Source organism: Oleiagrimonas sp. MCCC 1A03011 (assembly GCF_003267965.1).
GTDB lineage: Bacteria > Pseudomonadota > Gammaproteobacteria > Xanthomonadales > Rhodanobacteraceae > Oleiagrimonas > Oleiagrimonas citrea.
The window spans coordinates 1-113,365 of sequence record NZ_MSPY01000001.1 but is presented as its reverse complement, the minus strand read 5'-3'; the positions used below and the strand labels follow the sequence as shown (position 1 = coordinate 113,365).

General features: G+C 64.9%; 98 protein-coding genes and 2 pseudogenes (1 of these 100 cut by a window edge). 54 read left to right on the top strand and 46 right to left on the bottom strand.

Features of this window, described 5'->3' with window-relative positions:
- The 5 genes from pstC to BTJ49_RS00485 form a co-directional block, all read right to left on the bottom strand.
- Positions 1 to 764: the 5' portion of a phosphate ABC transporter permease subunit PstC gene (gene pstC / locus BTJ49_RS00505; RefSeq protein ID WP_113063424.1), read on the bottom strand. The gene continues 211 nt to the left of window position 1, outside the view; 764 of the gene's 975 nt are visible here — the first part of the coding sequence; its start codon is at positions 762 to 764; its stop codon lies beyond the left edge, outside the window.
- A 111-nt stretch (positions 765 to 875) separates the two neighbouring features.
- Positions 876 to 1,898 carry a phosphate ABC transporter substrate-binding protein PstS gene (pstS, locus tag BTJ49_RS00500; RefSeq protein WP_206098345.1) on the bottom strand — a complete coding sequence of 341 codons (1,023 nt, stop codon included), beginning with the start codon at positions 1,896 to 1,898 and terminating at the stop codon, positions 876 to 878.
- 203 nt (positions 1,899 to 2,101) lie between these two features.
- Positions 2,102 to 2,392 carry a zinc ribbon domain-containing protein gene (locus BTJ49_RS00495; RefSeq protein WP_113063423.1) on the bottom strand — a complete coding sequence of 97 codons (291 nt, stop codon included), beginning with the start codon at positions 2,390 to 2,392 and terminating at the stop codon, positions 2,102 to 2,104.
- A 19-nt stretch (positions 2,393 to 2,411) separates the two neighbouring features.
- Positions 2,412 to 3,071 carry a ribonuclease T gene (gene rnt, locus BTJ49_RS00490; RefSeq protein ID WP_113063422.1) on the bottom strand — a complete coding sequence of 220 codons (660 nt, stop codon included), beginning with the start codon at positions 3,069 to 3,071 and terminating at the stop codon, positions 2,412 to 2,414.
- A gap of 55 nt (positions 3,072 to 3,126) precedes the next feature.
- Entirely contained in the window at positions 3,127 to 3,624 is a 498-nt protein-coding gene (locus tag BTJ49_RS00485; protein WP_113063421.1) for a hypothetical protein, read from the bottom strand.
- A 267-nt stretch (positions 3,625 to 3,891) separates the two neighbouring features.
- Here BTJ49_RS00485 and BTJ49_RS00480 point away from each other — a divergent pair, with 267 nt between their 5' ends.
- Positions 3,892 to 4,941, top strand: a complete 1,050-nt coding sequence (locus BTJ49_RS00480) for a porin (RefSeq protein WP_113063420.1) — start codon at positions 3,892 to 3,894, stop codon at positions 4,939 to 4,941.
- 116 nt (positions 4,942 to 5,057) lie between these two features.
- Here the strand turns inward: BTJ49_RS00480 and nth are convergent, their stop codons facing one another.
- The 3 genes from nth to BTJ49_RS00465 form a co-directional block, all read right to left on the bottom strand.
- Positions 5,058 to 5,699: an endonuclease III gene (gene nth / locus BTJ49_RS00475; protein ID WP_113063419.1), complete on the bottom strand. Its 642-nt coding sequence runs from the start codon at positions 5,697 to 5,699 to the stop codon at positions 5,058 to 5,060.
- 101 nt (positions 5,700 to 5,800) lie between these two features.
- Positions 5,801 to 6,472, bottom strand: coding sequence for a DUF2268 domain-containing putative Zn-dependent protease (locus BTJ49_RS00470; RefSeq protein WP_168184616.1), 672 nt, complete (start codon positions 6,470 to 6,472; stop codon positions 5,801 to 5,803).
- Positions 6,469 to 7,104 (bottom strand): RnfABCDGE type electron transport complex subunit B, encoded by a 636-nt coding sequence (locus tag BTJ49_RS00465; protein ID WP_113063417.1) that lies wholly within the window; start codon positions 7,102 to 7,104, stop codon positions 6,469 to 6,471. Before BTJ49_RS00465 ends, BTJ49_RS00470 begins: the two co-directional genes overlap by 4 nt.
- A 67-nt stretch (positions 7,105 to 7,171) precedes the next feature.
- On the opposite strand from BTJ49_RS00465, the gene BTJ49_RS00460 reads away from it, so the two are divergent.
- On the top strand, positions 7,172 to 7,459 hold the full coding sequence (locus BTJ49_RS00460) for a hypothetical protein (protein WP_113063416.1): 288 nt from the start codon (positions 7,172 to 7,174) through the stop codon (positions 7,457 to 7,459).
- A gap of 9 nt (positions 7,460 to 7,468) precedes the next feature.
- Here the strand turns inward: BTJ49_RS00460 and BTJ49_RS00455 are convergent, their stop codons facing one another.
- The 3 genes and pseudogenes from BTJ49_RS00455 to BTJ49_RS00445 form a co-directional block, all read right to left on the bottom strand.
- Positions 7,469 to 8,269 carry a hypothetical protein gene (locus BTJ49_RS00455; RefSeq protein ID WP_113063415.1) on the bottom strand — a complete coding sequence of 267 codons (801 nt, stop codon included), beginning with the start codon at positions 8,267 to 8,269 and terminating at the stop codon, positions 7,469 to 7,471.
- Between the two features lie 10 nt (positions 8,270 to 8,279).
- A complete protein-coding gene (gene metG / locus BTJ49_RS00450) occupies positions 8,280 to 10,349 on the bottom strand; it encodes a methionine--tRNA ligase (RefSeq protein WP_113063414.1) in 2,070 nt (689 codons plus the stop codon).
- Positions 10,350 to 10,577: 228 nt separating this feature from the next.
- Positions 10,578 to 11,015: pseudogene (locus BTJ49_RS00445) on the bottom strand (DUF2147 domain-containing protein); the annotation flags it as partial.
- Between the two features lie 185 nt (positions 11,016 to 11,200).
- Between BTJ49_RS00445 and apbC the strand changes: the two are divergent.
- From apbC to BTJ49_RS00430, 3 genes are all read left to right on the top strand, one after another.
- A complete protein-coding gene (apbC, locus tag BTJ49_RS00440) occupies positions 11,201 to 12,298 on the top strand; it encodes an iron-sulfur cluster carrier protein ApbC (protein ID WP_113063412.1) in 1,098 nt (365 codons plus the stop codon).
- A gap of 84 nt (positions 12,299 to 12,382) precedes the next feature.
- Positions 12,383 to 12,949 carry a dCTP deaminase gene (gene dcd, locus BTJ49_RS00435; RefSeq protein WP_113063971.1) on the top strand — a complete coding sequence of 189 codons (567 nt, stop codon included), beginning with the start codon at positions 12,383 to 12,385 and terminating at the stop codon, positions 12,947 to 12,949.
- 52 nt (positions 12,950 to 13,001) lie between these two features.
- Positions 13,002 to 13,490, top strand: coding sequence for a hypothetical protein (locus tag BTJ49_RS00430; protein WP_240601672.1), 489 nt, complete (start codon positions 13,002 to 13,004; stop codon positions 13,488 to 13,490).
- A gap of 28 nt (positions 13,491 to 13,518) precedes the next feature.
- Here BTJ49_RS00430 and BTJ49_RS00425 read toward each other — a convergent pair whose 3' ends face one another.
- Together BTJ49_RS00425 and BTJ49_RS15375 are read right to left on the bottom strand one after the other, a co-directional pair.
- Positions 13,519 to 13,935 carry an HIT family protein gene (locus BTJ49_RS00425; protein ID WP_113063411.1) on the bottom strand — a complete coding sequence of 139 codons (417 nt, stop codon included), beginning with the start codon at positions 13,933 to 13,935 and terminating at the stop codon, positions 13,519 to 13,521.
- Between the two features lie 14 nt (positions 13,936 to 13,949).
- Positions 13,950 to 16,055, bottom strand: coding sequence for a diguanylate cyclase (locus tag BTJ49_RS15375; protein WP_168184615.1), 2,106 nt, complete (start codon positions 16,053 to 16,055; stop codon positions 13,950 to 13,952).
- A gap of 109 nt (positions 16,056 to 16,164) precedes the next feature.
- On the opposite strand from BTJ49_RS15375, the gene rimO reads away from it, so the two are divergent.
- The gene (gene rimO / locus BTJ49_RS00405; RefSeq protein WP_113063410.1) at positions 16,165 to 17,481 is read left to right on the top strand and encodes a 30S ribosomal protein S12 methylthiotransferase RimO; all 1,317 of its coding nucleotides are present in this window, start codon (positions 16,165 to 16,167) and stop codon (positions 17,479 to 17,481) included.
- A gap of 105 nt (positions 17,482 to 17,586) precedes the next feature.
- On the top strand, positions 17,587 to 18,105 hold the full coding sequence (locus tag BTJ49_RS00400) for a hypothetical protein (RefSeq protein ID WP_113063409.1): 519 nt from the start codon (positions 17,587 to 17,589) through the stop codon (positions 18,103 to 18,105).
- A 37-nt stretch (positions 18,106 to 18,142) separates the two neighbouring features.
- On the opposite strand, the gene greB is transcribed toward BTJ49_RS00400, so the two are convergent.
- Genes greB through BTJ49_RS00385 form a run of 3 tightly spaced genes read right to left on the bottom strand, consistent with a single transcriptional unit; the run spans position 18,143 to position 21,428 of the window.
- On the bottom strand, positions 18,143 to 18,655 hold the full coding sequence (gene greB, locus BTJ49_RS00395; RefSeq protein ID WP_113063408.1) for a transcription elongation factor GreB: 513 nt from the start codon (positions 18,653 to 18,655) through the stop codon (positions 18,143 to 18,145).
- Positions 18,652 to 19,926: a hypothetical protein gene (locus BTJ49_RS00390; protein ID WP_113063407.1), complete on the bottom strand. Its 1,275-nt coding sequence runs from the start codon at positions 19,924 to 19,926 to the stop codon at positions 18,652 to 18,654. Before BTJ49_RS00390 ends, greB begins: the two co-directional genes overlap by 4 nt.
- Positions 19,923 to 21,428 (bottom strand): helicase HerA-like domain-containing protein, encoded by a 1,506-nt coding sequence (locus BTJ49_RS00385; RefSeq protein ID WP_113063406.1) that lies wholly within the window; start codon positions 21,426 to 21,428, stop codon positions 19,923 to 19,925. Before BTJ49_RS00385 ends, BTJ49_RS00390 begins: the two co-directional genes overlap by 4 nt.
- 213 nt (positions 21,429 to 21,641) lie before the next feature.
- Between BTJ49_RS00385 and BTJ49_RS00380 the strand changes: the two genes are divergently transcribed.
- A complete protein-coding gene (locus BTJ49_RS00380; RefSeq protein ID WP_343125514.1) occupies positions 21,642 to 23,072 on the top strand; it encodes a transglycosylase SLT domain-containing protein in 1,431 nt (476 codons plus the stop codon).
- Between the two features lie 60 nt (positions 23,073 to 23,132).
- On the opposite strand, the gene BTJ49_RS00375 is transcribed toward BTJ49_RS00380, so the two are convergent.
- Together BTJ49_RS00375 and asd are read right to left on the bottom strand one after the other, a co-directional pair.
- Positions 23,133 to 23,552 carry a hypothetical protein gene (locus BTJ49_RS00375; RefSeq protein ID WP_206098344.1) on the bottom strand — a complete coding sequence of 140 codons (420 nt, stop codon included), beginning with the start codon at positions 23,550 to 23,552 and terminating at the stop codon, positions 23,133 to 23,135.
- 178 nt (positions 23,553 to 23,730) lie between these two features.
- Complete coding sequence (asd, locus tag BTJ49_RS00370; protein ID WP_113063404.1) at positions 23,731 to 24,570, bottom strand: archaetidylserine decarboxylase; 840 nt, start codon at positions 24,568 to 24,570, stop codon at positions 23,731 to 23,733.
- A gap of 103 nt (positions 24,571 to 24,673) precedes the next feature.
- On the opposite strand from asd, the gene prmB reads away from it, so the two are divergent.
- The 8 genes from prmB to BTJ49_RS00330 all read left to right on the top strand — a co-directional run bounded on the left by prmB (position 24,674) and on the right by BTJ49_RS00330 (position 33,254).
- Entirely contained in the window at positions 24,674 to 25,603 is a 930-nt protein-coding gene (gene prmB / locus BTJ49_RS00365) for a 50S ribosomal protein L3 N(5)-glutamine methyltransferase (RefSeq protein ID WP_113063403.1), read from the top strand.
- Positions 25,604 to 25,666: 63 nt separating this feature from the next.
- The gene (gene aroC / locus BTJ49_RS00360) at positions 25,667 to 26,755 is read left to right on the top strand and encodes a chorismate synthase (RefSeq protein ID WP_113063402.1); all 1,089 of its coding nucleotides are present in this window, start codon (positions 25,667 to 25,669) and stop codon (positions 26,753 to 26,755) included.
- A gap of 69 nt (positions 26,756 to 26,824) precedes the next feature.
- Positions 26,825 to 27,853: an aspartate-semialdehyde dehydrogenase gene (locus BTJ49_RS00355; protein ID WP_113063401.1), complete on the top strand. Its 1,029-nt coding sequence runs from the start codon at positions 26,825 to 26,827 to the stop codon at positions 27,851 to 27,853.
- On the top strand, positions 27,854 to 28,141 hold the full coding sequence (locus tag BTJ49_RS00350; RefSeq protein WP_113063400.1) for a hypothetical protein: 288 nt from the start codon (positions 27,854 to 27,856) through the stop codon (positions 28,139 to 28,141).
- Positions 28,142 to 28,292: 151 nt separating this feature from the next.
- Positions 28,293 to 30,737 (top strand): FimV/HubP family polar landmark protein, encoded by a 2,445-nt coding sequence (locus BTJ49_RS00345; protein ID WP_113063399.1) that lies wholly within the window; start codon positions 28,293 to 28,295, stop codon positions 30,735 to 30,737.
- A gap of 95 nt (positions 30,738 to 30,832) precedes the next feature.
- Positions 30,833 to 31,600 (top strand): tRNA pseudouridine(38-40) synthase TruA, encoded by a 768-nt coding sequence (gene truA, locus BTJ49_RS00340; RefSeq protein WP_113063398.1) that lies wholly within the window; start codon positions 30,833 to 30,835, stop codon positions 31,598 to 31,600.
- Positions 31,597 to 32,238, top strand: a complete 642-nt coding sequence (locus tag BTJ49_RS00335; protein ID WP_113063397.1) for a phosphoribosylanthranilate isomerase — start codon at positions 31,597 to 31,599, stop codon at positions 32,236 to 32,238. The genes truA and BTJ49_RS00335 overlap by 4 nt, the downstream gene beginning before the upstream one ends.
- A complete protein-coding gene (locus BTJ49_RS00330) occupies positions 32,235 to 33,254 on the top strand; it encodes a cupin-like domain-containing protein (RefSeq protein WP_240601671.1) in 1,020 nt (339 codons plus the stop codon). The genes BTJ49_RS00335 and BTJ49_RS00330 overlap by 4 nt, the downstream gene beginning before the upstream one ends.
- A gap of 125 nt (positions 33,255 to 33,379) precedes the next feature.
- Here BTJ49_RS00330 and BTJ49_RS00325 read toward each other — a convergent pair whose 3' ends face one another.
- On the bottom strand, positions 33,380 to 34,279 hold the full coding sequence (locus BTJ49_RS00325; RefSeq protein ID WP_168184614.1) for a LysR family transcriptional regulator: 900 nt from the start codon (positions 34,277 to 34,279) through the stop codon (positions 33,380 to 33,382).
- Between the two features lie 101 nt (positions 34,280 to 34,380).
- On the opposite strand from BTJ49_RS00325, the gene trpB reads away from it, so the two are divergent.
- From trpB to BTJ49_RS00305, 4 genes are all read left to right on the top strand, one after another.
- Positions 34,381 to 35,601, top strand: a complete 1,221-nt coding sequence (gene trpB / locus BTJ49_RS00320; RefSeq protein WP_113063396.1) for a tryptophan synthase subunit beta — start codon at positions 34,381 to 34,383, stop codon at positions 35,599 to 35,601.
- On the top strand, positions 35,598 to 36,410 hold the full coding sequence (trpA, locus tag BTJ49_RS00315; RefSeq protein ID WP_240601670.1) for a tryptophan synthase subunit alpha: 813 nt from the start codon (positions 35,598 to 35,600) through the stop codon (positions 36,408 to 36,410). Before trpB ends, trpA begins: the two co-directional genes overlap by 4 nt.
- Positions 36,411 to 36,464: 54 nt before the next feature.
- On the top strand, positions 36,465 to 37,331 hold the full coding sequence (gene accD / locus BTJ49_RS00310) for an acetyl-CoA carboxylase, carboxyltransferase subunit beta (RefSeq protein WP_113063395.1): 867 nt from the start codon (positions 36,465 to 36,467) through the stop codon (positions 37,329 to 37,331).
- Positions 37,332 to 37,760: 429 nt separating this feature from the next.
- Complete coding sequence (locus tag BTJ49_RS00305; RefSeq protein WP_168184613.1) at positions 37,761 to 38,690, top strand: helix-turn-helix domain-containing protein; 930 nt, start codon at positions 37,761 to 37,763, stop codon at positions 38,688 to 38,690.
- A gap of 669 nt (positions 38,691 to 39,359) precedes the next feature.
- On the opposite strand, the gene BTJ49_RS15685 is transcribed toward BTJ49_RS00305, so the two are convergent.
- Positions 39,360 to 39,746, bottom strand: coding sequence for a hypothetical protein (locus BTJ49_RS15685; protein WP_168184612.1), 387 nt, complete (start codon positions 39,744 to 39,746; stop codon positions 39,360 to 39,362).
- On the opposite strand from BTJ49_RS15685, the gene BTJ49_RS00300 reads away from it, so the two are divergent.
- Together BTJ49_RS00300 and BTJ49_RS00295 are read left to right on the top strand one after the other, a co-directional pair.
- A complete protein-coding gene (locus BTJ49_RS00300; protein ID WP_168184611.1) occupies positions 39,730 to 42,795 on the top strand; it encodes a YadA family autotransporter adhesin in 3,066 nt (1,021 codons plus the stop codon). The two genes, BTJ49_RS15685 and BTJ49_RS00300, sit on opposite strands and share 17 nt — an antisense overlap.
- Positions 42,796 to 42,851: 56 nt before the next feature.
- The gene (locus tag BTJ49_RS00295; RefSeq protein ID WP_168184610.1) at positions 42,852 to 43,709 is read left to right on the top strand and encodes an OmpA family protein; all 858 of its coding nucleotides are present in this window, start codon (positions 42,852 to 42,854) and stop codon (positions 43,707 to 43,709) included.
- A gap of 49 nt (positions 43,710 to 43,758) precedes the next feature.
- Here the strand turns inward: BTJ49_RS00295 and BTJ49_RS00290 are convergent, their stop codons facing one another.
- Positions 43,759 to 44,865 (bottom strand): hypothetical protein, encoded by a 1,107-nt coding sequence (locus BTJ49_RS00290; RefSeq protein WP_113063391.1) that lies wholly within the window; start codon positions 44,863 to 44,865, stop codon positions 43,759 to 43,761.
- Between the two features lie 166 nt (positions 44,866 to 45,031).
- On the opposite strand from BTJ49_RS00290, the gene BTJ49_RS00285 reads away from it, so the two are divergent.
- The 6 genes from BTJ49_RS00285 to BTJ49_RS00260 all read left to right on the top strand — a co-directional run bounded on the left by BTJ49_RS00285 (position 45,032) and on the right by BTJ49_RS00260 (position 48,759).
- Entirely contained in the window at positions 45,032 to 45,463 is a 432-nt protein-coding gene (locus BTJ49_RS00285) for a DUF4399 domain-containing protein (RefSeq protein ID WP_113063390.1), read from the top strand.
- 65 nt (positions 45,464 to 45,528) lie between these two features.
- Positions 45,529 to 46,935, top strand: coding sequence for a glutamate--tRNA ligase (gene gltX, locus BTJ49_RS00280; RefSeq protein WP_113063389.1), 1,407 nt, complete (start codon positions 45,529 to 45,531; stop codon positions 46,933 to 46,935).
- Positions 46,936 to 46,974: 39 nt separating this feature from the next.
- Positions 46,975 to 47,262: a hypothetical protein gene (locus BTJ49_RS00275; protein ID WP_113063388.1), complete on the top strand. Its 288-nt coding sequence runs from the start codon at positions 46,975 to 46,977 to the stop codon at positions 47,260 to 47,262.
- 36 nt (positions 47,263 to 47,298) lie between these two features.
- A complete protein-coding gene (locus tag BTJ49_RS00270; RefSeq protein ID WP_113063387.1) occupies positions 47,299 to 47,772 on the top strand; it encodes a transcriptional repressor in 474 nt (157 codons plus the stop codon).
- Between the two features lie 319 nt (positions 47,773 to 48,091).
- Positions 48,092 to 48,535 carry a MerC domain-containing protein gene (locus BTJ49_RS00265; protein WP_113063386.1) on the top strand — a complete coding sequence of 148 codons (444 nt, stop codon included), beginning with the start codon at positions 48,092 to 48,094 and terminating at the stop codon, positions 48,533 to 48,535.
- Between the two features lie 83 nt (positions 48,536 to 48,618).
- Complete coding sequence (locus BTJ49_RS00260) at positions 48,619 to 48,759, top strand: 30S ribosomal protein THX (protein ID WP_113063385.1); 141 nt, start codon at positions 48,619 to 48,621, stop codon at positions 48,757 to 48,759.
- 106 nt (positions 48,760 to 48,865) lie between these two features.
- On the opposite strand, the gene hutI is transcribed toward BTJ49_RS00260, so the two are convergent.
- The 4 genes from hutI to BTJ49_RS00240 form a co-directional block, all read right to left on the bottom strand.
- The gene (hutI, locus tag BTJ49_RS00255) at positions 48,866 to 50,107 is read right to left on the bottom strand and encodes an imidazolonepropionase (RefSeq protein ID WP_113063384.1); all 1,242 of its coding nucleotides are present in this window, start codon (positions 50,105 to 50,107) and stop codon (positions 48,866 to 48,868) included.
- 9 nt (positions 50,108 to 50,116) lie between these two features.
- The gene (locus BTJ49_RS00250) at positions 50,117 to 51,691 is read right to left on the bottom strand and encodes a chloride channel protein (RefSeq protein WP_113063383.1); all 1,575 of its coding nucleotides are present in this window, start codon (positions 51,689 to 51,691) and stop codon (positions 50,117 to 50,119) included.
- Between the two features lie 263 nt (positions 51,692 to 51,954).
- Positions 51,955 to 52,233, bottom strand: a complete 279-nt coding sequence (locus tag BTJ49_RS00245) for a hypothetical protein (protein WP_113063382.1) — start codon at positions 52,231 to 52,233, stop codon at positions 51,955 to 51,957.
- Positions 52,234 to 52,243: 10 nt separating this feature from the next.
- Positions 52,244 to 53,827 carry a bifunctional GNAT family N-acetyltransferase/carbon-nitrogen hydrolase family protein gene (locus BTJ49_RS00240; RefSeq protein ID WP_113063381.1) on the bottom strand — a complete coding sequence of 528 codons (1,584 nt, stop codon included), beginning with the start codon at positions 53,825 to 53,827 and terminating at the stop codon, positions 52,244 to 52,246.
- Between the two features lie 74 nt (positions 53,828 to 53,901).
- Between BTJ49_RS00240 and BTJ49_RS00235 the strand changes: the two genes are divergently transcribed.
- A complete protein-coding gene (locus tag BTJ49_RS00235; RefSeq protein ID WP_113063380.1) occupies positions 53,902 to 55,260 on the top strand; it encodes a formimidoylglutamate deiminase in 1,359 nt (452 codons plus the stop codon).
- Here the strand turns inward: BTJ49_RS00235 and BTJ49_RS00230 are convergent.
- Positions 55,250 to 55,906: a hypothetical protein gene (locus BTJ49_RS00230; protein ID WP_146742226.1), complete on the bottom strand. Its 657-nt coding sequence runs from the start codon at positions 55,904 to 55,906 to the stop codon at positions 55,250 to 55,252. The two genes, BTJ49_RS00235 and BTJ49_RS00230, sit on opposite strands and share 11 nt — an antisense overlap.
- Positions 55,907 to 55,979: 73 nt before the next feature.
- On the bottom strand, positions 55,980 to 56,891 hold the full coding sequence (locus BTJ49_RS00225; protein WP_113063378.1) for a LysR family transcriptional regulator: 912 nt from the start codon (positions 56,889 to 56,891) through the stop codon (positions 55,980 to 55,982).
- Positions 56,892 to 57,072: 181 nt separating this feature from the next.
- On the opposite strand from BTJ49_RS00225, the gene BTJ49_RS00220 reads away from it, so the two are divergent.
- The 7 genes from BTJ49_RS00220 (at position 57,073) to BTJ49_RS00190 (ending at position 66,601) form a co-directional block, all read left to right on the top strand.
- Positions 57,073 to 58,062 carry an aldo/keto reductase gene (locus BTJ49_RS00220; RefSeq protein WP_113063377.1) on the top strand — a complete coding sequence of 330 codons (990 nt, stop codon included), beginning with the start codon at positions 57,073 to 57,075 and terminating at the stop codon, positions 58,060 to 58,062.
- Positions 58,063 to 58,127: 65 nt separating this feature from the next.
- Complete coding sequence (locus BTJ49_RS00215; RefSeq protein WP_113063376.1) at positions 58,128 to 58,859, top strand: SDR family oxidoreductase; 732 nt, start codon at positions 58,128 to 58,130, stop codon at positions 58,857 to 58,859.
- 188 nt (positions 58,860 to 59,047) lie between these two features.
- The gene (locus tag BTJ49_RS00210) at positions 59,048 to 60,298 is read left to right on the top strand and encodes an MFS transporter (RefSeq protein WP_205300813.1); all 1,251 of its coding nucleotides are present in this window, start codon (positions 59,048 to 59,050) and stop codon (positions 60,296 to 60,298) included.
- A gap of 239 nt (positions 60,299 to 60,537) precedes the next feature.
- On the top strand, positions 60,538 to 61,275 hold the full coding sequence (locus tag BTJ49_RS00205) for an ABC transporter ATP-binding protein (RefSeq protein ID WP_113063964.1): 738 nt from the start codon (positions 60,538 to 60,540) through the stop codon (positions 61,273 to 61,275).
- Positions 61,272 to 63,638, top strand: a complete 2,367-nt coding sequence (locus BTJ49_RS00200; protein WP_113063375.1) for an ABC transporter permease — start codon at positions 61,272 to 61,274, stop codon at positions 63,636 to 63,638. Before BTJ49_RS00205 ends, BTJ49_RS00200 begins: the two co-directional genes overlap by 4 nt.
- A gap of 10 nt (positions 63,639 to 63,648) precedes the next feature.
- The gene (locus BTJ49_RS00195) at positions 63,649 to 64,854 is read left to right on the top strand and encodes an HlyD family efflux transporter periplasmic adaptor subunit (protein WP_113063374.1); all 1,206 of its coding nucleotides are present in this window, start codon (positions 63,649 to 63,651) and stop codon (positions 64,852 to 64,854) included.
- Between the two features lie 229 nt (positions 64,855 to 65,083).
- Positions 65,084 to 66,601 (top strand): SulP family inorganic anion transporter, encoded by a 1,518-nt coding sequence (locus tag BTJ49_RS00190; RefSeq protein ID WP_113063373.1) that lies wholly within the window; start codon positions 65,084 to 65,086, stop codon positions 66,599 to 66,601.
- A 19-nt stretch (positions 66,602 to 66,620) separates the two neighbouring features.
- Here the strand turns inward: BTJ49_RS00190 and BTJ49_RS00185 are convergent, their stop codons facing one another.
- Entirely contained in the window at positions 66,621 to 67,847 is a 1,227-nt protein-coding gene (locus tag BTJ49_RS00185; RefSeq protein ID WP_240601669.1) for an ectonucleotide pyrophosphatase/phosphodiesterase, read from the bottom strand.
- Between the two features lie 75 nt (positions 67,848 to 67,922).
- On the opposite strand from BTJ49_RS00185, the gene BTJ49_RS00180 reads away from it, so the two are divergent.
- Together BTJ49_RS00180 and hutU are read left to right on the top strand one after the other, a co-directional pair.
- Positions 67,923 to 68,291 carry a hypothetical protein gene (locus BTJ49_RS00180; RefSeq protein ID WP_113063371.1) on the top strand — a complete coding sequence of 123 codons (369 nt, stop codon included), beginning with the start codon at positions 67,923 to 67,925 and terminating at the stop codon, positions 68,289 to 68,291.
- Between the two features lie 90 nt (positions 68,292 to 68,381).
- Positions 68,382 to 70,052, top strand: a complete 1,671-nt coding sequence (gene hutU / locus BTJ49_RS00175; RefSeq protein ID WP_113063370.1) for a urocanate hydratase — start codon at positions 68,382 to 68,384, stop codon at positions 70,050 to 70,052.
- 43 nt (positions 70,053 to 70,095) lie between these two features.
- Here the strand turns inward: hutU and BTJ49_RS00170 are convergent, their stop codons facing one another.
- Positions 70,096 to 71,262, bottom strand: coding sequence for a GGDEF domain-containing protein (locus tag BTJ49_RS00170; RefSeq protein WP_113063369.1), 1,167 nt, complete (start codon positions 71,260 to 71,262; stop codon positions 70,096 to 70,098).
- A 169-nt stretch (positions 71,263 to 71,431) separates the two neighbouring features.
- Positions 71,432 to 71,986, bottom strand: coding sequence for a DUF1543 domain-containing protein (locus BTJ49_RS00165; protein WP_168184609.1), 555 nt, complete (start codon positions 71,984 to 71,986; stop codon positions 71,432 to 71,434).
- A gap of 214 nt (positions 71,987 to 72,200) precedes the next feature.
- Here BTJ49_RS00165 and BTJ49_RS00160 point away from each other — a divergent pair, with 214 nt between their 5' ends.
- Positions 72,201 to 72,542: a zinc ribbon domain-containing protein YjdM gene (locus BTJ49_RS00160; protein ID WP_113063367.1), complete on the top strand. Its 342-nt coding sequence runs from the start codon at positions 72,201 to 72,203 to the stop codon at positions 72,540 to 72,542.
- A 67-nt stretch (positions 72,543 to 72,609) separates the two neighbouring features.
- Here the strand turns inward: BTJ49_RS00160 and msrA (BTJ49_RS00155) are convergent, their stop codons facing one another.
- Together msrA (BTJ49_RS00155) and msrB are read right to left on the bottom strand one after the other, a co-directional pair.
- Positions 72,610 to 73,122: a peptide-methionine (S)-S-oxide reductase MsrA gene (gene msrA, locus BTJ49_RS00155; protein ID WP_113063366.1), complete on the bottom strand. Its 513-nt coding sequence runs from the start codon at positions 73,120 to 73,122 to the stop codon at positions 72,610 to 72,612.
- 10 nt (positions 73,123 to 73,132) lie between these two features.
- Positions 73,133 to 73,582: a peptide-methionine (R)-S-oxide reductase MsrB gene (msrB, locus tag BTJ49_RS00150; RefSeq protein ID WP_113063365.1), complete on the bottom strand. Its 450-nt coding sequence runs from the start codon at positions 73,580 to 73,582 to the stop codon at positions 73,133 to 73,135.
- Positions 73,583 to 73,757: 175 nt separating this feature from the next.
- Here msrB and BTJ49_RS00145 point away from each other — a divergent pair, with 175 nt between their 5' ends.
- Positions 73,758 to 74,456 carry a GNAT family N-acetyltransferase gene (locus BTJ49_RS00145; protein ID WP_113063364.1) on the top strand — a complete coding sequence of 233 codons (699 nt, stop codon included), beginning with the start codon at positions 73,758 to 73,760 and terminating at the stop codon, positions 74,454 to 74,456.
- A 21-nt stretch (positions 74,457 to 74,477) separates the two neighbouring features.
- Here BTJ49_RS00145 and BTJ49_RS00140 read toward each other — a convergent pair whose 3' ends face one another.
- Both BTJ49_RS00140 and BTJ49_RS00135 read right to left on the bottom strand, forming a co-directional pair.
- Positions 74,478 to 77,786, bottom strand: a complete 3,309-nt coding sequence (locus tag BTJ49_RS00140; protein ID WP_113063363.1) for an EAL domain-containing protein — start codon at positions 77,784 to 77,786, stop codon at positions 74,478 to 74,480.
- A 241-nt stretch (positions 77,787 to 78,027) separates the two neighbouring features.
- The gene (locus BTJ49_RS00135) at positions 78,028 to 78,795 is read right to left on the bottom strand and encodes a queuosine precursor transporter (protein ID WP_113063362.1); all 768 of its coding nucleotides are present in this window, start codon (positions 78,793 to 78,795) and stop codon (positions 78,028 to 78,030) included.
- A 124-nt stretch (positions 78,796 to 78,919) separates the two neighbouring features.
- On the opposite strand from BTJ49_RS00135, the gene BTJ49_RS00130 reads away from it, so the two are divergent.
- The 3 genes from BTJ49_RS00130 (at position 78,920) to BTJ49_RS00120 (ending at position 82,099) form a co-directional block, all read left to right on the top strand.
- A complete protein-coding gene (locus tag BTJ49_RS00130; protein ID WP_113063361.1) occupies positions 78,920 to 79,885 on the top strand; it encodes an ABC transporter ATP-binding protein in 966 nt (321 codons plus the stop codon).
- On the top strand, positions 79,882 to 80,643 hold the full coding sequence (locus BTJ49_RS00125) for an ABC transporter permease (protein ID WP_113063360.1): 762 nt from the start codon (positions 79,882 to 79,884) through the stop codon (positions 80,641 to 80,643). Before BTJ49_RS00130 ends, BTJ49_RS00125 begins: the two co-directional genes overlap by 4 nt.
- A 418-nt stretch (positions 80,644 to 81,061) precedes the next feature.
- On the top strand, positions 81,062 to 82,099 hold the full coding sequence (locus tag BTJ49_RS00120; protein WP_113063359.1) for an aldo/keto reductase: 1,038 nt from the start codon (positions 81,062 to 81,064) through the stop codon (positions 82,097 to 82,099).
- 72 nt (positions 82,100 to 82,171) lie between these two features.
- On the opposite strand, the gene BTJ49_RS00115 is transcribed toward BTJ49_RS00120, so the two are convergent.
- Positions 82,172 to 82,933 (bottom strand): SH3 domain-containing protein, encoded by a 762-nt coding sequence (locus tag BTJ49_RS00115; protein ID WP_168184608.1) that lies wholly within the window; start codon positions 82,931 to 82,933, stop codon positions 82,172 to 82,174.
- Positions 82,934 to 83,437: 504 nt separating this feature from the next.
- Here BTJ49_RS00115 and BTJ49_RS00110 point away from each other — a divergent pair.
- Entirely contained in the window at positions 83,438 to 84,340 is a 903-nt protein-coding gene (locus tag BTJ49_RS00110; protein WP_240151681.1) for a lysozyme, read from the top strand.
- A gap of 57 nt (positions 84,341 to 84,397) precedes the next feature.
- Here the strand turns inward: BTJ49_RS00110 and msrA (BTJ49_RS00105) are convergent, their stop codons facing one another.
- Entirely contained in the window at positions 84,398 to 85,108 is a 711-nt protein-coding gene (msrA, locus tag BTJ49_RS00105; protein ID WP_113063357.1) for a peptide-methionine (S)-S-oxide reductase MsrA, read from the bottom strand.
- A gap of 322 nt (positions 85,109 to 85,430) precedes the next feature.
- Here msrA (BTJ49_RS00105) and BTJ49_RS00100 point away from each other — a divergent pair, with 322 nt between their 5' ends.
- The 3 genes from BTJ49_RS00100 to BTJ49_RS00090 all read left to right on the top strand — a co-directional run bounded on the left by BTJ49_RS00100 (position 85,431) and on the right by BTJ49_RS00090 (position 91,141).
- Complete coding sequence (locus BTJ49_RS00100) at positions 85,431 to 86,207, top strand: iron-containing redox enzyme family protein (protein WP_113063962.1); 777 nt, start codon at positions 85,431 to 85,433, stop codon at positions 86,205 to 86,207.
- Positions 86,208 to 86,345: 138 nt separating this feature from the next.
- The gene (locus BTJ49_RS00095) at positions 86,346 to 89,027 is read left to right on the top strand and encodes an EAL domain-containing protein (protein ID WP_240601668.1); all 2,682 of its coding nucleotides are present in this window, start codon (positions 86,346 to 86,348) and stop codon (positions 89,025 to 89,027) included.
- A 131-nt stretch (positions 89,028 to 89,158) separates the two neighbouring features.
- Positions 89,159 to 91,141: an oligopeptide transporter, OPT family gene (locus BTJ49_RS00090; RefSeq protein ID WP_113063961.1), complete on the top strand. Its 1,983-nt coding sequence runs from the start codon at positions 89,159 to 89,161 to the stop codon at positions 91,139 to 91,141.
- 67 nt (positions 91,142 to 91,208) lie between these two features.
- Here BTJ49_RS00090 and BTJ49_RS00085 read toward each other — a convergent pair whose 3' ends face one another.
- From BTJ49_RS00085 to BTJ49_RS00070, 4 genes and pseudogenes are all read right to left on the bottom strand, one after another.
- Entirely contained in the window at positions 91,209 to 92,138 is a 930-nt protein-coding gene (locus BTJ49_RS00085; protein ID WP_113063355.1) for a diguanylate cyclase, read from the bottom strand.
- A 134-nt stretch (positions 92,139 to 92,272) separates the two neighbouring features.
- Positions 92,273 to 92,533, bottom strand: a complete 261-nt coding sequence (locus tag BTJ49_RS00080) for an RNA-binding S4 domain-containing protein (protein WP_113063960.1) — start codon at positions 92,531 to 92,533, stop codon at positions 92,273 to 92,275.
- 45 nt (positions 92,534 to 92,578) lie between these two features.
- Positions 92,579 to 92,947 (bottom strand): annotated as a pseudogene (locus tag BTJ49_RS15890) (barstar family protein); the annotation flags it as partial.
- A complete protein-coding gene (locus tag BTJ49_RS00070; protein ID WP_113063354.1) occupies positions 92,944 to 93,351 on the bottom strand; it encodes a ribonuclease domain-containing protein in 408 nt (135 codons plus the stop codon). The gene BTJ49_RS00070 and the pseudogene BTJ49_RS15890, both read right to left, overlap by 4 nt.
- Positions 93,352 to 93,591: 240 nt before the next feature.
- Between BTJ49_RS00070 and BTJ49_RS00065 the strand changes: the two genes are divergently transcribed.
- Complete coding sequence (locus BTJ49_RS00065) at positions 93,592 to 95,151, top strand: alpha/beta hydrolase-fold protein (RefSeq protein ID WP_240601709.1); 1,560 nt, start codon at positions 93,592 to 93,594, stop codon at positions 95,149 to 95,151.
- 61 nt (positions 95,152 to 95,212) lie between these two features.
- Complete coding sequence (locus tag BTJ49_RS00060; RefSeq protein WP_113063352.1) at positions 95,213 to 97,207, top strand: M1 family metallopeptidase; 1,995 nt, start codon at positions 95,213 to 95,215, stop codon at positions 97,205 to 97,207.
- Between the two features lie 43 nt (positions 97,208 to 97,250).
- Here the strand turns inward: BTJ49_RS00060 and BTJ49_RS00055 are convergent, their stop codons facing one another.
- Together BTJ49_RS00055 and BTJ49_RS00050 are read right to left on the bottom strand one after the other, a co-directional pair.
- A complete protein-coding gene (locus BTJ49_RS00055) occupies positions 97,251 to 98,768 on the bottom strand; it encodes a phospholipase (protein WP_113063351.1) in 1,518 nt (505 codons plus the stop codon).
- Between the two features lie 72 nt (positions 98,769 to 98,840).
- Entirely contained in the window at positions 98,841 to 100,628 is a 1,788-nt protein-coding gene (locus BTJ49_RS00050; protein WP_168184607.1) for an alpha-amylase family glycosyl hydrolase, read from the bottom strand.
- Positions 100,629 to 100,739: 111 nt separating this feature from the next.
- Here BTJ49_RS00050 and BTJ49_RS00045 point away from each other — a divergent pair, with 111 nt between their 5' ends.
- The 3 genes from BTJ49_RS00045 (at position 100,740) to BTJ49_RS00035 (ending at position 104,372) form a co-directional block, all read left to right on the top strand.
- Positions 100,740 to 102,416, top strand: a complete 1,677-nt coding sequence (locus tag BTJ49_RS00045; protein ID WP_113063349.1) for a serine hydrolase — start codon at positions 100,740 to 100,742, stop codon at positions 102,414 to 102,416.
- Between the two features lie 299 nt (positions 102,417 to 102,715).
- On the top strand, positions 102,716 to 103,897 hold the full coding sequence (locus BTJ49_RS00040) for a hypothetical protein (protein WP_113063348.1): 1,182 nt from the start codon (positions 102,716 to 102,718) through the stop codon (positions 103,895 to 103,897).
- Between the two features lie 70 nt (positions 103,898 to 103,967).
- Positions 103,968 to 104,372 carry a YidB family protein gene (locus tag BTJ49_RS00035; protein ID WP_113063347.1) on the top strand — a complete coding sequence of 135 codons (405 nt, stop codon included), beginning with the start codon at positions 103,968 to 103,970 and terminating at the stop codon, positions 104,370 to 104,372.
- Between the two features lie 88 nt (positions 104,373 to 104,460).
- On the opposite strand, the gene BTJ49_RS00030 is transcribed toward BTJ49_RS00035, so the two are convergent.
- The 4 genes from BTJ49_RS00030 to BTJ49_RS00015 all read right to left on the bottom strand — a co-directional run bounded on the left by BTJ49_RS00030 (position 104,461) and on the right by BTJ49_RS00015 (position 108,220).
- Positions 104,461 to 105,108 carry a PadR family transcriptional regulator gene (locus BTJ49_RS00030; protein WP_240601667.1) on the bottom strand — a complete coding sequence of 216 codons (648 nt, stop codon included), beginning with the start codon at positions 105,106 to 105,108 and terminating at the stop codon, positions 104,461 to 104,463.
- Positions 105,109 to 105,227: 119 nt separating this feature from the next.
- Positions 105,228 to 106,157, bottom strand: a complete 930-nt coding sequence (locus tag BTJ49_RS00025) for a DMT family transporter (protein ID WP_168184650.1) — start codon at positions 106,155 to 106,157, stop codon at positions 105,228 to 105,230.
- A 107-nt stretch (positions 106,158 to 106,264) separates the two neighbouring features.
- The gene (locus BTJ49_RS00020) at positions 106,265 to 107,227 is read right to left on the bottom strand and encodes a thioredoxin family protein (RefSeq protein ID WP_113063344.1); all 963 of its coding nucleotides are present in this window, start codon (positions 107,225 to 107,227) and stop codon (positions 106,265 to 106,267) included.
- A 66-nt stretch (positions 107,228 to 107,293) separates the two neighbouring features.
- Positions 107,294 to 108,220, bottom strand: a complete 927-nt coding sequence (locus tag BTJ49_RS00015; protein WP_113063343.1) for a peptidylprolyl isomerase — start codon at positions 108,218 to 108,220, stop codon at positions 107,294 to 107,296.
- 313 nt (positions 108,221 to 108,533) lie between these two features.
- Here BTJ49_RS00015 and BTJ49_RS00010 point away from each other — a divergent pair, with 313 nt between their 5' ends.
- A complete protein-coding gene (locus BTJ49_RS00010; protein ID WP_240601666.1) occupies positions 108,534 to 109,523 on the top strand; it encodes a membrane dipeptidase in 990 nt (329 codons plus the stop codon).
- A 311-nt stretch (positions 109,524 to 109,834) separates the two neighbouring features.
- Positions 109,835 to 113,311, top strand: coding sequence for a hypothetical protein (locus BTJ49_RS00005; protein ID WP_113063342.1), 3,477 nt, complete (start codon positions 109,835 to 109,837; stop codon positions 113,309 to 113,311).
- The last annotated feature ends 54 nt before the right edge of the window (positions 113,312 to 113,365 follow it).

The following is a 113,365-nucleotide window of genomic DNA, read 5'->3' as shown; positions in this document are numbered from 1 at the left end:
AAGGTGACCGCCATGGTCTCGCCCAGCGCGCGGCCCAGGCCTAGGAAGATGCCACCGATCACGGCCGAGCGGGTGTAGGGCAGCATGATGTCCCAGACCACTTCCCACTTGGTCGAGCCCAGCGCGTAGGCCGACTCCTTCAGCCGCGTCGGCACGGTCTGGAAGACCTCGCGCATGACCGAGGAGATGAACGGGATGATCATCACCGCCAGCACGATGCCGGCCGTGAGGATACCCAGGCCCAGCGGCGGGCCGTCGAACAGCGCGCCGATGATCGGCAGCTGGCCGAGCGTGGCGCTGAGTTTGGGTTCGACGTGATCGGCCATGAATGGCACGAACACGAACAGGCCCCACATGCCGTAGATGATGGAGGGGATCGCCGCCAGCAGCTCGATGGCCGTGGCCACCGGCGTGCGCAGCCAGCTTGGCGCGATCTCGCTGAGGAACAGGGCGATGCCGAAGCTGATCGGCACCGCGAGCACGATGGCGATGATCGAAGTGACCAGCGTGCCGAAGATCGGTCCCAGCGCACCGTATTTGTTCTCGACCGGGTTCCAGTCCGATGTGGTCAGGAATTCCCAGGTATGGCCGAACAGCACTTCGCGCCCGCCCCATAGCGTGGAGGCAGCGGCGCCCAGCAGCGCGAGCAGCACGAGCAGTGCGCAAGCTTTCAGGATCAGACGGAAAATGCGGTCGTGACGAGCGTCGCGCTGGGCACGCTGGTCGCTTTCGCGAGGTTCGGCGGGGAGGCTGGTAGCGTTCATCGTGGGCTTGGCATTCCGCGATCCGTTAGACGAAAACGCGACACGCCGGAGGAACCCGGCGTGTCGCCTTGCTGGCTCGGTATCATCGTAACGATACCGGAGCTTGGGGTCTTACTTCGAGAACTGCGTGTTCCAGTAGTTCTCGATGCGCTTGACCAGGCTGTCCGGCAGCGGCACGTAGTCCAGCGACTCGGCCTGCTTCTGACCGTGCTCGTAGGACCACTTGAAGAAGTCGAACACGACCTTGGTGTTGGCGGCGTTCTTCGGCTTCTTGTACATGATCGCCCACGTGGTGGCGGTGATCGGCCAGGCGTTGGCGCCCGGAGCGTTGGTCATGATCAGGTGGAAGTCCTTGGCGTGCGACCAGTCGGCCGTCGCGGCAGCGGCGGAGAAGGTCTCGCTGTCCGGCTTCACGGTCTTGCCCGCGGCGTTCTTCATCAGCGCGTAGTTGATGTGGTTCTTCAGCGCGTAGGCGTACTCGACGTAGCCGATGGAGCCCTTCAGCTGGCCGACGTAGGCGGAGACGCCCTCGTTGCCCTTGCCGCCGATGCCCGTCGGCCACTTGACCGCGGTGCCTTCGCCGACTTCGCTCTTCCAGGTCGGGCTGACTTTGGACAGGAAGTTGGTGAAGTTGAACGAGGTGCCCGAACCGTCCGAGCGATGCACGACATTGATGCGCATCGACGGCAGCTTCACGCCCGGGTTCAGCTTGGCGATGGCCGGATCGTTCCAGGTCTTGATCTTGCCCAGGAAGATCTTGGCCAGGGTCGGGCCGTCCAGTACCAGCTGGCCGGTCTTGATGCCCGGCACGTTCAGCGCCGGCACGATGCCGCCGACCACGATCGGGAACTGGCCCAGGCCATGAGCGTTGAGGTCGGACTCGTCCAGCGGCTTGTCGGAAGCGCCGAAGTCGACGGTGCCTGCCTTGATCTGGGCGATACCGCCGCCCGAACCGATGGACTGGTAGTTGATGTGATTGCCCGTCTTCTCGGCGTAGGTGGCCGACCACTTGGACAGGACGGGGTACACGAAGCTCGAACCGGCGCCGGTGACGTCGGTAGCGCCTGCGGCCGCGCTGAACAGGGTGGCGGCAGCGACAACAATGGCGATGCGCGTTTTCATGGACTTGAACACGGTAACTCCTCGGTTTGCGGTCTGAAGGCAATGCCTGCCTGCTGCCTTTGTAGGCGGTGCGTGTTGCAATGAAATGAGCTTAGTGTTTCAGCTGTATGACAGCGCCTGAAACAAAGTGCCCGCATATCGTGAAAGGGTGTCATGCTTCATTCGAAGAAACATGATTTCATTGCACTTTTTATGCGGGCTGCGGCGAAGTGTCATCACTTGCCGTCGTCGGCGATATGCGCCGGTCCCTTGCCCGCGGTTTTCTCGTAGACGCCCTTGGAGACCTTGCGGTATTGGGTGAAACCGTGCTTTTCGAGATGGCTTTCGCTGGTTCGGTGGCTGTTGCCGGCGACCACGGTGGGGGCGCTGATGCGTTGGTGGACGGGTGCGCCGCAGTGCGGGCATTGCTGCAGCGGGGCGTCGCTCAGGCGTTGCAGCAGGTCGAACCCGGCGCGGCAGCGTTCACAGCCGCGTTCGGTCGATGCGATGTACTCATAGATGGGCATGATGCGTGGGCGTGAACAGTCAGGACATGCGCAGGCCGACGTGGTCGCGCTCCAGATCCTGCAGTTCCTTCCAGCGGTTGACGATGGTGCAGAACAGCTGGGCAGTGCGTTCCGTATCGTATACCGCCGAATGCGCTTCGCGCGCATCGAAATCGAAACCGGCGGCCTGCACGGCGCGACTCAGTACCGTTTGCCCGTAAGCGAGGCCGCCCAGCGTGGCGGTGTCGAAGCAGCTGAAGGGGTGGAACGGGTTGCGCTTGTGATTGCAGCGGTTGACGGCGGCATTGAGAAAGCCGAGGTCGAAGGCGGCGTTGTGGCCGACCAGCACTGCGCGCTGGCAGCCGCTGGCGCGGACCGCTTCGCGCACCGGCTTGAATACCATGTCCAGCGCCTCGCGTTCGGTCACGGCGGCGCGCAGCGGATGATCGGGGTCGATGCCGGTCACTTCGAGCGCGCGCGGGTCCAGATTGGCGCCCTCGAAGGGTTGGACGCGTGCCAGCACGGGCGGGTCGAAACGCAGCGTGCCCTCGTTGTCCATGCGTGTGACGGCCACGGCGATTTCCAGCAGCGCGTCGCGCTGCGGATCGAAACCGCCGGTTTCCACGTCCACGACCACGGGAAGGAACCCGCGGAAGCGATCGACCATGCGGGTCACGGGCTTGGAGGAGGTAGTGTCCATCGGCGCAGCATACCAGTCCGGTCAAGCGGACCGGACTGTGCCGCCAGCGGGGCGGTCAGCGCACGCGTGTCACGTGCACGCTCTCCCGCGCGCCATCCACGCTGAGCAGCCAGCTGCCCAGGAAACCCTTGCGCAGCGTGACCTTCGGGTTGTCGATGCTGTGCATGGTCATCTGACTGTCCTCGCTGACTCGCCAGCGCTGACCGTTGGCGAGCGTGAAGACCGTGTAGGAATCCCAGCCGCGGAACGTGCCGGCGATGAGGGAGTGGATATCCGCGTCGCCGGTGTCGTCGTGCGATGCACGTGCGCTGCGTGCGGGTACGAAGTCGTCCATCGACGGGCCGCGCTCGCCGTGCGTCTGCAGCCAGGTATTGAGCGCCTTCAGTTGCGCCGGCGTCAGCTTGTCCAGTCCCAGGCGCAGGAATTCCGCATGCGACATGCGTTCCTCCAGCGGCGCCGATTTCGGCTTTGCCTGCGCATGGGCGACGGTGCAGACCGAAAGCACGGAAAGGCAGGCGACGAGGAACAGGGAAAGCGGGCGGGTTGCGATCACGGTGAACTCCTTGATGACACGCGTGCGGCGCGCAGTGCGTACGTGGAGCCTGCCAGCGCAACATGACAGTTCCTTTGCAGTGCGGTCCGGGGAGGTGTCGGGCGTTTCGCTGTCATCAATTCGTCATCTATCGCCAACACAACGGTCAAACTTCGCCGTCATGCTGCGCGGCATCACGGCGATTTAACAAGACCGTTGATGCTCATCGAGGGGTAGCACGACGCCGTGTCGTGCTCGCCGGCAGATTCAAACGAAGGAGTCCTTCCCATGCGTTGCAAACTCGTCGCCACCGCTATCGCCGTCGCCCTGAGCGCGGCCAGCGTGACCGCCCATGCCGCCACCGGTGACACCACCATCGGCGGCAAGATGTATTTCGATGTCACCCACATCGACCAGAAGAACAGCGATACCGGCAAGACCGACAAGACCGGTACCGGCACGGACGTCAAGCGTTTCTACCTCAGCGTCAGCCACCAGTTCGACGATGTGTGGTCGGCCAACCTGACCACCGACTTCAACTACGTGTCGAACGACGGTGAGACCAATCTGTTCGTGAAGAAGGCCTACGTGCAGGGCAAGTTCAGCGACGCCGCCGTGCTGCGCATCGGTTCGGCCGACATGCCCTGGATCCCGTTCGTCGAGAACATGTACGGTTTCCGCTACGTCGAAAACACCATTACCGATCGCCTGCATTTCGCCAACTCGGCCGACTGGGGCATCCACCTGGGCGGCAAGGTCGGTCAGCGCGGCATGTTCAGCTATGAGGCAGCGGTGGTGAACGGTGGCGGCTACAAGCACCCGGGTCGCAGCAAGAGCGTTGACTTCGAAGGTCGCGTGGCCATCATGCCCATCGATGGCCTGGTCATCGCCGCCGGCGGCTACTCCGGCAAGCGCGGTCAGGACACCCAGACCATGGGTGCGCAGAACACCGCTTCGCGCGGCGATCTGATGGTGGCTTACGCCAGCAAGCGTTTCCGTATCGGTGGCGAATACTTCAACGCCAAGAACTGGAACAACGTGATGACCCCGACCACCGACAAGGCCGACGGTTACTCGCTGTGGGCCAGCGTCGGTATCTCCGACGGCGTGACCGCCTTTGCCCGCTACGACAACGCCAAGCTGAGCAAGGATCTGGATTCGGCCAAGAAGGACACCTACTACAACGCCGGTGTCGAGTTCCAGGTGACCAAGGGCTTCAAGCTCGCCGCCGTGTACAAGCACGAGAAGGGAAACTACACCGCCGCCACGCCGCTGCCGATCCACGTCGCCAACACCAAGACCGACGAGATCGGTGTGTGGGGCGAAGTGAAGTTCTAAGCTTCACGAGGCTGCAACACAAAAGGACCACGATGGTCCCGCAGGCAGGACGCCTGCGTCGAGCAAGATTCCCATGGAAGGAGAAACGGCGGGCAGGCAGCCCGCCGTTTCCTTTTTCAGGCGTCGGCCTTGGTCTTCGACTTGAAGCGGCACAGGTCCGCGAGCACGCAGTGCGGGCAGTCCGGCTTGCGTGCCTTGCACACGTAGCGGCCGTGCAGGATCAGCCAGTGGTGTGCGTCCTGCATGAATTCCTTCGGCACCACTTTCAGCAGTTTCTGCTCCACTGCGTTGACGGTCTTGCCCGGCGCCAGGCCGGTGCGGTTGGAGACCCGGAAGATGTGCGTGTCGACAGCGATAGTGGGTTCGCCGAAGGCGGTGTTCAGCACCACGTTGGCGGTCTTGCGGCCCACCCCCGGCAGCGCTTCCAGCGCGGCGCGATCGCGCGGCACTTCGCCGCCGTGCTGCTCGATTAGCATGCGGCAGGTGGCGATGACGTTCTTGGCCTTGGCGTTGTACAGCCCGATGGTGTTGATATAGCGCTTCAGACCCTCCTCGCCCAGCTTCAGGATCGCCTGCGGCGTGCCGGCTTTCGGGAACAGCTTGCGCGTGGCCTTGTTCACGCCCACGTCGGTGGCCTGTGCGGACAGGATCACCGCGATCAGCAGCTGGAAGGGCGTGTCGTATTCGAGTTCGGTGGTCGGATTCGGATCGAGTTCGCGCAGGCGGCGGAACAGTTCGACGACATCGGCTTTCTTCATGCGGGTGCGGTTCCGGGCGGCTGCACAGGACGACGATTCTAAACGGCGTGGGCGTGCGGCCAAAGCCGAGATGTCGGGAGCCTGCGGCAGACGGTGTGTCGTCAGTGCGGTGGCGTGCCGAGGCGCGGTTGCGGCAGTCCCGCCAGTTCCAGTATCCGCGTGCAGGGTGCACCGGCCAGCTGTGCCGCATCGCGGCCGGAGCGCTCGATGGCGCGATCGGCGATGTAGGTGCCCGCCCGGTAGCCGATCCAGCGGCGACCGTCGGGGTGGTGGAACATCCAACGCCGATAGTCGGCATGCGCGGGCAGGGCGAGCAGTTCGTCGACCCAGGCGTCCACATCGTCCGGATAGCTGCACCAGGGTGACGCATGGCCCGCGGCATCGCGCTCGAAGGCGCTGGCCAGGCCCTCGCAGATGACGCCATGGATGAACGACGGGTGCCTTTCGCCGCCCTGCCGGACCCATCCACGGACCAGATGATGACATTCATGGAACAGCGTGTGGCGCAGGTGTTCGGCGACAATCGCCCGTTGCCTGTGCGCCGGGGCCTCGGCCAGCGTGAAGACGATCGTGCGCCGGTCCAGGGCCGTCGCGCCGTATCCCAGCGCCGGGATGACCCGGTGTCCGGTTGAGCAGTGCAGGGCGATGTCCTGCTCCAGAGCGGGTAGCCATCGGCGCACTTCGCTTTCGCAGTCGGCGCAGATGGCGGTGATGCATGCACGCACTTCCGCGGGAAGGGCCGTGGCCTGGGGCAGGAAATGCGGCGTGATCACGAGGATTTGCGTTTGGTCTTGGCGCGGGCGATGGCTTCCTGCACCGCGTTGCGGGTGATGGTCTTGCGGATGCCGTTGTCGCCGGTCGCGGGTTCGGCCGGTGCGTGCATGGCCGCCTTGCGTGCGGCGAGCTGGGCCTCGCGTTCGCGGCGATTGCGCGCCAGCCGCGCTTCGCGCTGACGGAAGTGTTCGCGTGCGGCGTCAGCGTGCGCCTGATCGAGCTGCTCGGGCGGCATCGGGTCCAGCGCGATGCAGTCGACCGGGCAGGCCGGCACGCACAGCTCGCAGCCCGTGCAGCGGTCACTCAGCACGGTATGCATCTGCTTGCTGGCGCCGAGGATGGCGTCGACCGGACAGACCTGGATGCATTTGGTGCAGCCGATGCAGTCGGCCTCGATCACCCGTGCCAGCGTGCGCGGCTTTTCGACGCCGTTCTCGGGGTTCAGTGGTTTCGCGGCGCGATCCAGCAGCGCGGCCAACTTCTCGATGCCAGCCTGTCCGCCGGGCGGGCACTGGTTGATGTCGGCATCGCCGGCCGCGATGGCCTCGGCGTAGGGGCGGCAGCCGTGGTAGCCACATTGCTCGCATTGCGTCTGTGGCAGCAGGGCGTCGATGCGGTCGGCGAGGTTCATGGAATCGTCAGTCACGCGGAAACAAGTCCGTTAGGATCGGTCCATTGTCGCCCAACGGAGCACGAGCATGAAATCGAGACTGTCCATCGCCGCCCTGATCTTTCTCGTGGCTTGCCTGATCGGTGGTTCACTGGTCGCCACCGGCGCCTTTGCGCGTTCTCGTTCGGGCGATCAGCCGCGCACCGTCACGGTGTTCGTCGACGCCACGTTCGGCATGCGCAAGAACCACATGGCGCGCAAGCTGACCAAGTCGCACGCCGAGTACGCCGCCAAGGGCTATCACTTCGCGCAGATGGTGGCCTACAACGAGAACGGCGATCTGGAAGGGTTCTTCGTCACCTACGTGCGCAATTGATCGGCGACGCTACTTCAGCGGCTGCCAGTTCACCGGCACGGGGTAGCGGCGGCCGTCGTAGACCATCGTGCGACGACGCGTGCTGCGTTCGCTGCGCAGTTCGCGGCAGGCGCCGCCGGGGCCTTGGCTGCGATAGCGGATCGTGGTGATTTCCGCGATGTCGAGATTGGCCATGCCGTGAAAGCGTGACGAGGACAGGGCCGGGCGTCGCTCGATGTTCGTGAAGCGTGCCTTGCAGGGACCGTCGATCTCGCCGTTGTGCTGGGCCACGACCAGGCCGTCGAGCACCAGCTTCAGTCGGTCGCCATCGAGCACGACCAGGGACAGCGTCGTTTCACCGAGCGGGCTGATGCGCGACCGGTTGGCGCGTTCGATGCGCAAGCCGACCGCTCGGGTGCCGGCGGCGAGGTCGTACGCTTTCCGTTCGAAGGAAAGTCGCTCGACTTCGATGGCGTCTTCATCCATGCGGTTCTTCAGTCGCAATCGTGCGATGAGGCGGTGCGAGGTCGGGTCGGCGACCAGCAGTTCCAGGTCGCCGTTGCGAAATCCTTCATCCGGCGCATTCAAGGCCTGGGCCATCAGCGGCACGGCCAGCCAGGTCTGCGCAGGACGCGCCGCGCAGACCACACGGCGGCGGTCGATGTGATCGGGCGCAGCGTGTCGCGGGTAGGCGCGCTGCAGGATGGCGTCGACAGTGGATGCGTCGCAGGGCTTTGCGGGTGCGCCCGCAGCGTGCGCCGCCACGCCCGCGAACATCAGCAGCAGGCTCGATCCGAGCCGGACAGCGATGCGGGCGAGGCGTCCACGCATGTCGCGGAACTCAGCGCACCGAGGCGCCGGGCTTGGCTGCGGCGTCGACCTCGATCACGTTGAGATCTGCGCCGCCTTCGCCGGCGGACAGGATCATGCCCTCGGACATGCCGAAACGCATCTTGCGCGGGGCGAGATTGGCGATGAAGACGACGTTGCGGCCGATCAACTTCTCCGGTTCCGGGTAGGCGGCCTTGATGCCGGAGAAGATCTGGCGCGTGCCCAGGTCGCCGGCGTCCAGTTCGAAGCGCAGCAGCTTGTCCGCGCCTTCGACGTGCTCACAGACCACGACCTTGCCGACGCGCAGGTCGAGCTTGGCGAAGTCGTCGATGCCGATAGTGGCCGACTCTTTCTCTTCGGCCTTGGCCGGCGCGGGAGCAGGAGCGGGCGCCGATGCGGCGGCGGGGGCGAGGGATTCCTTGGCGTCTTCGATCATGGCTTCGATTTTCTTGGCGTCGATTCGGGTCATCAGCGGCTGGAACGGAGCCAGCGCGTGGTCGGTCAGCGGTTCGCGCACATCGGCGAACGCGGCGGTTTCGGTGGCGAGAAAGGCTTCCGCGCGCGCCACCGTGGCCGGCACGACCGGCTTCAGCCAGGCGCTGAGCAGACGGAACAGGTTGATCGCCATCGAGCAGACCTGGTGCGTTTGCTCGCGCAGGCTGTCGTCCTTGGCCATCTTCCACGGCGCCTGCTCGGCGATCCAGGCATTGGTGTCATCAGCTACGCTCATGATGGTGCGCATGGCGTGCGCGTACTCGCGCTTCTCGTACAGGCCGGCGCAGGCGCCCAGGCGCGTCACGGCATCGTCGTAGCGCCGGCGCAGCTCGGGATCGATGGTCGCGACCAGCTTGCCGTCGAACAGCTTGTGCACGAAGCCGGCGCAGCGGCTGGCGATGTTCACCCATTTGCCGACCAGGTGCGAGTTGACGCGGTCCTCGAAGGCCTTGAAGTCCAGGTCCAGGTCGGTCAGCGTCGGCCCCAGCAGCGCGGCCAGGTAGTAGCGCAGGTAGTCCGGGTCCAGATGATCCAGATAGGTGCGCGCGTTGATGAAGGTGCCGCGCGACTTGGACATCTTCGCGCCATTCACGGTCAGGAAGCCGTGCACGTTGACCGCGGTCGGCGTGCGCAGCCCGGCACCGTGCAGCATGGCCGGCCAGAACAGGGTGTGGAAGTAGGTGATGTCCTTGCCGATGAAGTGCACCATCTCGGTGCCGGCCTCGGCGGCCGCGTCGCGTTCGATGAAGGCGTTCTTGTCCAGGCCGTTGGCGTCGGCGTAGTCGCTGAAGCTGGCCAGATAGCCGACCGGCGCGTCGAGCCAGACGTAGAAGAACTTGCCCGGCGCATCCGGCAGCTCGAAGCCGAAATAGGGCTTGTCGCGCGAGATGTCCCAGCTGCGCAAGCCGTCGGTGAACCATTCCTCGAGCTTGTTGACGACCTCGCCCTGCAGGCCGCCGGCTTCGCGGCGTTCGGCCAGCCATTCGCGCAGCATCGGCTCGAAGTCGCCCAGGCGGACGAAGTAGTGCACCGAATCGCGTTCCACCGGGCGCGCGCCGGAGATCACCGAATACGGTTCGATCAGGTCGGTCGGCGCGTAGGTCTTGCCGCAGACCTCGCAGGAGTCGCCGTACTGGTCCTTGGCGTGGCAGTTCGGGCATTCGCCCTTGATGAAGCGGTCCGGCAGAAAGATGTCGCGATCCGGATCGTAGAACTGGCGGATCGACTTGGACTCGACGTGGCCGGCGTCGCGCAGCGCCTCGTAGATGCGCACGGTCAACGCGTGGTTGGTCGGGCCGTGGGTGCTCGAATAATGGTCGTAGCCGATGTCGAAGTCGCGGAAATCGGCCTGGTGCTGCGTGTTGCTCTCGGCGATCAGCTGTTCGGGCGTGATCCCCTCGCGCTCGGCGCGCAGCATGATCGGCGTGCCGTGGGCATCGTCGGCGCAGACGAAATGCACGGTGTTTCCGGCCATGCGCATGGCGCGCACCCAGATGTCTCCCTGGACGTGTTCGACCATGTGCCCGATGTGGATCGGACCGTTGGCGTAGGGGAGGGCGCAGGTGGCCAGGATGCGGCGATTCATGCTCACGTTCCGGTGCAGCGGGTCAAGCAGCACATTATGGCAGGGACGGCCGAGCGCCGACCAGCGCGGGAGGCATGACGCAAACGCATGAGGCCGGAGTGGCGTGCGTCGCTCCGGCCTCGTGTGGGTGTCGCGAGGCGGTCAGCCCTGGTCGGCGCTTGTCGCGTCCGGGTGCATGTCCGGGCTGGCGGCCGGTGCGGGCGTCATCGCCGGTTTCGGCATGTCATGACGCAGCCAGATCTGGGTGCGCCCGAGCAGCGAGAAGCCGATGTAGCCGCGAACCTTGAGCTTCTGGCCGCCGTCGACGAGTTCCATCTTGGCCTTGTAGATCTTGCCGGTCTTGGGGTCGAGGATGCGTCCGCCGTCCCACTCGTCGCCGTCGCGGGTCAGGCCCCAGACGAAGGTCATGCCCTCGATGGGCTGATTGTGGCGCTTGCCGTCGCACTTCTTGCACAGCGGATGCGGGCCATCGTCGGACTTCAGCACCTGCAGGATCTTGCCTTCCAGCACGCCGTTGTGCTCGGTGAGCTGGACGATGGCCTTGGCCTGGCCGGTGTCGTCGTCGATGGTCTTCCAGGTGCCCACGGGCGAGTGGGTGGCGGCCAGGGCCGGAAGGCTGGCGAGCAGCAAAGCGGCGGTGGCGAGGGTTTGGCGCAAGGACAGCATGATCGTCTCCTCCCATACGTAGACGTATGGCTTCGAGCGTGCCCAGTGCCGGCGGCCAGGTCAAGCTGCATCGCGCCATGCGGAGAGGGCTGCTGCAATCGAAGTCGATGCCGGGTGCCATCCGTGCCTCTCCGGCTTGACGTCTGCGGCATAATGGAGAGTGAACTTCGCCTGTGAAACCTCCCATGACTGCTCTTGATCAAGACCGGGTTCGCAAGATCCTGGACGGTGTCGTCGATCCGCATACCGGCGCCGGCCTCGGCGGCTGTGTTCGCGCCGTGGGCGTGGACGGCGCGCGCGTGTCGGTGGATCTGCAACTGGCCTACCCCGTGCAGGGGGCGCGCGAGGATCTGTCGCGCCGGGCGCGCGAGGCGCTGGAAGCCGATGCCGCGATCGACAGCGCGGTGGTCTCGATCACCAGCCGTGTGCAGTCGCATCAGGTGCAGGGCAAGCTGGCGCCGCTGGCGGGGGTGAAGAACATCATCGCCGTGGCTTCGGGCAAGGGTGGCGTGGGCAAGTCCACGGTCAGTGCGAACCTGGCGCTGGCGCTGGCTGCCGAGGGCGCGCGGGTCGGTGTGCTGGACGCCGACATCTACGGCCCCAGCCAGCCACGCATGCTGGGTGCCGAGGGCCGCCCGGACTCGCCCGATGGCAAGACCATCGAGCCGAAGACGCCGCATGGTCTGCAGATGATGTCGATCGGCTTGCTGGTCGAGGAAGAGACGCCGATGATCTGGCGCGGCCCGATGGTCACGCAGGCGTTGACGCAACTGCTCAACGACACACGCTGGAACGCGTTGGACTACCTGATTCTCGATCTGCCGCCGGGCACCGGCGACATCCAGCTGACCATGGCGCAGAAGATTCCGGTGGCCGGCGCGGTGATTGTCACCACGCCGCAGGACATTGCCCTGCTGGATGCACGCAAAGCCTTGAAGATGTTCGAGAAAGTCGAGGTTCCGGTGCTGGGTATCGTGGAGAACATGGCGACCCACGTGTGCTCGAACTGCGGTCACGAGGAGCACATCTTCGGCGAGGGTGGCGCGGCGCGCATGGGCGAGCAGTACGAAGTGCCGGTGCTGGGCAGCTTGCCGCTGGACATCCGCATCCGCGAGCAGGCCGACAGCGGCGCGCCGACCGTGGTGGCGATGCCGGAGTCCGACCTGACCGCGCGCTACCGCGAGATCGCACGCAACACCGCAGCGCGATTGTCGCTGCGGCCGCGGAACAAATCGCTGGGACTGGGCAAGGTGGTGGTGCAGGGCGCGCCGCCGCAGCACTGACCGGTTTCATTCTGGCGACGTCTCGCGCGAGCAGGTATGTTGCGCGGATCGCCGCCGACCTTCATTGCACGGGACTTCGCACACGTGAGCATCAAATCCGACAAGTGGATCCGCCGCATGGCCGAGGAGCACGGCATGATCGAGCCGTTCGAACCGGGTCAGATCAAGGATCGCGATGGCCGCAAGCTGGTGTCCTACGGCACCTCCAGCTATGGCTACGACGTGCGTTGCGCTGACGAGTTCAAGATCTTCACCAACATCAATTCCAGCGTCGTCGACCCCAAGTCGTTCGATGCCGGGAGTTTCGTGGACGTTAAGGCCGACGAATGCATCATCCCGCCGAATTCGTTCGCGCTGGCGCGCACGGTGGAATACTTCCGTATTCCGCGCAAGGTACTGACGATCTGCCTGGGCAAAAGCACGTACGCGCGCTGCGGCATCATCGTCAACGTGACGCCGCTGGAGCCGGAATGGGAAGGCCACGTGACGCTGGAATTTTCCAACACCACGCCGCTCCCGGCGCGGATCTACGCCAACGAGGGCGTGGCGCAGATGCTGTTCCTGGAGTCGGACGAAGAGTGCGAGACCAGCTACCGCGACCGCGGCGGGAAGTATCAGGGCCAGCGCGGCGTCACCCTGCCGCGTACCTGAGCCGCGCTACACTGCACACTGTATTGACGTTGCACCGTCGGAGAACATGCACATGAATCGAGTAAACCACCTGCTGTCGCGTGCCGCCCTGCTGGCGATGCTCGCCGCCGCCCTGCTCGTGAGCGCCTGCAGCAGCGGCGTGAAGGGTTCGGATGCGACCCAGGTCGCGAAGAATTTTCCGGTAACGGTGGAGGCGTACAAGAGCGGGCAGTTCCTGCTCGACGGCGCGGTGCTTTCGGCCATGGATCTGGGCAGCCATTTCGCCTACCTGCGCGATCAGGGCCAGCTGCCCAAGCGAGTGCTGCTCAAGCGCAGTGACAAAACCAAGATCCACAAGAAGCACCTGATGGCGATGGCGCGCATGGAACTCGATTACGGGTTTGCCGTGTACTACGAGAAGAAGGGCGAACTGATGCGCCTGGCGATTACGGACAAGAAGGACATCCCGCAGCTGCAGCAGCACGAGGACGGTCCTCCGCTGCCGGATCGCATAAAGGATCAGAGCGCTCGCGGCGGAAATCACTTCCCGACCGGCAACTGAGCCAGCCTTCGGTAGACCGGGCAGCTCGCTAGGGCGAGGGTTTCAGCATCCCGGACAGGGCGCGGACGAGCGCCGACGCACGTTCCCGGTCATAGGGTCGGGACGTGCCGCTTCCCCACACCGGACCGGGCCAGGCGTCGTCGCCCTGCGTGCGCGCGACAACGTGCACATGCAACTGGCGCACGATGTTTCCCAGCGCGCCGACATTGAGCTTGTCCACCTGGACACAGGCGCGCAGCGCGTGGCTGCATTGTCCGATTTCCTTGAGCAGCTGCATGCGCTGGTCGAGGTCGAGCTGGTCGATCTCTTCCAGGTCAGGCAAGGCCGGCACCAGAATCAGCCAGGGAAAGCGTGCGTCGTTCATCAGGCGAACGCTGCAAAGGTCGAGATCGGCGACAGGCAGCGTGTCCTGTTCCAGGCGTGTGTCGAGCGAAAAAGTCTTCATGAAGTGGGCTGTGCTCAGATGCTCTGCTGGCGGAAGATTCGGTTGCGGCCGTGCGCCTTGGCCTGGTACATGGCTTGATCGGCGGCGCCCAGCAGTGCCTTCAGCGTGCGTGGCTCGCACTCCGAAAGTGTGGCGATGCCGATGCTCACGGTGATCGGATTCTGCGCTTCGGGATTGACCTGCGCCATGGCGCGAGTCATGTGCTGCCGCAGGGTTTCGGCGATGCGCGCGGACTCGTCTGCGGAGAGGTCGAACAAGGCCACGAGGAATTCCTCGCCGCCGAAGCGACCGATCAGCTGTCCGGGTCCCAGGTGTTCGAGCACGCTGTGCGTGCCGGTGCACAGAACCTGATCGCCGAACAGGTGACCGAGGCGATCGTTGATTTGCTTGAAGTGGTCGAAGTCGATCAGGAGTACCGATACGTCGCGCCCGCGACCGATATGCCGCTCCAGCTTCTGCAGCATATGGCGTCGATTGCACACGCCGGTCAGCGGATCGCGCGTGGCCAGACGATACAGCTTGCGTGACTGCTCGCGCAGGGTGCCGTTGACCTCTTCGAGGGCATGGCGAGCGCTTTCGACCTCGCGGTGCTTGTGCGCGAGTTCGCGATTGAGCCGATAGGTGGCACGGTAGCGGTTCCAGATCACGGCGAGCAGGGCGATCAGGGACAGGGCCAGCGCTATGACCAGATCTCTTGTGCGGCGATGCTGCCGCGCGCGGGCCAGGTTTTCGGCATTGTCGCGGGTCAGCAGTTCAATGCGTTCATCGTAGTGTTGCCGTTGATAGAGACTCTTCAGCGCGGCGATGCGCTGCGCGCTGCGCGTGCCGACCAGGTCTTCGCGCAATCGCGTGTACTTGCGCAGCGCATGCAAGGCGCCAGCCTGGTCGCCGAGTCGGGTGGTGATGCGCTCGCGCAGATGCCAGGCGTCGGTCAACAGCGGCATCATGCGAGCGTCTTCGAGCAGGTTGATGGCTTCTTCGACGCGGGTGTTGGCCACTTGTACGGCATTGCCTGCGAGGTCGGTGCGCGCCAGCGTCAGCAGGGCTCCGGCGATCACCTCGGTTTGTGCGGTTTCGCGACCGGCTTGCAGGGCGGCTTGCAGTGGCGGGATGGCTTCGGCGTGACGACCGAGTCCGTTCAACGCGCGCCCCAGCTGCAGTCGGTCCAGCGCGACATAGGCGCGGTTCCCGAGACTTTGATCCATGCTGAGCGCCTGGCTGGCGTGAAGGCGCGCTTCGGCGTATTCCCCGATGTCGTTGAGGAAGACCGCGTAGCTGCCGAGCACGCTGGCCAGCGATGCGGGAATCGGGCGCATGCGTGCAGCCTCCAGCGCCTTCTGGAAGTGCAGGCGAGCCTGATCTGTGTCGGCCAGTTCGCGATACAGCAGCGCCAAGTTGCGGTAGGCGATATCGAGGTGCGCCCGATCCGGCTGTCGCAGACGGATCTGCAGGGCATCGTGCTGCAGGGCCAGGGCGCGGACGAACATACCCTGGTCACGTCGCGTGGTGCCGAGGTTGGCGAGCGACTCGGCTTCGCCTGCGCGATCGTCCAGTTTGCGGCGCAGTGTCAATGCGCGCTGATGATAGTCGGCCGCCTCGACCAGTCGGCCGTGCCGCCGCGCGGCCGTGCCCAGCAGGTTGTAGGCAATGGCGGTGTAGGCCGGAGCGTTCGCTTGCTCGGCCAAGCCCAGCATGCGGACGCCCAAGGCGTGCAGTTCGCGGTAGCTCCCATCCAGCGTGTGCAGCTCGCCCTGGGCATGCAATGCGGCCAGTTGCGTACGCTGATCGCCTCCCTGCGCGGCTTGTGCGTACAGGCGCTCCCAGGAGCGTTCCGCATCCAGCGGCGCGCCGAGCGCGGTCTGCAGCGTGGCTTGCAGATACAGGGCGTCGCGCTGCAGCGGCGGAAGGTCCCGCAACCATGGTTCGCAGGCGTCGATGAGCTGGATCAGAAGGGCGGAGGCCGGGCGTGCAGCGCGCGCAAAATCGACGCTGGCAGCCACCGGGTCGCTGGCGTCGGCATGGCTGCAGCACAGCATGCTCAGACCAATCAGCCACGCGCGAACACGTGCACGCAGCGGTGCGCGCGGTCGAGCGGGCAGGGCGAGAGTGGTGTCGTGCACGCTGCATCCCCTTCTGGGCGACTCGATTGTACTCGAGACGCAAGGCAGGAAGACCGGCCGAAACCCCTGTAGAATAAATCGTTTGCTTCCGCGCGACCAAAGAACGCTCATGTCGAGAGAACATCCGAAAGTCGGTTTCGTCAGCCTGGGTTGTCCCAAGGCCCTGGTCGATTCCGAGCGCATCCTGACCCAGCTTCGCGTCGAGGGCTACGATATCGTGCCCAGCTATGACGCCGCCGACGCCGTCGTGGTCAACACGTGTGGCTTCATCGATGCTGCCGTGCAGGAATCGCTGGACGCCATCGGCGAGGCGCTGCACGAGAACGGCAAGGTCATTGTCACCGGCTGTCTGGGCAAGCGCTCGGAACTGATCCGCGAAGCCTATCCGGAAGTGCTGGCGATCAGCGGTCCGCAGGACTACGCCAGCGTCATGGATGCCGTGCACACCGCGCTTCCGCCGCGCCGCGACCCGTTCGTTGATCTGATGCCGGACACCGGCGTCAAGCTGACGCCGAAGCATTACGCGTATCTGAAGATCGCCGAGGGCTGCAATCACAACTGCAGCTTCTGCATCATTCCGTCGATGCGCGGCCGTCTGGTCAGCCGTCCGGTGAATGAGGTGCTGAGCGAGGCCGAGAAACTGGTGCGCGGTGGCGTGAAGGAGCTGCTGGTCATCAGCCAGGACACCAGCGCCTACGGCGTCGACACGCGCTACGCCGAGCACGTCTGGCGCGACAAGGCCTACCGCACGCGCATGACCGAGCTGTGCGAGGGGCTGGCCGAACTGGATGCATGGGTCCGTTTGCACTACGTCTATCCGTACCCGCATGTCGACGAACTGATGCCGCTGATGGCCGAGGGCAAGATCCTTCCGTATCTGGACATTCCGTTCCAGCACGCCAGCCCGCGCATCCTCAAGCTCATGAAGCGACCCGGCAACATCGAGCGCACGCTGGAGCGCGTGCAGGCCTGGCGCCGCGAGGTGCCGGAGCTGACCCTGCGCAGCACCTTCATCGTCGGTTTTCCCGGCGAGACCGACGCCGAGTTCGAGGAGCTGCTGGACTTTCTGCGCGAGGCCGAGCTGGATCGCGTCGGCGCGTTCGCCTATTCGCCGGTCGACGGTGCGGCGGCCAACGCGCTGCCCGATCCGATCGACGAGGAACTGAAGGAAGACCGCCTGGAGCGCTTCATGCAGGTGCAGGCGGAGATTTCCGCCAAGCGTCTGCAGCGCCGCATCGGACAGACCATGCAGGTGCTGGTGGACGAGGTCGGCACGGGCGGCGCGCTGGCGCGTTCTGCGGCCGACGCGCCGGAAATCGATGGCGTGGTGCGCATTGCCGACGGCCATGACCTGAAGCCGGGGCAGTTTGTGCAGGTGCGCGTGGAAGATGCGGATCAGCACGATCTGGATGCGCGCCTGGTCTGACGGTCAGGCGCCCGTCGCGACGGGCGCCTACGGCGTTTAGGCGGACGTCATGATCGGGCGTCCGCACTCCGGTACAGTCGGCTTATTCCACAAGGAGTTCTGCCGATGCACGCACGCCACGCCCGTTTCCTTTCCGCCCACCGCGCCATGTTCCTGCTGCGTTGGGCGGCGCTGCTTCTGTTGCTGGCGCCTGTGCTGGGCATGGCGCAGGGCGTCTCACAGCGCCTGAGCGCGTCCGACCGCGCCGAGATTTCCAACTTCCAGCTCAATCAGGACGTGCTGGCGCGCTTGCAGGCGGTGACCGCCGATGGCAAGGCCATGCACGTCAAGAAGTCGCAGCTCGACATGAGCAAGGTGCATTCGCTGGACGACATGGCCGATCAGCTGGTCTCCGTCGACCCGCGCATCAAGCCGCTGCTGTCCAAGCACGGTTTCACGCCGCATCAGTTCGTGGTCGCCAATCTGGCGCTGGTGGGTACGGCGATGGCGGTGCGCATGGAGCGCGATCCGAAGATGGCCAAGTACATCGACACCAGCAAGCTCAATCAGCACAACGTGCAGTTCTACAAGTCCCACGAGGCGCAGATCCTGCGCATGATGCAGCAGAGCCAGGGCGACCAGTAAGCGCATCCGGACCGGCGCGGTGCGAGGCCGCGCCGGTTCAGCGATCCTCGCGGTCGTAGCGGACGTCGATCACGATGTAGGTGGTCACGCCAGCGGGCAGATGGGCCTTGAATTCGTCGTCCACGCGTTGCTTGAGCGCGGCGCGCGCCAGCGGCGAGTCGATGCTGATATGACCCAGTCGTGCGTTCGTCTCGTCCGGCCCGACGATGCGGTAGCACACGACGTCCCCGCTTTCGGCATTCTCCAGTTCGATGTGCGCGCCGAAGAAAATGGTGTCCGTGCGCGTCGGCGCGGCATCGGCGACGCGCAGCGAAGGAATGCGCTTGCTCAGATACCGCACGCGCCGGTCGATCTCGCCGAGCTGCTTCTTGCGGTAGGTGTATTCGGCGTTTTCCGAACGGTCGCCCTCGGCGGCGGCCGCGGCCAGCGCCTTGACCACCTCGGGGCGCTTGCGGTGCCACAGTTCGTCCAGTTCGGCCTTCAGGCGCTCGAAGCCTTCGCGAGTGATGATCGCCGTCGAGCGCGGCGGAGGGGGGCGCCAGCGGCTCATGCAGTCGCTCCGCCGCGGTTAGGATGCAGGTCGTGGGCGTGCAGGAACGCTTCGATCTCGGCGCGTTCGGGGCGATCACCAAACGCCTGCAGCAGCTTGTTCGCAAGCACGCCTGCTTCGGCGACCTGGTCCATGCGCTCGGCCAGTAGACGCGCCGCCAGCAAGCCGTAATACGGTGCTCGGCCATCACGCGGCCAGCGGTTGGGGTAGCCGCGCGCAAGTTTCAGCGCCAGTTGCGTCATCCCTTGTGCTGCCGCGGCGTCGGCCAGGCGCGCGGCGCTCTCCGGTTGGTCGGGCATGAAGTTCGGATCCAGGTGGATGCATTCGGTGGCCAGACGCAGCGCTGGGCGCACCTGGTCCTCATTCAGCAACAGGGCGAGATGGCTCTGTGCGTAGCGCAGCAGCGCGTCGCGATCTCCGCGCTGGCGCAGCAGGTCGCGATGCGCTTCGAACAAGCTCGCGGTGGGATGCCGCTCGCGAAGTCGGTCGCGCAGCAGGCTTTCGGCGGTGCCGTGCTCGTTGTCGGCGATCAGTTCGGCCACGTCGCGTAGCAGATCGTCGTCTTCATTGCGGCCGCTGGCGGCGGACAGCACGTCGGCGTCGGGCTGATGGCCGAGCTCTTCGTGATGTTTGTGTATCAGCACGCCGAGCAGGTGGAACTGCAGCAAGCACAGATAGATCACCAGCGTGAACCACAGTGCATGCCCAAGCCAGCTGCCTGCGACGATGTAGCCGATGTAGCTGAGGTACTCGAGCAGGCCGACAAACACCGGCAGCAGATAGGCCGGTCCGAAGACATAGATGGCGCGGCCCCAGCGTGCCGGATGCAGCGCGCCGAGCAGGCTGTCCTCGAAGGCCAGCGCAGTGGCGATGACGGGGAGCAGCACGATGAAGGCCAGCAGCACCAGCCAGGCCATCGGGTGCGGCATCAGGGCGATGTAGAGCGCGGTGTAGCCCAGCTTCTGCAGCACCAGCATGGTGATGGCCGGGGCATAGTCGCCGTACATCGTGATTTCCGGTGGATCGGCGTAGCCGTCCGCGGTGCGGCGCAGACTTTCCATCGCGTACAGGATGATGCTGGCCCAGACCACCTGGCCGGCCGCGAAACTGACCAGGCCCGGCAGCAAGTCGGTGAGGATGTGCGCGATGCTCAGCGCCACCAGCGTCGGCAGCGCCGCGTTGCGCAACGGATACAGTGGCGAGCGGAAAAAGCGCTCGCTCAGCGGCGTGCGGGCATCGACGATGTCTGGATGCGTGGATCGGGCATTCATGAGCGGCGCGACCCGCCGAGGATGCCGCCCAGCACACCGCGCAGAATCTGCCGGCCCAGGCCGCTGCCGACGCTGCGAAGCATGGACTTGCCCATGGCCTCGAGCATGCCCTGACGCCGCCCGGTGCCCAGCATGGCGTCGCGCAGCGCGCCGCCCCAGCCGCCTTCTTCGGCCTGGGCCTTGGTCTGTTTTGCGGCTTTTTCAGGTTCGTCGGCGGCTTTCTCGTCGGCGCGCCGGGCCAGCATCTCGGCGGCGGAGTCGCGGTTGACCGGCGTGTCGTACTTCGGTCCCACCGGCGAGCGCGAAGCGACCTGTCTGCGTTCGTCCTCGGTGATCGTGCCGATGCGGCTGACCGGCGCGACCACCAGCACGGGTTCGACCGGACTCGGCACGCCGCGGTCGCGCAGCGTGGTCGCCAGCGCCTCGCCGACGCCGAGCGTGGTGATGACCTCGGCCACATCCACCTTCGGATTGACCGGGAAGGTCTCGGCAGCGGCCTTGATCGCCTTGCGGTCGCGCGGCGTGAAGGCGCGCAGGGCGTGCTGCACGCGGTTGCCGAGCTGACCGAGGATATCGTTGGGCACGTCGTCCGGATTCTGCGAGCAGAAGTACACGCCCACGCCCTTGGAGCGGATCAGGCGGACCACCTGTTCCACGCGTTGCAGCAGGGCGGGCGGGCACTCGTCGAACAGCAGGTGCGCCTCGTCGAAGAAGAACACCAGCTTCGGCGCCTCGGCATCGCCGACTTCCGGCAGCTGTTCGAACAGTTCCGACAGCAGCCACAGCAGAAAGGTCGAATACAGGCGCGGTTTCAGGATCAGCTGGTCGGCGGCGAGGATGTTGATGACGCCGCGGCCGGACATGTCCTGGCGCATCAGGTCGGCGAGGTCCAGCGCCGGTTCGCCGAAGAACTGCATGGCGCCGTCCTTCTCCAGCTGCAGCAGGCTGCGCTGGATGGCGCCGATGCTGGCCTTGCTGATGAGTCCGTACTGTGCCGAGATCTCGCTGGCGTGCTCGGCGGCGAACTTCAGCAGCGAACGTAGGTCGTCCAGGTCCAGCAGCAGCCAGCCGTTGTCGTCGGCGACGCGGAACGCCACGTCGAGCACGCCTTCCTGGGTGTCGTTGAGCTCCATCACCCGCGCCAGCAGGGTCGGGCCCATTTCCGAGATGGTGGTGCGCACGGGATGGCCGAGCCGGGCATAGAGATCCCAGAAGACTACCGGGTTGGCGCTGGGCGACCAGCCGTTCAGCCCCAGCTTGTCCAGGCGTGCCCTGAGTTTTTCACCGGGTGCGGGGGCAGGCTGGGACAGACCGGCCAAGTCGCCTTTCACGTCCGCCAGGAACACCGGTACGCCGCGCCGCGAGAAGCCTTCCGCCAGCACCATCAGGCTGACCGACTTGCCGGTGCCGGTGGCCCCCGCGATCATGCCGTGACGGTTGCCGAAGCGCGGTTCGAGTTCTACCGCGGCATCGTCGTTCTTGCCGATCAGTATGTTGTCCATCTGTCCGCCTCCCGGCTCGTGAGTCTTCGATTCTAGTCTGCTTCCGGTCGATGAAAACCCATCGGTTCACTTGAGCCGTTGTCGGAGGGCAGATACGGTAACGGGCTTTACGCCATGCCTGTTGTGTAGTTCATGATCCGATTGTCTCGGCTTGCCCGGTTTCTGCTTCCGCTCACCGTTTCGGGAATCACGCTGCTGTCCGGTTGCGCCGGAATGTCGTCGTCCACGCGTGCCTCGGGCGCGGATGGTGTGGCGAGCGCGCCGGTGAACGAGCAACAGGTCAATGCGCTGTACGCGGAGCTCGATCAGGCCAGCGGGCAGTACGAGGATGCGCTGCAGTTGGCCCGCAGTGGCGACAAGAAACAGTCTGATCAGACGCTGGACGAGACCTTGGATCAGCTCAAGGATGCTGCCGCGAAGTGCGGCGATACGCCCGGCTGCGATCCGCAGCGTTTCTTCTCGGTGTTCGACCATCTGCTGCGTCTGAAGGACGGCAGCTTCATCGCCGGCGACGAAGGCGACACGCTGTCGGACACGCCCGATGCGGGGGTGGCAGGCGATGCTTCTTCTCCGGTCATGCAGGCGCTGCCGCGTGCGCAGCAGAGCGTGACGCTGCTGCGCGGGCACAAGCTGTCGGATCTGATCGCCATGAACGGTCCGGTCAAGGCCGCGCTGGAAGAGTGGCTGACCTGGATGCGTCCGCAACTCATGAACGCGTACGTCAACTACGAATACATGCGTTACGAGATGTGGCCGGCCTACCGCAAGGCGGATCTGCCCGAGGCCATCCTGTTCGGCATTCTGGCCAAGGAGTCCGGCGGCAAGGTGCACGCCGTATCGCGTTCCGGAGCTGCCGGGCCGCTGCAGTTCATGTATTCGACCGGCCGTCGTTTTGGTCTGGGCACGGTGGATGGATTCGATCAGCGTTTCGACCCGGCGCTGTCGGCCAAGGCCAACGCGGCCTACATGGACGAACAGCTGAAGGTCTTCAACGACAATCTGGAGCTGACCCTGGCGGCCTACAACGGCGGTGAGGGGCGTATGCGACGTCTGGTGGACGGGCGTAACAGCATCAGTTTCTACGATCCGAAGATCTACTTTTCGCTGCCGGCACAGACTCGCGACTACGTGCCGATGGTGCTCGCGGCGGCATGGCTGTTTCTGCACCCGCAGCGGTACCACCTGAAGTTCCCGCATCTGGACGTGCGCCCGGGCCACATCGTGCTGCAACGTCCGGCATCGTTGTCCGAGCTGACCGTGTGCCTGGGCGAGGCCGGAGGCAAGCAAGACGGCTGGTTCCGCGTGCTGCGCAATCTCAATCCGCGTCTGAATCCGCAGAAGGCGCAGCCCGAAGGCGCGCGCCTGAATGCGCCGAAGGTGCTGGAAAAGGCCTATGCGGCCAGTTGCACGGGTGGGCACTGGCCCGAGCTGGCGGCCGATCTGCACGCCGCGAGCGCCCCGACGATGCCGACCTGGATGCGGATGCGCCATTATCGCGTGCGCCGCGGCGACACGCTCAGCGGCATCGTGCGACGTCTGGGGTGCTCGAATCTGCGGACAGTGGCGCGCATGAACCATCTGCACCCGCCGCATTACGCGATCCGTGCCGGACGCAGGTTGAAGCTGCCGCGCTGCAGGCGCTGATATTGCCTGGCATGGCCCCCTCTCCCTGGCGGGCCATGCGCAGCGCGAACGCCGGGGAGATCAGGCCACGGCGGCAGAAGTCGAAGAGGAATCGGAAGCGGCGGATTCCGTCGTGGCGGTGGATTCGCCGAGCCGCTCCTTGAGTTGTCGAACCACGCGCATGACCTGGCGGTGCAGGTCGGCGGCGCCGGGTGCGTCAGAGGCATTCGTCTCGTGGTAGATCACTGCCAGCCAAAGCCCGATGCCGCGCATGCGCACCTGCGGATTGTCCGAGCGTACGCGGGTGATGCCGATGTCGGCGCCGGAGCCCCAGGCGGTGGTTTCGTCCTCGGGCGGGGTGCCGTACATCCACGGTGGATCGCAGCGCGAGGCGAGTTCCAGTTCGCGAGCCGTGATGCTGGCGACCTGACGCCCCATCGGGGCGGGCAGGGCGAAGATCGCGTTCTCGATCTCGCGCAGTTGGCGACCCAGCTTCATCATTCGAGTCATCGCGAGAATGCGATTGACGACCTGTATCGGCTTCACCCCGGTGTCCCTCCACGTGCCAACGCCAGCAGGCGCATATCAAGCGTGAAAGCCGAGCATAGCCAGAGCTGAGCGGGAAATCTATCCCTTTGCGTCACAAACTGACGCGTTACGTCAGTTTGAGGGCGTGGGTCTACACGTGGCCGATCCGTTGACGGACCTGGACCGGTTGCTGGCTGTGCAGCGCCGGATCCAGTTCGCCACTGCCTTCAGGCAGCAGAACGATGACTGTCGATCCCATGTTGAAACGGCCCATTTCCTGGCCGCGCGCGAGCCGGATGCCGCGACCGCTGGCGTCGCGATCGGTGATGCGGCTGGCATAGGGCGGGATGGTCAGACCGTCCCAGACCGTGGATACGCTCGAAACCAGGATCGCGCCGACCAGGATTACCGCGAACGGGCCGTGTTCGCCGCGGAAGTGGCAGATCAGGCGCTCGTTGCGCGCGAACAGGCGCGGAATCGCCTCGACCGCGAACGGTGCGACGCTGAAGATGCGCCCCGGCACGTGGCGGGTCGAGACCAGCTCGCCGTCCATCGGCATGTGCACGCGGTGGTAATCCCGTGGAGACAGGTACACGGTGGCGAAGTGGCCGTTGCGGTAGGGGGCGGCTGCGGCTTCGTCGGCGAGCAGTTCGGCGGCGGTGTAGGACTGCCCCTTGGCCTGGAAGATGCGGCCCTCCTCGATGCGCCCGGCCTGGCTGATGCGGCCGTCGGCCGGCGAGACGATGCTGCGCGGGTCGGCGTCCAGCGGCCGTGCGTCCGGTTTCAGCTCGCGCGTGAAGAACTCGTTGAAGTGCGCATAGGCGCGCGGATCGGGCTGTGCGGCCTGACGCATGTCGACGTTGTAGCGCCGCACGATCTGGCCGATCAGGAAGTTCTTCCAGGGCGCCCATGTCCAGCGCGTCGCCCAGTAGACGATGCGCGACAGGAAGCGGTGCGGGAGCAGGTATTGGAGCAGGACCTTGGATTTCATCCGCGAAGTATAGGGGCTGGGCGGCGCGCGCGGTCGGTTCGGTGCCTGTTTCGCGCGCCCGGCTCCTCTATACTTGTGCGTCGTTTTTCCAGGGCTGCGCCGCGTGACCGCCGAACTCGCCACCATCGTCGACTTCATCCGCTACGGCGCCAGCCGTTTCTCCGCTGCCGAGCTCATGTACGGCCATGGCCAGGACAGCGCCATCGACGAGGCCACGCAGCTGGTGCTCGCGGCGCTGCACCTGCCGCCGGATCTGCCGCCAGCCTATGGCGCCGCGACCCTGACTGCGCAGGAACGCACGGAAGTACTGGCGTTGATTCAGCGCCGTCTGCACGAGCGCGTGCCGGTGGCCTATCTGGTAGGGGAGGCCTGGTTTGCGGGGCTGAAGTTCAAGTCCGACGCGCGCGCCCTGGTGCCGCGCTCGCCGATCGCCGAGCTGATCCAGAACGGCTTCTCGCCCTGGCTGGATGGACGCGAGATCGAGCGCGCACTGGACATGTGCACCGGGTCGGGCTGCATCGGCATCGCCATGGCGGCGTACCAGTCGGACTGGCGCGTGGACCTGGTCGATGTCAGCGAGGATGCACTGGCGCTGACCCGCGAGAACATGGCTTTCCAGCATGTCGATGCGAATCGTGTCCGTGCCGTCCAGTCGGACCTTTTCGATGCGCTGGACGGCGAGCGTTACGATCTCATCGTTTCCAATCCGCCGTATGTCAGCCAGGCCGAGTACGACGCGCTGCCGGGCGAGTACGCGCACGAGCCGCAGTTGGGTCTGACCTCGGGCGAGGACGGACTGAACCTGTGCCTGCGCATGCTCGACGAAGGCGCCGAACACCTCACCGAGCAGGGTCTGATGATTGTCGAGGTAGGCAACAGCGAACATGCGCTGAGCGCATTGCTGCCTACGGTACCGTTCGTGTGGCTGGAGTTCCAGACCGGTCCCATGGGCGTGTTCGCGATCGAGCGTCGCGACCTCGTCGAGCATGCCGATGCGATCCACGCGGCCGCCGCAAAGCGCGCGAAGGCATAAGCGGGGCTTGCAAGCGCGCGCGGAACGACCGACGCTAGCGTATTCGCGCCACTCGAATCAGCCATGTCCAGCAACGCATTCGGCAAACTGCTCACGGTGACGACCTTCGGCGAAAGCCACGGGCCGGCCATCGGCTGCGTGGTGGACGGTTGTCCGCCGGGTCTTGTGCTCGACGCCGGCGATTTCGCGTCCGATCTGGCGCGGCGCGCCACGGGCAAGTCGCGCTACACCTCGCAGCGCCGCGAGGCGGACGAAGTCGAGATCCTGTCCGGCGTGTACGAGGGCGCGACCACCGGCACGCCCATCGCGCTGCTGATCCGCAACACGGACGCGCGTTCCAAGGACTATTCGGAGATCGCGCGCACCTTCCGTCCCGGCCATGCCGACTACACGTACTGGCACAAATACGGCGTGCGCGATCCGCGCGGCGGCGGACGCAGCTCGGCGCGCGAGACCACCATGCGCGTGGCGGCGGCGGTGATCGCCAAGAAATGGCTGGCCGAGCATCACGGTGTGCGGGTGCGCGGGCACCTTTCTGCGCTCGGCGAGCTGGCCCCGCGTGCGTTCGACTGGGACGCGGTCGAGGCCAATCCGTTCTTCTGGCCCGACGCCGGCATGGTGTCGGAGCTGGAGGCTTACATCACCGCGTTGCGCAAGTCCGGCGATTCGGTCGGTGCGCGCGTGGACGTGGTCGCCGAGGGCGTGCCGCCGGGCTGGGGTGAGCCGGTCTACGGCAAGCTCGACGCCGAGCTTGCGTCGGCGCTGATGAGCATCAACGCGGTCAAGGGTGTGGAGATCGGCGACGGTTTCGCGGCCGTGTCGCAGAAGGGCAGTGAGCATCGCGACGAAATCACCGCCGACGGATTCTTGTCCAACCACGCTGGCGGCATTCTCGGCGGCATTTCCAGCGGCCAGCCGGTTCGCGCCTCGATCGTCCTGAAACCGACGTCCAGCATCCTGATTCCCGGCCGCAGCGTGGATCTCGACGGCCAACCCACCGAGGTGGTGACCAAGGGCCGTCATGACCCTTGCGTCGGCATCCGCGCCACGCCCATCGCCGAGGCGATGATGGCACTGGTGCTGATGGATCACGCCCTGCGCCATCGCGCGCAATGCGGCGACGTCGGCGACATCCGGCCTCGTATCGCCTGAATGTCGCCCCACGCCCGCCCGCACCCGTTTGTACGCTTCCCCTGAAAATCTCCGAGATGTCCTGAACCCATGAGTCGCAAGAGCAGCTACAACATTGCCGTCGTGGGCGCCACCGGCGCCGTGGGCGAAACCCTGCTGGCCCTGCTGGCCGAACGCGAAGTGCCCGTGGACACGCTGGTGCCGCTGGCCAGCGAGCGCTCGGCAGGCGGCACAGTCGAGTTCGGCAGCAAGGAAATCATGGTTCGCAATCTGGCCGACTATGATTTTGCGGATATCGATATCGCCTTCTTCTCCGCCGGCGGTGCGGTCAGTCGCGAGCACGCACCGCGTGCGGCGGCGGCTGGCGCGGTGGTCATCGACAACACCTCGGAATTCCGCAATGACGAGGACGTGCCGCTGGTGGTCAGCGAGGTCAATCCGCACGCCATCGCCGAATACGAGCGCCGCCGCATCATCGCCAATCCCAACTGCTCGACCATGCAGATGATGGTCGCGCTGGCGCCGATCCATCGCGCTGTCGGCATCGAGCGCATCAATGTGGCGACCTATCAGTCGGTGTCCGGGGCGGGGCGTTCGGGCATGGAAGAGCTGGGGCGTCAGACCGCTGCGCTGCTGAACTTCCAGAAACCCGAGATCGACAAGTTCAGCAAGCAGATCGCGTTCAATGTGATCCCGCACATTGACGTGTTCATGGACAACGGCTACACCCGGGAAGAGATGAAGATGGTCTGGGAGACGCGCCGGATTCTGGAAGACGCGTCGATCCAGGTGAACCCGACCGCCGTGCGGGTGCCGGTGTTCTACGGCCATGCGGAAGCCGTGCACATCGAGACCCGCGACAGGATCACCGCCGAGCAGGCGCGTGAACTGCTGGCGCAGGCGCCGGGTGTCGTGCTGATGGATCAGCGCAAGGACGGGGGATATCCCACGCCGGTCGGCGACGCCGCCGGCAAGGATCCGGTGCTGGTCGGCCGCATTCGCGAGGACATTTCCCACCCCAACGGACTGGACTTATGGGTGGTGGCCGACAACATCCGCAAGGGCGCGGCGCTGAATGCCGTGCAAGTGGCACAGATTCTGATCGAGGAGTACCTGTAAATGATGTCAGGCAAACGTTGGGGATGGATGCTGCCCGGACTGCTTCTGGCGGGCGCGTGCATGGCACAGGCCGGGAGCGGTTCGACGCAGACGCAGCTGAAGCAGATGCAGAAGAAGGTGGCCCAGCAGCAGGCGCAGGCCAAGGATCTGCAGCAGCAAGTCGAAGATCTCAAGCAGCGTAATGCATCCGAGCAGGCCGACCTGGCCAAGCGCGACCAGGAGATCGCGCGTCTGAAGGCGCTCCTGTCCAAGCAGAAGGGCGCAGCGCCCGCGACTTCGTCCAAGTAGGCGAGGAACTTCTCGTTTCATCGCTCCGGACACGGAATCTGGCGTGTCCGGGTTGGTGAAAATTGTTTTTGTGAACTAAAGTTACGATATTGTTGTAAAGTCGCGTCGAGATTGCTGACGTGTCTTTGACGTCGTGAGTGGGGAGCACTCGATGAACCGGTCCTTGAAGCTGTCGATCCTGGTGGCTTTGACGTTGAGCAGTACCCAGGCGCTTGCGCTTGGTCTGGGTCAGATCCGTGTCAAATCCGCATTGAACAAGCCGCTGGTGGCGGAAATTCCGCTGCGCACCGATTACCCGGGCGAGGCGGACAAGATGCAGGTCTCGCTGGCCTCGAACGACCAGTTCGCGCGCGCAGGCCTGGACCGCATGAGCCTGACGGTCCAGCTCAAGTTCAAGGTCACCACCAATGCGGCGGGGCAGAAGGTCATCCTGGTGACCTCCGACCAGCCGGTGCGTGAATCGTTCCTCGATTTTCTGGTCAAGGTCACCTGGCCGCGTGGCCAGCTGCTGCGTGAATACACGGTGCTGCTGGATCCGCCGGAAGCCGTGGCCACGACGCGCCTGCAGGGGGCGGTTGCACCGTCTGCGCCAGCGCCCGCTCCGCGCAAGCCGGTGCCGAAACCGGTGCCGCCTGCGGCACCTGCACCGAAACCGGCGGCCCCTCGCGCTGCCAGCGCGCCGCCGGCACACAAGCCAGCACCAGCACCAGCACCTGCGCCTGCGCCGTCCGCGCCGCAGGGCGGGCAGTACGGTCCGGTGCATGCCGGACAGACGCTGTGGGGCATCGCAACCAAGATGCGTGACGCCAATGTGAGCGTCAATCAGATGATGCTGGCTCTGCAGTCGGCCAATCCGGACGCGTTCTACAAGAACAACATCAACGCGCTGAAGCGCGGTGCGGTGCTGCGCATTCCGACGCGTGCCCAGCAGCAGGCCATGACCGCTGCGGCGGCCGTGGCCGAGGTGCGTCGACAGAATCGGGACTGGAGCGCGGCCGCTCCCGGGCATCCGACCATGATCGGATCCGCGGGTGGAGCGAATACGACGGCATCGAGACGATCGAATGCCGCGCGCGGCTCGGCCGCTGCGGGTGCGGGCGGCGATCAGCTGAAACTCGTGCCGCCCAGCCAGGGCGGCGAGAGCACCGGCGCGCGTGCCGGTTCGGCCAAGGGCAGTGATCAGGTCACGGTCGCGCAGCTGCATCAGGACATCGCGCGAACCAAGGAGGCGCTGTCCAGCGCCAAGCAGCAGACGGCCGATTTGCAGACGCGCCTGAAGAGTCTGAAGGACATCCAGGACAAGAACGACCGCCTGATGAGCCTGAAGAACGCCGAGATCGCCGAGCTGCAGAACAAGCTTGCCGCCGCTGGCCAGCCGGTGCCGGGCGCGTCGAGCGCCATGCCGGCCATGAGCGGAAGTGTGGCCGGCGCCGCCAAGGCATCCACGGCCATGACGCCAGTTGCGGCCGCTTCGGTTGCTGCTTCGTCGAGCGCGATGAAGACGTCTGCGGCCAGCAAGCCGGTGCCCGCCAAGAAGGCGGCCGCCAAGCCGGCGCCGGCTCGTGCCGTGGCACAGCCCTGGTATGCCTCGCTGCTGGGGTCGCTGTGGGCGAAGGTCGCCGCCGCGATCGTGGTCGTGCTGGCTCTGCTGATGCTGCTGCGCAGCCGGCGCGGAAAGAAGGTCGAGTCGGTTGCGGGTTCGTCGTCGCTGGCGGACCAGTTCGGCGATTCGCCGCTGGGCGATGCGCCGGCCGACGATTTCGACGAAGAGCAGGATGCACTGCTGCGCGAGTTGGCGGAGAGTCCCGACGACATCGGTCTGCATCTGGAGCTGGTGAGCCTGTACTACGCGCGTCGTGACGTCGAGCATTTCGAAGCGGCGGCCGAGGCGATGTACACGCACGTCAGCGATCCGCAGCAGCCGGAGTGGCAGGACGTGGTGACGATGGGCGAAGAGCTTTCGCCGGACTACCCGCTGTTCGCCGGCGGCGCCGAAGCCTATGCGCCGGTGGTGCCGGACGATGCGCCTTCCCAGCAGGATGAAGCGCCGCAGGATGCCGCGGCGGCCGAGGAGCCGATTTCCGAATACTCCTACGATTTCGACCTCACGCCGGAAGCGGCCGAAGCGCCCAAGCCGGAACCGGAGGCTCCCAGCGAGGATGAATACGACGCGCTGCCGCCTTTGCCCGGCGAGGAGACGCCTGCGCCTGTAGCCGACCTGGGCGACGAGATCGAAGGCTTCGAATTGCCGGAGATCGAGCCGGAACAGGAGGCCGACGTGTCGCCGGTGACCGAGCCGGACATGACGCTGGATCTCGAGTCCGTGCCCGGACTGGAGCCGGAGCCGGAATCCGAGCCGGAACGCGAGTCCGAGCCGATGATGGAGTCGTTCGATCTGGATATCGACGAGGAAGAGAGCGACGCACCGGCCCCGGGGCTGGGCGGCGATGCCGTCGACACCAAGATCGATCTGGCTCGCGCCTACATGGACATGGGTGACCCGGACGGCGCTCGCGCCATGCTCGAAGAAGTGCTTGCCGAGGGCAGCGGGCCGCAGCGCGATGTCGCGCAGAAGCTGCTCGACGAGCTCGACTGATTCCATCGCGCTCTGTGGATTTCGACGCCGGCCCGCCGACACGGAGCCGGCGTCGTTGTATTCTGGCGCGCTGATTCCGCACATCACGGTTACACATGCGTATTGCCCTGGGTATCGAATACGACGGCACCGACTTCATGGGCTGGCAACGGCTGAGCCACGGTCCGACCGTGCAGTCCGCTGTCGAGAAGGCAGTGTCGACCGTGGCCGACACCCCGCTCGACGTCACCTGCGCCGGCCGAACCGATGCAGGCGTGCATGCGCGCTGTCAGGTGGTGCACATGGATACCGAGGTCCAGCGCAGCATGCGCGGATGGGCGTTGGGTGGTTGCGCCAACCTGCCGCGCAGCGTGGCGGTGTTGTGGGCGCAGCCTGTGGCTGACGATTTTCATGCGCGCCATAGCGCTCGCGCCAGGCGCTACCGCTACAGCATTCTGAATCGCCCGGTGCGCGCAGCGCTGGAAGCGCGCTACGTGACCTGGGAGCGTCACCCGCTGGATGCCGAGGCCATGCATGCCGCAGCACAGGCCCTGGTCGGCGAACACGATTTCAGCGCGTTTCGCGCCATCGCCTGTCAGGCCCGGCATGCGCGCCGTGAGGTGCGCGAGGTGCGAGTCTGGCGCGATGGCGAACATGTGCATGTCGAGATCGAGGCCAACGCCTTTCTCTACCATATGGTGCGCAACATCGTCGGCTCGCTGCTGCCGATCGGTCGCCACGAACGTCCGGAAGCGTGGATGGCCGAGCTGCTTGCCGGCCGCGATCGCGATGTCGCGGGACCGACGGCACCCGCTTCCGGATTGACCTTCATTGGCCCGCGCTATCCTGCGGACTGGATGCTGCCCGAGGAAGTGACCCTGTGACACGTACACGCGTAAAGTTCTGCGGCATGACCCGGGTCGCGGATGCGGTGGCGGCTGCCGAACTGGGCGTGGATGCCATTGGCATGGTCTTCACGCCGCGCAGTCGACGCTGCGTGGCCATCGCGCAGGCCAAGGTGATGCGCGAGGCTGTGCCGCCCTTCGTGGATGTCGTGGCGCTGTTCATGGATGACGATCCCGTCTACGTCCAGAGCGTGATCGAGGCGGTGCGGCCGGATCTTCTGCAATTTCATGGCAGCGAAACGGTCGCCGATTGCACGCGATACGGGCGGCGTTATCTGAAAGCGGTGGCCATGGGCGAGGGGGCGGACGCCGCTTCGGCACTCTCGGCGCATCCACGCGCATCGGGCCTGTTGCTGGACGGCCACGCGCCGGGTGCGGTGGGGGGCAGCGGCCAACGATTCGATTGGTCGCGCATGCCGCGACGGCATGCTCAGCCGCTGATTCTGGCCGGCGGCCTCTCGTCGGAAAACGTCGGCGATGCCATCGCTGCGGCGAGGCCCTGGGGCGTGGATGTCGCCAGCGGCATCGAGTCGTCGCCGGGCGTCAAGGATGCGGCGAAGATGCATGCTTTCATGCAGGCCGTTCGCACCGTGGACCGGAAACGGGACGAGGCGTGAGGATCGAGGTGCCGGCGGCGATCGAGGAGCGCGACCTCGCGCACCGCCCACTGACACCGGACGATCTGAAACATCGGACGCAACCGTTGGTGTTGCGCGGGCTGGTGTCCGACTGGCCCATGGTCGAAGCTGCGCGTGTCTCCGATACCGCGTTCGCCCGTCTGCTGGCGCAGACGGATTCGGGCGAGGAGGTCGATGTCCTGCTGATGGCGCCCGAGGAAGAGGGGGTGATCGGTTACAACGCGGCGCTGGATGGCTTCAATTACGAACATCACCGTGTCCCGGTGACGCAGGGATTGAAGCGCCTGGCCGCCTACAGCCGTGAATCGGGCGAGGTGCCGGGACTTGCGGTGCAGAGCGCATTGATGCGGCGCTGCACGCCCTCGCTGCTGGAGACGCATCGTCTGCCGTTTCTGGCACCGTCCATCGAACCGCGCCTGTGGATCGGCAATCGCGTCACGACACCGGTGCATTTCGACGAGTACCACAATATCGCATGCGTGACCTGCGGCCAGCGCCGTTTCACGCTGTTTCCGCCCGAACAGGTGGGCAACCTCTACATCGGTCCGCTGGATTTCGCGCCGACCGGCGCGGCGATCAGCGTGGCGCGTCCGGATCGCCCGGACGATCCTCGGTATCCACGCCTGCGCGACGCCCTGAAGCATGCGCAACAGGCGGAGCTTTCGCCGGGTGATGCTCTCTATATTCCGCCGATGTGGTGGCATCACGTGGCTTCGTTGCAGCGCATCAATGCGCTGGTCAATTTCTGGTGGCGGCCGGTGCAGACCGAAGGTGCGTCGCCGCAGACCGGCCTCGGCGCCTTGCTGCACGCCATAGTGGCGTTCCGGTCGTTGCCGGATGCAGAGCGCGCGGCATGGCGCACGCTGCTGGATCATTACGTGTTCGACGATGCGGACCCGCTTTCGCATGTGCCGGATGCCCGAAAGGGCGTACTGGGCGAGCCGACGGCGGAAGACATTGCGGCGCTCCGCGAGCGTATACGCGACTATCTCTGAACGCGTGGTTGCCTCCTGAGCGTATAGGCATGGGGAACGACATGACGAGTCATCGACTGGCAAGGCCGTGCCACCATTTCGCGCTGTCGTGCCGGCCTCGTGGACCGTCGGGGCATGCCGCTCACTCAGTGCGTTTCGGTGAGCTGCGCATGCAGCCATCCAGCCAGACGCGGTATGCGCTCGTCGGGATGGCCGGCGCGTGAGCACAGCACCCATTCGGCCGATGTCGGCGTGAATCCCCATGGAGCCACCAGGCGACCCGCGGACAGGTCGTCGGCCACCAGTTGCTGTGGCGCGATGGCGACGCCGAGTCCCGCGACGGCGGCTTCGAGCAGGTAATACAGATGCTCGAAGCCCTGACCCATACGCAGCGTGTCGGTCTGCATGCCCTGCGCGCGCGCCCAGGTTGGCCAGGCCTGTGGCCGTGACGCGGTATGCAGCAATGGCTGTCGCAGTAACGCCCGGGGCGAGGCGTCCTGCGCGGAAAGCGCCTCCGCGATCACGGGCGCCATGACCGGACCGATGTGTTCGGTTGCCAGGGAGTGCACGGTCCATGCGTCCGGCCACGGCGGTTCGGCGATCAGCAATGTGGCGTCCAGGCCGTCCAGCGTCGGCCCGGGCGGTTTTTCGCTGGCGGACAGGTGCAGTTCGAGATCCGGCTGCTCGCGACGGAGCTGTTCCAGGCGCGGGATCATCCATCGCGCCAGGATGCTGCCGGGGCAGGACAGTACCAGTGCGGTGGCCTGAATCTCGCGGCGCAGCCGCTGGCGTGCGCCGCGCAGCAGTTCGAGGGCCTCGGTGCTGACGTCGCGCAGGTGCCGACCCGCATCGGTGATGACCAGGCCTCGCCCGCGGCGCTCGAACAGCGCGCACCCGAGATCCTCTTCCAGCAGTCGCAATTGGCGACTGACCGCGCCGTGGGTGACATGAAGCGCCAGCGCAGCTTGACTCACACTTCCATGCTTCGCGATGGCCTCGAATGCCCTGATGGTATTGAGCGGTGGGAGTTTGGCTTGAGAGATCATATGTGAGAAAAGCTTACATGTCGGCGATATCTTATCGCTTTTCCCGAACGCATGGTGGACGGTAGGCTGTGCTTCTTCCGCACATGCATGGCCCGATATCGATGAATGCTTCATCCCCCGTCGAAGACTTCCACGCCTGGCCCGATGCGCAGGGTCGTTTCGGCGACTACGGCGGCAGCTTCGTCGCCGAGACCCTGATGGCGCCCCTGGCCGAATTGACCGAGGCCTACACGCGTCTGCGCAGCGACCCCGAGTTCGTGGCCGAGCTGGATCGCGATCTGGCGCATTACGTGGGGCGTCCGAGTCCGATCTACTACGCCGAGCGGCTGTCGCGCGAGGTCGGCGGCGCGCGCATCATCCTCAAGCGCGAGGATCTGAATCACACCGGCGCGCACAAGATCAACAACACCGTGGGTCAGGCGCTGCTGGCTCGGCACATGGGCAAGCCCCGCGTGATCGCGGAGACCGGCGCCGGCCAGCACGGCGTGGCGACAGCCACCGTGGCCGCGCGGCTGGGCCTGAAGTGCGTGGTGTACATGGGCGCGACGGACATCGAGCGGCAGAAGATCAACGTCTATCGGATGAAGCTGCTCGGTGCCGAGGTGGTGCCGGTGACTTCCGGATCGAAGACGCTCAAGGATGCGCTCAACGAGGCGCTGCGCGACTGGGTGACGAATGTCGCCGATACCTTCTACATCATCGGCACGGTGGCCGGTCCGCACCCGTATCCGATGATGGTGCGCGACTTCAACGCCATCGTCGGACGCGAGGCGCGTGCGACGATGCAGGAACAGTTCGGTCGTTTGCCCGATGTGGTCACGGCCTGTGTCGGCGGCGGCTCCAATGCCATGGGTATCTTCCACGCTTTCCTCAATGATCGCGACGTGCGTCTGGTCGGCGCCGAAGCGGCGGGCGAGGGACTGTCCAGCGGCCATCACGCGGCCTCGCTGGCAGCCGGGCGCCCGGGCGTGCTGCATGGCAACCGTACCTATCTGTTGTGCGACGACGACGGTCAGATCACCGAAACGCATTCGATCTCGGCCGGACTCGATTATCCCGGCGTCGGGCCCGAGCATGCGTTCCTGAAAGACGCGGGGCGCGCGGAATATCTCGGCATCAGCGACGACGAGGCCATGGAGGCATTTCATCGCCTGTGCCGCACCGAGGGCATCTTGCCGGCGCTGGAATCCAGTCATGCCGTGGCCCAGGCAATCAAACTGGCACGCGAACTGCCCAAGGACGGCCTGGTGCTGTGCAACCTGTCCGGCCGGGGCGACAAGGACGTGCACACCATCGCCGCGCGAGAGGGCATCGAACTGTGAGCACTGCCATCGACAACCGCCTGGATCGCCGTTTCACCGCTTTGAAGGCGGCTGGGCGTACCGGACTCGTTCCCTTCATTACGGCCGGCGATCCCGCTCCGGAGCTGACCGTTCCGGTGATGCACGCACTGGTGGCCGCCGGCGCCGATGTGATCGAACTGGGCATGCCGTTTTCCGATCCCATGGCCGATGGTCCGGTCATCCAGCACGCCAGCGAGCGCGCCCTGCGTCACGGCGTGAGTGTGGCGCAAGTGCTCGAATGGGTCCGTGCATTCCGCCGTGACGATGCGGAAACGCCGGTGGTGCTGATGGGCTATCTCAATCCGGTCGAGATCATGGGCGTCGAGCGTTTCGCGGCAAGCGCGGCGGACGCCGGCGTCGATGGCGTCCTGCTGGTCGATTGTCCGATCGAGGAGGATGCGACGGCTGCACCGCTACGCGAAGCCGGTCTGCGGCGCATTCTGCTGACCGCGCCGACCACAGCCGAAGCCCGCCTGCAGCGGGCGTGCGAGTTGGCCGAAGGTTTCCTGTACTATGTATCGTTTGCGGGAATTACCGGTGCGGCCCGCCTGTCGGTGGACGCCATCGCCGAGCGTGTGGCGGACATTCGCAAGCGTTCTCGCGCACCGGTCGCCGTCGGGTTCGGAGTCAGGGATGCCGACAGCGCGCGGGCCATCGCGGCCTTTGCCGATGCAGTGGTGATCGGCAGCGCGCTGGTCGAGTCGCTGGCCGGGTCCGAGGACGCAGGGCAGGTCGAGCAACGGGTACGGACGTTCCTGGAGCCGATCCGTACGGCGCTGGACCGATGATTCCCGCAGCGAGCAACTGGATGTACGGGTCCGCACGAATCCCGGAGAGCGAAGATGAACTGGCTGCAGAAACTCATGAATCCCCGTATCCGTACGGAGTCCGGCAACAGCAAGAGCAAAGTGCCGGAAGGCGTGTGGGAAAAGTGCAAGGGATGCGGCGCGGTGGTCTATCGGCCCGAGCTTGAGCGCCAGCTGATGGTTTGTCCGAAGTGTGGGCACCATCATGCGATCGCCGCGCGCACGCGCCTGCAGGAGCTGTTCGATGAGGGTTCGACGGCGGAATTGTTCGCCGATCTGGAGCCGGTCGATCCGCTCAAGTTCAAGGACTCCAAGAAATACAAGGATCGCATCGTGGCCGCGCAGAAGGCCACGGGCGAGAAGGATGCATTGATCGTCCTGCGTGGCCTGCTGAAGTCGCGTCCGTTGATTGCCGCGGCATTCGAGTTCCGCTACATGGGCGGTTCGATGGGGTCGGTGGTCGGCGAGAAGTTCACGCGCGCAGCCGAACGCGCGCTGGCGGAACGGGTTCCCTTCGTGTGTTTCACCGCGACCGGCGGCGCACGCATGCAGGAAGGTCTGTTCTCGCTGATGCAGATGGCCAAGACTTCGGCGGCGCTGGGGCGTTTGCGCGATGCTGGCGTGCCGTACATCTCGGTGCTGACGCACCCGACCACCGGCGGTGTGTCGGCCAGCTTCGCGATGCTGGGCGATCTCAACATCGGTGAGCCGAAGGCGCTGATCGGCTTTGCTGGACCGCGCGTGATCGAGCAGACGGTGCGCGAGACACTGCCGGAAGGCTTCCAGCGTTCGGAATTCCTGTTGGAACACGGTGCGCTGGACATGATCGTTGATCGTCGCGAGATGCGTGACAAGCTGGCCGACGTTCTTGCTCTGTTGACGCGCTCCGATCGCGTGGCTTGAGACTCGGCGCGTGTAGCGTCGATACCAACGCGTATTGGGGGGATACGCATTGGGGCACAAAGCGTCGTGCAATCGTCTTCATGGGCGATGTGCTTGAGCTAGATGGCGGTAAGTGCTAGGTATGAAAGCGGTTCGTTGTGCGGATTTGTGCCGCAAGGAGCATTTTTGCTCCGTTCGAACCCATACAGTGAGGTCGTCGCCATACGCAGTGTGCGATGGCGTCGGTCGGGTACATCCCGAGGGGAGGCTCATGTCGAAAGCTGAAGTCATGCATTTGCATTGTGGTGCGTCATGGAACGTACGCCCCTGTGCCGCTCGTTCCAGTCTGGGCGGGGGCGCTGCATGAACGCGATGATCTCGAACGAATGGCGCCGCGACATGAGCGATCCAGATCTGCATGCGCTCGGCAGCTTGCTGCGTGTGTGCGGCATGGCCGTCACGCCGCTTACGCCGGCACCGATGCGCGCTGTGTTCGGTTCCGACGAGCATGACGACAACGTGTTCAGCAGCGCGCGTTACGACTTTCCGCTGCGCACCCGCTTCCGGCTTCCCGAGGATCGTTTCCTGATTGCCTATGTCCATGCGGCGGGCGAGGGCAGCTGGGTCGGCGGCGAGAAGCTCGAGACCGGCATGGTGTTGGTGGGCATGCCGGGCAGCCGCGGTGAATTGCGCTTCGGTGAAGGTACCAGCTGGAGTCTGCTGGTTTCCTCGGGGCAGCATCTGCGCCGGGAGCTTTCACGCCTCGGCCATTACGCGGAGTCCACCTCCCGTCGCCTTCAACGCTTGATCCCGGATGAGGAATCGGAAGCCGGCGAGCGCCTGCGCAGCGCCTTCGAGTGCATGCGTCTGCGTTTCATCGATCAGCGTCGTGACATCAATCTCAAGGCGATGCTGGAAAATCTGAAATCGCATCTCTTCGGCGATGTGGCTTCGTTGTTCCCCGGCGTGCCTGACACGTCACGGACACGCCATTCGCACTACCTGGTGCTGCGTCGCGTCGAGAACTTCATCGCCGCGAATCTGCGGCACGAGATCCGCCTTCGCGATCTCTGCGATGCCGGCTCGGCGAGCGAGCGAAATCTGCGCTATATCTTCGACGAATTTCTAGGAATTTCTCCTAACCACTACCTTTCCACCCTTCGTTTGTGCGAGGCCAGGCGGCATCTCAGTGAGGCTCAGCCCGAGCACAATACGGTGCGCGCAATCGCATTGGAATGCGGTTTGTGGGACCTCTCCCGCTTTGCCGAAAGTTACCGGCAACTGTTCGGCGAACTGCCCAGCGAGACCCTCAAGGTGTGCAAGACATCTTTGCCGGAAACGCGCACGCCCTACCTTTCTCCGAGTATCCAATACACCTGAAGGCCGGAGTGTCCGGCGCGTGCCGCATCACGTGGCGCGGATGACTGCAGGCGGTTCATACCCGTTTCGAGCAGTGCATACGGGTTGAGCTACCGACAGTCGACAACGGGCATGGATGTGCGTTGGTTGACGGAGGGGCGACATGGATGTGTTGGGCAGGATGCTTGACGGACTGCTGTGTCGATGGAAGCCCGTTCACGCGGGTCCTGTTCGTGATGCGGTGCGACTCCCCCTGAAGGATCGCGCGTGCGCCACGAAGGTGTCGGTACAGTCCCGTGCCTTGTACTGCGGAGTAGTGGTCGTACTCGGATTCACTCTGTTCATGGGGGCATTCGGTACGGCGAGGGCCAGGGATGGCCGACCTGCTTCATCGCCTTCTTCGGACAAGGCGGGCGAAACGACTGCCTCGAGGCATCTGAAGCTTGCCGACGATGCCGATATCCGGGCCGTACTGAAGGCCCGGTCCGTTTCTTCTACGCGAGATCTTTCCGACTTGTCCGGATACAGCGCCTTGCAGGCGGTACGAGCCGAGCAGTCGCCGTCGCGGCGGCCGGCTTCCAGCATGCGTTCGCGTCAACGCGTTCGCCAGGTTGCACGCGTCGACACGAAAAACGATTCGCGGTCCGACAACGAGGACGATCTTCCTGGTGACCCAGCGCGGTCCGAGCGTCATGTCGCCGATGCGCTGACTGCTTCGACGTTCTGGGGGCCGTTCTCCCTGCAGTGGCGTTTTGTGGGTCTGCCTGTTTCCTTTGATGTGAGGGAAGTACAGGCACTGGCCGCTTCGTCGTCACCCACTTCATCGTCGCCTATCCAGGTCGCGGCGGCCGTCCCGATGCCTGTTTCGACATCAGGTCCGGCATCGACGACAGCACCGGCATCGCTATCGCCGTCGGTGACGGTCTCGACCTCCACTTCGTCCTCGATTTCGTCTTCCGGAGAGGCGGCCAAGACATCCGATACCGACAACACATCCGCACGCATGCAAACGACATCCGTGGCATCGACCGATACGCGCTCTTCCGCGTCGGGTACGCCGATGGCCACGGCGTTCACTGCAGCGCCGTTGTCGCTGTTCGCCGTCACGCCCACAGCGTTGCCAGTGGGCGATTCACGACGCCCGCCGCCACCGGAGACGCCGCCGCCGGGTCTGGTGATCGGAACTGGCGGATTGATCGGTTCGACCGGAGGCGCCATCGACCCCGTCACCACGGCGTTGCTCGATCCGAGCAATCCGTATTACGAATCGGGCGCGCTGAAGCTGTCCAAGGACAACGTCACCACGGCGTATGGTGGTGGCGTGACAATCACCGTCGCCGGTCTCCCGGTCACGGTGCCGATCAGCGCTGAGAACACGCTGACGGCGGCTGACGGTTCGGTGTTCGGCACGGGTTCGAATCAGCATCTGACCTTGCTCGGCGGGGTGACGTCCGACAGCTACATCACCAACATCAACAACGGCGCGACCAACGGCGGCATCATCAACAGTTCCGATCCGGCCTGGTCCGACAGTTGCCTGAACGTCGACATCGGCGGCCTGCTCGGCGTGGATGTGCCGTGCTGGGGCGTCAATGCAGCGCAGAACAACCAGGTGCTGATCGGCGACGGCGCGTACGCGAACGGCTCCGAGGAAGTCGTCATCGGTACGGACGCGAAGCATTCGCTGGCGTCGGTCGATGCGAACACCGTGTTTCCGGGCGACGGCAACCGCGACAGCACGACTGATCCCATGGGCGTGCCGAATTCCGACTACCAGAGTCGACTGGGTCATTCAGTGGTGGTTGGCGACAACGCCAGCGGCACGGCCAATGCGCAGACCATTCTCGGTGCCAATGCTAGTTCCGATCAGCCCAACAGCGTCGCGCTGGGCTATGGCTCGGTGGCCGCCCGCGCCCCGGTGAGCGGATACACCGATGCGTATGGACTCACCGGTGTCGCACAGGATTCGGCCGGTGCGGTCTCCATCGGCGCGGATGGCTACAATCGGCAGATCACGCATCTAGCGGCTGGTCAGCAGGACTACGACGCCGTCAACGTGCTGCAGTTGCGCAGCGCCATCTCGACCGTGGACGCGACGACGAGTTTGGCGGTGCTGTACGACGCCGACGGCAGCGGCAACCCGACCAATTCAGTGACGCTGGTCGGCGATGGTAGCGGAGCACAGGTCGGCATCCACAACCTGGCAGCGGGCGCCGTCGGTGCGGCCAGCACGGACGCCGTCAACGGCAGCCAGCTCTATGACACCAACAGCACCGTGGCGCAGTATCTCGGCGGTACCACGGCGTACGACTCGGCTACTGGCATGTGGACCGCGCCCAGTTTTGCCATCACCAGCATCGATGCGGGCGGCAACGCCAGCAGCGGCACCTACGACAACGTCACGGACGCGTTCGCCGCGTTGGACGGTTCACTGACCAACGTCAATAACCGCATCACCAGCATCACCAGCATCACCGGTGGCGGCGGCATCATGTATTTCCACGCGAACTCGACGGCAGCGGATTCCCAGGCGGTGGGTGCGAACAGCGTGGCTGTCGGCGGTGGTGCCGTGGCGACCGGGGACGGCAGCATTGCCACAGGTAACGGAGCACAAGCGGAGACCGCGAATGCCGTGGCCATCGGCAATGCGGCCGCAGCGCGGGGCGGGCAGGCGGTTTCGGTGGGTGCCGGCAATGTCGCCGATGGCGATGGCGCGGTGGCGATCGGCGATCCCAACACCGCGGCGGGCGATGGTGCAATTGCGCTGGGCATGGACAACACGGCGACCGGCGATGGGGCCATCGCCCTGGGACAGAACAACAGCGCGGTCGGGAACGGAGCCATAGCGATGGGTATCAGCGCCCAGTCAACTGCGACGGGGGCCTTGGCATTCGGTAACAATGCGGCTGCGTCCGTCGTTGGCGGCGTGGCTCTGGGCAGCGGTTCGGTGGCCGATCGCACAGGCAGCGGTGCCGAACTCTTCAGCGGTGTCGCGATACCGGCCGAAGGCGTGGTTTCGGTTGGCGCATCGGGTGCGGAACGGCAGATCACCAACGTCGCCGGCGGCACGGCGGATACCGACGCCGTCAACGTGCGGCAACTCAAGGCGGTGGATGACAAGATCACCGGATTGAGCGACCTGGCGGTGACCTATGATGACGCCACGCGATCCCAGGTCACGCTTAACAGCGGCGGTGCGGCCGTGCTGGTCACGAATCTCGCCCCCGGTGCGATCACCGCCGCCAGCACCGACGCCATCAACGGTGCGCAGCTGTATTACTGGACGCAGGATACGGGCAACATCTACAGCAACTACAGCCTGTACAACGACATCCAGAACCTCAGCGGTGGCGGAACCGTGAGCGGCCCGTTCGTGGTCAACAACAGCGACGGACTGCCGCCGCCGAATGCTTCGGGCGACAATTCCGCCGCGGGTGGTTCCGGCGCCACGGCATCCGGTTCCGACAGCACCGCCGTGGGCAACGGGGCGACGGCCAGCGCCTCCAATGCAGTCGCGCTCGGCGCGGGTTCCGTGGCCGATCGCGACAATACGGTGTCGGTCGGTGCGGATGGCAACGAGCGCCAGATCACCCATGTCGCGGCGGGCACCGAAGACACGGACGCCGTCAATGTGGCGCAGTTGCAGGCTTCGACGCAGGGCACCGTGCGCTACGACACCACGTCGCAGAATCGGGTCGATTACAGCAACGTTACCCTGGGCGGACCGAACGGCGGCACGACCACGATTCACAACGTGTCCGCGGGAACGGCGCCCACTGATGCCGTGAACGTGCGCCAGCTCAACGACGGCATCGGTCAGGCGGTGAACTGGGCCAATCAGTACACCGATCAGAAGATCGCCGGTTTCAACGATCGCCTGAATCATGTCAATCAGCGCGCCGAGGCGGGCGTGGCCTCGGCGATGGCGATGGCCGGTTTGCCGCAGGCCTATCTGCCTGGACGCAACATGGCGTCGGTGGCGGCGGGCAGCTTTCATGGCGAGTCCAGTCTCGCGATCGGCGTTTCGATGATTTCCGACAACGGGCATTGGGTCTACAAGCTCAGCGGCACTGCCAATACGCGCGGCGATACCGGCATGTCGGTCGGCGCGGGGATTCAGTGGTGATGGCTTGCTTCGAACATCATCTTCGAAGTGCGGTGCGATCGGTCGAGGGAGTGGTCATGCATGAGAGACGGTTACGATCCGGTATCGCATGGCTGGCGCTTGTCGCTGTCGCGTGCCTGGGGCTATACGGGTGCGGCACGGTCAGCAAGGGTGTCGCCGCCGATGGCAAGAGCGCGCAGCAGCTGGTGTTTCCCGATCCGTCGGACGCCATGGTGAAGGGGGGCACGTTTCCGAACATCGAGAATCTGCGCGCGGTCGCGCCGGGGATGACCAAGCTCCAGCTGTACACCATGTTCGGACCGCCGCATTTCCACGAGGGCGTATGGCGCGTGCACGAGTGGGACTATCTGTTTAATTTTCGCGTACGCAACGGCGAGCATCCCTTCGTGACCTGCGAGTACAAGGTGCTCTTCGACCATCAAGACATCGCGCAGAGTTTCTACTGGAAACCGGCCAGTTGCGCCGAGCTGATTGAGGAGTCTCCAAGGCAGGTGGCAGCGGCTCCCGTGTCGCCCACATCCCCTCGCGTGCAGCGCTTCGAATTTTCCACCGACGCGCTGTTCGGATTCGATGCCGCCCGATTGACGCCGGTTGGTCGACATCAGCTGGACAGCATGCTGCGGCGCATCCGGCGACACGGCGCCGTCGACGTCATGCAGGTGGTCGGGTACACCGACCGCATCGGTACGTTCCGTTACAACCTCGACCTTTCGCGCAAGCGCGCGCAGAGCGTACGTGCCTATCTGGTTCGCGAGGGCATTCCCGGCTCGGTCATCCATGCGCAGGGGTGGGGCGAGCGCGATCCGCTGGTCACCTGTACGGACACCGATCATGCGCTCCTGGTGCGTTGCCTGGCGCCGAATCGGCGCGTCGAAGTAATGGCCGAAGTCACTCAGCAACAAGGCCCGCCATGAGAGACGGGCCTTGCATGAGAATGACGCATGGATGCGGACGAGCGTCGAATCAGGCCGACGCCTCGCGTGCACCACGCGAGAACGAGCGGCGCAGGCGCCCGAGCACGCTGGAGGTGGAGTTGACCGCGTCGCCCGTGTCGCTGTCGCCATCCGGAGCCACGTAGCCGGCCACGTAGTAGGCGTTGATGAAGGCGGCCACGTCCTCGACAGGCGACTTGGCCGCCTCGGCGATGGCTTCCAGTGTGGCTGGTTGCTTCATCATCGCCGTGGCGATGCGGAAGTGGCGCGGGAACTCGCGTTCGATCTGCGGCCAGCGTGTCAGGCGCCAGCTTGCCGACGGATCCAGGTGCGGTGCCAGTTTGCCGTGGCTTGCGCAAAGGGCGGCGAACCACAACAGGCGCACGATCGGCTGTTCGGGACCGGCATGCTGCACTTCGGCATCGTCGCTGCTGACGGAGCGGATGCGGCTGGCCGGCACGTCGAGAAGCTTCTCGATGGTTTTCAGTTGCGGCGGCGCGCGGTAGATATTGTTGGCCGGGTCGATGGCCAGTTTGGCATCGCCGGCGTTGCCTTCGATGAGTGCCGTATGGGTCATCGCGCCATCGAGAAGCATCGAACCCAGGGTCTCGTTGCGCGCCGGTTCGGCCGGGGCGCTCTGAACCGTCTCGGGCGCTGGCGTCGGGGTTGCGGGCTTGGTCGCGACGGGAGTCGGCTTCTCGGCGGGCTTGGGGGCCGGCTCGGCCTTCGGTGCAGCCTCGGGAGCGGAAGGCTTGGCCTCGGCTCGCGGCGCCGTGGATTCGCTGCGTTGCGGTGCGGGCGAGGTGGCGGGTGCGTCGGACTTGGACGGAGCTACGTTGTTCTGGATGTCCAGCAGCATCTGGATCAGCTTGTCGCCATCGAACGGTTTCTGCAGCAGCAGGTCGCAATCGCGCATGGAGGGCTGTTCGGTATACGCGGCGCAGAGTCGATCCTCGGCGACGGCACGCAGCCAGTCCATGTGGCCCCAGACACTGTCCACGTCCACGATCAACAGATCGCTGTTGCCACCTTCGGACAGATTCCATTTGCCCAGCTTCGGCGATTCCAGGGCGGCAAGAACCTGCTTGGCGTCAGCCTCGGAAAGCCCGGACAGGGCGATGCTGTAGAAAGTCTTCAATGAAATTCCCCCTGCGAATGGCCGCGGGAAATGAGAGGCGGCCAAGCGATCAGACGCCACATTGTGGCCTTATTTGCGCTCGGGTCAATGGTGGGCGCTGGACAGCAGCGTGAATTTGTCCCAGAAAGGACCTGTCCTCGGTCATTCTAAGAAGGAGACGGGAACCATGAAACGATTGCTCTTGGGAACGATCTCGCTGCTTGTCTGCATCGGCGTCCAGGCGGCGCAACCTACCCTGCAGGCGCAATCCCGGCCGGATGACGCACGGGTGTACATCCTTTCGCCCGCCGACGGTGCCACTGTGCCGCGCACGTTCACGGTACGGTTCGGTCTGCACGGCATGGGCGTGGCGCCGGCCGGCGTGGATCGCAAGGACACGGGCCACCACCATCTGCTGATCGACGTGGCCAAGCTGCCGCCCGCCGGGCAGCCGATTCCTGCCGATGCGCACCATCGTCACTTCGGCGGCGGCCAGACCGAAACCACGCTGACCCTGACGCCGGGCACGCACACGCTGCAGCTGGAACTGGCCGACAGTCGTCACGTGCCGTTCGCACGGCCGCTGATCTCACGTCGGATCACGGTGCACGTGAAATAGGCGAGGGCCGCGCGCAGGCTTGGGTCTGGTATCCTGACGGGCTTGTTCCACGGCCCTTTGCGATCATGAGCGTGCGCACCCGATTCGCCCCTAGTCCGACCGGTTTCCTGCATATCGGCGGAGCCCGGACGGCCCTGTACTGCTGGCTGGAAGCCCGTCACCACGGCGGCCGCTTCGTGCTGCGCGTGGAGGACACCGATCGCGTGCGTTCCACCGACGAGGCGGTGCAGGCCATTCTCGACGGCATGCGCTGGTTGGGCCTGGACGCCGACGAAGGGCCGATCTACCAGACCGGGCGTCTGGATCGTTACCGCGAGGTCGCCGAGCAGTTGCTGAAGGCGGGCAAGGCGTACTACGCCTACGAGACGCCCGAGGAAATCGAGGCGATGCGCGAGGCCGCGCGCGCCAAGGGCGAGAAACCGCGCTACAACGGCTATTACCGCGACCGCAACGAGCCGTACCGCGAGGACCCCAATCGCGTCATCCGCTTCAAGAATCCGTTGAACGGATCGGTGGTGTTCGAGGACAAGGTCAAGGGCCGCATCGAGTGGTCCAACACCGAGCTCGACGATTTCGTTCTGTTCCGCTCCGACGGTTTCCCGACCTACAACTTCGCGGTGGTGGTGGACGATCTGGACATGGGCATCACTGAGGTGATCCGCGGTGACGACCACGTCAACAACACGCCGCGTCAGATCAATGTCTACGAGGCGCTGGGTGCGCCGGTGCCGACGTTCGCGCATCTGCCGATGATTCTCGGCGAGGACGGCCAGAAGCTGTCCAAGCGCCACGGCGCGGTAGGCGTCATGCAGTACCGCGAGGACGGCTACCTGCCGCACGCGCTGCTGAACTACCTGGTGCGGCTGGGCTGGTCGCACGGCGATCAGGAGATCTTCTCCATCGGGGAAATGATCGAGCTGTTCGACATCGCCGACGTCAACGCGTCCGCGGCGCGGTTCGACATGGCCAAGCTGGGCTGGCTCAACCAGCAGTACCTGAAGAACGAAGACCCGGCCAGCATCGCTCCGGAGCTGGAGTGGCATCTGCGCCGCATCGGCATCGATCCGTCGTCCGGCCCTGCGCCCGCCGAGGTGGTGACGGCGCTCTGCGATCGCGTGCAGACGCTCAAGGACATGGCCGAGCGTGCGCGCGTCTGGTACGCGCCGATTGCCGAGTGGGACGAGAAGGCCGTGGCCAAGCATCTGAAGTCGGCGACCGCGCCGGCGGTGCTGGAGGCGGCGCGCGACGGTCTGCGCGCGCTCGATACCTGGAAGCCCGAACCCATCCACGAGCTGGTCAAGCAGATCGCCGAGCGCCTGGAGCTGGGCATGGGCAAGGTCGCGCAGCCGCTGCGTGTGGCGCTGACCGGCACCCAGGTCTCGCCTTCGATCGATCACACCGTGTACCTGGCGGGACGCGAGGAAGCCGTGCGCCGCGTCGAGCATGCGCTGGCGCTGAGCCGCGCCGACTGATCGTGCGCAGGCGTCTCGCGATGCAGGGGGCAGGCCGTCATGGGTGAGCTCCTGCAACGCGCGACCCGCGGCGTCGATCTGTCCTCGCCGGATGCCGCCTGGCAGATTTTCCACAACCTGATGGTCATGCTGCCGTGGGCGGCGTTGCTGTGGTTCACGCTGCTCAGCGTTTTGCTGGGCGCCGTCGTGGGCTGGTGGCGCGGCCGCCTCTGGACCGGCATCGGCATCAGTCTGGTGATCGGACCGCTCGGCCTGCTCATTCTGTGGGCCTTGCCTTCCCGCCGGGGCCGCCCCACATCGGAAGACGAGTCACCGCCATCGCAATGATACGATGGCCCTCGGACAGGCAAGGCACGCGCAGCCATGAGCGTTTTTTCGCACAAGCCGCATCATCACGACCACGATGCCGAGCATTTCGTGGAGCAGGTCGTGCGTGCCAGCGAGGAGCGCGGTTTGCGCCTGACGCCGTTGCGTCGCGAGGTGCTGGAGCTGGTGGCCACGTCGGAGAAGCCCGCCAAGGCCTATGACCTGCTCGACCGCTTGCGTGAGCGGCACGGCAATGCCGCGCCGCCGACGGTCTACCGCGCGCTGGATTTCCTGCTCACGCAGGGCTTTATCCACAAGCTCGAATCCATCAATGCCTACGTGCACTGCCCGCATCCGGCGCAGTCGCATCAGGTACCGTTCCTGATCTGCGACAAGTGCGACAGCGCGGTCGAGGTCTGCGACGGGCGGGTCGCCGAGCTGATCGCCGCGCAGGCCGATGCGCTCGGCTTCACGCCGCAGGACCAGACCCTGGAAGTGCACGGCGTCTGCAAGGATTGCCGAGAGCGCTGATCCCGTCGAGCGGGTGCTTGTTTAGAAAGATAAAAGAGGGCGTGGCAGAGACTGCCACGCCCTGGGTCGGCGTGGGCGGGGAGAGAGAGGAGTGCCCCGCCGACGAGTGCCTGTACCGATGCCTGGTTTTGGGGAACGACCGATACATGTTGCAGGCACGAGGAGTGCCTTGGCACGCTCTATACGTTATAATGTAACAACGGCGGTGTAAATACTCCGTCTGAGGATTTATCGGCGGACGTGAAGTGTGCCGCTCCGCCCGTGTCGAATCGGCCATGATCGGCGCGTTTCGATGCATGACTGTCTGGAGATCATGTAGATGCAGTGCGAGAACCCGAGCGTTTGCGATGTCGATTCCAAGTCCCGGGGTTGGTGGCTCGTTGCCGATCGTCTGGGTGCGACGGCCTCGTTCCTGTGCGCGGTGCACTGTGCGCTGCTGCCCTTCGTGATCGCGCTGCTGCCGTTGGTCGGACTCGAATTTCTGGCCGATCACGCGTTCGAGCGCGGTTTCGTGCTGTTCGCGGCCGCGCTGGCCACGACTACGCTGGTGACCGGAAATCGCAAGCATCGGCAGCGTCTGCCGATGGTGCTGGCTGTGCCCGGCCTGATTCTTCTGGTGCTCGGCGTGACCGTGGTCGACCTGTCCGCGCATACGACGCTGCACAGCATCATGGTCACCTGCGGCGGCCTGCTGGTGGCCTCTGCGCACGTTGTGAATCTGCGACTGGTTTATCGTGCACACGCCTTGCAGCACGCACACTGAACGACGGATGCGGGCGTGGATGCGCCGCGCTCGGCGACGCACTACCATGGAGTGAACTCATCACTCACCAAGGAGCGACGCACATGGGCAAGGGCGACAAGCGCACGCGCAAGGGCAAGATCTACCGCGGCTCGCATGGCAACACGCGTCCCCGCAAGGGCAAGACGACGGCAGCCACGGCTCCGGCGCCAGCACGCAAGGCCACACGCAAGAAGGCTTCCTGAGCTATTGCGCGGCACGTTTCGAGAAAGGCTCCGCCAGTCGGGGCCTTTTTCATGAGCGCGGTTTGGAACGGCCGATGTGCGTGCAGCTCCATCGTGAGGCGGCGTCTCAGTCGGTTTGCGCGGCAGTGCGCCCCGCGACGAAGATCCGGTCCGCGAGCGATCCACCGATCCAGTAACTCAGTTCGGCCGGGTGACGTGCATGCCACAGCACCATGTCAGCGCGCGCTCCATTTCGGAGTACGCCGCGATCATGCAACCCCAGCGCCTGCGCGGCGTGTACGGTCGTGCCGCGCAGCGCTTCCAGCGGTGTGAGCCGGAACAGCGTGCAGGCCATGTTCGCAGCCAGGCGCAGTGAACGCAGCGGCGCGGTGCCGGGGTTGAGATCGGTGGCGACCGCCATGGGCACGTTGTGCTCGCGGAGCGCATCGATCGGCGGAAGTTTCGTTTCACGCAAGGCGTAGAATGCACCGGGAAGCAGCACGGCGACGGTGCCGGCGTCGGCCATGGCGCGCACGCCGTGTTCGCTCAGGTATTCGAGATGGTCTGCGGATAGTCCGTCGAACGATGCGGTCAGCGCGGCACCGTCCTGGTCCGACAGCTGCTCGGCATGCAACTTGACCGGCAGTCCCAGCGCGTGGGCGCGCTCGAACAGCCGCTGTACCTGGTCGCGGGTGAAGCCGATGGTTTCGCAGAAGGCGTCGACGGCGTCGATCAGTCCTTCCTTGGCCAGAACAGGAAGCATGCGGTCGCAGACTTCGGCGACGTAGCCTTCCGCATCCTCGGCGAATTCGGGGGGCAGCGCGTGCAGGCCGAGGAAGCTGGTTCGCACGGTGAGGCCCAGCGCCTCGCCGATGCGTCGTGCGACGCGCAGCATGCGGCGCTCGCTGTCCAGATCGAGGCCGTAACCGGACTTGATTTCCAGCGTGGTTACACCGTCGGCGAGCAGCGCCTGCGCGCGGGGCAGGGACTGCTCGAACAGTTCGTCTTCGCTGGCCGCGCGCGTGGCGCGTACGCTGGAGAGAATGCCGCCGCCGGCGCGGGCGATTTCCGCGTAGTCGGCACCTTCCAGGCGCATTTCGAATTCATCGGCGCGATCGCCGCCGAAGACAAGGTGGGTGTGGCAGTCGATCCATCCCGGCGTGAGCAGGCGGCCTCCGGCATCGACGACGCGCGCGGCGTCCCGCTGACCGCTCGTCAGTTCGGCAGTCGGGCCGATCCAGGTGATATGGCCGTCGACGCAGCCGACGGCGCCGTCTTCGATGAGACCGTAGCCATCGTCGCGCGCGGCATCGAGAGTCGCGATGCGGGCGTGGGTCAGCAGCAGGTCGAAGCGGTCGCGGGCAGTCATGCGGCCAGCTTAGCGCCGTTCGGGATCGTCGGGCGGCTTGTCTTCGGGTGCCGGCGTTGCGGCGTCGGATGCGTCATCGGAGGTCTCGTCCTTGTTGGCCGGTTCCGCGGAGACTTCTTCGAAAGCGGTGGTGCGATTGGTGGCTTCCGGTGCGGCGGCCTGGCTGTCTTCGGTATCGATGCCAGCGAAGTGTTCGCGCTGGCGCTCCTGTTTGGCCTTTTCCTCGGCCTCGCGCAGCTGCTTCTGACGTTCCTCGAAGTCGCGTACCAGCCGTTCGGCGAAGTCCTTGTACACCGGCGTAGGGCTGAATAGCGAGGCGGCGGCGCGCGCCAGCAGGCAGGAGGCCATGATCGGAATGATCATGCTCTGGTTGTCGGTCAGCTCCATCGAGATCACCGCCGAGGTCAGCGGTGCGCCGGTGACGCCGGACAGGTACGAACTCATGCCCAGCAGCACGACCGCAGCTACCGGCACGTGCGGCAGGAAGTGGGCGATGTTGTGCCCCAGGCCCGCGCCCACGGCCAGCGCCGGCGAGAACAGGCCGCCGGGGATGCCGGCCCAGTACGAGACGACGTTGGCGAGCAGCTTGTTGATACCGAACCAGGCGCCGGCGGTTTCCGGCGCTCCCTGCACGAAGGCGCGTGCCTGGTCGTAGCCGGTGCCGTAGACGTTGTTGTGCGAGATCAGGCCGAGCACGCCCAGCGCCAGGCCGCAGCCGACCGCGAACAGCACCGGCCAGCGGGCGCGCACGCGACCGATATAGGCCAGCGGACCACGCCGGCTGAGCAGCACCAGTCGCGCGAACAGGCCGCCGAGCAGGCCGCCGACGATGCCCGTGGCCAGCACGGCCAGCCAGGCGTTGCCGAACGGCAGGTCGACGTCGACTGCGCCGAAGTAGGAGTAGTTGCCGAGTACGCCCAGCGAGACCACGCCGCCGACGATGACCGAGGTCAGCAGCAGACCCGAGAAGCGGTGCTCGAACGCGCCGGCCAGTTCCTCGATGGCGAACACCACGCCGGCCAGCGGCGCATTGAACGCTGCGGCGATGCCGGCCGCGCCACCGGCGAGAATGAATCGCGAGGCGGCCTTGGGGTCGGTGTAGCCGAAACGCCGGCCCAGCGAGTGGAACAGGCCCGCGCCGACATGCACGGTCGGTCCCTCGCGGCCGATCGACGCGCCGACCATCATCGCCAGCAGCGTCATGAACATCTTGCTGACGGCGATGGGCAGGGCCAGCATGCGCTCGCGGAAACCGGCGTCCTCCACGTGCAGCGTGCCGATCACCTGCGGAATGCCGCTGCCGCGGGCCGCGCGCAGCTTGCCCTCGGTGGCCCAGGCCAGCAATCCGAACACCACCGGCGTCACGCAAAGTGGCAGCCAGGCCTTGTAGGCGACCATGCGCTGGAACAGACCGAACGACCAATCGCTGGCCTTGGCGAACACGATCGCTGCCAGCGCGACCAGCACGGCACCCAGCCACAGGGCGATGCGTCGTTTCCAGTGATGCGGGGCGAAGAACTCGTGACCGAGCAGCGCTTCGAGACGCGGATTGGTGGATTTGCGGGGGGCGGGGGCGTCGGGCATCCGCCCATTATCGCAAATCTCGGCGCTCGCGTCCGTGGCGGATCGCCGCGACTTTGCGCCGGATTTGCCCTGTAGACAGCTTTTGTCCGCCCGGCCCGGCCCGGTCAGGCGTTCGAGCCTGCATGCGCGATGTCGTGGTGCGCGTGGCCTGGGCGCAGATAGATCATGGGGCGTGGGCGTAAATCGGCTCGGGCGCGCTTCCTGGCCGGTATCCAGGTGGCGTCGCGGTTCGGCTGCTCGGGACTGCGAACGGCATCCCTTTTCTAGCGCGGCTTCCCGTGTCGATGGTCCGTGTCCGTAGCGCTGGCGGCAGGCCCGAGCACGATGAGTTCGCCGGAATGATCGAAGCCGGGTTGCCTGTCTGCCAGGTGCTCGTGGCCATAGGCCCGCCCTATGTCCTCCATCCGCGACGCGGCGGCCGACAGGAAGGCGCTGGTTTTCCTGAGTTCATCGGTACAGGCCTGGATGGCGACTTCGGTGAGAGCGTTCGGGAGCGACACGTCCTCGGTTTCGGTCGCGCTGATGCGTCCATGCATCTTCATGGGCGGGACCTCAATCGTGCGTCATGTCGGGCAGGCCGCGCCGGCGCCAGCGCGTTTCGTACAGGTCGAAGCGGCGATCCTTGAGATTGGTCACCGTGCCGGAATTGCGGGCGCGTGCCAGGTTGTCCAGGCTGAGGTCGGCAAACAGCACGGTTTCGATGTTCGGCGTCGAGTCGGTCGCCACGCCATCGCGTGCGAAGGGGAAATCGCAGGGCGTGAGGATGCAGCTCTGACCGTACTGGATGTCGAAGTTGTGCACGCCGGGCAGATTGCCGACGTTGCCGGACATGATGACGTAGCACTGGTTTTCGATGGCGCGTGCCTGGCAGCAGTAGCGCACGCGCAGGTAGCCTTCGCGCACGTCGGTGCAGAAGGGCACGAACAGCATCAGCGCGCCTTGGTCGATCAGGTGGCGTGCGACTTCGGGGAACTCGGAGTCGTAGCAGATCATCACGCCGATCGGACCGCAGTCGGTCTGGATCATGCTCGTGGTGTCGCCGCCGGTGATGCCCCACACGTTGCGCTCGGACGGCGTCGGGTGCAGCTTCTCCTGCTCGTGCATGGTGCCGTCGCGCAGGCAGATGTAGCACACGTTGTGGATGTCGCCGTCGTCCATCCGTGTCGGATGCGAACCGCCGATGATGTTGATGTTGTAGCGCACCGCCAGATTGCCGAAGAGTTCGCGCACCTGCGGCGTCCATTCGCTGAGCCGGCGGATGGTGTCGTTGGGCGACAGCTCCTCGTTCTCGATCGACAGCAGTTGCAGCGTGATCAGTTCGGGAAAGGTCACGAAGTCGGCGTCGTAGTCGGCGGCGATGTCGGTGAAGTACTCGACCTGCTGCGCGAATTCCTCGAACGAGCGGATACGGCGCTGCTGGTACTGCACGGTGGCCACGCGCACGGTCGACGGCATCGGCAGGCCGCCCGAGGCGTGCGGCACGTCGGGCTGGTCGTGCAGGGCGGGGTTGCGCCAGACCATGTGCGTGGCGTAGCCCAGCGACTGGTGATCGCCCGGTTCGTAGTTGTGCAGCAGACCGAGGACCTCGAAGCCGTTGCGCAGCTGGAAGCTCAACGTGGGGTCGCGGCGACGTCCCTCGATCACGGCCTGGACGTAGTTCTCGGCGCTGCTGAAGCGCTTGATGGCCTTGGACAGCCCGGGAATGCGGCCGCCGAAGACGATACCGCGCAGCTTCAGGTCGGTGCACAGCTTCTTGCGCGCGGTGTACAGGCGCTGGCCGATACGCATGCCGCGCATCTGCGGATGCACCACGACTTCCATGCCATACAGCCAGTCGCCCTCCGGGTCGTGGCGCGAGCCGAAGCCGCCACCGGTGATCTCGGTCCAGGTGTGCGGCTTGAGCGCGGTGCCTTCGTCGATGCGGAACGTGGCGCAGTAGCCAACGATTTCGCCATCGTATTCGGCCACGAACTGGCCTTCGGGGAAGTGGGCCTGCTGGCCGCGGAGCATTTCCGCCGAATGCCCCCATTCAGGGGTGTAGACCAGGGCGGTCAGTTCGACCAGTCGGGGCACGTCGTCCAGGCGCGCCTGGCGGACGAGCAGGCGGCGTTTGTCGCGAGAATTCGTCTTGGTCATGGAATGATTATGCCGCACACTGAGGCCCGAATTTTTAACCGCAGCCGGCTCACTGCGCCGGCGAGGAGTCGGCAATGGACAGGACGACACTGCGCGTCGACCAGTTGTGGCGCGATGGCGCCTGGCAGCATGACGTGCGCATCGGCGTCGAGGAGACGGGCATGCTGGGCGTTCCGGACGAGCACACGGAGCAGCATCTGGGCTGGGTGCTTCCGGGCATGCCCAATCTTCATTCGCATGCGTTCCAGCGCGCCATGGCAGGGTTGGCCGAACGCCGTGGCCCCGGCGATGACAGCTTCTGGACCTGGCGCGAGGCCATGTACGCCTTCGCTTCGCGAATCGGGCCCGATGATTTGAAGGCCATCGCGACGCAGTTGTACGTGGAAATGCTCAAGGCCGGCTACACGCATGTCTGCGAATTCCACTATCTGCATCAACGTCCGGATGGCCGTCCATACGAGGATGCGGCGGCGATGTCGCGCGCACTGATGGAGGCCGCCGACGAGGCGGGCATCGGCATGACGCTGCTGCCGGTGTTGTATCGGAGCGGTGGGTTCGACAGTCGTCCGTTGAACGAGCGCCAGCGGCGTTTCGGTCTGACGGTCGAGGCCTATCTGCGTCTGATCGAGCAGCTGCGCGCCGAGGAGAGTCCTATGCTGCGCATCGGCGCGGCGCTGCACTCCCTGCGCGCAGTGCCGGAGTCGGCGCTGCGCGAGGTGCTGGCGGCCGAGCCGTTGCGGCAGGGGCCGATTCATATCCACATCGCCGAGCAGGTCGGCGAGGTGCAGGACTGCCTTGCGTTGCGCAACGTGAGGCCGGTGCGCTGGCTGCTCGATCACGCGACGGTGGATGCGCGCTGGTGCCTGGTGCACGCCACGCATCTGGACGAGGACGAAGTGACCCGCCTGGCCGGGAGCGGGGCGGTGGCCGGTCTGTGTCCGACGACCGAAGCCAATCTCGGCGACGGACTGTTCGCGCTGGCCGATTACCTCGATGCCGGCGGTCGTCTCGGGATCGGGTCGGACTCGCACATTTCGGTGTCACCGGTGGAGGAGTTGCGCTGGCTCGAATACGGGCAGCGCCTGCGCGCCAGGCATCGCAACATCGCTTCGCGGCAGCGCGGGGCCAGCGTTGGCGAGCATCTGTGGCAGGCTGCGCTGGCGGGCGGTGCGCAGGCATCGGGCCTGCCGCTCGGTGCGTGTGAAATCGACGCCCGCGCCGACCTGCTGGTGCTCGACGAAGACGCACCGCAGCTGGCGGCGCGCGACGGGACTTCGATGCTCGACAGCTTCCTGTTCGCCGGCAATGCGCCACTGGTGCGCGATGTCATGGTCGGCGGAGCGTGGGTCGTGCGGGATTTCCGTCATCGCGACGAAGCGCGCATCGCCGCACGCTATCGCAGCACCGTCGAGGCACTGCGCGCTACAGCGTGAAGTGGAAGCCCTGCAGCGCTTTTTGCAGGGTCGCGAAAGCGGCGCTCTTGGTGAATGGCGGCGTCCGTGGCGGGCTGTAGACCTGCGGATTGGTGCCCGTGACCATCAGGTCGATGGCGATGCACGCTCCGTCGTGCACCAGACGGTAGCTGTGTGTGTGCATGTAGTGGTTCATGGCCGCATCACCTGCCTCGAAGTAGGTGAACCGGGCGCCGTTGACCGTGCGCGTGCCATGGTCCCCGCGCGCATTCGGCGGTACAGTCAGGCAATCGTTCACGGCCTGCGGGTCGCGGCTGGCGCCGATGCGTAGCGCTGCGCGGGTGATGTCGTTGGAGCCGGGCACAATCAGGGCGACGATCGGATGCCCCGGGCTGCCCGGAGGCGCCCAGGCCTTCCAGGCGTCGTTGCGCATGTAGCCGTCGGCGAAACTGCGCCGCGCGATCATGTCCTGCGGGTAATCCACGCGGAAACCGTAGGCGGAACTCTGGAAGTGAGCGAGTGGGGCGCTGCGCGTGCTTACCGGAGACGCCTGGCTGGCGTCGTGTCTGGACGCGGCGTTCTGTGTCGCGGTCCGGTCGGGCGATGAAGGCGAGCAGCCTGCGAGCAGCGTGAGCAGGCCAGTGGCGAGAGAAATCCATGGGCGCATGATGTGCTCCTTGCGTGACGCGGTCCCAGTGTCGGCTTCGGTGTCCCGGGAGGTCAACCTTGGCGCATATGGATCATTCGCCGCCATTCAGTTTCTCGCGCATGAAATCGATGAACACGCGCAGCTTCGGTGGGACCTGGAACCGGCTTGGGTAGTACAGGTACCAGCCGTCGTACGGCGGCAGCCAGGTATCGAGCACGCTGACCAGCCGGCCGCTGGTCAGGTCGTCGGCGACATGTTCCTCGAACACCTGCGCGAGCGCCGCGCCCTGGCGCGCCGCTTCGACGATCGTGGCGTGGTCGTTGACGATGAGGTTGCCATCGACGTGCACATCGAACCAGCGGCCGGCGTTCACGCCGCCACGTTCGGCGAATTCCCACTGATGAATCGGGCCGCCGGGACGGAAACGGAAGCGGACACAGTTGTGTGCGGACAACTCGCGCGGATGCATCGGCGTTCCGTGCCGGCGGAAATACGCCGGCGAACCGACCACGCGCGAACGGTTCGGTCCGCCCAGCGGTACGGCGACGACGTCCTTCTGCAGACTCTCGCCGAGGCGGATGCCCGCGTCGAGTCCCTCGTCGATGAGGTCCACCAGACGCGTCTCGACGCGCAGATCCAGCGTGATGTCGGGATAGGCATGCATGAACGCCGGTATCAGGTGGCTCAGAATCCGGGGATTGGCCAGCGTCAGGCGCAGGGTGCCCGCCGGGCGCTGGCCGTGCTGGCGGGCGTTTTCCATGGCGTCGTCGATCACGGCCATGGCCGGCGCGATACGGGCGAGGAAGTCACGCCCGGCCTCGGTCAATCCCACGCGTCGCGTGCTGCGCTGCAGGAGTCGCACGTCGAGTTTTCGTTCGAGATGGCGCAGGCTCTGGCTCAGGGCCGAAGGCGTGACATCCAGCTCTCTGGCGGCGCGGGTGAAGCTGCCGTGCTGGGCGATCAGCTGGAAGTTGCGCAGGGCGGCAGTGGGGTCGTCACGCATGCGAGAAGTCCAGAGCGGCATCGATGGAGATATCGATTAATTAGCATAACTTCACAGAACATCAAGAAATAGTCGCTTTTTACCTGTAATGCTTTTCGTGACACTGGCTGCGTTGTCCGTGCGGGATGCCGTGATCGGGGTTCTGCGCGGTTCGTCGATTCATTGCCGAGGAGGGCATCGCATGAAAAAGCGCACGCTGGGTTCCAAGGGGCCCGAGGTTTCGGCTATCGGTCTGGGCTGCATGGGCATGAGCGAGTTCTACGGCGCGCACGACGACGCCGAGTCGACCCGCGTCATCCATCATGCGCTGGATGCAGGGCTGAATTTCCTGGACACCGCCGATGTCTACGGCCCGCACACCAACGAGGTGCTGGTCGGCAAGGCCATCCGCGATCGTCGCAATGCGGTGTTCCTGGCGACCAAGTTCGGCATCGTGCGCGATCCGGATGACCCGACCAAGCGCGGCGTCAGCGGTCGTCCCGAATACGTGCGCGCCAGCTGCGAGGCGAGCCTGAAACGCCTAGGCGTCGATCACATCGACCTCTACTACCAGCACCGTGTCGATCCCGACACGCCCATCGAGGAGACTGTGGGGGCGATGGCCGACCTGGTGAAGGAGGGCAAGGTGCTTTATCTGGGCCTGTCCGAAGCGGCAGAGGCAACCATCGAGCGTGCGCACGCGGTGCATCCGATCACGGCAGTGCAGAGCGAATATTCGCTGTGGACGCGCGACCCGGAGAATGGCGTCCTGCAGACCTGTCAGCGTCTGGGCATCGGTTTCGTGCCGTACAGCCCGCTGGGGCGCGGCTTCCTGACCGGTGCGATCCAGCGTCCGGATGATTTCGATGACGACGACTACCGTCGCCACAACCCGCGCTTTCAGGGCGAGAATTTCCAGCGCAATCTGACACTGGTGGACAAAGTGGCCGAGCTGGCGCGCGACAAGAACTGCGCGCCTGCGCAGCTGGCGCTGGCCTGGGTGCTGGCGCAGGGCGAACACATCGTGCCGATCCCGGGTACCAAGCGGATCCAGTATCTGGATCAGAACATCGGCGCGCTTGATGTCGCGTTGTCGGCCGAGGAGTTGGCGACGGTCGATGCGGTCTTTCCGCACGATGCCGCGTCGGGCACGCGCTATCCGCAGGCGATGATGTCGCTGCTGCACGGTTGATCGGATGATGGCATGAAGCGGTGTGTTCCCGGTGGGCCGGAAGTCAGGACATTCAAGGAAATCGCATGGATCTTGCACTGAAGGGTTTGACCGCCGTGGTCACGGGTGGCAGTTCGGGCATCGGCGCCGCGATCGTGGAGGCGTTCGCTCGGGAGGGATGCCATGTCCGGCTCTGTTCGAGAACGGCCGAGAAGAATGCGGCGATGATCGAGCGGCTTGCACCGTATGGCGTTTCAGCCGATGCAGCGACGCTCGACGTGTCGGCGCCGGATGCTCTCGACTGGATACGGAGTCTGGGCGACTTCGATGTGCTCGTGCCGAACGTGAGCGCCTTGTCGGCCGACTGGGATGCCTCGTTGCGGCTCGACGTGTCGGCCACGGTCGATCTGATCGAATGCGCGACAGAGACGTTGAAGCGGAGTGCGCATCCCGCCATCACGTATGTCGGATCGAAAGCGGCGACGTTCGCGACCCCCGGCCTTGAAGCCTACGGTGCGGCCAAGGCGGCCATGGTGCATTACATGAAGTCCCTGTCCCAGCGGCTCGGGCCTTCCGGCGTGCGCGTGAACGTGGTGGCTCCCGGCGACACCCTGTTTGCGGGCGGCATGTGGGATCGGATACGCGGGCACGATCCGGTGCTTTACGAGCGCACGCGGACGGGGAATCCGATGCAGCGCTTCGCGGCGCCGGAGGAAGTGGCTCGTGCGGTAGTATTTCTGTCCAGCCCGGCCGCGTCGTTCGTCAACGGAGCGCATCTCCTCGTCGATGGCGGAGCGACGACCCATGTTCACGGTTGAAATGCGTAGTGCTTGAACGAGGCGAAGTGTCTGGCTTTTTCTTCCTTCCGCTCCATGCCGATCGGCGATGGGTAACGAAGTGATCCATGCATTCGAGCATGCGAGCGCGGAGGAAGGTTTCCACGAGGCCGAACCGATGCTCGGCCGGGAACATGTGCCGAGAGGCCGGAGACAGGAAAAGGTTGCGCATGAGCACACAGGGTAGCGATGAGACGATGCGCATCAGGCATGGTACGAAAGACTTCCGTCGCACCAATCTCGCCCTGTTCGCCGCCGGCTTCTGCAACTTCAGTCTGATGTACTGCGTGCAGCCGCTGATGCCGACGTTTTCGGCGACCTTCGGCGTGCATCCGGCGGAAGCCAGTCTTTCGCTGTCGCTGACCACCGGGGTGCTGGCCTTCGCGATGCTGGTGTGTGGAGCCTTGTCGGATGCGCGGGGACGCAAGCAGGTGATGAAGGTGTCGCTGCTGGCGTCGTCGCTGCTGACGCTGGTCACTGCGCTGATGCCGAGTTGGCACGGTCTGTTGCTGATGCGCACGTTGATGGGCCTCTCGCTGAGCGGCGTGCCGGCCGTGGCGATGGCCTACGTCAGCGAGGAGATGCATGTCGATTCGGTGGGGCTGGCGATGGGGTTGTTCATCGGCGGCTCGGCCGTTGGCGGCATGGGTGGACGTCTGCTGACCGGCGTGTTCACGGATGTATTCGGATGGCGCGCGGCCATTGCCTGCATCGGCGTCATCGGTCTGGCAGCGGCGCTGGTCTTCTGGCGCACGCTGCCCGAGTCGCGCCATTTCCAGGCGCGCAGGCTGCGTGCCGGCGCACTGGCGCGCACGCTGGGCGAATTGTTGCGCGAGCGCGGTTTGCGCTGGCTGTTCATCGAGGGGTTTCTGCTGATGGGCACCTTCGTCACGCTGTACAACTACATCGGCTATCGACTGCTGGCGCCGCCGTACAGCCTCAGCGTCAGTGCCGAGGGCGCGATCTTCGCGGTGTACCTGGTCGGCATTTTCAGCTCGACCTGGATGGGCCACGTCGCCAACCGCATGGGCCGGCGCAAGTGTTTCTGGAGCGCGTTCGTGCTGCTGCTCGCCGGCATGGGCCTGATGCTGCTGCAGCCGCTGGCGGCGGTGGTGCTGGGGTTGGCCGTGGTCACGTTCGGGTTCTTTGCCGGGCACTCGATGGCGGCCAGCTGGGTCGGCCGTCGCGCACCGCATTCGAAGGCGCAGGCGTCGTCGCTGTATCTGTTCGCGTACTACATGGGGTCGAGCCTGGCCGGCGTCGCGGGCGGCCTGTTCTGGAGCCGGGACGGCTGGCTCGGCGTGACGCTGTTCACGGCGGTGTTGACGGTCGTGGGCCTGTTCGGCGCGCTGCGCCTGATTGCCATTCCGCCCCTGGCCACTTCGCGTAACACACCGATCCACGGCGGCGCCGCGCAGTAGAGGCGTCACTCTGGCCGGTCGTGCCGGCCGGTGCATCCGGGCTGCTGTCGCCGCAAGCGGCGACGGCTTTCGAGAAGTGCGCCATGCCGTGTCTTGCATGAACGGGCTGCGTCTATCGTGGCGGTGACTGGCTCATGGACGAGATGGTGCGCTTTTCGACCTGCGCCCTATACTGTCTTTGCGCGGGCCAATGCCGCATCGACCCGCGCACGCCAATGTGCGAACACGGAACCGCGCCGATGATCGAGCCGTCCCCGCACGTGGCCCATGCGCCGGAAGCGGTCTTCCGCGCGCGTGGGCTGACCAAGATCTATCGCATGGGCGAAGTCGAGGTCCAGGCGCTTCGCGGCGTGGATCTCGATCTGTATCGCGGCGAGTTCATTGTGCTGCTGGGCCCCTCGGGCAGCGGCAAGTCGACCCTGCTCAACATCCTCGGTGGCCTGGATGCGCCCAGCGACGGTGAGGTCTGGTACGAGGGTCATCACCTGACCGGTGCCAGCGAGCGCGAACTGACGCAGTTCCGCCGCGAGCACGTCGGCTTCGTGTTCCAGTTCTACAACCTGATCCCGAGTCTGACTGCGCGCGAGAACGTGGCCATCGTCACGGAGATCGCCGAGCAGCCGATGGCGCCGGAGGAGGCGCTGGCCCGCGTCGATCTTGCCGACCGGATGGATCATTTCCCTGCGCAGTTGTCGGGCGGCCAGCAGCAGCGCGTGGCCATCGCACGCGCCATTGCCAAGCGTCCCGCCGTGCTGTTGTGCGACGAGCCCACCGGTGCCCTCGATTCGGCCACTGGCGTGCGTGTGCTGGAAGCGCTCGAACGGGTCAACGACGAACTCGGCACTACGACGGTGGTGATCACCCACAACGTCGACATCGCTCGCATGGCCGGGCGCGTGCTGTATCTGGGCGATGGTCGCATCGTGCGCGAGGAGCGTCCCGCCCACCGTGTCCCGGCTCGGGAGCTGCGCTGGTGAGCGCGCTGACACGCAAGGGCTGGCGCGATCTCTGGTATCTGCGTGGGCAGGCCCTGGCGATCGCGCTGGTGATCGCGGGGGGCGTGGCGACGCTGGTGATGTCGCAATCGACCTACGAGTCGCTGACCGCGACCCGTGCGCAGTTCTATCGGGAAGGCGCGCTGGCCGATCTGTGGGCGCCGCTCAAGCGGGCGCCGGACACGCTGTTGCCTCGGATTCGGGCGGTTCCGGGTGTGCAGGCTGCGCAGCCGAGATTGCAGGCTGCGGCCACGCTGTCGCTGAAGGGATTCGGCGAGCCGGTGCGTGCCGAGGTGGTCTCGCTGCCGCTGCACGGCGGGCAGCCACTCCTCAATCGCGTGCAGTTGCGAAGCGGACGGCTGCCGGACCCCGGCGTCGACGATGAGGTCGTGGTGGGCGAGGCGTTCGCCAGCGCACACGAACTCCACACGGGCGATCGTCTGGACATGATTCTGCGTGGCCGTGAACGCCGGGTGCGCGTGGTCGGCATCGGCACGTCGCCGGAGTATGTCTATCAGTCGCCGCCGGGCGCGGTGTTTCCGGATTTCGAGCGTTACGCGGTGCTGTGGATGAACCGTCATGCCATGGAGCGGGCGCTGAACATGGATGGGGCGTTCAACAATGTCGTGCTGCGCCTGGAGCCCGGCGCGCGTCCCGCGGCGGTGATCGCCGCGCTCGATGCGCTGCTGGCCCGCTACGGCGGTATCGGCGCGTACGGCCGGCACGAACAGGTTTCCGCGCGCTACCTGGAAGAGGAATTGCGTCAGCTGCAGACCATGGCGCGCCTGTTTCCGGCAATCTTCCTGGGTGTGGCCGCGTTCCTTCTGCACGTGGTGCTGATGCGGCTGCTCGGTACTCAGCGCGAGCAGATCGGGGTGCTCAAGGCGTTCGGCTACCGCAACCGAACGCTGGCCGCACACTATCTGGGCATGGCCGGCGGCATTGCCTGCGGCGGCACGCTCATCGGCATCGCGCTGGGGGCGTTGCAGGGGCATTGGCTGGCCGGGGTATACCAGGACATCTACCGATTTCCCTTCCTGGCCTACCACCTCAGTTTGCGCGCCATCGTCATGGGTTTCGCGGTGAGCCTGGCGGCCGCCTGGGCCGGTGCGGCGATGGCGCTGCGCGCAGCGGTCCGCCTGCCGCCGGCCGAGGCGATGCGCCCACCGGCGCCGCCGCGATTCCGTCCCACGTTGATCGAACGCCTGGGCCTGCAGCGATGGTTGTCGCAGCCCGCGCGGATGGCGCTGCGGGATCTCGAGCGCCGACCGGGGCGCGCGGTGCTGACCGTATTCGGGCTGGCGATGGCTTGCGCGGTGATGATGGTTGGACGCTTCCAGGACGACGCCATCGAATGGATGGTCGACACGCAGTTGGGCGTCGCCCAGCGCCACGACCTGTCGGTGACCTTCATCGAGCTGACGCCGCGCCGCGCGATCTTCGAACTGGCCGCCTTGCCGGGCGTGCGCGAGGCGGAGCCGGTGCGCTCGGTCCCGGTGCGACTGGTGCACGGACATCGCAGCTACCGGACCGTGATCGAAGGGTTGCCGGACCCGGCGCGTCTGAAGCGGACGCTGGATACCCGACTGCAGCCGGTGCAGCCCGCGGGAGGTGGTCTGCTGCTGACCGACTATCTGCGCGGCATGCTGCAGCTTGCTCCTGGCGACGAGGTTGACGTCCAGGCGCTGGACGGCCATCGGCGTCGCCGCTCAGTGCGCGTGGAGGGATTCGTGCACGAGTACATCGGGGCACAGGGATACATGAATCTGGATGCGCTCAATCGCCTGCTGGGCGACGGCGATGTCGTCTCGGGCGCGTTGCTCGGCGTCGAATCCGGCGCCGAGAGCGAGGTCTACCGGCGTCTGAATCGGCGATCCAGAGTGGCCGGCATCGGTTCGCGGCTGGCGTCGGTGCACAGCTTCTACACGACCATGGCCGAGAGTCTGCTGGTGTTCACGCTGGTGGCCGCGCTGCTGGGGGCGGTGATCAATTTCGGTCTGGTCTACAACGCGGCCCGGATCAGTCTGTCCGAGCGCGGTCGCGAGCTGGCGAGTCTGCGCGTGCTGGGCATGACCGGCGGGGAGGTCGGCATGGTGCTTCTCGGGCAGCTGGGATTGCTGGTGCTGTTGTCGCTGCCGTTCGGGTTCGCCGCGGGCGTGGGGCTGTGCTGGCTCATGGCGACGGGGTTCCAGTCGGAGCTGTTTCGCGTGCCGGTGGAGTTGTCCACCTCCACATTCGCCTTCGCGGGACTGGTAGTGCTGGGAGCCAGCGTGGTGTCGGCGTGGCTGATACGCCGTCGTATCGCGCGGCTGGACCTGATCGCGGTGCTGAAGACTCGCGAATGAGGGAGAGGAAATGAGTATGCGTCGTCGACACTGGATTGTGCTCACGCTGGCTGGCATCGCGGTGGCGGCTGTCGCATTCTGGGCACTGCAGCCTTCGCCGCGTCCGGTGGATGCGGCGCGGGTGACGCGCGGCGATCTGGTGCAGCGTTTCGAGGAGGAGGGACGCATGATGTTGCCGCGTCGATGGGTGCTCTCGGCGCCGATCGCGGGGACGCTGCGTCGCATCGAGTGGCTGCAGGGCGATGCGGTGAAGGCCGGTCAGGTTCTGGCCGTGGTGGATCCGGCACGCGGGGTGCTTCTGGACCCGGCGAGCCGCGCACGCATCGAGGCCGAGCAGCATGCGGCGGAAGCGTCGCTCGAGGCCGCCGGGCAGCGTCTCGCGGCGGCGCGTGCCGACGCCGATCTGGCCGAGCGGGACGTGCGACGCATGCGCGAGCTTTCCACCACCGGCGCCGTCAGCGTCGCGGCCCGCGAGGAAGCCGAGGCGCGGGTGGCCCGGGCGCGGGCCACGGTGCAGGCTGCGGTCGCCGAGCAGCGTGCGGTCGCGCAGCAGCGTGCCGCGCTCGCCGCCGTGCTGGGGGGGCAGGGGCGTGCCGGCGGAACCGCCGTCGAGATTCGCGCGCCGGTCACGGGGGTGGTGCTGCATCGTTATCAGCAGAGTGCGGTGCCGGTGCAGGCCGGGCAGGCGCTTCTGGAGATCGGTGATCTGCGCACCTTGCAGGTCATGGTGCAGGCGCTGTCGCAGCAGGCGCTCGCATTGCGACCGGGGACGCCCGCGCGGATCCTGCGCTGGGGGGGCAACCAGGCACTGCCGGCACGGGTCGTGCGCATCGAGCCAGGCGGTTTCACCAAGATCTCGGCGCTGGGCGTGGAGGAGCAACGGACCCAGGTGTGGCTCGAGATCACCGCGCCACGGGCGCAGTGGCGCGGACTCGGTGACGGCTTCCGCGTCGAGGTCGAATTCGAGGTCGCGCGTCGTCACGATGTGCTGCAGGTTGCGGCAAGCGCGGTCTTCCGGGACGGACGGCGCTGGGCGGCGTACCGCATCGAGGACGGCCGCGCGCGGTTGGTCCATGTCGAGTTGGGCGCACGTGCCGATGACGCTGTGGAGGTGCTCGGCGGTCTGCGCAAGGGCGACGCCGTGGTGGCCTTTCCCGACGACCGTCTGCGCGACGGTTTGCGCTTGCGTGTGCTCGGCGATGCTCCGGGAGCGTGATGTGGCACGGGGTCCCGGCGGTGGTCGGCTGTGGCCGGGCATGCGACAATAGAACGCTCGGCCGCGCCGTTCTGCGCGCGAAAGCCGGTTTCCATTGACGAATATCTTTGTGGCGCGCGCCCCTGCGGATGCGCGTCTTCGTGCTGCCGCTCACCGCGGTGGCGTCGCGTGTCCCGTATCCGGCATGGCAAAGCGTCGTGCCGGGCGGCTGTTATCGAGTCCCCGATCGATGTCCCTGCCTGTTCGTGAAATCCGCAACAACACTCTGTCCGGTCTGACTGTGGCCCTGGCGCTGGTGCCCGAGGCGCTGGCCTTCGCGCTGGTCGCGCATGTCAATCCGCTGACCGGCCTCTATGCCGCCTTCGTGATGTGTCTGGTGACGGCGCTGTTCGGCGGTCGGCCGGGCATGATTTCCGGCGCGACCGGCTCCATGGCGGTGGTGATGGTGTCGCTGGTGGTCACGCATGGCGTGGAGTACCTGTTCGCTACCGTGGTGCTACTGGGGTTGATGCAGCTGGTCTTCGGCGCGCTGAAGTTCGGCAAGTTCATCCGCATGGTGCCGCATCCGGTGATGCTGGGCTTCGTCAACGGTCTGGCCATCGTGATCTTCATGGCGCAGCTGAGCCACTTCAAGGAGAAGGGCGCGGACGGCGTGCTGCATTGGCTGCATGGCACGCCGCTGCTGGTGATGCTGGGTCTGGTGGCGTTGAGCATGGCGATCATCTACCTGCTGCCGAAGTTCACGCGAGCGATCCCGTCGGCGCTGGCGGCGATCATCGCGGTGGCGCTGCTGACCCAGTTCGGCGGCATCGCCACGCGCACGGTCGGCGACCTGGCCTCGATCAAGGGCGGATTCCCGCCGTTCCACATCCCCAGCGTGCCGTGGAACTTCGACACGCTGCGCATCGTGTTCCCGTACGCGCTGATCCTGTCGATCATCGGCCTGACCGAATCGCTGCTGACGCTGAACCTGATCGACGAGATGACCGAGACCCGCGGCCAGCCCAACCGCGAATGCATGGCGCAGGGCGCGGCCAACGTGCTCAGTGGTTTCTTCAGCGGCATGGGCGGCTGCGCGATGATCGGGCAGAGCATGATCAACGTGAACGCGGGCGCGACCAGACGCCTGTCCGGTGTGGTCGCCGGCGTCGCGCTGCTGTGCTTCATCCTGTTCGCCTCCGACCTGATCGAGCGTATTCCGCTGGCGGCGCTGGTCGGCGTGATGTTCGTGGTCTCGGAAAAGACCTTCGAGTGGGGCAGTGTGCGCGTGTTCGGCAAGGTGCCACGCGCCGACGCGCTGGTGGTGGTCGCGGTGACTGCGGTGACGGTGTTCACCGACCTGGCCATCGCGGTGGTTGTCGGCGTGGTGATCTCGGCGTTGGTGTTCGCCTGGAAGCACGCCAAGCACATCGGCGTGGAGACCTCGACCGATCGCGACGGCTGCAAGATCTATGCGCTGCACGGCACGTTGTTCTTCGCCTCGGTCAGCGGTTTCGCCGATCTGTTCACGCCGCGCGAGGACCCGAAGGACGTGGTCGTCGAGTTCAAGGACGCCAAGGTCATGGACCACTCGGCCATCGAGGCCATCGACGCCTTGGCCGAGCGCTATCAGAAGATCGGCAAGCGCCTGCACCTGCGCCATCTCAGCCCGGACTGCGCCGAACTGCTGCACAAGGCGCGCAAGATGATCGAGGTCAACGTGCTGGAAGACCCGAAGTACCATCTCGCCGACGACCAGCTGGGCTGATCGCCGGCGCGGGCGCGCTTCAGCGCGCGTCGGGTCGCAGCATGACCTTCATGGTGTCGTAGTCGCCGTCGTTCGGCTGCGCGGGCAGGCCGAGCAGGTGCGTCATCAGCGGGTAGACGTCGACGTTGGGGAATTCCGGCACCACCCGCCCATCATCACGGAACGACGGGCCGTGCGCGATGAACAGCGCACGCATCAGCGGATTGGCGTTGTCGTAGCCGTGCGAACCCATACTGGGCGTGTGCGTGGCCAGCCAGCCGCTGGTGCTGACGGTCCAGCCGGTCTGCGGCGAGCACACGATGGGCGGCACGCGCGGGTTGCTGCCGTAGTGGAAGCGCGCCGGAATGTTCTGCTTCTTCCAGCATTGCATGTGCGGATGCGGCTTCAGCAGCGCGGCTTCCACCGCGGTCGTGCGACCGGGCTTCGGAATCAGGCTGGCCAGTTCGCCCATCGACACCACGGTGACATCGTGCATGTCGATCAGCTTGTCCATCAGGATCGTGTGGCTGGCCGGCGACGGAGCCATGCCGTGGTCGGACACCACGATGATGTTCATGTGCCGGTACAGGCCGCGCTGCTTCAGACCCGCGATCAGTTTGCCGATGGCCGCGTCGATGCGGTGCATGGCGGCGTTGACCTGCTTCGAGTCCGGGCCGTATTCGTGGCCGTCGTGGTCGACGCGGTCGAAATACAGCGTGAGGAAGGTCGGGCGCTTCTGCGCCGGCAGGTCGAGCCACTCCAGAACCTGGTCCACGCGCTGCGTTGGCGTCAGCTTGCCGTTGTAGGGCCGCCAGTGATCGGGGCGGTAGCCGTGGATTCTGGTCGCCGAGCCGGGCCAGAACATGGTTGCCGTCTTCAGACCGTGCTTGTCCGCCGTCACCCAGATCGGTTCGGCCTCGTTCCACCAGCGCGGATCGGCCACGGCCTTGCGGTCGCCGAGGCTGAAGCGACCCAGTTTCGGATCGATCATGTTGTTGTTGACGATGCCGTGATGGTCCGGATACAGCCCGGTGACCAGGGTGTAGTGGTTGGGAAAGGTCAGCGACGGGAACGAGGGTTCCATCGCCTTGGCGCGGACGCCGGTGTCGGCCAGCTGTTGCAGATTCGGCGTGATGCCGCGCTGCAGGTAGTCGGCGCGGAAGGCGTCGATGGAGATCAGCAGCAGCGGGGTGGGGCGGGCCTGTGGTTGCGGGGAGGCCGAGCGCGGAGCAAGCCCTGCGCAGCCGGCGAGGACCAGGAAAAACAAGGATAAAACAAGGGGGAGAGTACGCTTCATGTCGTTCAGGATGGTGCAAGAAACCCTGGAGTATGGTGGACAATCATGACAGTACGCATCTTTTTCCTCTGTGCTTTTTCGGCAATCCTGCTTCTGGCTGGCGCGTCTCCGGCGCTGGCGCAGACCCAGGGTGTGGAGCGGGCGCGCCAGCAGTCGCAGGTCAACCACCTGCGCGACACCGTGCGCGGCAACGCGCTGCGCGAGCAGCAGCGCCAGCAGACCAGCGCCACCACGGCGAAGGCCTTCCAGAATCCACGCGCGAAGTCGCAGCTGCAGTCTGCCGATCAGGCCCGCTACGACCGCTATCGCGCCCGGCAGCGCACGGCGATCGACGATTTCGCCAGCAAGCAGGCTGCGCAACCCGCGGACGATAAGCGCCGCACCGAACCGGCTCACGCTGCCAGCAGCCACTGACGGTCGCGGTCCCGTGACCGGCTGACGGATTCCGGCCCGGTCGGAAGCATGGCCTATACTCCGTGGCATTTGCGTACCCGGAGAACCTGCATGGCCGCACCGACCCGCATCGACACCACGCGCGAGATCCATCCGCCGCGTGGTACCGAGCTTTCCTGCAAGAACTGGCTGATCGAAGCGGCCTACCGGATGATCCAGCACAACCTCGATCCCGAGGTGGCGGAGAACCCGGCCGAGCTGGTGGTCTACGGCGGCATCGGCCGCGCCGCGCGCAACTGGGAATGCTTCGACGCGATCCTTAAGTCGCTACGCGAGCTGAACGAGGACGAGACGCTGCTGGTACAGTCCGGCAAGCCGGTCGGCGTGTTCCGCACGCATGCCGACGCGCCGCGTGTGTTGATCGCCAATTCCAATCTGGTACCGGCCTGGGCCAACTGGGAGCACTTCCACGAGCTCGATAAGAAGGGCCTGATGATGTACGGCCAGATGACGGCCGGGTCGTGGATTTACATCGGCTCGCAGGGCATCGTACAGGGCACCTACGAAACCTTTGTCGAGATGGGCCGCCAGAGCTATGGCGGCGACCTGACCGGCAAGTGGATTCTCACCGCCGGTCTCGGCGGCATGGGCGGCGCGCAGCCGCTTGCCGCCTCGCTGGCCGGCGCCTGCTCGCTCAACATCGAGTGCCAGCAGAGCCGCATCGATTTCCGTCTGCGCACCAAGTACGTCGACGAGCAGGCTGACGACCTCGACGATGCGCTCGCTCGGATCGAGAAGTACACCAAGGCAGGCGAGGCCAAGTCCATCGCACTGCTGGGTAATGCCGCGGAAATCCTGCCCGAGTTGGTGAAGCGCGGCGTGAAGCCGGACGCCGTCACCGATCAGACCAGCGCGCACGATCCGGTCAACGGCTATCTGCCGCTGGGCTGGACCGTCGAGGAATGGTTCGAGCGTCGCCAGTCCGATCCCGAAGGCACCCGCGACGCCGCCAAGCGCTCCATGAAACAGCACGTCGAGGCCATGCTGGCGTTCCACGCGCAGGGTATCCCGACCTTCGACTACGGCAACAACATCCGCCAGATGGCTCAGGACGAGGGCTGTGCCAACGCCTTCGATTTCCCCGGCTTCGTGCCCGCCTACGTGCGTCCGCTGTTCTGCCGCGGCATCGGTCCGTTCCGCTGGGTGGCGCTGTCGGGCGATCCGGAGGACATCTACAAGACCGACCAGAAGGTGAAGGAGCTGATTCCCGACGATCCGCACCTGCACAACTGGCTGGACATGGCCGAGCAGCGCATCAGCTTCCAGGGCCTGCCGTCGCGGATCTGCTGGGTCGGGCTGGGCCAGCGCCACAAGCTGGGCCTGGCCTTCAACGAGATGGTGCGCAACGGCGAGCTGAAGGCGCCGGTCGCCATCGGCCGCGATCATCTGGATTCCGGCTCGGTCGCCTCGCCCAACCGCGAGACCGAAGCGATGAAGGACGGCAGCGACGCCGTGTCCGATTGGCCTCTGCTCAACGCGCTACTCAACACCGCCAGCGGCGCGACCTGGGTCAGCTTCCACCACGGTGGCGGCGTCGGCATGGGCTACAGCCAGCATGCGGGCCTAGTCATCGTCTGCGACGGCAGCGAGGCCGCCGACAAGCGGCTCGAACGCGTGTTGTGGAACGATCCGGGCACCGGTGTGATGCGCCATGCGGACGCCGGCTACGATGAAGCCATCGACTGCGCCAAGGCCTGTGGTCTGAAACTGCCGATGATCTGAGGCGTCGAGAAAAGTCGGCGCGATCCGCCGTTCGAGCGGCGAATTACAGCGGTTCGCTGCGCCTTGCTGCTTTGGCGTGGTACATGGCCTGATCCGCCTCGCGCAGGGCGACTTCGGGGTCGCCGTCGGGATGCAGTTGGGCGCGGCCGACGGAAAAGCGCAGGGCGGGGATGTCGGCGTCGGCCTGACGGACTTTTTCGCGCACGCTGCGGATACGTTCCTCGATGGCGGCGGGGTCCATGTCCTGCGCCACGACCACGAACTCGTCGCCGGCATAGCGGATCACGCGGTCGCCGGTGCGGAAAGATTCCTGTAGCGCGCGGGCGAAGCGGGTCAGGCTCGCGTCGCCGGTGTGATGACCCTTCACGTCGTTGATCTTCTTGAAGTCGTCCAGATCGAAGAACAGCACGGTCGCTCCGCTTCCACGTGCTTCATCGAACATCGCGGGCAGGGCGCGTCGGTTGAACACGCCGGTCAGATGGTCGCGCTTCAACAACTGCTGCATCTGTTTCTGCGCGACACGCAACTCATTGTTCGAGGCGGTCAGTTCATGCTGGATCAGGCGGTAGGAAGTCAGCAGGCAGCCGAGTGCGATGATCCATTCGGCGGCGGTGTCGAAGGAGGAATGTGCGGCCACGAGCACGGACAGTGCCGACCCAGCGGAGGGCGGCGTGGACCAGATGTGCAGCCCGTAGGTGTACACCGAGACCAGCGACAGCGTCGTGCGTAGGGTGAATCCCGCAGTGACCCAGCCGAAGCGCCCGCCATAGCGCAGCAGGTAGATCGTGCCGGCACCGAAGCTGAGTGCGATCACGCTTTCCTGGATGAGTCCGAGTTGCTGCAGCGTCTGACTCGCGTAGGCGACGACCACAGCGAAGAGCGCCGTGGCCAGGGTCATTCTTACGTAGGTGGAGCGTTTCGCCGGGCGACCGACGAAATGGCTTACGCCGACAATGAGCAACAGCACGAACATGGTCTTGCAGAAGGTGTAGCCGATGCCGGCCAGTGTCCGGATCCAGCTCAGTTCGGGCCGGAAGATCCAGTAGGCGATGGTGACGCCGAGCGCACCGAGGTTGAACAGCCAGGCAGCGAGCCATGCGTTCAGCTCTCGTCGCCGCAAGGACATGGCCAACGCGATGAAGAACACCGCGATGATCAGGTTGGACGTGGTCTGGGCGATGGTGCTCCAGCGCCAGAGCAGAAGTTCCATCGGCAAGGGTGTTACCTCCTGCTGCCGCGCGAGCGTTCGGCATGGATCTGCCTGGAAGCATCCTAGTACGGATGCAGCATACCCGTCGATGCGGAAGTCTCGAGGTCGCTCGACCTGTCCGGCGCAGGTTGCCGATGCCTGAGGTGGCGGCGATCTCGCGGTCTGTGCATCAGCTTGGACGAGGAGCCTTGTGCCGCTCCTGCCATGCACGGACGGTGGAGGCCGGCAGCGGGAAGTAGCCGTTGGTCACCACGGACGGCCGCGCATCCGCGTCGGGTTCCAGATGCACATGCCAATCCTGCACGCGCCCGATGCGTAGACAGTCGTCGACGTCATAGAGGTCGTCCTTGTGCTGGAGCGTGTGTCCGACCAGCAGTGTCTGTCGGGCCTTGTCCTTGGCTTCGCTCTTGTTGCGCGCGCCGAAGAATCCCCAGGCATGGCGTTCGCCGAATTCGCCCGGGCGATAGCCGCCGATGTTGAGGAAGTACAGGTGCAGGCCGTTGTCCGCCGGCGTGCGTTCGAGTCGCAGACGATATCCCTCGACGCTTTCGAGGAAGCACCATGCATCCACATGCAGACCGTTCGGATCGCCGAACCAGCTGTCCAGCAATTGATCGTGCACGCTCTCGAGCGAGTCGCCGACGGCGAAGGCCACGTCGTGCAGTTCGGTTTTCGCCCGCGGTGCGGTCCCGCCCAGTACGCAGGCAATCAGTCGGTCGCTCATGAGTGAGGCTCGTTGCAGGGGGTGATCGATCCTACTGCAAGTGGGGCTGTGGCGCGGTGCCATCGCAGGTTGCGGCATGGCGTGTGCGGCGGTCCGCGAGCAGGAACGGCGAAGCACAGTGGAAATGCGATAATGCACGGCCTTGTCGCAGAACGATCGCATGCGTCGTCTGCGAGCGATGTCTCACGCATGACTGAACAGGACCAGAATTCCGATGAGCAGCTTGCCGCCGTGCCCCCAGTGCGGGTCCGAATACACCTACGAGGACGGTTATCAGTACGTCTGCCCCGAGTGCGCGCACGAATGGTCGAAGGACGATGCGGTCGAAGCGCAGGACGACGAGCTGAAGGTGGTCGATGCCAACGGCAATCCCCTGCAGGATGGCGATGCGGTCACCGTCATCAAGGACCTGAAGGTCAAGGGTGCGTCGTCGGTGGTCAAGGTCGGCACCAAGGTCAAGAACATCCGGCTGGTCGAGGGCGATCACAACATCGATTGCCGGATCGACGGCATCGGCGCGATGAAGCTGAAGTCGGAGTTCGTCCGCAAGGCGTGATGGCGACCGAACCGTCATGGATCGCATGACGGTTCAGGGTCGTTGGGACAGATGAACGCTGCGGTGGTCAGTCCGTGTTTCCGGCGCGTCGCGGCAGCACCCAGTCCGGCCGGATGAAGTGGCAGGTGTAGCCCGTGGGGTAGTGCTGCAGGTAATCCTGGTGCTCGGGCTCGGCTTCCCAGAAGTCGCCCGCTGGCGACAGTTCGGTGACCACCGGTCCCGGCCACAGACCCGAGGCGTCGACATCGGCAAGGGTGTCTTCGGCGATGCGTTTCTGTTCCTCGCTGGTGTAGAAGATTGCCGACCGATAGCTGCTTCCGACATCGTTGCCCTGACGATTCACGGTCGTCGGGTCGTGGATCTGGAAGAAGAATTCCAGCATGCGGCGGTAGCTGGTGACGGCCGGATCGAACAGGATCTCGATGGCTTCGGCGTGGTCGCCGTGGTTGCGGTAGGTGGCGTTGGGGACATTGCCGCCGGTGTAGCCGACGCGGGTGGCGATCACGCCGGGCTGCTTGCGGATCAGTTCCTGCATGCCCCAGAAGCAGCCGCCGGCGAGCAGCGCGCGTTCGGTGGTCATCGTGATGTCCTCATTGATCGGTGTCGAACAGTTTGCGGTAGTCGCCGTAGCCTTCCTGTTCCAGTTCGGCCACGGGAATGAAGCGCAGCGAGGCGGAGTTGATGCAGTAGCGCAGACCACCGCGGTCGGCCGGGCCGTCGGGGAAGACATGGCCGAGGTGACTGTCGCCATGGCCCGAGCGCACTTCGGTGCGGATCATGCCGTGGCTGGTGTCGCGATGCTCCACCACGTTGTCGTTTTCCACCGGGCGCGAGAAGCTCGGCCATCCGCAGCCGCTGTCGAACTTGTCCAGCGAGGTGAACAGCGGTTCGCCGGAGACGATGTCGACGTAGAGTCCGGCTTCCTTGTGGTCGTGGAAAGCGTTGCGGAAGGGATGCTCGGTGCCGGATTCCTGCGTCACGTGGTACTGCTCGGGCGTGAGCCGGGCGAGGGCTTCGGGCGTCTTGCGGTAGTCGGACATGACGGGACTCGCTGCTGTTTCGGGACAGGGTGCTAAATGGGGGCATCTCTGTGCAGCCCAAGGCCCAGGATTCGAGTGCGCACGGCAGGGCCGACATCGATTCACAGGGCTGGGGCATCCAGAGCATGTCGTACACTGCGCACCGCACCCGGCATCTCCGGGCGGAACACGCACCATGCACGACATGCTTCTCGACAATCCCTTCTGGTCTTCGCTGCAGAGTCGTCATCGCGCGCTTGCGCTGTGCGCCGGCGATGTCATGCGCTATCCGTCCGAGTACGCGCCGTTCCTCGGTGTGGCCTCGCAGGATGCGGACGTCGAGGAGGCCCTCTCGGAACTGGTCGCCGAGGGCGAGACCTGGCTGCTTCTCGGCGTTGCGCCGAAGCTTTCGAATGCGTGGTCGCTGGAGACGTTCCGGCCCCTGGCGCAGATGGTTTGCGATGAGCCGCTTCCGGTCATCGAAGGACCCGAAGCGATCGAGCTGGACGAACGTCATCGTGACGACGTGCTGGAGCTGGTGGCGCGGGTGTATCCACATTATTTCCGCGAACGGACCACGGAGCTGGGCCGCTATTTCGGCATCTATCGCGACGGTCGCCTGGCGGCGATGGTCGGCGAGCGGCTCGGCACGTCGGATGCGCGCGAGATCAGCGCCGTGTGCACGCATCCGGACTACACCGGGCGGGGGTATGCGAGGCGTCTGATCGCCATGCTGACCAACGACCACCTCGAGCGTGGCTGGACGCCTTTCCTGCATGTCAGCCAGGACAACATGCGGGCGCGCGATCTGTATCTTCAGATGGGTTATCGGCAGCGTCGGGAAATCGACTTCTGGGCATTGCGCAGCGCTTCGGGCACGGTCGCTCGGTCCTGATCGGACGGCGCGGAATCCGCTTCAGTGCGGGCCATGCGCTGTGCGCAAGCCGGCGGTTTCGTGCCGGTCCGGCAGGCCGTTGCGTATGAGGGGCAGGCATTCCTCGGCCGTGATCGGCTTGCTGAAGAGGTAGCCCTGCATGTCCCGGCAGCCGTGTTCCTGCAGCATGGCGGCTTCCTCCGGCGTTTCCACGCCCTCGGCGATCATGCGGAATCCCATCGCCCGGGCCATGGCGATGATGGCCTGGACGATCGCGTATTGGCGCTCGTTGTCGTGCAGCCCGCACACGAATGTCCGATCGATCTTGATGGTGTCGAAATCGTATTGCGCCAGATACGTGAGGTTGGAATACCCCGTACCGAAATCGTCCACAGCCAGTCCGATGCCGAGTTCCTTGAGCTGATTCATCAACTCGACCGCCTGTTCCTTGTGCGTGAACATCTGGCTTTCGGTGAATTCGATCTCCACGCACTCGGCGGGGATGCCGGCTTCCTGCAATGCGTTGCGCGTGTGTTCGAGAAGGCGTTCGTTGTCCAGACGAGCCAGGGACACGTTGACCGAGACCGGCACGGTCCTGCCGCCGTCCCGGCGCCACGCCGCGATCTGCTGACAGACTTCGCGCATGACCCATTCGTCGATCTGCGTGATCAGGCCGGCCTCTTCGGCCAGTTCGATGAAGTGATCGGGCGGAATGACGCGGCCGTCCTCGCGCGTCCAGCGCACCAGTGCCTCCGCGCCGATGACCTCGCCCTCGGGCCAGCGCACCTTGGGTTGGTACACGATATGCAGACCGTCCTCCTGTAGCGCGCGTCGCAGCGCATGCTCGAGCGCCAGGCGTTGCTCGGCCTTCTCGCTCATGCTTTCGGTGAAGTAGCTGAAGCGGGAGCGGCCGCTCTGCTTGGCGTGATAGAGCGCGGTGTCGGCCTGCTTCATCAGCGTGCGCGTGTCGGTCGAGTCCTGCGGGAACATGGCGATGCCGACGCTGGCCGAAATGTGCAGTTCACGGTCCTCGAAGGCGATGACATTCTCGATGGCCTGGATGATCTTCTCGGCGATGCGCGCGGCGTCGCGGGGGTCTCCGAGCCGACTGAGAAGAATCACGAATTCGTCGCCGCCCTGACGGCTCACGGTGTCGTCGCCGCGCACGCAAGTACATAGCCGCCGTCCGACTTCGCGCAGCACATGGTCGCCGGCCAGATGCCCCAGGGAGTCGTTGATGTTCTTGAAATGATCCAGGTCGATGAACAGCAGCGCACCCTGGGTGCCGGATCGAAGGCCGGCCAGCGTGTGCGAGAGACGGTCGTGCAGCAGCACGCGATTGGGCAGGTCGGTCAGGTAGTCGTGCTGCGCCAGGTGCGACATCTTCAGCGCCATGGCACGCGATTCGCTGACATCGTGGAAGACCATGATGCCGCCCACGACCTTTCCGTCGCGGTCATGGATCGGCGAGGCCGAATCCTCGATCGGTGTCTCCATGCCATCGCGTCGACGCAGCGCGCTGTTGGTCTGCAGGGCGACGATGCGGTCCTCGCGCATGGCCACTTCGAGCGGGTTGAGCGGCGGGTCGCCGGACTCGGTGTCGATCAGTTGCACGACCTGGGCGAAGGACTTGCCGATCGCCTCATTTTCTTCCCAGCCGGTCATGTCCACGGCGATCGGGTTCATCATGGTCACGCGCATGCGCGTGTCGCAGGCCACTACGGCGTCGCCGATGGAGTCGAGCATCATGTGCGCGCGATCCATGGCCTTGTACAGCTCGGCTTCGGCCCGCTTGCGCTCGGTGACGTCGACGCCGAGTTTGTACATGCCGCGCACCGTACCGTCGACAATGTGCGGAATGTAGGTCAGTTCGAACGTGCGGCCGGCACGTTCGATCTCGATGTTCGCACGCTTGCCTTCCAGGCATTCCAGCTGCTTGGGGCGCAGGAACTGACTGTAGTGCGGGCCGGCCACATCGGCCGCCGGTCGCCCGATGACTTCGACGGGGTCCAGCCCCCACATCTGCAGGTATCGTGCGTTGGCGAAGCGGTAGACCAGCTGATCGTCGAGGTAGGCGATCAGGGCCGGCACGTTGTCGGTGATCTCCTGCAGGCGCGATTCCAGGTCCTTGCGGTTGGTGATGTCGTGCGCCAGCACGAAGAAGCCGTCCACGCGGTCGCCCTTGATCTGCGGTGCATAGCGGACGTCCATCCGCTGCCCGTTGGGCATGGTGATCTCGAATTGCTGCGCTTCTCCGTTCAGTACCCGCGTGATGCGCGGTGCCATTTGGTCTGCGGTCTCCTGGCCGAAGATATCTGCCGGCGTCTTGCCGATCACATCGGATTCGCGCAGGTCGTACCACTCCAGGTAGCGCATGTTGACGAATTGGTAGCGGCCATCATTGTCGAGCTGTCCGATCAGTCCGGGAAGGTTGTCGGCGATGATCTGCAGACGCGAGGAAGTCTGCTCCAGTTGGTGGGTGATGCGCTTACGCCGGGCGAGGATCACGCTGATCAGCAACGGTCCGGTGGTGGACAGCGCCGAGAAGAAGATCAGTCCGCTTTCTTCAAGGTGCGCGATACCGGTGGCGGGTGGAATCAGGCCCTTGCTCTGCGCGGTGGCGATGATCAGCACGGCGGTGATGTTCAAACTGCAGGCTAGGGTGGTGCCCAGCACGCCGAGCCGATAGGCCACGAGCAGCAACGGGATCGACAAGACGATGAACGGGTTGCTCAGCTTCGTGACGGCGAGCACGGTGACCAGCACGGACAACGGCGTCAGTATCCAGAACAACGCTGCGCGGTCGCCGAAGAGCAGGTGCCGCATGCGCGTGCCGTTGTAGGCGAGCAGCGGCGGCAGCAGGATCAGCATGCCCACGGCGTCGCCCAGCCACCAGCGCAGGAACGTCGGTCGCCAGGGCGCCTGGAAGTACAGATGCACCACAGCGCCACCGATGGCTGCAGCGGTCATCGGTGCCAGCACCACGGTGGCGGTCAGGCCCAGCAGGAAGAAGCGCTCGCCGAGGAGGCTGCCGCGCTTCAGGCCGAACTCACGGCACAGCAGGACGGCGACCACGACTTCCGCCATGTTGGCCGCGCCATAGCCGAGTGAGACGAGCCATGGCGTGCCCATCGCTACATTGGCGATGCAGGCGGCCACGAAACCCGCGCCGAGCGTAGCCGGCAGCGAACGCAGGTCTCGACGCAGCAGCAGGGCGATGAGCAAGGCGTTCGCGAACCAGGCCTCGGCCACGTACTTGGCCGTTTGCGACCAGGCGATCATGGCGATGGCCAGGATCAGGTAGGCCGTTGAGGCAGCGAGCAGGCGCAGCGCCGCTTTACGGGGCGTCATGTCGGTCACGAACGCAGGTCCTTGTCATTGAAGGGTTCGGACGACCATGGGTCGAAGCTAGCACAAAAAATGCTGTAGCAATGTGTGCTTACGGAAGTTTGTTCATGTTCCGGCGGGCGACGATCCTGTCCTGCGACGCAGACGGGGCGGTGCGCAACGGTTCGCGGCCGCATTGCCGATTGCGCATGACCGGAAGGTCGTTCGGGCCTTCTCAGGTGCACCGTGCGCGGATCGCGCGCAATCAGTCACGACGCAAGGTTTCGAGTTCGCCTTCGTCGCGCAGGCTGAACGGCGTGAAGCGGGTGCTTCGGTCGTAGGCGTCGACGCCTTCGCGGCGTTTGAGGAAACCGACCACAGCGTAGGTCAGCGGCGTGAACACCACCTCCACGGACACCTTCATGATCCAGTTGAACACGATCACCTTGATCAGCGTCTGGCCTTCCCAGATGCCCAGGAATGCCACCGGGTAGAAGGTGAGACTGTCCAAGCCCTGGCCGACGATGGTCGAGCCGATGGTGCGCGTCCACAGATGGCGGCCCTCGGTCCAGATCTTCATCTTCGCCATCACGTAGGAATTGGCGAAATCGCCCAGCCAGTAGGCCAGCATGGACGCCGCGACGATACGACCGGTGTTGCCGAACACGATCTCCAGTGCCGGCTGCAGCGTCTTGTTGAACGGTTCGCCCGGGCTGGTTGGAATGGCCAGGATGGCCCAGGTCATCAGCGTGGCGAAGGCCAGGCCGCCGAAGCCGGCCCAGATGGCGCGCCGGGCGCGCGAGTAGCCGTATACCTCGGTCAGCACGTCGCCGAAGATATAGCTGAAGGGGAAGAACAGGTTGCCGGCGCCGAAGCTGACCGCGCCCAGCAACGGCAGCGTCACGATGCCCACCTTGGCCGGACCGATCAGATTGGCGCTGAGCAGCACGGCGACCATGCCGCCGACCATCAGGTCGTAGTAGCGGAAGCCGTGGATTGGTGTGGGCGCAGAAGCGGGCGAGGCGTCGGTCATGGGGGCGGCGGTGAGGTTGAAACTATCGAAGATAGCAGTCCGGGGGCGGTCCGCGGTGCGGGCGGTGAATTTTCTGTACCGTTCCGTGTAGTATTGTGGCTTCTCTCACACTGGGAACGTGCGGATGCAGACTTCGTTGCTCCATGCTGCCGATGAGGCGCAGGCCGACGTCGCCGTGCGCGTGCGGGGGCTGGGCAAGACCTACGCCGGCGGCTTCACGGCGTTGCAGGATGTCGATCTGGACATCCGCAAGGGCGAGCTGTTCGCCTTGCTGGGCCCCAACGGCGCCGGCAAGACCACCCTCATCAGCATCGTCTGCGGCATCGTCAATCCAAGCCGCGGCACGGTCACCGCCGACGGCCACGACGTGACCCGCGAGTACCGCGCGGCGCGCGAGAAGATCGGCCTGGTGCCGCAGGAGCTGACCACCGACGCCTTCGAGACGGTGTGGAACACGGTCAGCTTCAGCCGCGGCCTGTTCGGCAAGTCGAAGAAACCGGCGCACATCGAGAAGATCCTGCGCGACCTGTCGCTGTGGGACAAGAAGGACAGCAAGATCATGATGCTGTCCGGCGGCATGAAGCGCCGCGTGATGATCGCCAAGGCGCTCTCGCATGAACCGGAGATCCTGTTCCTGGACGAGCCCACCGCCGGCGTCGACGTCGAACTGCGCCGCGATATGTGGGAGGTCGTGCGCGGGCTGCGCGAGCGCGGCGTGACCATCATCCTGACCACGCACTACATCGAGGAGGCCGAGCAGATGGCCGACCGCGTGGGTGTGATCAACAAGGGCCGCATCATGCTGGTCGAGGACACCGCCGAGCTGATGCGCAAGCTCGGCGAGAAGCGCCTGATCCTGCAGTTGTCCGAGCCGCTGGAGCGCATCCCCGAGTCACTGTCTGCGCATCGGCTGGAGCTTGGTGCGGATGGACACGAGCTGATCTACACGTACGACGCCCAGGGCGAACGCACCGGCATCACCGGCCTGCTGCGTGAGTTGAGTGCGGCGGGCATCACGTTCCGCGATCTCAGCACCAAGCAGAGTTCACTGGAGGAAATCTTCGTCAATCTGGTGAGGAGCAGCCGATGAACCTGCGCGCGATTGCCGCCATCTACCGTTTCGAGATGGCCCGCACCCGCCGTACGCTGCTGCAGAGCATCGTCGCGCCGGTGATTTCCACTTCGCTGTACTTCGTGGTGTTCGGCTCGGCCATCGGCTCGCGCATCACCGAAGTCGATGGCGTCAGCTACGGCGCGTTCATCGTGCCGGGCCTGATCATGCTCAATCTGCTCACGCAGAGCGTGTCCAACGCCTCGTTCGGCATCTATTTTCCGAAGTTCACCGGCACCATCTACGAGATCCTGTCGGCGCCGGTGTCGTACCTCGAGATCGTGCTGAGCTACGCCGGCGCGGCGGCGACCAAGTCGATCATGCTCGGCATCATCATCCTGGCCACGGCGGCGTTGTTCGTGCCGCTGCGCATCGAGCATCCCTTCTGGATGCTGCTGTTCATGTTCCTCACCGCGGCGACCTTCAGCCTGCTCGGTTTCATCATCGGCATCTGGGCCGACAACTTCGAGAAGCTGCAGCTGGTGCCGCTGCTGATCGTCACGCCACTGACCTTCCTCGGCGGCAGTTTCTATTCGATCCACATGCTGCCGCCGCTGTGGCAGAAGGTGACGCTGTTCAATCCGGTGGTGTACCTGGTCAGCGGTTTCCGCTGGAGCTTCTACGGACTGGCCGATGTCAGCGTGGGTCTGAGTCTGGGCATGATCGTGCTGTTCCTGGCGATCTGCCTGGGCGTGATCGCCTGGATATTCCGCACCGGCTATCGACTGCGCACCTGATCGCCGGTCCCTTTGCGAGACCTGGACGAAGACCTGCATTGCGGGCCTTCGCGGACGTCCCGTGCGCACGAGTTTCTCGCGGAAAACCATCATGCCTGGTGTGAATCACTACTGCCGATTTTGCATGACAGTCATCGCCTTGGGCGATCAATGGTTGCCCGGCATGGCACGCAAGGTGGTTTCGAAGTGCGTGGGATGCGTATTCATGGCATTGATATGAATGGGTTTATTCAAGTGCTGTGCATCGACGTGCCCGTGGAGTTCGGTGACGGGCAGGGCGGTGCCTCCGGCTGCCGCAGCGCTGCGTCGACGGCCCGCGGATTGAATTTTCTTCAGCCGTCCGCACGCAGAATCTTGTTGGTCGTCCGTTGCGGATGACCGTCGTTCCCCACACTCACACTCGATCCAGGAGTGCATCATGGAATACAGACAGCTAGGCCGTTCCGGCCTGCGCGTTCCCGTTCTCAGCTTCGGCACCGGCACGTTCGGCGGCAAGGGCGAATTCTTCGAGGCCTGGGGTCGTACCGAAGTCGACGAGGCGCGGCGCCTGATCGACATCTGCCTCGAAGCCGGCGTGAACATGTTCGACAGCGCCGACATCTATTCCGCCGGTCGTTCGGAGGAAGTGCTCGGCGAGGCGCTCAAGGGCCGCCGCGACGAGGTGCTGATCTCGACCAAGGCCACGTTCCGCAGCGGCGACGGCCCCAACGACGTCGGCTCGTCGCGCTTCCATCTGATCGACGCCGTCGACAAGGCGCTGAAGCGCCTGCAGACCGATCGCATCGACCTGTTCCAGCTGCACGGCTTCGACGCCATGACGCCGGTCGAGGAGACGCTGACCACGCTGGACGATCTGGTGCGCGCGGGCAAGATCCGCTACATCGGTTGCTCCAACTTCTCCGGCTGGCATCTGATGAAGTCGCTGGCGGTGTCCGAGCGCCATAATCTGTCGCGCTATGTCGCGCATCAGGCCTACTACTCGCTGATCGGCCGCGATTACGAATGGGAACTGATGCCGTTGGCGCAGGACCAAGGCGTCGGTGCGGTGGTCTGGAGTCCGCTGGGCTGGGGACGCCTCACCGGCAAGATACGTCGCGGCCAGCCGCTGCCGGAGACCAGTCGGCTGCACAAGACGTCTGGTGCCGGGCCACAGGTCGAGGACGAATACCTCTACACGGTCGTCGACGCGCTGGACGCCGTCGCCGAGGAAACCGGCAAGAGCGTGCCGCAGGTTGCCCTGAACTGGCTGCTGCAGCGTCCCACCGTGTCCACGGTGATCGTTGGCGCGCGCAACGAGGAACAGTTGCGGCAGAACCTTGACGCCGCGGGATGGAACCTGACGCTGGAACAGGTTGCGAAGCTGGATGCGGCGAGCGAGCCGGCCAAGACCTATCCGTATTGGCACCAGGCGCAGTTCACGGAACGGAATCCGTTTCCGACGGCGCGCCTGGACTGAGCGTCTTCACGCACCACGCGAACGAAAAGGGCGGGGTGACTCCCCGCCCTTTTCGTGTCTTCCGCGTATGCTTCAGCGTTGATTGTGATCGCGATCGCGTCTTCCGTGATGGCGGTTGTCGCGACGCGCCGATCCGTTGTGTCGAGTGGATGCCTGCCTTTGTGCACGGTGCGACTTGGAACGTTGATGCGAGCGTGAACCCGAGTACTGATTCGAGCCACGATGCAGCACAGTGGGCGCGAGACGGCGCGACGGCGTGTGCTGCCGCTGGATGCGGCGGTGCTCGATACGACGGTGCTCGATATGACGGCGCTCGATGCGCGGACTCTCGTGGCGTCGCGTGTCATGGCGACGCTGCGGTACGCGATAGTAGCGGTCGCGATGCACGATGCGCGGCGGCGCGCGATGATGGCGGCGTGGCGGCGCATAGTGGCGCGGACGGTAGCGATACCAGTAGTTGCGCTGGTGATAGAACCGGTGATGACGGTAATGGCGATGCCAGTAGTCGCCGATGACGAAGCGGATCACCGGGATGCCGATCACTGCGCCGTAGCCGTAGATGGGTACCCAGCGCCGGTGATACGGATAGCGGATGAAGTCGCCCGCGACCCAGCCGCGATGACCGTAGGCGATGACATCGCACCAGGCCCAGTCGGCGGTGCATCCCTGGACATACAGAGGCGTGCCGGCCCGGACCAGATCGACAATCGGATAGCCGATATCCGGTCCGGCGCGCATGTTGATGGTGACATCGGCATAGGCGCGGGTGGCCTGTGCGGCGGCGGGAAGGGCCAGAAGGAGCGTGAACGCGAAAAGCCAGGCGTGACGTCTCATGGCGTTTCTCCTGCGAGGTGGATCAAACGCCGTGTCGTCGGGACACGGCACGGGCGGGACCGGTTTCCCTCGTGGGGAAGCGGTGCGCATTCCGTCGCGACGCATGTCCGCAGTACGAATCATGCCCTTGTCTACATGAACGGCGGCGTCTCGAGGCCCGTTGACCCGGCGGGAGGCGGAGGTTGCGTTTCGTTCATGTTGTGATGCGCCGCTGTAGTGCGGGCATGCACGAATCCTGCAAGAACGGAGCGCGCGTGATTCGTGTCACACCTTCGTCGTGGTGGGCGTGCATGATGAGCGTGTTGGTCGCGATTGCGACTGACCGTCGCCGGCTTCCGAACCGTCCGCAGATGACACGGAAACCGATGGCGCGAACGCGAGCCACCGGATGGGCTTGCGTCGGGGGATATGCCTGATTACGAGAGGCAAACCGACCGGCAGGGAAGCCGCACATGTGTTTCTCATGCCGGAGTTAAAACTCCATATCACCATGAGGAGAACACGATGTCCGTACTCATGCACAAGCGCTTGCTCGCGGCCGCCCTGGCCGTCGTTGGTGTCACCGCAGTTGCCGGCGTGCAGGCCGCGTCGGAATCAAACGCGGCGCAGCCGCCCCAGGGCGTCAGCGATCAGCAGCTCGCGCAGATGAACCCGTCGATCCCGCTGAAGCTCGCGGCGCGCATCGCCGCCGAGTCCCATACCATGGGGTCGCAGATCCGCCTGCACGAAGGCACCTCGCATCAGATGCAGGTCAATGGCTACCTGTATGCCGCGGCCACCGGCTCCGTCGCCGGCATGGACGTGAGCGGTTATCAGGGCAATGTGGCCTGGAGCACCGCGTACAACAATGGCGCGCGTTTTGCCTACGTCAAGGCGACCGAGGGCACGTACTACACCAACCCCTATTTCGCCCAGCAGTACAACGGCTCCTACAACGTCGGCATGATCCGCGGCTCGTACCACTTCGCGCGTCCGGACACGACCAGCGGCGCCACGCAGGCGGATTATTTCGTCAATCATGGCGGCGGCTGGTCCGGCGACGGCAAGACCCTGCCGGGCGCGGTCGATCTGGAATACAACCCGTACGGCTCGACTTGCTACGGCAAGAGCCAGAGCGGGATGGCCAGCTGGATTGCCTCGTTCAGCAGCGAATACCACGCCCGCACCGGGCGCTGGCCAGTGATCTACACCAGCACCAGCTGGTGGTCGCAGTGCGTGGGTACGGCCGGTAACTTCGCCGCCAACAGCCCGCTGTGGGTGGCGCGCTATTCGTCCAGCGTCGGCACGCTGCCGTATGCATGGACCTACTACACCTTCTGGCAGTACGCCGATTCGGGAACCTTCCCCGGCGATCAGGACAAGTTCAACGGCGCCTACAGTCAGCTGCAGGCGATTGCGAACGGCTGATCCGTTTCCCACGGCGTTTCGCGGCCTCCGTTCCCTGAAGACGGAGGCCGCTTTTTTTCAGGGCGTGTACGTCACGGGCGTGGCTCGGTACAGCGCGGGAAGCTGCTGCCGCAGTTGCGTGATCTTGGGCGCGTCGTTGACCACGATGTAGAGCGATCGCGGATGCTGCCGCGCGTAGTCCTGGTGATACGCCTCGGCCGGATAGAACCCTTTCAACGACTGGATGCGGGTGACGATGGGGCGGTTGAAGACGCCGGCCGTACTGAGCTGCTCGACGTACGCCCGTGCGATGCGTTCCTGCTCTGCGTCGGCGGTGAAGAGCACGCCGCGGTACTGGGTGCCCACGTCCGGTCCCTGGCGATTGCGTTGGGTCGGGTCGGTGGCCACCGAGAAGTACACCCGCAGCAACTGTCCGTAGCTGATCTGTGCAGGGTCGTAGCGCACGCGGACCGATTCGGCGTGTCGAGTGTTCCCGCTGCTGACGATGCCGTAGCGGGCCGTCGACGCCTGTCCGCCCGCATAGCCGGCTTCGACGCGCTGCACGCCCCGGACGTGTTCGAACACCCACTGCATGCCCCAGAAGCATCCGCCGGCGAAGACGGCGGTGCGCGACGTTTCATGTGCCGAAGTCGTTGTATCGATGTGTGGAGGCGGGATAGCAGAAGACGTGTTGCGCGCTGGCGTGGAAGGTGCGCACGCGGCGAGTGCGGCTGCCAGTGTGACGCAGAACAGTCGGTGGACGAGGCGAGGGCGCGGGATGGCAATCATGGCGTGACTTGGTGTGCGGCTGTACTGCAGCAGACCCGTGATGAGCGAGCGAACTTACAGAACCTCGGGGCGATGGCGAGGGGCACGCGCGTGAGCGGCGCTGCGGCGTTCAGCGCTCATGCGTAATTTTTATCAGAATTTCAACATGTTCGGATGCGCGCAAAGGGACCGTGACGAGTAGGCTGGAAATGTGCCGGAATCCTTGCTCGACAAGGGCCGGCACACGCGTCTCACGGTGTCGCCGACGCCGGGACGTACCCGCTGCCGGCGCGCGCAGGAATGCGCAGGGGGCGGTTCTACTCATCCAATGGAGAGAATGATCATGAGCACGCAATTCGAACGCAAAGGGTCGTTGACGGAACTGAGCAGCTATCCGCAATGGACACAGGACATGGTGGCGACCTGCGAGGACGCCAAGCGCAGTGTAGTCGAGCACGAACTGTGGGACCTGATGCGGGATCACACGATGGCGTCGACGTCGACCCGGAACTTCATGGTCGGTATCTGGCCGGTCATCGAGCGGTTCCCGGGCTACATGTCGATGAGTCTGCTGAAGACGCAGTTCGGCCGCAGCGCGGGCGACAATCTCGCGCGTCGCTGGCTGGTGCGGAATATCCGCGTCGAGCAGAACCATGCCGAGTACTGGCTGCATTGGGCCGAAGGTGCCGGTGTGGCACGCGATGAGGTCCTCAACGGGCGTATTCCGCGTGGGGCCGATGTGCTGGCCCGCTGGTGCGAGGAAGTGGCCAGCGAGGACACGCTGCAGGCCGGCATCGCGGCGACGAACTACGCTGTGGAGGGGGCGACCGGCGAATGGTCGCAGATTCTCTACGACAGCGAGTCGTACCGCGAGAGCTTCCCGGAAGCCTCGCGGACGCGCAGTCTGCGCTGGTTGCAGCTGCATGCCGCCTACGACGACACGCATCCCTGGGAGGCGCTTGAAATCGTCTGTACGCTGATGGGAACCAATCCATCGGTTGACGAGGTCGAGCACATCGCGGAATGTGTGCGTCGTAGTTATGTCAGTATGCGGGTGCTCGCTGACATCTGCGTCGAGCCGAGCCGGGCGACGCAGGCGACAAACGAGGCTGCGGCGTAAATCGGCAGACACGACAGGCCGGTCGTCGTATGCTGTGGACGTTGCTGGGAGACAGGGACTGCGATGCGAATCGCTCGGGCCAGCTTGCAACAACCGCTCATACGGCGACTCATGCCTCTGGCATGGGGACTGGCCGTCATGGTGGGGCTTCTCCTGGCGCTTGCCTGGGGGGCCCTGAAGTTCCAGGTTGCTCTCGCCGGTTTTCTCAACGGCGAGAGCATCTGGTCCAAGGCCCAGAAACAGTCGGTGATCGATCTGGATGCCTATGCCGCGAGCGGGGATCCCGCCGAGTTGCAGCGCTTCCAGCAGCATTATTCGGTGCTGATCCACTATCGCTTCGCGCGAGAAGAGGTTCGGCACAAGCACTACGACTACGACAAGGTCGCCAATATTCTCCGCGAGGACAACGCGATGCCGGATGCGATTCCGGTCATCCTGTTCATCATGCGGTATCTGACCGATGCGCCGTACGTGCGCGATTCGCTGGCGGCCTGGCGTTCCACGGACACGCGCGTGGACGAGTTTCAGAAGATTGCCGATCGCCTGCAGCGTGCGTACGCGAAGGGCGAAGCCAGCAGAGCCTTCATCCAGCAGCAGCGCAGGATCATCGCCGAGCTCAATACCTACATCGAGCCGCGAACCAACGAGTTCTCATTGATGATGGCGCGCGGCGCGGCATGGATATCGCGCATCCTGTTCGGCATTCTCGCCGTGACCGGTGTGCTGGCGGTGCTGGTGTGGCTGTGGCTGGCGCGGCGCATCCTGAGCGGTATTCGCGGCACCGAAGAGCGCTACCGCCTACTGTTCGATAGCGCGGCCGACGCCATGTTCATGATCGAGGATGTCAGCGGCGAGATATTGCAGGCCAACCGCATGGCTTCGGTGTGGACCGGGCGCAGCGAAGAGCAACTGCGCGGTCAGCCGTTCCTGGAGTTGTTCGAGGATAACGGGGCCAGGCACAAGCGCGACCGTCACGTCAGTGAACTCAAGCACGTCAAGGGCGGTTTGCGGCCGGTGGAGATGTCCAGCAACGTCGTCAACTGGGGGCATCTGAAGGTGCGCCAGGCGATCGTGCGCGACATCAGCGAGCGTCTCGACATGGCGCGTGAGCGCCGCATCGCCTCCGAAGCCATGGCCAGTGTCGCCGAGGGCGTGATCATCACCGACGCCATGCGCCGCATCCTCACGGTCAATGCCGCACACCAGCGATTGACCGGGTACCGGGTGAAGGAGGTCGAGGGCAAGCGCTTCGACGAGTCGCGGCGCATGCCGGACGGGCAGCCGTTGCCGCCGACCGTGTGGGTTGCCGTGGCCGAGGACGGTCACTGGAGCGGTGAAGTGCAGTGCCGCCGACGCGATGGCAGCGTGTATCCCGAGATGCTCAGCATCAGCGTGATACGCAATGTCGAGGGCGAAATCGAGCACTACGTCGCCGTGTGCACGGACATCACCGACAGCAAGGCGGGGCAGCGGCATCTGCAGTATCTGGCCACGCACGATGCGCTGACGGGCCTGGTCAACCGCACGGAATTCGAGCGCCGCATCGCCGAGATGCTGCTGGTCGCCGAGCGCAATCACCAGGCCGTGGCGGTGATCTTCATCGATCTGGACAACTTCAAGCTGGTCAACGACAGCTACAGCCATGCCATCGGCGACAAGCTGCTGACCGTGGTCGCGGAGCGCATTCACCGCCACTTGCCCGCGAGCGCTGTGGCGGGGCGCATCGGTGGCGATGAGTTCACGGTACTGGTCGGTCAGCTGAAGGCGCGCGAGGACGTCAGCTGGTTCGCGCGCCAGCTCATCGAGACCCTGTCGCAGCCGATGGTCGTGGATGGCTACGACATCGTCCTCAGCGCCAGCATCGGCATCGCTTCCTTCCCGCTGGACGGTTATGACGCCACGACGCTGCTGACCAATGCCGATGCGGCGATGTACAGCGCCAAGCAGGAAGAGCGCAATACCTATCGGTTCTATACGCCGCGCATGCGCGCAGACGCGAACCGTCGCCTGCTGCTGCTCACCGATCTGCGGCGTGCACTGGAAGAGAATCAGTTCCAGTTGCTGTATCAACCCAGCATCGCGTTCGAGAACAACGAACTGCTTGGCGCCGAGGCCCTGCTGCGCTGGCATCACCCAGAACGCGGTTACATCATGCCCAGCGAGTTCGTACCGATGGCCGAGACGCTGGGACTGATCCGGCACATCGACGAATGGGTACTCGATCGCGTCTGCCGGCAGGTTTCGCAATGGAACAGCGAGGGCGTGAAGATCCCTCGAGTGGCGGTCAACATCTCCGCAGGCTGGTTCTCGCATCCCGATTTCGTGCAGCAACTGACCACCACTATCGAGCGCAACGGCATCGAGGCGCACCAGATCATGCTGGAGATCACCGAGAGCACGATCCTGCAGCTGGGCGACGCCACGCGGCAGACCATGAGTTCGCTGCACGAACTCGGCGTGGCCATCGCCATCGACGATTTCGGCACCGGCTATTCATCGCTGGCGTACCTGAAGTTGCCCGCCGTGGCGTACCTGAAGGTCGATCGTTCTTTCGTCGACGGCTTGCCGGAAAGCGCGGAGGACGCCAGCATCGTGCAGGCGATGGTGGCCATGGCCCGCAGTCTTGGACTGGCCGTCATTGCCGAGGGTGTCGAGACCGAGGCACAACACGAGTTCCTGCGAGGAGTCGGCTGCGAGGAAGGGCAGGGCTATCTGTATTCGCGTCCGATCGAGGCCAAGAATCTTGGCGAGCTGCTACGCCAGGAAGCAAAGCCTGGCGTAGCGCGACTGTCCCTGGTGCCACCGAGCTCATCTTCCTGAGCCGTCGCATTTCAACGATGTAGCACGCCGGGACGCGTGTTCCGGCTTGCGGCTTCGCATGCATCCATGGAACGATCTGGCGCTGTATCCGCACGGGGAGATCGTACGTGAACACCACCGGCCATGGCGCCATGACGCCGCAATCCGAACTGACCCTCCGCGGCGTGATCATCGGCGTGCTGATCACGCTGGTGTTCACCGCGGCCAATGTGTATTTCGGTCTCGAGGCGGGCCTGACCTTTGCCACCTCGATTCCTGCTGCGGTGATCTCGATGGCCGTGCTGCGCAAGGTCAGCGACGCCACCATCCAGGAAAACAACATCGTGCAGACCATCGCCTCGGCGGCGGGCTGCCTCTCGGCGATCATCTTCGTGCTGCCGGGCATGGTCATCGTCGGCTGGTGGGCCGGTTTCCCATACTGGGAGACCGCGGCGATCTGCGGACTGGGCGGCATTCTCGGCGTGATGTACTCGATTCCGCTGCGTCGCGCACTGGTGACCAATTCCGATCTGCCGTATCCGGAAGGCGTGGCCTGCGCCGAAGTGCTCAAGGTCGGCGACAGCCACCGCAGCGCCGACGCCGATGCGGACGCGGCCGAAGTCGCCCGCTCGGGCTTCCGTGCCGTGGTAGTGGGAGCGCTGGTCTCGGCGGGCTTCGCCGTGGTCGAGGCCACGCGCATCTTCGCCAAGGATGTCAGCGCGTATTTCCATGTCGGCGATCGCGGTGCGGCGACCGGCTTCGATTTCAGCCTGTCCTTCGCGCTGCTGGCCGTCGGTCATCTGGTCGGCCTGTGGGTTGGCGTGTCGATGCTGCTGGGCACCCTGATCGCCTGGGGCTGGGCGGTGCCGCACTACACCCTGCTGGCGCACGCCACGGGCACGGCCGCCGAGGTCGCAGGTGCAGCCTTCGGCCAGAAGGTGCGGTTCCTGGGCGCGGGCACCATCGCCGCGGCCGCCGTCTGGACGCTGCTGAAGCTGGTCAAGCCGGTCTACACCGGTCTGACCGACGCCATGCGTTCGACCAAGCTGCGCAAGAGCGGTCAGGGCGCCAGCCTGCCGCGCACCGAACACGACCTGCCGATCGGCATCGTGGCCGTGGTCACGCTGGTATGCATGCTGCCGATCGCCTGGCTGCTGGGTGATTTCAGCGTCGGCGCCGGGCTGGGCTCGCAGATGTGGCTGCTGGTCATCGGCGGCGTAGTGTTCATCGCGCTGATGAGCTTTTTCGTGGCGTCGGTGTGCGGCTACATGGCCGGCCTGGTCGGTTCCTCCAACAGCCCGCTGTCGGGGATCGGCATCCTGGTCATCGTGATCGCCTCGGTGCTGCTGGCGCTGGGCGTGCAGTCGAGCCTGCCGCCGGAAGCGGGCAAGGCGCTGGTGGCGTTCGCGCTGTTCGCTTCGTCGGTGGTGTTCGCCGGCGCGACCATCGCCAACGACAACCTGCAGGATCTGAAGACCGGCCAGCTGGTCGACGCCACACCGTGGAAGCAGCAGGTGGCGCTGGTGATCGGCGTCATCGCCGGTGCGCTGATCATTCCGTTCGTGATGAACATGCTCAACCAGGCTTATGGCTTCGTCGGCGCGGCGAACGCCACCAAGGACGCCCTCGCGGCGCCGCAGGCGGGCCTGATCTCGGCGCTGGCCCAGGGCGTGTTGCAGCACAACATCGAGTGGAGCCTGATCTGGACCGGCGCCGGCATCGGCGCGGTCATCATCGTCATCGACGAACTGCTGGGCCTGCGCGGCACTTCCATGCGGCTGCCGCCGCTGGCGGTCGGTCTGGGTATCTATCTGCCGTCGGAGATCACCCTGATGATCGTGGTCGGCGCCTTCGTCGGCTGGTACTTCGACCGTCGCGCCGCACGTGCGCCGAAACCGGCTGCGACGCGTCAGTTGGGCGTGCTGATGTCTTCCGGTCTGATCGTGGGTGAGAGCATCATCGGCGTGATCATTGCCGCCATCGTCGTGTTCTCCGGCAACGAGCATCCGCTGGCGCTGGTCGGCGATGGCTTCGAGCACGCTTCGGTGTGGGTCGGCGGAGCCGCCTTTATTGCCGTACTGGCGGCCCTGTACATGTGGGTGAGCCGCCTGGGACGCCCGAACGGCGCACGCTGATTCGCGGTATCTGCGCATCCGGCCGGCGAGAGAGCTTCTTCCTCGCCGGCCGGATGCACGCCGTTCATTACTTCTCGACGGGGTGTTTCGGGATTTCCGCCTCGAGATCCATGGACGCCTCCCATTTGCAGGTGCGATTGCGCCCGCCATTCTTGGCGGCGAACATCGCATGGTCGGCCCGGTCGATGCTCAATTCGACGTTGAGCGAGGCGTCCAGTTCCGCCAGGCCAATGGATACGGTCACTTTGACGTCGGCACCATTCACGGTGGTCAGCACGGAATCGGCCAGTTTCCTGCGCAGGCGTTCCGTGATGTCCCACCCCGCTTCGATGTTGGTGTAAGGCAGTACGATCAGGAATTCCTCGCCGCCGAACCGGAAGATACGGTCGTACGGACGCAGGATGTCGCGGATCACGCGGACGGAGCCGGCGAGCACATCGTCGCCGACGATATGGCCGTAGGTGTCGTTGACGTTCTTGAAGTGGTCGATGTCCAGCATGGCGAGGGTGCACGACTGCGACATGCGGAGGACCAGGGCCTGCATCTCGCGCAGCGCTGCCAGCATGCCGGTACGGTTTTCGGCGCCGGTGAGCGTATCGGTGCGGTAGAGGGACTCGTCGATCTCGCGATTCATCGACATCAGCTCCAGGCGCAATCGATCCAGTGCGCTGGCGAAGTTGTCGTATTCGGTGACTTCGATGGCATGCCCGGCGTCGACTTCCTGAAGCATGTGCGCGGCAATCTGATGCATGCGCTTGTGCTCGAACTCCATGGCCGTGAAGGCCTGGTGTTCGCGCAGATTCTCGGTGACGTCGCTGTAGTACCACTGGCCGAAACGGCAGAGCTTGTGAGCGTCGGGAGCCACGTCGCGCTGATCGTGGTTCAGACCGCACACGATCGTGCGGATGATGTCCTTGTGCCATTGCTCGTGGTTGTACAGGGCCTGCTTCAGTTGAGAGGCCACGGACTGCAACTGCTCACGACCGATCGACAGCATATGCGAACTCCTTGCCCGGCGGGTGGACGTACAAGCGGAAGCTCGTGCAGTGTAACGAATGCCTCGATGAGATTTTTCGTTTCTTGCGTTGTCGTTCGAGAAGGGTGAACCGGTCGATGTCCTCGGCGCGCGTCTCAGTGATTATCCGGCGGGTCTGCGTCGACATGAATCTCCAGACCGTCCACGCTGACGCGCTGACCCGCACGGATCTTGCAGGTCTTGCGCAGCTCGACCTCGCCGTCGACCCGCACGGCGCCGCTGGCGACCAGGGCCTTGCCGGCACCGCCGCTGTCGCAGACGCCCGTGAGTTTCAGCAACTGATTGAGTTCGACATATTCGCCGCGCAGGTGGAAGTCTTCGCGCTGATGTTCCCCCGTTGGCGTATCCGCGCTCATGTCCACATGCACGGCGACGAAGCAGAAAAAGGGAATCCGCGCCTGCGCCCAGCTCGCGGCAACTTCGTCGAGGATGTCCAGGAGCATGTCGAAGTCGTGCGGGTGGGCGTCGTGCAGTGCCTGGGCTTCGTCCAGCAGCAGGACATAGCCCTGGGCGGGCAGCCAGGACAGGTCAGCCAGCGAGTCGACCAATGCGTCCCAGTTGCGGCCGAACTCCGATGGAAATGCCAGCGCAACGGCCAGCGTGTCGAATAGGGCGGCCTTGTCGGCACAATCACCCAGGTCCACGCGACGCATGCAGATGTCATCTGCGTGATCGGCCTGTGCGACCTGCTCCAGGTCGTCGTCCGTGACCAGATAGACCCCCGACTGATCCGGGTCGTCGAGATCGATGCGGGCGGCTTGGGTGTTCACGGTTGCACCTTGAAGGAACGGAAACTGCGGTAGTGGTCGTCGGTGTAATAGAAGATTTCGGGCGGAACTCCGCCCGTCACGATACGCCGTGCGCCGCGTGTGCGCAGGCCGGGCGTCGGTACGGTGTATTCATGGTAGTAGCCGCGCGGCTTGTCGGGCAGCAGGCGCTCGCGATTGCCGAAGACCACGCCGTCGCGGCGATACGGGAACGGCCCGCCGCGCCGGATACTCGCCACGGTTTGCCGGGCTTCGGGCGGCAGGAAAGCGGGCAGGGCGAGCGCGGACGACTCCGATTTCGCGACAGGCGTCGGTGATGTCGTTCGAGGGGCGTGCTCGGGCTGCTGCCACAGATGGAAGGCCAGGGCAGCGGCAATCAGCATCGCGACGAGTAGCAGGCGGCGCATGGCGGTCGTGTACGGTGACGGGGAGGCTCAGTCTACCGCCACGAGCGGGGTGTTTCGCGACGGTTCAGGACCATGACTTTCGGATGTGTGCACCTGCCCGTATGCAGGTCCACAATGGACGGGTTCATCAGGGAGCCTGTCATGATCCGAATTCTCCGCTCACTCGCGGTGCCGGCGCTGTTCGCGCTGCTGCTGGCGCCGGTCGCGGCCAAGCCCGCCGCACCCGCTGCCCGCACCCAGATGGTCCGCGTCACGCTCGACGCTGCCATGAAGACGCCGACTTCCGGTCGCCTGCTGATTTTCGCCATGCCGCTGCAGGACGCGAAGGCTGCCGCGCACGGCGGTCCGCTGGAGACGGTCGACACCAGTCCGTTCGAACCGACCAAGACGGCGGTCGCGGCCATGGAAGTCGCGCATATCGCGCCCGGCGGCACCGTGCGGATGGACGCCGACGAAGTGGCCTTCCCGCGGCCGTTCTCGCAACTGGCGTCCGGTGAGTACGCCGTGCAGGCGGTGCTCGACGTCAACCACAACTACAACTACGGCGGTCGCGGCGAAGGCGACCTGGTCAGCAAGGTGGTGACCGTGCGTCTGGGCGGTGCTCATGCCGCGACCCCATCGCTGACGTTGAGCCGGGTGCTGCCGGCGCGCATGCAGCCGTGGAAACTACCGGCGCGCGCGTCCGAAGCCGCGCGCAAGCGCATGCAGCCGTCTCTGGACGCTGCGAAGGCGCACAGCCGCGAGATCGATTTCGTCAGTCCCGCGCTGACCGCGTTCTGGGGGCGTCCGATCCACATGCGCGGCTGGGTGCTGCTGCCGCCGGGCTATGCCGAGCACAAACAGCGGCATTATCCGACGGTGTACTTCACCCACGGTTTCAGCGCGAACCTGACCACGCTCACCTACAGTGCCGGATCCGCCTGGAAACGGATGGCCGACGGCGAGACGCCGCCGATGATCTGGGTGTTCCTGGACCAGTCCGGCCCGACCGGCACCAACGAGTTCGCCGATTCGGTCAACAACGGTCCGTGGGGCACGGCGTTGACCACCGAGCTGATGCCGAAGCTGGAGTCGGAGTACCGCATGGACGGGCGCCCCAGCGGCCGTTTCCTGACCGGGCATTCCTCGGGCGGCTGGGCCACGCTGTGGCTGCAGGTGCGTTACCCGAAGATCTTTGGTGGCACCTGGTCGACCTCGCCCGATCCCAGCGATTTCCATGACTTCACCGGCCCGGATCTGTATGCCCCGCACGCCAACGTCTACCGCAAGCCGGACGGTTCGCCGTGGCCGCTGGTGCGCGACAAGGGCAAGGTGATCGCCACGTTCGAGCAGTTTGCCAAGCTCGAGCGCGTGCTGGGTCCCTACGGCGGCCAGATGGCCTCGTTCGAGTGGGTGTTCTCGCCCAGGGGCAAGGATGGCCGTCCCGAGCAGATGTTCGATCGCGCGACTGGCGACGTGAATCCGAAGGTGGTCGACTACTGGCGCGACCACTACGACATCGCCCATCGCCTCCAGGCGCACTGGTCGCAGCTGAAGCCGTATCTGAACGGCAAGATCCACGTCTACGTGGGCACCGCCGACACGTTCTACCTGGACGGCTCGGCGCACAAGCTGAAGGCGGTGCTGGATCGTCTCGGCGCGAAGGCCTCCGTCGACTTCATCCCGGGCAAGACGCATTTCGACATCTACGCCAAGGGTGGCGACCGCGAATGGCTGCACAAGGAGATCGCCTGGCAGATGTACCGGGTGGCGCGGCCGAAGGCGAAGATTCCACTGGAATACACCGCGACCACACCGTAAAACCACAGGGAGTCGCCGCGAGCCGGTGGCGCCCGTCTGCTTTCCCCAGGGCACAAGAACCATGCAACGATTCCCCCTCCTTTCCGTGTTCACGGCGTGCGCCGTGCTGCTCGCGGGCGCGGTCCACGCGGCGAGCACGCCTACCGCCCCGAATCCCGGCCGTTTCAATCCGCTGCAGACCTTCGCGCCGTTCGCCTACCAGTACCCGGTGAACCGCTACCGTTCGGCCAGCGGTATTCCCGGTCCGGACTACTGGCAGAACCGCGCCGACTACGCGATCCGCGCCACGCTGGATCCAGCGACGAAGACGCTCAGCGCCAGCGAGATCATCACTTACACCAATCACAGTCCCGACACGCTGCACATGCTGTGGCTGCAGATGGATCAGAACCGCTACCGCACCAATGCGCGCGGAAACTTCTCTGGCGGCAAGGAGCCGGATTTCGCCAGCCATACCGACGGGTACCGGCTGAAAGCAGTCGAAGTCGCGCAGGGCGGGGCGTTCGAGAGCGCGCACTACCAGATCAGCGACACGCGCATGCGCGTCGACCTGCCGCACGGCTTGAAGCCGAAGGACGGAACGTTGCGCCTGCGCATCGTCTACGACTACACCGTGCCGAGTCGCTTTGGCGGTCGCACCGACTGGTACGCGACCAAGAACGGCGATGTCTACGAGATCGCGCAGTGGTTCCCGCGCATGGCCGTGTACGATGACCTGCGCGGCTGGGACACGCTGCCGTACCTCAACAATGAGTTCTACCTGGAATACGGCGACATCGACTACCGCGTCACTGTGCCGGCGAACATGATCGTGGCCGGTTCCGGCGAATTGGTGAATCCGGACGCGGTGCTGAGCAAGGCCCAGCGCGAGCGCTTGGCCAAGGCACGCGGCAGCGAGAAGACGGTGATGATCCGCACGCCGGCTGAAGTCGAGGCTGCTGCGCGCGCTCCGCAGCCGAAGGGCACCAAGACCTGGCACTTCCGCATGCACGACACCCGCGACGTGGCCTTCGGCGCCTCGGCTGCCTATGTGTGGGACGCGGCGCGCATCGACCTGCCCAGCGGCAAGCACGCGATGGCGATGTCGGTGTATCCGGTCGAGAGCCTGCACGGCAAGGGCCACTGGCAGGATTCCACGCAGTTCGTGAAGCACACCATCGAGTATTTCTCCAAGCGCTGGTTCGAGTACCCGTGGCCGAACGCCATCGCCGAGGCCGGGCAGGTCGGCGGCATGGAGTATCCGGGCATCGCCTTCGACTGGTGGAAGCTCGGCGGCAAGCCCCTGTTCGGCATCACCACGCACGAGGTCGGACATTTCTGGTTTCCGATGATCGTCGGCTTCAACGAACGTCGCGCCGCGTGGATGGATGAGGGCTTCAACACCTACGTCGACATGCGTGCCGCACTGGACTACGAGGGCGGCAAGTACGCGCCCAAGTGCGACGCCGAGTACGCGCCCAAGTGCGGCAATCCGGTCGACGAGATCCAGTCCGTGCTGGACGATGCCGATGCGCCGCCGATCCTGACCAAGCCGGACATGATCCGCGAGAAGTACCGGCACCCGGTGACCTACTTCAAGTCGGCGCTGGGTCTGAACCTGCTGCGCGAGCAGATTCTCGGTCCCGAGCGCTTCGATGTCGCGTTCCGTCGCTTCGTGCATGCCTGGGCGTTCAAGCATCCGACGCCGTCGGACTTCTTCCGCGCCATGGACAGCGGCGCGGGCGAGGACCTGTCGTGGTTCTGGAACGGTTGGTACCGGCACAACTGGTCACTGGACATGGCCGTGACTGGCGTTCGCTACATCGGCGGCAAGCCGGCCAACGGCGCTAGCGTGACGGTCGCGAATCTCGATCGGCTGGTGATGCCGGCGACCCTGCGCGTGACCTACGTGGACGGCACACATGTGGACGTGCGCGTGCCGGTGGCGACGTGGCTGCAGCACCATCGCTTCGATGTGCTGGTGCCGGGCGACAAGGCGGTGAAGTCGGCGACCATCGATCCCGATCACGCGATTCCCGACGGCCATCGCGGCAACAATACCTTCACGGTGCATTGAACACGACGCCGGCGCCCCTCGCGCCGGCGTCTTCGCATGCGAGCTAGACGGCGCCGCCCGGCGGCACGTCGCGGAAGTCGTGCGGCGGCGCCAGCTGGCGCGTGAAGCCGAACACGCCCTCGCGCACGATGCGGCTCAGATGGATGTCGACCAGCGTGGTCTCGTTGGGCCGCAGCAGCGGCAGCAGGCTCTGCACGGACACGTCCAGCGTGGCGTCCCAGTACTCGACGAAGCGTTCGCCGCCGCGCGGACGCACATGCAGGCCGTACGGCGGACGCGGTTTCAGTTCGGGTCGCGCGATGCTGCCGTCGGCACGCGGAATCGGCGGACAGCCTTCCAGCACCGCATGGTTGAGGTAGAAGCACAGATTGCCCGGCTGGCGCGCATTGGCCTGACGGTCGACCAGAAAGCCGGACGGCAGCTGATTGGGGTCGTTCTGCGGGCCGGCGGTCAGCAGCATGTCGACGCTGGAGACGCGCAGGCCGGTGGAGTCGAACAGGCGTACCAGCGCCATGCAGCAGGGGTCGTGGATGTACTCGCGGTCGGGCAGCACCGGCACGTGCTCGGTCTCCAGGCGCTGCGCGGGCTGCTGGTGCGCGGCGTTCTCGCGGTCGAAGGCTTCGCGCAGCGCGTCGTACTCGCGAGCGCTGCGCACGCCAAGGCAGCGCAGGATCTGCTCGACCGTGGCGTTCGGCTGCTGGTCGTTGCGCACCGCGCCCATGATGCCCATGTCCGTCCCGGAGTGGGATGCATGCGGAATGATGCGGAAGGCGCACGGTTCCGAGCGCGCGGCCGATTCCAGCTCCAGCGCGCGCAGGCGCTTCTTCGCCGTGGGCAGCGGTTCGTCCGGTTCCGGGGCGGGCTGGCGCAGCACGACGTGCGCGGCGTTGAGGTTGGCACCGGCCAGCCGCACCACACCGTCCGAACCGTTCTCGCCGGTGTACGGATTGATGTGATCGTAGAGCTTGCGGTCGATGGCGTCGCCGCTGAGCACGAACGGGTAGAGCGGATGGCGTCCGCGCGTGAGCTTGAGCGCGGGGTAGTCGTGAATCCAGCGCAGATTGAGCGCGCAGGATTCCGGGCTGCCCAGCTCCAGCCAGTCGAGCACGCCCTGACCGGGTTCGACGCCGTTGAACCAGGCCTTGATGCCGCCGATGCGGCTTTTGCCCAGGCGCGCCAGCGCCGAGCCGAAGTTGGCCGGCGCCAGCATGATGAGATGGCTGATCGGGCAACTGGACAGCCTGTCCGCCTGCACCACGAAGCGGTCCAGCCACTCGCGCACCACAGGACCGCCGGTGGAATGGGTGATGCACACGCAGCGTTGCTTGCCGCCGGCATCCGCGAGCACCTTGCCCAGGGCCGCGTCGAAGGCACGCGCGATGTCGTGCACGCGGACCTCGTCGCGGAAGCTCACGTATTCGCCCAGATGGATCTGCCGCACGTCGAGATCGGGACCGCCGCGACGCGAGGCCTCGGCCTTCAGCCGCGCCGGCAGTTCGCCGTAGGTGGACGTGCTGGTGACGCTCCATCCGTGCACGAAAACGACCAGTTGCTTGGCCATGGTCTGCCGTCCCTGCGAGTGAACCCATCGGCATCCTACTGCGACGGGACCGGGGTCGCCATGCGGCGGCGATCAGTGCGGCAGGGCGTCGTCGTATTCGTCGCTGGTGTTCAGGCTGGCGTGTGTGGAACCGTGCTCGGCGCTGACATCGACGATCAGCGCGCTCCAGGCGGGCACGCGGAATTGCTGCGCGGACAGGCGTTCGAATTCGAAACCGAGTCCCTGCACCGGTTGCGGGTCGCGGTAGTCCAGCGTGATTTCGGCCGCTTCGTCACCCAGATTGAACAGGCACAGCAGCGTCTGTTCGGCGTAGCTGCGGCGTAGCGCCAGCCAGGGTTCGTCTGCGTCCATCAATTCAGTGGTGCCAGCGCGCATGGCCGGCTGCGCGGTGTGCCAGTTCAGCAGTGAGCGCCAGTCGTTGAGCAGCGACTCGGTGTCGTGCTGCTGGCGCGCCACGTTGAGCAGGCGGTGCGAGCGGGGAATGGGCAGCCACGGCTGCTCGCATCGGGAGAAGCCGCAGTTCGCCGAATGGTCATTCCAGGGCATCGGCGTGCGTGCGCCGTCGCGGCCGCGGCCGTTGGTCTCGGCCAGCGGGTCGCGCAGCCGGTCGACGGGGATGTCGTCGGGAACGCGCGCTTCGGGCAGTCCTAGTTCGTCGCCCTGCCACAGGCACAGCGCGCCCGGCAGTGACAGCAGCAATGCCGCGATGGTGCGGCGGAAACCGTGGGGGTAGGGAAAGCGGTCGCCGCCCCAGCGCGAACTCATGCGGCCGAAGTCGTGGTTGCCGACGATCCAGCAGCTGCCGGTGGCGCCGAAGGTGTTCAGCGTCTTGCGCACGACCTTGCGCATGCGCGCTGCGGTCATACGCTCGTCGAACAGCAGGCCGGCGTGGTAGGCCATGTGCAGCAGGGTGCCGTTCTGCGTGTACTTGGCGGCCTCGGCGATGCTGTCCTCGCACATCACCACTTCGCCGAGCAGGGTGACGCCGGGGTAGGTGTCGACCAGTTCGCGCAGTGGTTTGAGGTATTCCAGCGTCTCGGGTCGGTTGAAGCTGTTGACCAGTTTCTGCCCCGTGGCCGCGTTGGCGTCCTGGAAGCCGTCCGGCAGCGGGTCATCCTCGCCGCGCATCGGGTTGTCGCGCAGTTCCGGGTCCTGGGCGTAGAAGTTCACTGCGTCCAGGCGCATGCCGTCGATGCCGCGGTCGAGCCAGAACCGCGCGATGTCGAGAATGGCTTCGCGCACGTTCGGGTTGTGCCAGTTCAGCGCCGGCTGGCCCGGGAAGAAATTGGTGAAGTAGTACTGGCCGCGCTCGGGCACGAAGTGCCAGCCGGATTCGCCGTTGAACACCGCGGGCCAGTTGTTCGGTGGACCGCCGTCGTCGGCCGGGTCGGCCCAGATGTACCAGTCGGCGCGTTCGTTCTCGCGGCCGCTGCGGCTCTCGCGGAACCAGGGGTGCTGATCGGAGGTGTGGCTCCAGACCATGTCCAGCATCACGCGCAGGCCGCGCTGGTGCGCCAGGCGGAGCAGCCGGTCGAAGTCGTCCATCGAGCCCAGGCTGTGGTCGATGGCGCGCATGTCCTTGACGTCGTAACCGGCATCGACGTCGCCGGACGGATACAGCGGCATCAGCCAGATCGCGTCCACGCCCAGCGAGGTGATGTAGTCCAGGCTGCGGATGATGCCGTTGAGGTCGCCGCGGCCGTCGTCGTCGGAGTCGCGGTAGCTCCACGGCATGATCTGGTAGATGGCGGCGCCGTGCCACCATTCGCCGAGGGTCGGTTCGCGTTGCTTCTTTTCCCAGGCGTAGGCGCGGCGATTGATCGGCGCCTGACGCCACCAGGGCAGGTGTTCAGGTCGCATGGGGGTTCCCGGGTCGTCGATGGGGCGTCGACGCATGCGCCAATGTGTACATGACACGTGCGCCACGGGCATTCATACTCGAAAAGCTAACGGGAACCTCAGGGAGTCGCAATGCGCATCGATCCGCTCACTCGTCGTTTGTTCATGGTGCTGGCGCTGGCCGCGGGCACGTCGCTGGCCGCCGCCCCCGCGCTTGCGCGCGATGCCGCGCCGCCGGCCTCCACCGCCATGCCGGCCTCCGCGAACGCGCTGCCGGCGCAACTTTCCGACTTCACCGCCTACGTGAACGGCGTGCGCAAGCAGTTCGACGTGCCCGGCATCGCCGTGGCCATCGTCAAGGACGGCAAGGTGGTGATGGAGAAGGGCTTCGGCGTGCGTACCTACGGCCAGGGCGGCAAGGCCGATGCGCCGGTCGACGCGCACACCATCTTCGCCATCGCCTCCAATACCAAGGCGTTCACGGCGGCCTCGCTGTCGATGCTGGCCGACGAGGGCAAGCTGAACATGGGCGACCGGGTCATCGACCATCTGCCGTGGTTCCGCATGTCCGATCCGTACATCACCCATGAAATGCGCATCCGCGACCTGCTGGCGCATCACAGCGGCCTGAGCCTGGGCGCCGGCGATCTGCTGTACTGGCCGACCACCGACTACACCACCAAGCAGGTGATCCAGCATCTGGCGCACGTGCCGATCAAGAACGGCTTCCGCGAGCGTTATTTCTACGACAATATCCTGTTCGGCGTGGCCGAACTGGTGATCGAGAACGTCTCCGGCGAGAGCTACCAGCACTTCCTGAAGACGCGTTTCTTCGAGCCGCTGGGCATGCACGACACGCGCTTCAACTTCCACTACATCCAGCCGAGCGACCATGACGTCGCCACTGGCTACGCCAAGTATGACTTCAAGGATCTGAAGCCGGTGGCCAAGCTGGCCTGGGCCAACAACTCCGGCGCCGGCGGCATCTATTCCAGCGTGCACGACATGGCGAAGTGGATCATCGCCCAGCTCGACGGCGGTGTGTACGGCAAGAACGCCGATGGCAGCGCCAAGCGCCTGTTCAGCGAGAAGCGTCACGAGGAGATGTGGTCGGTGCAGACCGCGATCCATCCGCGCAAGTCGAAGATTCCCGAACTGGCGGCCATCGCGCCCGACTACGCCGGCTACGGCGAGGGTTGGCACCTGTCCGAATTCCGCGGGCACAAGGTGGTCTACCACACGGGCGGGTGGCCCGGTTTCGTCTCCCGCGTGACCATGATTCCGGACATGAAGCTGGGCATGGTGGTGCTGACCAACCAGCAGTCCGGCGCCGCGTTCCAGGCCGTGACCTACCGCATCCTCGACGCCTACATGCATGCGCCGAAGACGGACTGGACGGCGGTCTACGCCAAGGCCGTGGCGCAGTCCAAGGCCAAGGCCGACGAGAGCTGGGCCAAGCACGAGGCCGCGCGCGACAAGCACAGCAAGCCATCGCTGCCGCTGTCCGGTTACGCCGGCACCTACCGCGATCCGTGGTACGGCGACGTGGACATCCGCAAGGAAGGCGGCCACTTGGTGATGCAGTTCAGCCACACCAAGCAGCTGCTGGGCGACATGAAACCGTGGCAGCACGATACTTTCATTGTGCGCTGGCGCGACCGCTCGCTGAACGCCGACGCCTTCGTCACCTTCGCATTGAATGCCGATGGACACGTACGCGAGATGCGCATCAAGCCGGTCTCGCCGCGTACCGACTTCAGCTTCGATTTCCAGGATCTGCGCCTGAAGCCGGTGAAGAAGGACGACTGATCGTTCCGCTCCACCGCGTCCGGCTCATCCGGGCGCGGTGGAGCATTGGCTTAATCTTGTGATCCAGTTAGGCGCTCCCGGACGACACCAATGTCCTTTCGGGGCTTCTGCTGTGGAGGACTCCTGTGGCGTCTGGGCGGGAGAACGCGGTCATGACACGTTGATCATGAGCGTTCCTTCCTGCAGGGCCGGTTCGGGCTATATGAATCACTCCTTGCGTTGGGCGTTCGGCGGCTGCCGCGCCCCCGACGAAACGCGGTACAGTTGCACGAACAGGGGATGTTCCAGCAGCGCGCGTAATGGAGAACCTGGTAGTGACGGATGAACGGACACTGGCTTGCATCGGCTTGAACGGCTTCGAGCGGGCTCGTTTGCGTTTGCTGCTTGCCGAAGCCGGCGAGCGCGTGCAGGCGCGCTGGCGGATGGGCCAGCCGGAGCAGGCCGACTTGTTGATTCTGGCCCCCGGTTCGCTGGAAGCCGAAGCGGCCGCCCTGCGGGCGCGCGGACGCGGGGTGCGCTGCGTGCATCTCGGCGCGCCGGGTGATGTCGGCGACGAGTTTCTCCCGGCCGGATTCGGCGTCGACGATGTCGTGCGTGTGCTGAAGTCCGTGCGTGCCGCTCAGGCGCCGGTTCAGCGGGTCGATGCGCGTTCGCCCGAATTCTTCCAGACCGAGACCGGCGGGACGCTGGCCGACGACCATGCCATTCCCGAGGCCGTCGATCTGGAGCGTTTCCTGCGCCGCGACAGCGGCGAGCACACGCTGGAGAAGATCGTTCCCTATCAGCTCGAGGACACAACTTCGATCGAGCCGGTGGAACGCGCGGCTCCCTCCAGTCGTGCCCAGGCGCGCAGTAGCGAACGCGATCCGTTCGCGCGCAGTGCGTCTTCTTCGTCCGCAGCGTCTTCGTCGCTTTCCGGCGTGCAGGCGGACTACGGCACTGGCCTGAACATGAAGGACGAACACGATGCGTCGGGGCATCCGCTTTCGTTCTACCTGACGGGGCAGGCGTTGATGGCGCCGAGTCAGATCGTGCTGGAAGGCACCGAGCCGTTGATTCTCGACCCCAAGAATGGGGTCTACATGATCGTCGGCGATCTGGCTTCGGCGCGGCCCTATGCGACGGCGCATTGGCGGAGCGCCGATTTCGAGCGTCTGACCACGCGCGAGCTCGAACGCTGGCGGGCCCTCTGCGAGCCGCAGCCCTATCTGCGTCTGCGCTGGTTGATCGCCTTGTGCAACGGCGATGGTTGGTTGCCGCGGCATCTCGATCCCGGTGGCAGCTATCGCGTGCGCGAGATGCTGCATCCAGGACCGCACTTCGAGGCCCAGGTGCGCATTGGCCAGGTGCTGCGCGACTGGCTTCGCCTGCATGAAGTGGCGGCGCAGGCGGGAGTGGACATGCAGAGTGTCTTCGACACGGTGGCGGCCTACGATGCGATCGGCTGGCTGGAGTGGCGTCCGCGCGAGCGCTTCCGCTGATCGTCCCGCCGCCGGATGGATCGGCGTAGACTGATCCGTACGCGTCAGGCGACGAACGGAGGGCAGGACCATGTCGATGTTCGGGGATCTGGTCGGAAAACTGACCGGTAAAGAGGGCGGCGCTGCATTGATGAGCGTCGTGACTGCTTTGATCGAGCGTGCAGGCGGCCTCCAGGCCCTGCTTGGATTGCTGGAGAAGAACGGTCTCGGGGCGCAGATCGCGTCGTGGGTCGGGCAGGGCGCCAATCAGCCGGTTTCAGGGGGTCAGCTCGGCCAGGCGCTGGAGCAGGGCGGTCTCGGCTCGGTCATTCGCGATCATGCCTCGCAGCTTGGTCTGGGCGAGGGTGCTCTCAATGACCAGTTGGCGAAATTGCTGCCGGAAGCCGTGAACCATCTCACTCCGGACGGTGACGCCGCGGTCGGCAAGGTCGACCTGGGTGGATTGGGCGCGCTGGCGGGCAAGCTGTTCGGGTGATGTAGCACCTGTCGCGTTCGGTCATGCGGCCGTGACAGGCGCATGCCTGCCGCGACCTGTGCACTTCAGTCGTTGCTGGGAGCGTGATTCAGGCATCGCCGCGAACGTCCTTGGCCGCCTTCTTCAGGATGGTCAGGATGCGGTCGGCCTCGTCGGTGCTCCAGTGTTCGCGACGCGCCATCAGCGCATGCTTCAGGTCGCGCATGGCCTTGCGGATGGACATCGGTGAGCGCATGCGCGACATGGTTTCGGCCATCTCCTGCATGCGCTCCAAGACCGTTTCCACGGCCACGCGGTTTTCGTCCAGGAAAGCGCGTCCCGCATCGGTGATGGCGTAGCGCTTGCGTCCGCCTTCCTCGCTCTGTTCGATGCGCGCGTAGTCCATTTCCTCGAGCATGGTCAGGGTGGGGTACACCGCGCCGGGACTGGGGGCGTAGGTGCCGTCGAACATTTCCTCGATGGTGCGGATCAATTCGTAGCCGTGGCGGGGGCGCTCCTCGATCAGACTCAGCAGGACCAGCTTCAGGTCGCCGTGGCCGAACACGCGCCCGCCGAAGCGTCCGCCGCGTGGACCGCCGAAGTCGAAATCGTCGCCGTCCCGTCCATGTCGACCTCCGCTGTGGCGGCCTCTTCCCGAGGCTTCGTGACGGATTCCTCCGCGCTGGCCGCAGCCGTTGCCGAACATGCCGTGCCAGGGATGGAAGGCGTGACGGTGATGGTGATGATGCTCTCTCATGTCTTACTCCGATATATCTTAAGTAACGGTCTTAAGATATATCGGAAATGTGATCTAGGCAAGCCGAAGGCCCGCGTGATGCATCACGCGCTGTACGAACTCCAGATTTGCGATGGGTATTACTCGCCCAGGTTCTTAGCTTCGGCCGTGCCGAGGATCTCGCCGGGCACGCGCGTCGGCTTCTTCCGCGAGATCCACGGATGCAAGAACACGGTGGACAGGATGATGACCACGCCCAGATAGAACAGGCCGTCGAGTTGCCGTTGCTCGCCCAGGAAGGGAATGGCCAGCACGATGGCGTAGACCGGTTCCAGGTTGGTGGTCATTTGCGTGGTGAAGGCCGACAAGTGCCGCAGCGCACCGAGCGCGAGCGCGAAGGGGAGCAGCGTGCAGCCCAGGGAGAGCACCAGAAGCAGCAGCGTGTCATGCAGGCCCGGCACCGGGAGCAGTGCGCCGGTATGCGGAAGCAGCGGCGCCAGCAGCGTCAGGAAAACCGTGCCCGAACCCAGCTCGATGCAGGTCACGGTCAGCGGGTCGGCGTGTTCGACCATGCGCTTGTTGAACGCACTGAACAGGGCCACGAACAGCGCCGACAGCACGCCTATCAGCAGTCCTGTGCGCATGCCGCCGGGAATGCCGCCCAGCACCAGCGCCACGCCGGGTACCACGCCGATGCCCATCAGCAGTTCGCGCGGGTCGAAGCGGCGTCGTGCGACCCAGGGTTCGATGAAGGCCAGGAAGATCGGTGCGATGGCGATGCACAGCGCACCCACCGATGCGTTAGCCAGCTTGATCGCGCCGTAGAAGGTCAACCAGTGCAGGGCGACCAGCGCGCCGATGCCAGCGTAGGCGCCGATCAGCTTCACGGGCATCGCGCGCAGGCCGCGCCACACGCGCGGGAACAGCAGCAGTGCGACCGCCACGATCAGCATGCGCCACCACACCATGGGTAGCGCGGGCAGAGTGATCAGCTTGCCGAGAATGGCGGTGAAGCCCCACAGCAGCACGCAGAAGTGGATCTGCAGGTGGGCCTTGCGAGTGGTGGACAGCACGGTGCGCGCCTTGCATGAACGGGCGCCAAGCATGCAGCAAACCGCCGTGCGCGTGAAGCCAACGGCGGTGACCTCGGCTCACGCGTAGGCGATCATGGAAGACGTCAGCCGAAGGTGAAGGTGAAGGCGCGGAAGCCCGACTTCGGCACGTCGATGGTGACCACGTGGTCGCGGTAGTCGTTGCTGTCGAACAGCGTGTAGAGCCGGCTCTCGTGCACGGTCACATCGGGCTGCTTCTTGCCGTCGACCGTGATCGACAGCGTCACCGGCTTGGCGCTGGATGCCACCATGTGCAGCTTGCCGGACTGGAAGTGCAGCCGAATCTGCCCCTTGTCGCCAGTCAACTGGGCGTATTCGCCGCTCATGCGCCAGCGGCCGTCGAGCGCGTACTTGTTCAGCGGCAGTCGCGCGGGCGCCTTGTAGTCGTGACTGAACATCAGCGGCGGGATCGGGTTGGCCATGTTGTGCACCCGGTTGCTGCCCAGGTACATCTCCGGAGAGCCGATTTTCGACAGGTCGGCTGCGGACATGTCCTCGTGCGTCATCGGCTTCATGCCGAGCTGCTCGCGGATGGCGTTCTCGGTCTCCATGTAGTGGCCTTCGCCGAAGTGGTGCATGACCACTTTTCCGTTCTTGTCGATCAGGTATTCCGCCGGCCAGTAACGGTTGTTCCAGGCGCTCCAGGTCGCCATGTCGTTGTCCTGCGCCACCGGCCAGCCGATGCCGTACTTCTTCACCGCGGCCTCGACGTTGGCGGTCTTCTTCTCGAAGTCGAACTCCGGCGAGTGCACGCCGACGATGACCAGCCCCTTGCCCTTGTACTTGGCCCACCACGACTTCAGATGCGGCAGGGTGCGCAGGCAGTTGATGCAGGAGTAGGTCCAGAAGTCGACCAGCACGACCTTGCCGCGCAGCTGCTGCATGGTCAGCGGCTTGCTGTTGATCCAGTGATCGATGCCGGTGAAGTCGGGAGCCTGCGCGGGCACCTGGGCGCGCGCGGCGGGCAGCAGCCCGGTCAGGGCGATGCAGGCGCCGAACAGGACTGCGAGCGGAGTGCGGAAGCGCATGGGCGTACCTCGATGATGTGAGCCGTCACGCAAGCAGACCGGCGCAGGGCCGATCCGCTTACACACTCAGTGCGCGAACTTCGGGTCGACGCGCACCGGCACGTCCAGCGAGCATAGCGAAGCATGGCCCGGCGGATCGCGGTAGAAGGCGTCGTGACGATGCCGCTTGGCGTCGACGATGCGGGCAAAGGTCGCGCTGTCCGTACGCAGCACCTGCAAGTGCTCGCGCTGCGCGGCGGGCACGTCGGCGGCCAGGCGCACGCGCAGGATCGGCGTGCGCTGCGACGGCTTGGCGTAGACGCCGATGTTCGCATCATCACCGCGCGGCAGGCTGGACAGCAGCGGCATGCCCTGGACCACGCGGCCGGCCACGGCCAGGTTGTGGTCGATGCGCCGCGCCTGACCGATCACCGCGTACAACGTATTGCCGTTGCCGCTGGTCGGATCGACGTCGCGCGCCACGCCGACGGTGCCGTAGCAGTGCGCGATCCAGGTGCGGTGCGTCTTCGGGTCGCGCGCGGTCGGGAAACCGTGCGAGAAACCGACCTGCGGCGCGTACACGTCGCCGTCGGGCAGGGCGGTGAAAGACATGGACGTGTCATAGCTGCGGTCGTACTCGGGCGGCAGGTGCGTCTTGGCCGTGCCCATCGACTTGGCCTTCTTCGGGTTGTCGCTGTCCGGGTCGCCCCATTGTGCGACGAAGTTGTCCTGCACGCGGTAGATGCTGGTGTGGTCGAAGTAGTGCTCGCGGACCAGGGTCTTGATGTTGGCGACATGCTTGGGCGACCACCATGGTGCGAGCTCGATCACCACACGACCATCGGGAAGGTCCATGTACAGCGTGTTGTCCGGATTCAGCGCGCGCCATTCGGAGGACTTGGACGCCTTGAGGATCTGCTGGATCGACGGCGTGTCCTTGCCGGCGGCCTGGACGCTCGTCATGGCGGAGATCAGGCCGAGCAGGGCGAGAGCGAGTGAAATGCGAGGGCGCATGGCAGGGTTCCGAACGGGAAGATGAAGCGAAGGTAGCAAATCCGCGGACGATTCGCGTCGAGCAGGCGGTCATGGCACATTCGTCTGCCGAGTGTTCGCAGGAATCCTTTCGGCGCGCGCATTCGTCCGCCACGATCATTCGTCACAAGGAAGCGTGAAATTGAGGACATGGACCCGTCGTGAATTCATGATGCTCTCGTGCACCGCGACGGCGGCTGCCTTGGCTCCGCGCCGGGGACTCGCGAGCGCGAGCGTTTCGTTGAAGCCGCCACCGTTATCCAATCGCGCGCAGCGTCTGTACGATCATGCTTTCGTGCTTGACGCGAACAACTTCGCTTCGATCGGCGAGCTGCTGGACGAATCCGGTCTCGCGCACAAGCTGCATGCGATGCGTGCCTCGGGCATGACGGCGGTGAAGTCGACACTCGGTGGCGCGCAAGATGATTTCGATGCGACCGTGGCCGACATCGCCGCGGCGCAGGCGCTGTTCGACCGCTACCCGGACCGGTTCATCAAGGTGACCGGTCCGGCGGATCTCGATCAGGCCAAGGCGAAACGCCGCATTGCGGTGATCCAGTCCTTCGAAGCGGTCACGATGCTCGACGGAAAGATCGAACGCATCGAACTGTTCCGCGAGCTGGACGTGCTGGTCATGCAGTTGAGTTACAACCGGCGATCCCCGTTCGGCTGCGGTTGCCTGGATGGCGACGGGGACGGCGTCACACCGCTCGGCCGCAAGGCGATCGCGAAGATGAACGAGATCGGCGTGGCGCTGGATTTAAGTCATGCCAACACGCCGACCACCTCGGACGGCATCCGCCTTTCCTCGCGCCCGGCGGTCATTACGCACGCCGGTTGCCGCGCGGTGTTCGAACATCCGCGCAACAAGACCGACCGCGACATGCGGGCGCTGGCCGAGAAGGGTGGCGTCATGGGCATCTACATGCTGCCGTATCTGACCCCGGACACGCGCCAGCCCATGCTGGCCGACTACATGCGGCACATGCTGCACGCCTTGAAAGTCTGCGGTGAGGATCATGTCGGCATCGGCACCGATTCGCTGTTCTTCCCGCCGGATGCGAAGGAACTGCACGAAGTCGCGAAACTGGAGGCATGGCGAAGAAAGCAAGGCATTGCCGCGCCGGGCGAGAATCGGCCGCCGTATCTGCCTGACGTCAACACTCCCCGCAAGCTGGCCTACGTGGCCGACGCGCTGCTTCGTCACGGCTACGGCGAGCGCGTGGTAGACAAGGTGCTGGGACAGAACTTCCGGCGCGTGTTCGGCGAAATCTGGGCCGTGTAAGGCTTATGGGGTCCTGAGCTGGTATCGGCCAGACGCAAGCCCAAACATGGGTGTCATGCCCACACGTGGGCATGACACCGAAGTAAGTACGGATTCGAGAACCAAAGTTTGTGTGGCCGATAGGCGCTGGGTACTCGCTTTGATAATCACTGCCACCTAAGCCTGTATGCAGGCTGTCCAATCAATCACTTAGTGAAATGCTGCCGATTTAGATACGCGCAAATTGATCACCAAAGTGTGTGCTCAGGTATCGTTGAGGAGTAAGCGCACAGTCTGCGAATACAACGGTGCAACGATCGCAAGGAGCGCAGATGAACAGCACCTCAAGCCTGACTACTACTGAGGATCGTCTCACGAGATTGAAGACGATTCTGCAAGAAGACCTGACTCCCCGGGCCTTCGAAGAGCTGGTGGCTGCGTTACTTAGCGAACTCCTAGAAGTCGCAATTGCTATTGCTAAGTCGGGTTTTCAGCACGGAGGGGACGCGGGGCCAGCAGGTCGCCAGAACCGTCGATTTCGGATCGAAACCAAACGCTATGCGGACGGTACGAGACTAAGCGACCGAGAGTTACTCGGTGAAGTTGATCATGCAGTCAGCAAAGACCCTGCCATTGAAGCATGGTTCTTAGTTGCAACCCGCGCAGCGCCTGAACAACTCGAACAGGATCTGTATGCAAAGAGCGATAGGCTCGGCCTTCCTATTGTGGTCATTGACTGGAAGCCAGGCACATTTCCGGCTCTCGCCGCGCTCTGTACTCATGCTCCTAAAGTGCTCGAGACGATGGTTTCGAAAGAGGCAGCGGGCCTCGCTAAAGACTTGGTGCAGGACGGGCGAGCAGCCCTGGAGTTGCTGAGGCGCGATCTTGAAAGTTGGAATCTCGGCTTCGAACGCTTGCGGACTCTGTCGCTTGAGCGACTGACCACAATTTGGACCACGCCTCGGACTTCCATAGCGGAGCTTGGTCAAGATGCCGCTGGTGGTCACCACAAGGGAACAATTCGGCGAAATCAGAGCTTTTCCGCTCTATGCAGCTGGTGGACGGCGCACGCTACGACCGACGCGCCGGCAACAGTGATTGGCTGGGAAGGAGTCGGAAAAACCTGGGCGGTACTCGATTGGCTTGCCGACCGGAAGCAGGAACTGCCTATCGTTCTGCTCATTCCGTCGAGCGCTGTAGCGGGACTTGTGGGTGTATCCAAGGTTGCCGTCAAGAAGTTCGTTGGAGAGCGTCTCTACGAATTGGTGGAGTCGCGCGATCCGAACCATTGGTACATGAGATTTGAGCGACTGTTGAGTCGTCCTGTCGAGGAAGGCCCCGTCATTACCATCCTTTTCGATGGAATGAACCAAGAGCCATCCATGCCTTGGCTTACGTTAATGCGCGCATTCCAGGATACGGAATTTGCCGGCCGGGTCAGGCTCATCCTGACAACGCGCAATCTACATTTTACGACTAAGTTGGCGTCGCTTCGCGGCTTGTTCACGCCACCAGAAATTATCACTGTCGACATTTACGACGATGCGCCCGGTGGTGAGTTTGATAAGCGCCTTCAGGTCGAGGGTCTGAGCAGGAGCGATCTGCACGATGATCTCATCCCACTCGCGCGGACGCCGCGCCTGTTTAACTTAGTAATTCGTTTTCGCGATGATATGGTGGAAGCTGGGCAAGTCACTGTACATCGGCTCCTCTGGGAATACGGGCGAGATACCGTGGGTACTCGCGCGGGCAAATCATTCAGCGAGGAGGATTGGCGCAGTTGGCTCCAAGAGATAGCTCAGCGCCATCTCGCGGGAACCCGCGACTACAACCTGCGTGAACTTGCCGATACCACACACCGTTCAGATTTGACGCCTACAGACGTGTTTCGGCGCTTGAGCGACATCGTGGACGCGCAGTTCACGACACTAAAGTCGGCCGATCGACGCAAAATCACACCCTTACTTGTCACGCATGCGCTTGCTGCTGCTCTACTGGCTGATCTGGATGAGCTAAGCACCCCTGATTGCGATGCTGTAGATCGACGGCTTGCGGAGTGGTTTGATCCAATTGACGGCTTGGATGAAAAGGCGGAGATCCTTCGGGCTGGCGTCTCAATTCTGCTCGAACGGGATGCGGCAAATACTCCATCTACAATCGTCTCCGGCCTTGTCTTAGCGTGGCTCCGGTCGCAAAACGTCCCCGACGAGCACCGCAACGAGCTCGCGCGTCTTGCAATTCCGCTTTGTGATGCTTTGCTGGATGCCATCGAGCAGGCTGGCGACAGGACTCACAAGTCCGCCAGGCTCTGGGCAGTGAATGCAATTCGTGCAATCCCCCGTTCGGATATGAGCATGCTCGCAAAAATTGTGGAGCGTCTCACTGGGTGGCTGCGTATTGTGTCGCGGGACGTAGATCCACCGCAGATGATGAACGAGGAGTCGGAAAGGGCACGCGTGAAGCGGATCGTCACCCGGATCGGATTTGATGCGGATGGTGAGCACACCGTGCTCGGGCATCGCCTCATATTTGTAGATCGCCACTATTACACGGCGGCAGCGACAATACCCTCCATACTCGAGGGCTTTACGCTTGCGACGGCGCTGCCTGTGTTTGAAGCCTCTGCGCTAGCGATGGCGATTCGAGATCGCCAGGAATATCGGGAAGGCCTCACTTGGCTATGCCTGATGAATAATGTCGACTTTGAGGCAACAGCACGGTCGTTGCGAAAGAGAGCAAAGGAGATTGCCGCAATAACTCCCGAGAGAGGTGTTCATCTCGATTTGCCACGCCGAGTAGCGGCGTTGCTATTGTGGCTAACAGGGGACGAGAACGACGAGACAGCCGCGGCGAAGCTGAATCCATCAATTGACCGGACTTGGTCATACGAACGAGATTACGAGGCGAACCCCGCAACTAGCTTTTTCCAGCTTGAACGACGACACGCCGAGCAGGTGCTGCAGAACAGGTCTATCGCGATCTTTCGGAGGATTAACAGGACACAGCGCTTTTTTTCCGACCCGAGTTTCGTTCCTCCACCCGAGTTCAGCCGGGAACTCGGCGAGTTCGCCGCTGCTTTCGATGTCTCGGCTTTGGACACTAGTCGATTTGCTACTGCAGAGAGCAATGCTTTTGAGAGTCTCGCGCCCGTGCTTGCGCGGTGCTCTCCAGAAGCCCTTGCGGATCTTATGCGTAGAAAGTTGGCGGGGTTAGCGGATAGGCCCGCAGAGCAACGTCTTGCAAGTGCGGTACATGCCACTGAACAGCTGCTTCTTGCGAGCGACGAAAGCGCCGCTGCCGCGCGCGTTCTTCGACTTAGTCACACCGAACCCGAAGAGAACGACGAGGCATCCGTTGCGACGCTGTTATTGATTATAGAAATTCAAGATCTGGCAGCAGTGGACCAGATCACTACCATCATCGAAGCAGATCTCAAGTGGATCTCTAGCGACCTTGGCGACGTTCTTAAGTCGTTGTCGAATGAAGAGGCCGATGCACTCGCTCGACGATATTCTGATGGTACAGAGAAGCAGGTCTCAGACTTGGTTTTGTTGATGTCTCAATCCGTAACCAGCATCAATGAAGATACCTGGCATTGGCTGACAACCCTGGCGCTCAATCGTGGATTCGTGAACCGGGGAGTTGCGTGCAAGATGCTATACGCTATCGATTCGCAACGCTTCGGCGTGATCCTCGCGAACGCAAACTGGACATGGCAACCTGACGAGAATATGTGGAGCAACCACTATGGTTCGCTTGCTCTGATGGACGCTACTGCCGGACTCCCTGAATCGACCAGGGCCTTGTAGACGCCTCAGAGCCATAATGTATGGCTACGACGGAGGTGTCCATGAGCGGCAAGC

What these genes read in the sequence shown, in the direction of transcription:
- BTJ49_RS00495 (WP_113063423.1), bottom strand. Translation starts at nt 2,392, where the DNA reads ATGCCCATCTATGAGTACATCGCATCGACCGAACGCGGCTGTGAACGC.
- rnt (WP_113063422.1), bottom strand. Translation starts at nt 3,071, where the DNA reads ATGGACACTACCTCCTCCAAGCCCGTGACCCGCATGGTCGATCGCTTC.
- BTJ49_RS00480 (WP_113063420.1), top strand. Translation starts at nt 3,892, where the DNA reads ATGCGTTGCAAACTCGTCGCCACCGCTATCGCCGTCGCCCTGAGCGCG.
- nth (WP_113063419.1), bottom strand. Translation starts at nt 5,699, where the DNA reads ATGAAGAAAGCCGATGTCGTCGAACTGTTCCGCCGCCTGCGCGAACTC.
- BTJ49_RS00465 (WP_113063417.1), bottom strand. Translation starts at nt 7,104, where the DNA reads ATGAACCTCGCCGACCGCATCGACGCCCTGCTGCCACAGACGCAATGC.
- BTJ49_RS00460 (WP_113063416.1), top strand. Translation starts at nt 7,172, where the DNA reads ATGAAATCGAGACTGTCCATCGCCGCCCTGATCTTTCTCGTGGCTTGC.
- BTJ49_RS00455 (WP_113063415.1), bottom strand. Translation starts at nt 8,269, where the DNA reads ATGCGTGGACGCCTCGCCCGCATCGCTGTCCGGCTCGGATCGAGCCTG.
- metG (WP_113063414.1), bottom strand. Translation starts at nt 10,349, where the DNA reads ATGAATCGCCGCATCCTGGCCACCTGCGCCCTCCCCTACGCCAACGGT.
- apbC (WP_113063412.1), top strand. Translation starts at nt 11,201, where the DNA reads ATGACTGCTCTTGATCAAGACCGGGTTCGCAAGATCCTGGACGGTGTC.
- BTJ49_RS00430 (WP_240601672.1), top strand. Translation starts at nt 13,002, where the DNA reads ATGAATCGAGTAAACCACCTGCTGTCGCGTGCCGCCCTGCTGGCGATG.
- BTJ49_RS00425 (WP_113063411.1), bottom strand. Translation starts at nt 13,935, where the DNA reads ATGAAGACTTTTTCGCTCGACACACGCCTGGAACAGGACACGCTGCCT.
- rimO (WP_113063410.1), top strand. Translation starts at nt 16,165, where the DNA reads ATGTCGAGAGAACATCCGAAAGTCGGTTTCGTCAGCCTGGGTTGTCCC.
- BTJ49_RS00400 (WP_113063409.1), top strand. Translation starts at nt 17,587, where the DNA reads ATGCACGCACGCCACGCCCGTTTCCTTTCCGCCCACCGCGCCATGTTC.
- greB (WP_113063408.1), bottom strand. Translation starts at nt 18,655, where the DNA reads ATGAGCCGCTGGCGCCCCCCTCCGCCGCGCTCGACGGCGATCATCACT.
- BTJ49_RS00390 (WP_113063407.1), bottom strand. Translation starts at nt 19,926, where the DNA reads ATGAATGCCCGATCCACGCATCCAGACATCGTCGATGCCCGCACGCCG.
- BTJ49_RS00385 (WP_113063406.1), bottom strand. Translation starts at nt 21,428, where the DNA reads ATGGACAACATACTGATCGGCAAGAACGACGATGCCGCGGTAGAACTC.
- BTJ49_RS00380 (WP_343125514.1), top strand. Translation starts at nt 21,642, where the DNA reads ATGTCGTCGTCCACGCGTGCCTCGGGCGCGGATGGTGTGGCGAGCGCG.
- BTJ49_RS00375 (WP_206098344.1), bottom strand. Translation starts at nt 23,552, where the DNA reads ATGATGAAGCTGGGTCGCCAACTGCGCGAGATCGAGAACGCGATCTTC.
- asd (WP_113063404.1), bottom strand. Translation starts at nt 24,570, where the DNA reads ATGAAATCCAAGGTCCTGCTCCAATACCTGCTCCCGCACCGCTTCCTG.
- aroC (WP_113063402.1), top strand. Translation starts at nt 25,667, where the DNA reads ATGTCCAGCAACGCATTCGGCAAACTGCTCACGGTGACGACCTTCGGC.
- BTJ49_RS00355 (WP_113063401.1), top strand. Translation starts at nt 26,825, where the DNA reads ATGAGTCGCAAGAGCAGCTACAACATTGCCGTCGTGGGCGCCACCGGC.
- BTJ49_RS00350 (WP_113063400.1), top strand. Translation starts at nt 27,854, where the DNA reads ATGATGTCAGGCAAACGTTGGGGATGGATGCTGCCCGGACTGCTTCTG.
- BTJ49_RS00345 (WP_113063399.1), top strand. Translation starts at nt 28,293, where the DNA reads ATGAACCGGTCCTTGAAGCTGTCGATCCTGGTGGCTTTGACGTTGAGC.
- truA (WP_113063398.1), top strand. Translation starts at nt 30,833, where the DNA reads ATGCGTATTGCCCTGGGTATCGAATACGACGGCACCGACTTCATGGGC.
- BTJ49_RS00325 (WP_168184614.1), bottom strand. Translation starts at nt 34,279, where the DNA reads ATGATCTCTCAAGCCAAACTCCCACCGCTCAATACCATCAGGGCATTC.
- trpB (WP_113063396.1), top strand. Translation starts at nt 34,381, where the DNA reads ATGAATGCTTCATCCCCCGTCGAAGACTTCCACGCCTGGCCCGATGCG.
- accD (WP_113063395.1), top strand. Translation starts at nt 36,465, where the DNA reads ATGAACTGGCTGCAGAAACTCATGAATCCCCGTATCCGTACGGAGTCC.
- BTJ49_RS00305 (WP_168184613.1), top strand. Translation starts at nt 37,761, where the DNA reads ATGGCCGTCACGCCGCTTACGCCGGCACCGATGCGCGCTGTGTTCGGT.
- BTJ49_RS00300 (WP_168184611.1), top strand. Translation starts at nt 39,730, where the DNA reads ATGGCCACGGCGTTCACTGCAGCGCCGTTGTCGCTGTTCGCCGTCACG.
- BTJ49_RS00295 (WP_168184610.1), top strand. Translation starts at nt 42,852, where the DNA reads ATGCATGAGAGACGGTTACGATCCGGTATCGCATGGCTGGCGCTTGTC.
- BTJ49_RS00285 (WP_113063390.1), top strand. Translation starts at nt 45,032, where the DNA reads ATGAAACGATTGCTCTTGGGAACGATCTCGCTGCTTGTCTGCATCGGC.
- gltX (WP_113063389.1), top strand. Translation starts at nt 45,529, where the DNA reads ATGAGCGTGCGCACCCGATTCGCCCCTAGTCCGACCGGTTTCCTGCAT.
- BTJ49_RS00275 (WP_113063388.1), top strand. Translation starts at nt 46,975, where the DNA reads ATGGGTGAGCTCCTGCAACGCGCGACCCGCGGCGTCGATCTGTCCTCG.
- BTJ49_RS00270 (WP_113063387.1), top strand. Translation starts at nt 47,299, where the DNA reads ATGAGCGTTTTTTCGCACAAGCCGCATCATCACGACCACGATGCCGAG.
- BTJ49_RS00265 (WP_113063386.1), top strand. Translation starts at nt 48,092, where the DNA reads ATGCAGTGCGAGAACCCGAGCGTTTGCGATGTCGATTCCAAGTCCCGG.
- BTJ49_RS00260 (WP_113063385.1), top strand. Translation starts at nt 48,619, where the DNA reads ATGGGCAAGGGCGACAAGCGCACGCGCAAGGGCAAGATCTACCGCGGC.
- hutI (WP_113063384.1), bottom strand. Translation starts at nt 50,107, where the DNA reads ATGACTGCCCGCGACCGCTTCGACCTGCTGCTGACCCACGCCCGCATC.
- BTJ49_RS00250 (WP_113063383.1), bottom strand. Translation starts at nt 51,691, where the DNA reads ATGCCCGACGCCCCCGCCCCCCGCAAATCCACCAATCCGCGTCTCGAA.
- BTJ49_RS00245 (WP_113063382.1), bottom strand. Translation starts at nt 52,233, where the DNA reads ATGAAGATGCATGGACGCATCAGCGCGACCGAAACCGAGGACGTGTCG.
- BTJ49_RS00240 (WP_113063381.1), bottom strand. Translation starts at nt 53,827, where the DNA reads ATGACCAAGACGAATTCTCGCGACAAACGCCGCCTGCTCGTCCGCCAG.
- BTJ49_RS00235 (WP_113063380.1), top strand. Translation starts at nt 53,902, where the DNA reads ATGGACAGGACGACACTGCGCGTCGACCAGTTGTGGCGCGATGGCGCC.
- BTJ49_RS00230 (WP_146742226.1), bottom strand. Translation starts at nt 55,906, where the DNA reads ATGCGCCCATGGATTTCTCTCGCCACTGGCCTGCTCACGCTGCTCGCA.
- BTJ49_RS00225 (WP_113063378.1), bottom strand. Translation starts at nt 56,891, where the DNA reads ATGCGTGACGACCCCACTGCCGCCCTGCGCAACTTCCAGCTGATCGCC.
- BTJ49_RS00220 (WP_113063377.1), top strand. Translation starts at nt 57,073, where the DNA reads ATGAAAAAGCGCACGCTGGGTTCCAAGGGGCCCGAGGTTTCGGCTATC.
- BTJ49_RS00215 (WP_113063376.1), top strand. Translation starts at nt 58,128, where the DNA reads ATGGATCTTGCACTGAAGGGTTTGACCGCCGTGGTCACGGGTGGCAGT.
- BTJ49_RS00210 (WP_205300813.1), top strand. Translation starts at nt 59,048, where the DNA reads ATGAGCACACAGGGTAGCGATGAGACGATGCGCATCAGGCATGGTACG.
- BTJ49_RS00205 (WP_113063964.1), top strand. Translation starts at nt 60,538, where the DNA reads ATGATCGAGCCGTCCCCGCACGTGGCCCATGCGCCGGAAGCGGTCTTC.
- BTJ49_RS00195 (WP_113063374.1), top strand. Translation starts at nt 63,649, where the DNA reads ATGAGTATGCGTCGTCGACACTGGATTGTGCTCACGCTGGCTGGCATC.
- BTJ49_RS00190 (WP_113063373.1), top strand. Translation starts at nt 65,084, where the DNA reads ATGTCCCTGCCTGTTCGTGAAATCCGCAACAACACTCTGTCCGGTCTG.
- BTJ49_RS00180 (WP_113063371.1), top strand. Translation starts at nt 67,923, where the DNA reads ATGACAGTACGCATCTTTTTCCTCTGTGCTTTTTCGGCAATCCTGCTT.
- hutU (WP_113063370.1), top strand. Translation starts at nt 68,382, where the DNA reads ATGGCCGCACCGACCCGCATCGACACCACGCGCGAGATCCATCCGCCG.
- BTJ49_RS00170 (WP_113063369.1), bottom strand. Translation starts at nt 71,262, where the DNA reads ATGGAACTTCTGCTCTGGCGCTGGAGCACCATCGCCCAGACCACGTCC.
- BTJ49_RS00165 (WP_168184609.1), bottom strand. Translation starts at nt 71,986, where the DNA reads ATGAGCGACCGACTGATTGCCTGCGTACTGGGCGGGACCGCACCGCGG.
- BTJ49_RS00160 (WP_113063367.1), top strand. Translation starts at nt 72,201, where the DNA reads ATGAGCAGCTTGCCGCCGTGCCCCCAGTGCGGGTCCGAATACACCTAC.
- msrA (WP_113063366.1), bottom strand. Translation starts at nt 73,122, where the DNA reads ATGACCACCGAACGCGCGCTGCTCGCCGGCGGCTGCTTCTGGGGCATG.
- msrB (WP_113063365.1), bottom strand. Translation starts at nt 73,582, where the DNA reads ATGTCCGACTACCGCAAGACGCCCGAAGCCCTCGCCCGGCTCACGCCC.
- BTJ49_RS00145 (WP_113063364.1), top strand. Translation starts at nt 73,758, where the DNA reads ATGCACGACATGCTTCTCGACAATCCCTTCTGGTCTTCGCTGCAGAGT.
- BTJ49_RS00140 (WP_113063363.1), bottom strand. Translation starts at nt 77,786, where the DNA reads ATGACGCCCCGTAAAGCGGCGCTGCGCCTGCTCGCTGCCTCAACGGCC.
- BTJ49_RS00135 (WP_113063362.1), bottom strand. Translation starts at nt 78,795, where the DNA reads ATGACCGACGCCTCGCCCGCTTCTGCGCCCACACCAATCCACGGCTTC.
- BTJ49_RS00130 (WP_113063361.1), top strand. Translation starts at nt 78,920, where the DNA reads ATGCAGACTTCGTTGCTCCATGCTGCCGATGAGGCGCAGGCCGACGTC.
- BTJ49_RS00125 (WP_113063360.1), top strand. Translation starts at nt 79,882, where the DNA reads ATGAACCTGCGCGCGATTGCCGCCATCTACCGTTTCGAGATGGCCCGC.
- BTJ49_RS00120 (WP_113063359.1), top strand. Translation starts at nt 81,062, where the DNA reads ATGGAATACAGACAGCTAGGCCGTTCCGGCCTGCGCGTTCCCGTTCTC.
- BTJ49_RS00115 (WP_168184608.1), bottom strand. Translation starts at nt 82,933, where the DNA reads ATGAGACGTCACGCCTGGCTTTTCGCGTTCACGCTCCTTCTGGCCCTT.
- BTJ49_RS00110 (WP_240151681.1), top strand. Translation starts at nt 83,438, where the DNA reads ATGTCCGTACTCATGCACAAGCGCTTGCTCGCGGCCGCCCTGGCCGTC.
- msrA (WP_113063357.1), bottom strand. Translation starts at nt 85,108, where the DNA reads ATGATTGCCATCCCGCGCCCTCGCCTCGTCCACCGACTGTTCTGCGTC.
- BTJ49_RS00100 (WP_113063962.1), top strand. Translation starts at nt 85,431, where the DNA reads ATGAGCACGCAATTCGAACGCAAAGGGTCGTTGACGGAACTGAGCAGC.
- BTJ49_RS00095 (WP_240601668.1), top strand. Translation starts at nt 86,346, where the DNA reads ATGGTGGGGCTTCTCCTGGCGCTTGCCTGGGGGGCCCTGAAGTTCCAG.
- BTJ49_RS00090 (WP_113063961.1), top strand. Translation starts at nt 89,159, where the DNA reads ATGACGCCGCAATCCGAACTGACCCTCCGCGGCGTGATCATCGGCGTG.
- BTJ49_RS00085 (WP_113063355.1), bottom strand. Translation starts at nt 92,138, where the DNA reads ATGCTGTCGATCGGTCGTGAGCAGTTGCAGTCCGTGGCCTCTCAACTG.
- BTJ49_RS00080 (WP_113063960.1), bottom strand. Translation starts at nt 92,533, where the DNA reads ATGAGCGCGGATACGCCAACGGGGGAACATCAGCGCGAAGACTTCCAC.
- BTJ49_RS00070 (WP_113063354.1), bottom strand. Translation starts at nt 93,351, where the DNA reads ATGCGCCGCCTGCTACTCGTCGCGATGCTGATTGCCGCTGCCCTGGCC.
- BTJ49_RS00065 (WP_240601709.1), top strand. Translation starts at nt 93,592, where the DNA reads ATGGTCCGCGTCACGCTCGACGCTGCCATGAAGACGCCGACTTCCGGT.
- BTJ49_RS00060 (WP_113063352.1), top strand. Translation starts at nt 95,213, where the DNA reads ATGCAACGATTCCCCCTCCTTTCCGTGTTCACGGCGTGCGCCGTGCTG.
- BTJ49_RS00055 (WP_113063351.1), bottom strand. Translation starts at nt 98,768, where the DNA reads ATGGCCAAGCAACTGGTCGTTTTCGTGCACGGATGGAGCGTCACCAGC.
- BTJ49_RS00050 (WP_168184607.1), bottom strand. Translation starts at nt 100,628, where the DNA reads ATGCGACCTGAACACCTGCCCTGGTGGCGTCAGGCGCCGATCAATCGC.
- BTJ49_RS00045 (WP_113063349.1), top strand. Translation starts at nt 100,740, where the DNA reads ATGCGCATCGATCCGCTCACTCGTCGTTTGTTCATGGTGCTGGCGCTG.
- BTJ49_RS00040 (WP_113063348.1), top strand. Translation starts at nt 102,716, where the DNA reads ATGGAGAACCTGGTAGTGACGGATGAACGGACACTGGCTTGCATCGGC.
- BTJ49_RS00035 (WP_113063347.1), top strand. Translation starts at nt 103,968, where the DNA reads ATGTCGATGTTCGGGGATCTGGTCGGAAAACTGACCGGTAAAGAGGGC.
- BTJ49_RS00030 (WP_240601667.1), bottom strand. Translation starts at nt 105,108, where the DNA reads ATGAGAGAGCATCATCACCATCACCGTCACGCCTTCCATCCCTGGCAC.
- BTJ49_RS00020 (WP_113063344.1), bottom strand. Translation starts at nt 107,227, where the DNA reads ATGCGCTTCCGCACTCCGCTCGCAGTCCTGTTCGGCGCCTGCATCGCC.
- BTJ49_RS00015 (WP_113063343.1), bottom strand. Translation starts at nt 108,220, where the DNA reads ATGCGCCCTCGCATTTCACTCGCTCTCGCCCTGCTCGGCCTGATCTCC.
- BTJ49_RS00005 (WP_113063342.1), top strand. Translation starts at nt 109,835, where the DNA reads ATGAACAGCACCTCAAGCCTGACTACTACTGAGGATCGTCTCACGAGA.